Genomic DNA, 111,598 nt, shown 5'->3' with positions numbered 1-111,598 from the left:
GGTCGTAAAGCGTGACCGCGACCGGAATATCGTGCTGCAGTCGATGGACGCTCGTGACCGCATCGTCGCCAAGCCCCTCGAACAAACTCGTGACATAGATGAAATCCGGCTTCAATGTACACAGGAACGACTCGAATCCCAGTTCCGCCGCATGCCGCCGCCAATCGTTCGATTTTTCAACGTGCGAAACAGGGGCTGCGGCGTGCCAGACCCGAATGTTCTCGAGCGGCAGCACATGTGAAAACGCCTCGCGAATGGGCTCAATGGTCTCGGGAAACAGGTCGCTCAGCGCCAGAAAGATCTCGTGCTCTCCGCGATTGCGCACCAGGCCTTTTGCAATCGCCTGGGTGTAACGGCCGATGCCTCGATTGCGCGAACCGGTGCTCTGCGCACCTTGCATATCGATGACGATCCGCATTACGCCCCCTCCTTCTTGCTGTAGCTCTTCGCTGCAAATGCCAATGCAGCATGAATTTGTTGCGCGCGCGGACTCAGACTCTCCGGCGGCACGTCGGGTCGTGCGGAATAGGGACGCACCGTCCCGGAAACAACGGGAATCAGCCGTTGCTTGAGACCGGGAAAACGGTTGAGCACGGAAACGGCGAACCGCCTGAACGAAGGGTGCTCGTCGCCGAATCGTGCAGTCTGCTGAATGACGCGCTTGAGTCCGGCCTTGAAAACCGTCTTCCCTTGCCCCTTCAGCACGAGCGCGACGATCCGAAGCGGGCGGGTGATTTTCCACGACGTGCTGTGATACATCGCATGCAGTTGCGCATTCGCCTGATGCATCATGGCCTCGGCCTGTTCGAGGCGTGCCTGCAATTCGAGTACCTGACGCTCGACATGCTGGCGCTCTCCGTCCACCAGTTGGTTTCGCTCCTCGACCAGTTGGTTTCGCTCCTCGACAAGTTGGCTGCGCTCGTCGACAAGCTGGCGTCGCTCGTCAGCCAGCCGGTTTCGCTCTTCGACGCGCTGATAGCGCTCCTCTGCGAACTTCAACTGCTCGGTCACCGTCTGCAGCCGGTCGACCAGCTCGCTCCACCGCTCTGCGGAAAGCCGCAGCGCCTCCTCCGCACGCTCCACCCTCGCGTCGACATGAGAAAGATTCGAGGCCAGCCGTGTTTCGTAGCGATCCGCAAGGACATCGATCGTCAGGCCGTAATCGGCATCGAATGCCGCGTCGAACGCGCCTTGCGTCGAACTGGCCGCCTTCTGCGCAACGATCGCGTAGTCGGGACTCACGCTACCGAGGATGTTCAGCAGGTGAACCTTCGTTTCCGCATCGTGCAATACCTCGGGCTCCTGAAGACGCACGACCTTGACGCGATCGAACCCGGCGTGTTCGGCAACGAACGAAAGGAGCATCGGAGGCACCGGCTTCTGGTGCGACGGATCGATGTAGAAGTTGCACGTCGCCACAGCGATGTTTTCCGGATTGGGCGTCTCGAGAATGAGCAGGCCACCGGGCTTCAACACGCGCAGCGCTTCGCTCACGAGCGTCTTCAATTGCTCGAAGCTCACGTGTTCGACGACGTGAAACGCCGAGATCAGCGCATGGCTGTCCGAGTCAAGCGTCGCGAGATGCTCGATCGCGTCGCCCTTCGATACCGGCAGATTTCGCTCACGGCACGCTTCGAGCATTTCGTCGTCGAGATCCACACCCGACGCGACAAAACCGGCTTCGATCATCAGTTCCAGCCACTCGCCGCGGCCGCACCCGACATCGAACGTCATCGCGCCGGGGTGCAACGCCGCCAGTGGCTGAAAGAACGCCGCGTACTTCGCCAGCCGGCTTTTGATCAGATCTCGCGACCCGCGATGCCGGTCCTCGAACGCACGATAAAAACTGTCCACTACGGCAAACTCCTCACCGTCGTCGGCAGCCACGCCACACCGACGAAATCATCCATCTTTATGTTCACGACATTGAACACCAGCGCGTGATCGCGCCACTGGTAGTTATTTGCAAGATGCGCATCGCCCGTATGCAGTGCAACGGCAACCGAATAGCTGCCCACGCCGATATTCGCCGTGAATTCGAAATGCAATTCCACCATCTGGCCTTCGGCAAGATCGACCAGCACCTGCTTCAGGTGATAGGTGTTCGTTCCGAACACCGTCTGCCCGAGCCTGTCCTTGATCATGTACCCGACGACCAATTCGGGAATCGCCTTGACGCATTTGACCTTGACGCGCAACGCGACTGGCTGCGCGACGCCGATGATCTCGACGGGCTGGCCTGACCGATCGAGCAGCGTAACCTCGTCGATCAGTGCCTCGCCGGTTCCAGAAACGGTCTGCACCGCGCCACTGTCCAGCTTTTCCTGCCTGACCTCACTGTTCTCACGATCGGCCAGCATCGCGTTGTAGTAGTCCATGACCGCTTCGGGCGGCCCCTCCATCTCCAGCCGCCCCGCATTCAGCAGGATCGCGCGGTCGCAGATTGCCTGAATCGCGGCTTTGTCGTGTGCAACGATCAACAGCGTCGTGCCCTGCTTGCCGAACTCGCGGATGCGGTCGAAGCTCTTGTGCTGAAAATACGCATCGCCGACCGACAGCGCTTCGTCGACAATCAGCACGTCGGGCCTGCGAGCCGTCGCGACGCTGAACGCAAGACGCATCTGCATACCGCTGGAGTACACGCGCACCGGCTGATCGATGTATTCGCCGATTTCGGCAAACGCTTCGATCTCCGGCATCATCGCGGTCAGTTCGTCGACGCTGTAGCCCAGCAACTGACCGGCCATCATCACGTTCTGGCGCCCGGTGAAGTCCGGATGAAACCCCATCCCGAGCTCCAGCAGTGCGGCGACGCGCCCGGTCATCGACACGCTGCCAACAGTCGGCTGCGTGGTCCCGACGATCATTTTCAGCAGCGTGCTCTTGCCCGCGCCGTTGATGCCGATGATGCCGATCGCCTCGCCGGCGCGCACCGAAAAATTCACGTCGCGCAGCACCCAGTGCAGCTTGTGATGCTCCTTGCGACGCGGGTCCATCCACTCGACGAGACGTGACCAGCGTGTCGGGTACTGCTTGTAGGCCTTGCCCAGATTGGTAACGGTAATGGTGCCCATCAGAGTTCATCCACCATTTCGCCCGCATGCTTGCGGAACAGGCCCAGGCCAAAAAGACACAGGACGATACCCAACACGGCCGGCAGCCAGAGCGCCTGCCAGTCCGGCCATACGCGCTGCACCAGTACGACCTGGAACGACTGGATCACCGGCGCCATCGGATTGAATCGCATCGCGGACTTCACGCTATCCGGCAAAATGTTGACCGAATAGACGATCGGCGTCAGCCAGAACCAGAAATTCAGCACGATTCCGAAGAACTGCCCGACATCACGGAAAAATACATTCAGCACGCCCAGCGTGACGCCAAGGCCGATCGCGAACAGCGTCATCACCAGCAGCACCGGAAAAATCGCGAGATACGAAATGCCGGGGAAATTCCCGGTGATCACCAGGAATGCAGTGAACAGCGCGAAGACGATCACGAAACTGACCAGCGCGTTGGCGACCACGATCACCGGCAGACACAGCCGCGGAAAGCTCAGCTTTTTCAGCAGGTTGGCGTTGTCGATGAAAGCAGTCTGCCCTCGGCTGACGACTTCCACGAACATGGCCCATGGCAGAACGCCGGCGCACAGGTGAACGCTGTACGCGAAGGTGCTGTCCACGCCTGGCAACCGGGCATGCATGACCCGCGAAAAAATCACCGTATAGACGACGATCATCGCAAGCGGATTGAGGACGGTCCATGCTGCGCCCAGCAGGGAATTACGGTACTTGGACTGAAATTCCCGCTTGACGCTTCCCAGAATGAAGCCGCGATAGGCCCACAGGGCTCTCAGCATGCCCAGCATCAAGCCCGCCCGTATACATCTTGGAAACGAACGATGTCGTCCTCTCCCAGATACTCGCCGCTCTGCACCTCGATCATCACCAGGTCCAGCACACCCGGATTCTCGAGGCGGTGCTTGTGCCCCGCAGGAATATAGGTGGACTCGTTGGTCCGGACGAAAATCTCCTGATCGCCGTTGACGACCTTGGCCATCCCGCTCACGACGATCCAGTGCTCGCTGCGATGGTGGTGCATCTGAAGGCTCAGGCTCGCACCCGGCTTGACTTCGATCCGCTTGATCTTGAACCGCGGCCCCTCTTCCAGCACCGTGTAGGTACCCCACGGGCGGCTCACGGTGCGGTGCAGCTTGTACGCGTCGTGATTACGTTTCTTCAGCCGGGCGACCACCTGCTTCACATCCTGCGCGCGGTCAGGATGGGCGACCAGCAATGCGTCCGGCGTATCGATGATCATCAGGTCGGCCACGCCGACCGACGCCACGACGCGATCCTGCGTCTGCACGTACATGTTGCGGCTGTCGACGAAGATCGCATCGCCGACGGCCCGGTTGCTGTCCTGGTCAGGCTCGACCAGGTCGCGCACCGCGCCCCACGAGCCGATGTCGCTCCAACCGAAGCTGGCGGGCACCACCGCCACGTTCGACGAGCGCTCCATCACTGCATAGTCGATCGAGATGTCGGGCATCTTCTCGAACGATTCGGCGGGAATCTCGAGCATTTGCGTCGACGTCTTGTTGGCTTCCTGCAGCGCCGCCCAGCATGCTTCGGCGGCCGCGGCGACGTCCGGGGCATGGCGGGCCATCTCGTCCAGAATGACGCCGGCCTTGAAACAGAACATGCCCGAGTTCCACAGATAGTTGCCCGCTGCCAGGTACTCCGCCGCCTTCGCCGCATCCGGCTTCTCGACGAAGCGCAGCGCCGCTCGGCCGGCTCCGACAGGCTCGCCTGCCTCGATATAGCCGAAGCCGGTATCCGGGCTCGTCGGCACGATGCCGAACGTCACCAGCCGGCCCTGCTTCGCCAGTTCGGCTGCGCTCGCGACAGCGGCCACGAAACCCTTCTGGTCCTGCACCAGGTGATCGGCCGCGAGCACCAGCATCAGTGCGTCGCGCCCGTATTTTTCAGCGACATGATGCGCAGCCATTGCCACGGCGGGCGCCGTGTTGCGACCGGCCGGCTCGAGCATGAACACGCCGGGCCGCTGTTCGCCGAGCGCCGCGCTCACGAACTCGTCCTTGCTCATGAAGTAGTAGTCGCGGTTGGTGACCGTCAGCAATTCTCCGCCCTGGGCGTCGTCACCGCCGCCGACCGCCGCGGCAGCGCGACGGTAGGTTTTCAGCAGCAGACTCTCGCCATCGGCGAGCTTCATGAACGGTTTGGGATGCCCTTCGCGAGAGACGGGCCAAAGTCGCGTACCGGCACCACCGGACAGGATGACGGGGATTAACATCACATTCACTCCACATTTAGTATTCGCTGGCGAAGCCAACACCTTCGCCACTTGCATCCATACACCGGCCGGCATGGTTGCCAGCCGGTCATGCGAGACCCGGCCGGAACGGAATTATAGCCGGCACCACTCCCACCGAAAACGGCGGTTGACCCGGGACGGCCGCCAGACAAGGCCCGAACGCGCACGCAGCGCGACCGTCGTGCCCCTGCTCGGTCCTGATCGGCAGCCAAACCACCGGGTCACGTACCCGAGCGTTACCAATCGGTCACTTAAAACTCGCCGAAAGCACCAGAACGGTCGCTGCGTCAAGCCTGGCAACGCCCTCCGGGCCGAGAGCCGGCCTCCGCGACCGCCATCCGGGCTTCGCCCGCCAGACGGTCAGCCCGCTCCAGGACAGGATCATTCGGCTAGACACAGCGCCAGCGCATCGCGCCAGTCAGGCATCCGCAGTCCGAACGTCGCGCCCAGCTTGTCCATTGCCAGTCTCGAATTCGCAGGCCGTTTTGCCGGCGTCGGATAGTCGCTCGACGCAATAGGCACGATTTTCGGTGCATGCGATGCCATGGCGACCGCGAAGATGGCTTCGGCGAAACCGCACCACGACGTCGCGCCGGCCGAAGTCAAGTGATAGACGCCGGAGCGGCGCGCCCACCAGTCGGTCCCGGTCGATGCCATGCCCTGCGCGACGATGTGCGACGTGGCGGCGGCGATCGTCTTCGACCACGTCGGTGCACCGACCTGGTCCGCGACAATCCGCAGCTCGGGGCGCTCGGCACCCAGCTTCAGCATCGTCAGCAGGAAGTTCCTGCCGCGCCGGCCGTACACCCAGCTCGTTCGCAGAATCAGATGCGCACACCCGGTCGCCGCAATCGCCCGTTCGCCGTCACGCTTGGTCGCGCCATAAACGTTGGCGGGATTCGTCGCATCGGTTTCCGTATACGCCTCGGTGTTCGTACCGTCGAACACGTAGTCGGTCGAATAGTGAATGAGCGCGCCGCCGCTGCGCGCCATCTCCTCCGCGAATACACGCGGCAGGTCGGCATTCAGGCGGCGTGCAGCATCGACGTCGGTCTCTGCCTGATCCACCGCGGTATACGCGGCAGGGTTGACGATCAGGGACGGCTTCACGTCCCGCACGAACGTGCGCACGCGCTCGAGATCGGACAGATCGAGTGTCGACCTGTCACACGGCACCACACGCCCGAGCCCCTGCAGCGTCCGCAACAGCTCGAAGCCAACCTGCCCGTTCACACCCGTCACGAGGATCGTCGGTGAGGCGTTCATGTCGCCTTTACGCATAGACGTCGGATTCGCTCAAACGCTTGCCGGCCGCGTCCTTCGATGCCAGGACCGGCTCGCCGTCGATCGGCCACGCGATTCCAATCTCCGGGTCGTTCCAGATGATGCTGCGCTCGTGCTCGGGAAACCAGTAATCGGTGGTCTTGTAAAGGAATTGCGCGGCCGCCGACAACACGACGAAACCGTGCGCGAAACCGGGCGGCACCCAAAGCTGACGATGGTTGTTCGCCGACAGAACCATGCCGACCCACTTCCCGAAATTCGGCGAGCTGCGGCGAATGTCCACCGCCACATCGAATACCTCGCCTTCGATCACGCGCACGAGCTTGCCCTGCGCATGTTCGATCTGGTAATGCAGCCCGCGCAGCACGCCCTTCGTCGATCGCGAATGGTTGTCCTGGACGAATTCGACGTCGGCCCCGACGCCTTGCGCGAACTCGCGCCCGTTGAAGCTTTCGTAGAAATAACCGCGCGTGTCGCCGAAGACCTTCGGCTCGATGAGCTTGACTTCGGGCAGTGCCGTTGCCGTTACGTGGATTGCCATGCGACCTGGTGGGTGAGTAGGTTCCGGAGATACTGTCCGTAGGCGTTCTTCGCGAGCGGCTGTGCCAGCTTCAGCACCTGCTCCGCGTCGATCCAGTTGCGGCGGTACGCGATCTCCTCGGGACACGCGACCACGAGCCCTTGACGCTTCTGCAGCGTCGCGATGAACGTCGCCGCCTCGATCAGCGAATCGTGCGTGCCTGTATCGAGCCACGCATAGCCGCGCCCCATGATCTCGACATTCAATGCACCGTCCGCGAGATACCGTGAATTGACGTCGGTGATTTCCAGTTCGCCGCGCGCCGACGGCTTGATGTCTGCCGCGATGTCGCACACGCGGTTGTCATAGAAGTACAGCCCGGTAACCGCATACTGCGAACGCGGCTGCGCGGGCTTCTCCTCGATCGACAGCGCGCGGAAGTTCCGATCGAACTCCACCACGCCGTAACGCTCGGGGTCGTGCACGTGATAGGCGAACACGGTCGCGCCTGCATCGCGCTCGTTCGCGCGCTCGAGCTGCTTCGCGAGATCGTGCCCGTAGAAAATGTTGTCGCCGAGAATGAGCGCCGAAGGATCGTTGCCGACAAAGGTCCGGCCGATGACGAACGCCTGCGCAAGTCCGTCCGGCGACGGCTGCGTCGCATACGCGATATTCATCCCCCACTGGCTGCCATCACCGAGCATCGACTCGAAGCGCGGCGTGTCCTGCGGTGTCGAGATGATCAGCACGTCCCGAATGCCCGCGATCATCAGCGTCGACAGCGGGTAGTAGATCATCGGCTTGTCGTACACCGGCAGCAACTGCTTCGATACCGCGTGTGTAATCGGATACAGCCGTGTGCCTGAACCGCCGGCGAGAATGATGCCCTTGCGTGCCATCGCCACTCCTGTCAAACGCGCTCTGCGTAGTTGGTCTCGACCCACTTGCGGTATTCGCCCGAAGCCACCTCGTCAGACCACGCCTGGTTTTCGAGATACCAGGCGACGGTCTTCGCGAGGCCGGTCGCGAACGTCTCGGCCGGCTTCCAGCCCAGCTCACGCTCCAGCTTGCGCGCGTCGATCGCATAACGGCGATCGTGCCCCGGACGATCCTTCACGTACGTGATCTGGTCGCGATATGAGCCTTGCGCCATGGGCCGCGCGTTGTCGAGCAGATCACACAGCGTATGCACGACGTCGAGGTTCGTCATTTCGTTCCAGCCGCCGACGTTGTAGGTCTCGCCGGGCGTGCCGCGCGCGAGCACTTCGCGAATCGCGCTGCAGTGATCGCCGACGTACAACCAGTCGCGCACGTTCTGGCCATCGCCGTAGACGGGCAACGGCTTCCCGGCGAGTGCATTCGCGATCATCAGCGGAATGAGCTTTTCGGGGAACTGATACGGACCATAGTTGTTCGAGCAATTCGTCGTGAGCGTCGGCAGGCCGTACGTATGATGATAGGCACGCACCAGGTGATCGGAGCCCGCTTTCGTCGCCGAGTACGGGCTGTTGGGCGCATAGGGTGTCGTTTCGGAGAACTGCGGGTCGGTGGCGGACAGCGAACCGAACACTTCGTCGGTCGACACGTGCAGGAAACGGAAGGCTGCTCGTTCCGCATCGGGCAACGCGCTCCAGTAGTGACGCGCGGCCTCGAGCAGTGTAAACGTACCGACCACGTTGGTCTGAACGAACTCGGCCGGACCATGAATGGATCGATCGACATGGCTTTCCGCCGCGAAATGCAGAATCGCGCGCGGCCGATGCGCGGCAAGCAGCGCGTCGAGCGCCGCACGGTCGCAAATGTCGACGCGGGCAAATACGTGCTTCGAGCTTCCGTTCAGCGATTGAAGCGTACGAAGGTTGCCTGCGTAGGTCAGTTTATCGACATTGAGTACGGCCTCGTCGGATTGACGCAGCCAGTCGATTACGAAATTGGCACCGATAAAACCCGCGCCGCCCGTCACCAGGATCATGAGGCCCCCTCTAGTCATACATGGCGGGCCTCAAGCCCGAGCCGCCACGAATTCTGAACGCGGCAACGTCACCGTGCGCGCCCCTAAGGCGGGCATTCTAACTGCTGACCGTAACCGTCAAAGTCATGAAATGCTAATTTTGTTGCGAAGCGGTCGATTATAAGAAGCGACACGGCCCAAAGGCCACGTCGCTAACAACTTGATACAGTGTGCCAGACCCGCAAAATCTTAAGATTTTCCATTCAAATCAATACGTTAAAATCCCACAAACACGCCCGGGCCACATTCCGGCAACCATCCCTTTTTCCGTCTCGCGCCAAGATTTGTAACAACTTGCCTCTCATGACCCACACCCCCATCGCCATCGGCGACATCCAAGGCTGTCATTCCGCTTTCCAGTCTTTGCTCGAAAAGCTTTCAGCCCCCGCCGACACGCCGCTGTGGATCGCCGGCGACGTCGTCAACCGCGGCCCGGACTCCCTCGCCTCGCTGCGCGCACTCGTCGACCTCGGCCCGCGCGCGACCGTCGTGCTCGGCAATCACGACCTGCACCTGCTCGCGGTCTCCGCCGGCCTGCGCACCGAGCGCCCGGGAGACACCATCGGCGAGATCCTCGACGCGCCCGACGCCGACGCGCTGCTCGACTGGGTCCGCCATCGCCCGTTCGTGCATGCGGAGAACGGGATGCTGCTCGTGCACGCAGGCGTGCTGCCGCAGTGGGATGACACGCTCGTGCTCGAGCTCGCCGACGAGCTCCAGCGCGCGCTGCGCGCGCCCGACTGGCGCGACACGCTGCAGAAGCTGTACGGCAACGAGCCGAACCAATGGAGTCCGAACCTGAAAAAACGCGACCGGATGCGCGTCGCGTTCAACGCGTTCACGCGCGTGCGCTTCTGCACGCCCGACGGTGCGATGGAATTCAAGGCGAACGGCGGTCCCGACAGCGCGCCGCCCGGCTACCTGCCGTGGTTCGACGTACCGGGGCGCCGCACGGAGGACGTGACGGTCGTGTTCGGCCACTGGGCCGCACTCGGCCTGATGGTGCGCGAGAACGTCGTCGCGCTCGATTCGGGGTGTGTATGGGGTAACCAGCTGTCGGCCGTGCGGCTGACGGCCGATCCGGCGCAGCGCACGGTCACGCAGGTGCAGTGCGAAGCGTGCCGCGCGCCGGGCGGAGAGTGATTACGGACTGATTCGCGGGACCGGGAAGCGAGTCAACCCTCGCGCCCCGGCACCGGTGCGTCGGCCGCCTCATGCCCTGCCGCGCCGGCGCCAACCTCGGTCGCAGGATAGGCATGTTTGGCCAATTCCGCGAGCGACTCGGCCGTCGGTTTGCCGACGTTCGCCTGCAGCTTCACGAGCGCAGCCCCGATCGCATCGCGCGCCGCCGCGGACGTCGCCCGTCGGTCGCCGCCCGGCGCGATCGGTTCACACACGTAAAGGTGCGCGACGAGCGGGCCGCCGCGCAACACCATGTCGAGCGACGTGCCCAGCGCCAGCTCGCCTGTGTAGGCCGGCGCGACCGACTGCCGCCCGTGCGCGTCCTCGTACATCAGGCAGATCGGCTGCACCGCGCAGCCGGCCGATACCGCGGCCTGGAACAGGTTCGCGTGGAATGGCAGCAGTTCCTGCCCGTCGGTCGTCGTCCCTTCCGGAAACACGCACATCAGCCCGCCGTTGCGCAGGCGCTCGGCCATCTCGTGCATGACACGCATCGCCTCGGTACGCTTCTCGCGCTGCAGGAACACGGTGTCGAGCTTCTCGGCGAGCCAGCCGACCACCGGCCACTGCCGCACCTCGGCCTTCGACACGAACGGCGTCGGCCGCCACGCGTTGACCGTGTAGATGTCGAGCCACGACACGTGATTGCCGACCACGAGCGCGCTCGCGTCGAGCCGTGCGCTGTCGTTATGGACGACGAGGCGCATCCCGCAGATCCGCAGCAGCTTGAGCGACCAGCGGCGTATCAGCTCGGCGCGGCGCGCGGGCGTGACGTGCGAAAAACGCAGCGCGACGATCGCCATGCCGCGCAACAGGTGAAAGACGAGACGCAGCTTGCGAATGGCAATCATGGCGATAGTCCGGCGTGGTTCAGTGGCGCTCGAACGCGACCTGCCCGGCCACGAGCGTCGCGCGCACGGTGGCCGGCAGTTCGTAGCCGAGGAACGGCGAGTTGTGGCCCTGGCTCTTCAGCGCCCGCGGCTCGACGCGCCAATGGGCGCGCGGGTCGAACACGCACAGGTCGGCCGCGCCGCCTTCGGTGAGGCGGCCGGCCGGCAGCTTCAGCACGTCGGCCGGTGCGGACGTGATGCGGCGCAACGCCTGCGCGAGCGGCGTACGCGTCTCGTCGGCCCACTTCAGCGTCAGCGACAGCAGCAGCTCGAGCCCGGTCGCGCCCGGCGTCGCTTCGCCGAACGGCAACAGCTTCTCGTCGTCGTCGACCGGCGTATGGTCGGAGCAGATCGCATCGATCGTGCCGTCGGCGAGCGCCGCGCGAATCGCTTCGCGATCGCGCTCGCTGCGCAGCGGCGGATCGAGCCGGAACTGCGAATCGAAGTAGCCGATGTCGACGTCGATCAGGTGCAGGTGGTTCACGCCGACGTCGCAGGTCACGGGCAGCCCCTCGGCCTTCGCCTCGCGCACGAGCGCGAGGCCGGCCGCCGACGACAGCCGCGCGAGGTGCACGCGTGCGCCCGTCACGCGCATCAGTTCGAAGATCGTGTGCAGCGCGATCGTCTCGGCCGCGACCGGCACGCCGGACAGCCCGAGCCGCGACGCCAGCGCACCGCTCGCGGCGACACCGCCGCGACCGATGAAGGCGTCTTGCGGGCGCAGCCATGTGGTGTAGCCGTAGGTGCTCGCGTACTGCAGCGCACGCAGCAGCACCTGCGTGTCGCGCACCGGCACGTTGGCGTGCGTGAACCCGACACAGCCGGACTCGGTCAGCGCGACCATCTCGGTGATCACCTCACCCTTGAGGCCGACCGTCAGCGCGCCGAGCGGATGCACGTTCGCCTGGTGCAGGTTGCGCGCGCGGAACTTGAGCATCTCGACGAGGCCCGGCTCGTCGAGCACGGGGTCGGTATCCGGCGGGCACACGAGGGTCGTGACACCACCCGCGACGGCCGCGGCCATCTCGGACGCGAGCGTCGCCTTGTGCTCGTAGCCGGGCTCGCGCAGCCGCGCACACAGGTCGACGAGGCCGGGCGCGACGATCATGCCCGCCGCGTCGATCGTGTTGTCCGCGTTAAAACCGGCCGGCGCCGCCGTGCCGAGCGCGGCGATCTTGCCGTCCGCGACGAATACGTCGGCCTGCTGCTCGGTGCCGGCGACCGGGTCGATCAGCGTGCCGCCTTTGATATGAATCTTCATGCGCTGTCTGTGAATGCGTTGATTGCGTGAATAAGGAGGCGCGAAAGCGGGCTCAGTCGCTGTTGCCGGCGACGATGCCCATCACCGCCATACGCACGGCGATGCCGAACGTGACCTGGTTGAGGATCACCGACTGCGGGCCATCGGCGACCTGCGAATCGATCTCGACGCCGCGGTTCATCGGGCCGGGGTGCATCACGATCGCGTCGGGCGCGGCGAGCGCGAGGCGCTCGGGCGTCAGGCCCCACGTCTTGAAGTATTCCTGCGCGGACGGCAGCAGCGCGCCGCTCATCCGCTCGTTCTGCAGGCGCAGCATGATGATCACGTCGACGCCCTTCAGCCCTTCGTCGAGGTTGTGGAACACCTTCACGCCCATCTGTTCGAGCCCGCCCGGCAGCAGCGTGCGCGGGCCGATCGCGCGCACTTCCGGCACGCCGAGCGTGGTGAGCGCGTGGATGTCGGAGCGCGCGACGCGCGAATGCAGGATGTCGCCGACGATCGCCACGCGCAGCTTCTTGAAGTCGCGCTTGTAGTGACGGATCGTGTACATGTCGAGCAGGCCCTGCGTCGGGTGCGCATGGCGGCCGTCGCCGGCGTTGATCACGTGCACGTGCGGTGCGCAGTGCTCGGCGATCAGGTACGGCGCGCCGCTCGACGCGTGACGCACGACGAACAGGTCGGCATGCATCGCCGACAGGTTGTTGATCGTGTCGAGCAGCGATTCGCCCTTGCTCGTCGACGACGCATTGATGTTCAGGTTCAGCACGTCGGCCGACAGGCGCGTCGCGGCGATCTCGAAGGTCGTGCGCGTGCGCGTCGAGTTCTCGAAGAACAGGTTGAACACGGACTTGCCGCGCAGCAGCGGCACCTTCTTCACTTCACGGTCCGTCACGCTGACGAACTGCTCGGCCGTATCGAGGATGTGGTTGACGATCGAGCGCGGCAGGCCCTCGATCGACAGCAGGTGCTTCAGCTCGCCGTTTTTCGTGAGCTGCGGGTTGCCCTTCAGGAAGCCGTAGCGGAACCGGTCGGGGCTCGCGGCCGCAGCGGGATTGCCGGTGCGGCCAGTGATGTCGGTGGTCATGGTGTGCGTGATTCCAACTATGCAAACGGGCCGCGGTGCAAACCAGCGGCCCGGGATACGGTTCGCGTGTCGTTCAGGCGCCGTGCGCCTCGACGCGCAGCGTGAACTGCGCATCGTCGCGTGCGAGCACGAGTGTCGCGCCGGCCGGCACGTCGAGCGCGCCGCCCGCGAAGCGCGCGGCGACCGGCAGCTCGCGGCCGCCGCGATCGGCGAGCACCGCGAGCTCGACCGCGGCCGGACGGCCGTAGTCGAACAGCTCGTTGAGTGCCGCGCGCACGGTGCGCCCGGTAAACAGCACGTCGTCGACGAGCACGATGCGCGCGCCGTCGATTTCGAACGGCAGCGACGTCGGGCTGGCCTGGCTGTGCAGCCCCTTCTTCGCGTAATCGTCGCGGTGCAGCGCGACGTTCACGACGCCGAACGCCGGCGCACCGAGATCGCGCGCGAGGCGCTCGGCAAGCCATGCGCCGCCGCTGTGAATGCCGGCGAGCCGCGGGCCGCCCGGTTCGGCGAAAGCCGTGCCGTACGCGGCGCGGATCTGGTCGAGCAGGACGCGGTAAAGCGCCTCGGCGTCAATGGTGCTCATGGTCGGACAATTGATCGAGATACTGTTGAAGGATGACGCGCGCGGCCTCGGCATCGAGCATCTCGGTCCGTGCGCGGCCGCGCACGTTGCGCTCGCGCAGCCCGGCCTCGGCCTCGACCGACGAATAGCGCTCGTCGACCCACGTGACGGGCAGCCCGAAGCGGCCGTTCAGCTGGTTGCCGAAGCGCTTCGCCTGCTGCGTCATGTCGTGCGGCGTGCCGTCCGGATGCATCGGCAGGCCGACGACGAGCGCGTCCGGCCGCCATTCGGCCAGCAGGTCGCCGACCGCCTTGAAGCGGTGTTCGCGGTTCAGGTTCTGGATCACGACGAGCGCACGGGCCGAGCGCGTCAGCGCATTGCCGACCGCGACGCCGATACGTTTTTCGCCGTAGTCGAACGCGAGGAGCGTCGCATCGCGCGCGCTCGCGCCACTCATGCGTGCCCTGCTTCGCCGGACAGCATCGACGAGCTGACGCCGAGCAGGCCGAGTGCGGCTTCGAAGCGCTCTTCGGCCGGCGTGTCGAACACGATGCGCGGATCGGCGGCCACGGTCAGCCAGCCGTTGCGGGAAATTTCTTCCTCGAGCTGCCCTGCCCCCCAGCCCGCATGGCCGAGCGTCAGCAGGAAGCGTTTCGGGCCGGTGCCCGTCGCGACCGCCTCGAGCACGTCCTTCGACGTGGTCATCTCCAGCCCGCCCTCGACGGACATCGACGAGTTGTAGCTCGCGCCCTCCACCGGCTCGTGCAGCACGAAACCGCGCTCGGTCTGGACCGGGCCGCCGAAGTAGACCGGGATGTGCAGCAGCGGCTCGATGTCGAGCTTCAGGTCGATGCGGTTGAACAGCGATTCGAGGTCGATGTCGGTAGGACGATTGATGACGAGGCCGAGCGCACCGCGCTCGCTGTGATCGCAAAGATAGACCACCGTTCCCGAGAACGTCGGATCGGCCATGTTCGGCATGGCGATCAGGAACTGGTTGGTGAGATTGATGCGATCGGAAGGCTTTGACATGGTTTGAATTTTAGCAAAGACGCCGCGGCCTGACCGGGCCGCGATCAACAAGCAACGCCGCACCGCGCTGGCAACGGCGCGCACGGATCACACGGCACTCTAACACGCGCGCGGGCGCTGTCGGCAGCGTGTTGCGGGCCCGCACGGCAAGGGCCGCCGGCGCGTGTTCGTCCCCTTCTTCGTCAGGCCCGGCCGAGCGCCGCACCGAGCGCGCCGGACGCCGCCGTGAGGTCCGGCGGCGCAACGCCGGCTGCAATCTTCAGCAGCGCCGCGCGCAGCATGTCGGACGCGCGGCCGTGCGCATCGAGGCCGCCGTCGGCGAGCGGCACGCCGTGCGCCGCACGCCGCCACGCGAGGCCGAGCGTGTCGGCCAGGAGCGCCGCGTGGCCGAGCCCGAGCGCGCACGCGGCCGTGCCGACCCGGTAAGCGGCGCCGGACGCATGCCATGCGGCACCCGCGTCGGCTTTCGCCGGATCGGCCGCGAGGTCGACCATCGACGCATCGGCCGTCTGCAGGAAATCCTCATAGGCATGCGCATTGACCGTCACGACGCCGAGTGCGCGAGTCGGCGCGGCGGCAACCGCGTCGCGTTCGGCCCGGGCGGCGTCGGCCTCCCACAGCGCTTCCGACGCGGGCGTACCGGCGACGTGCCAGTCGACCGTCAATCCGTAGTCGTGCAGCACGTCGACGAGCGCGACATCCTCGGCCGCGGCGCCGAACAGCGCGAAATCGCGCCACAGCAGCGCCACCGTCTCGCGCACGAGTTCGGGCGGCGCACTGCGCCGACCCTGCGCGTGCTCGCCGAGCAGCAGGTTCGTGCGCGCGAGAAAGCGCTTCAGCTCGGGCGCGCCGCTGGCGCGCAATGCGCGCACGCATGCGGCCGCAAGCCGCCAGAAATCGTATGGATCGTCGCTGGCGAGCGCGGCCAGCATCGCGTCGAGTTCGTCGAGTGCCGCGTCGGGCGCGCCGCGTTCCGCGCGCAGCACACCAAGCAACGCCTGTTCGTAGCGGGCACGAATCCGGGTCGCGAACGCGTCGGGCAGCGCGCGCAGTGTGGCCGGCGGCACCGCGCGGCCGACGAGCGCGAGCGCGTCGAGCGGCGCCTGCGCGCGCAGGTCGGCGGCGCTTTGCGCACGCAAGGCACGGAAATGTTCGAAGAGAACCGGCGAGCAGGCGAGCTCGCGCAGGTTGTGGCGTGCGACGGCCGCGCGGAAATCGCGCAGTGCGGCACGCCAGCCGGCCGAGGTCGGCTCGGCGGCGACGAGCGGCACGGCGGCCGACAGTTGCCCCGCGAAACGCGCGGCCGGCAGCCAGCCGGCTTCCGCCAGCACGGCCGCCGCTGCGGACAGCGGTGCAGCTGCGTCGTCGCGATGCTCGAAAGCGTCGGCGGCCGCCGCAAGCCATGCGTCGGCCGCGCGCACGGCCCCGCCGCGCGGGTTGGGCAGTGCGTCAGGGTGGGGAACGTTCGCCGGTTCTGGCCTCATGGACACGCGCGCCTGTCATCGTCAAGTCGCTCGCGCGAGCCTCGACGCATGAGCGCCGGGTCGATGCGAGGCCTGAGCGGTGTGTCCGTGGGCCAAGGGTCCGGTCAGATCTGGACCATCTCGAAGTCTTCCTTGCGGGCGCCGCATTCAGGACACGTCCAGTTGATCGGGACGTCTTCCCAGCGCGTGCCCGGGGCAATGCCCTCTTCCGGCAGCCCGGCTTCTTCGTCGTAAATCCAGCCACAAATCAGGCACATCCAGCTCTTGTATTCCATCTTAAGCCGCGTCGGGAAAGTCGGTAAATTCGGGAGCCATGATGGTACCGTGTCGGGGCCGGACTGCCTAGCAATCGCGCTGGAGTAACGCGACTACGTTGCGCTGCCCTAAAAAATCCGTCGTGCGGGCCGGATTCCGCCGCATAATGGCTGAAAAGTGCGGCCTGCCGGGCAACACAGGGCCGAAAACGCCCATTTCGCCTCGCCGTCCGCATGCCCGTCGCTTTCCCGTTTTTCTCTTGCCCCATTTTTACATGTCCAGCAACGCCCCTCCGATCGTCCTCACCTTTGGCCTGTCCGACCCCACCGGCGGCTCTGGCATTCAAGCCGATCTGTTGACCCTGGCGAGCATGGGCTGTCACGGCGTGTCCGTCCTGACGGGCTACACCGTGCGCGACTCGGCCGCCTGCGACGAAGTGACCGGCCTCGATCCCGATGTGGTCGCCGCCCAGGCGCGCATGCTGCTCGAAGACATGCCGGTAGCGGCGTTCAAGATCGGCGCGGCGACGCGCGCGGAGGTCGTGAGCGCGATCGCCGAGGTCGTCGCCGACTACGACGGCGTGCCGCTCGTGCTCGCGCCCGACTTCACGCTCGACGACGAGCACGTGCTCGCAGCCGACGACCTGCGCGAATCGATCGCCGACCTGCTGGCGCCTCAAACCACGCTGCTGGTCGCCGACTACGCGACGCTGATCGCGCTCGCGCAGCCGGACGGCGACGCCGAGGCGCCGAATCTCGACGCGGCCGTCTCGCACCTGCTGTCGCAGGGCTGCGAGTACATCCTGTCGTCCGAGACGGGCTCGCACCGGCTCGTCAACACGCTGTACGGCGAGGAAGGCCAGCTACGCGAGGACATGTGGGATCGCTCGCCGCACCGGCTGATGGGCATCACCGACACGCTGGGCGCGGCCATCGCGGCGTTGCTTGCGAACGGCCAGGAGCCGCCCGAAGCGGTTCGCGAAGCGCAGGAATACCTGTACCAGGCCGTGCGTGACGCGTTCCGGCCCGGCATGGGCGCGTACCTGCCCGACCGGTTCTTCTGGGCGCGCAGCAACGAGGACTCGGACACGCCGCCGGCCGTGAAGGCCGATCCGGTGCCGAGGACGTCGCACCGGCATTGAGGCGGACCGGCGGGGCACCCCGCCGTCGCACCTGCTGTGCCGGCTTGGGCGCAACCTCTCCAGCCACCCCGCTGACACGCCAAAATCCGCGCGCACATAAAAAAGACCCGCGTCGCTGTGCGCTCCAGACACCATCGACCGACGCCCATGTCCATGCGCCCGGCATCGATGCCTCTTCCTTCGGCAGTTCAGCAACGGCTGCGTCCGACGACGGAAAGCAGCAAAAGCGCGCCAAGAATTGCCCGACACTGAGCCAACGGCCGGATCTTCGTGCGTCGGCGCCCCTGCTCCGACACCGGAAGATCCGCCGGCCGCGCCTGCGCGCTCGCATCAACGCCCCTCCAATCCGCGACGCCCTTCGTCATCAGGTGCAGCGCAGCATCCAACGTGTCACCTGCCTCCTTCCCTCTCTGCCCGGCGCTGCCGACTACGCGACGCCCGCCGCTCGGCCGCAGTTTTTGAAACATTTGATTACGATAGAAAAGACATACCGTATGCACCGCCACATCGACCAACGGGTCGATCCGCCCGTCGGCACTGACAATACCGCGAAGAACCAGCGTGCTTCCGATCCCGTCGGCACGGCGTTTAGCCGCCCACGATCGATCATGGAAAGTAATTTGTCGTAATTTTTTGCCATTTCATTTTGATTTATATTTCATCGACGTTCGCCAAACACGATATCGTTTTTTTCAAGATTTGAAATCCGGCGGCGTGGGGGCGAATTTATCTCTCACAGGCGATGAAATTAATTATTCAAATCCCCTGCTTCAACGAGGCCGCCACGTTGCCGATTGCGCTGGCGGCACTGCCGCGCCGAGTGCCGGGTTTTGATAGGGTCGAATGGTTGATCGTCGACGACGGTAGCACCGACTCGACAGTCGATGTAGCGCGCGCCGCCGGTGTCGACCACATTGTCCGACATCCACGCAACCAGGGCCTGGCGCGCGCGTTCACGACCGGACTCGAAGCCTGCCTGAAACGCGGCGCCGATGTCATCGTCAATACCGACGCCGACAACCAATACAATGCAGCCGATATTCCAGCGCTCATTCGGCCTATTTATGCGGGTGAAGCCGATATCGTCGTCGGGTCACGGCCGATCGACGAAATCGATCATTTCTCGCCGATCAAGAAATCGCTGCAGAAAATCGGTAGCTGGGTAGTTCGTGCAGTCAGCCGCACCGAGATTCCCGATACGACGAGTGGTTTCCGCGCCTACAGCCGCCATGCCGCCCAACGCCTGACAGTATTCAGCGATTACACCTACACCCTGGAGACGATCATCCAGGCAGGCCAGCGCAACATGTCGATCGTCTCGGTGCCGATCCGCGTCAACGGGTTCCTGCGGCCGTCGCGCCTGGTCAAAAGCATCCGCTCGTACGTGATGCAATCGGCCCAGACGATCTTCAGGATCTTCGTCATCTATCGGCCCGCCGCGTTTTTCGGCACGCTCGGCGCGATCCTGTTCGGCACGGGTGTACTGACCGGACTGCGCTTCGTCTACTTCTGGGCGACCGGCAACGGCACCGGGCACGTCCAGTCCCTCATCCTTGCATCGATCCTCGTCGGCGCCGGATTCCAGACGCTGTTGATCGCCATCGTTGCAGACCTCCTGTCCACCAACCGCAAGCTGCTCGAGGACGTACGGTTCGCGGTCAAGCAGATGCAAACGGACCGGGATCCTGCTGTCCCGGCCAAACAGACACAAGCGGACCGCAGCCAGGTCGCCACAGTCGAGAAGGAAACCACGCGCGCCTTCGGGGTCGTTCGATGAAGATGTCGGGCGGCATGGCCGAACAGGGCATCGTCGTTGGCAACAACTACGACAAGTACGGCTCGACGAATCCGATCGTGCGGCGCCTCATGCGAGGATTCGACGACGCGTTGACCGATTTCGTGACGCAGGCAGCACCGTCGTCGATCCATGAAATCGGCTGTGGCGAGGGCTACTGGGTCCTGCGGTGGCGACAACAGGGCCTTCAGGCCACGGGAAGCGATTTTTCTGCTCGCGTGATCGAGCTGGCACAGGAGAACGCCGTGACGCAGTGCGTCGACCCGGCGCATTTCTCCCGTCAGGACGTCTATCGGGTCGGTGCTCAGGACATACAAGCGGATCTCGTCGTCTGTTGCGAAGTCCTGGAACATCTCGAGCAGCCGGAAGTCGCGCTGCGCAACATCGCGACGCTCGGCGCTCGCCACGTGATTTTCAGCGTTCCACGCGAACCGGTCTGGAGCGCGATGAATCTCGCGCGAGGCAAATATATCTCCGCACTCGGGAACACGCCCGGCCACATACAGCGCTGGTCGAAACGGGCATTCATCGAATTCGTTTCCACGCGCTTCGACATCTTGTGCGTGCGCACCCCGTTGCCGTGGACGATGTTGCTTTGCCGCCCTCACAGCGCCGCACGGTAGTGAAGTTAGGTAAGCAGCAACGGCGCCGGATACACCTCGCCGGTAGCGCGCTGGGCGCACTCGGCACGATCTTCGTCGGAACGAAGCTTGTCGAGTACAGCCGCCAGCTTTCGCTCGACACTTTCTCGGCCGTTACCTGGGGGGCCGTAGCGACACTCAGTGCCGGTTACGGGGCTTGCGGCCTGCTGCTTGCACTCGCCTGGCGGCAGTTGCTCACCCACCAAGGGGTCACGCCGTCGCGCCTCTGGGCGATCAGGACGTACGGCGTCTCGCAGCTTGCCAAATATACGCCGGGCAACATTTTCCATCTCGCTGGCCGACAAGCGATCTGCGTCGCTGCAGGCCTGCCTGCATGGCCCGTTGCCAAATCGATCGGATGGGAACTCGCGGTCATCGCGTCGACCGCCCTTCCGTTTGCACTGATGGCGGCACCGCTCAAATGGACGGCGATCGGTACGGCAACCGCCATCGCTGCGTTCGCGGGCGTGCTTGCCATTGCCGTGTCGGGCATCCGTGCCCGCTGGTCCCTTTGCGTTGCCCGGGCGGTATCGCTGTATGCAGTGTTTCTGCTCGTGTCCGGGCTGATCTTCAGCGCCCTGCTGGCGATCACGATGCAGCACGCGAAGATCGACACGCACGGTGCCGCATTCTGGTTGCCCGTATGCGGTGCCTACGTCATTGCCTGGCTCGCCGGGCTTGTCACGCCCGGCGCACCCGCGGGCGTGGGCGTTCGCGAAGCCGTCCTGTACTGGCTGATGCATGGTGTCGTCGGACAAGCGGACCTCATCACCGCTATCGTCCTCGGCCGCTTGGTGACGGTAGCCGGCGACTTGATGTTCTTTGTCGGCGCCGCCCTGGCGCCCAGGCCCCCGCACTGACCCGGATATGCGTACCACTCCAACAAGCCAGCGTCCGTTTGGATCAACCGTGCGCGAGTCGCTGCCGTTCGCAGTCGCACTATCGATTGTCGCCGTCATCTACGGGGCCGTGCCATTCATCGCCCTTCCGACACTCGGTCAGGCATTGTGGATTTCGTCGTTCGCCCAATCCTTCGTGAACAGCGGCTGGCCATCGATCTTCGCCCACAATTTCGGCCTCCCCGCCCCCGCGCCGATTGCGTTCGGCCTATCAGGCGCGCTGGTGGAAAGCGCCGTGCTTGCGGCCACGCCGCTGAACCCCGCCGACGCCTACAGCACGACCACGTTGCTGTTCTTGGCGCTCGCGATGTGGGGCTCGAAACGCTATGCATCGGCTCTGGGCGCCCCCGCGCGATATGCGCTGGCGTTGGCCGTGGTGTGGGCGACCATGCCGGTCATTTGGGCGCACTCCGGCTATTCGATGCTGTCGATCGGGATCGCGCTGTTGCCGCTTTATCTGTGGACGACGCACCGGCTTTGCGAAGCGATCGACGCACAACGCACACGGACGATCGCGATATCGGCGCTCGCCCTTGTGGCAGTCGCATGCCTGGCTGTCTTTACCGACGGTTATACGTTCGTCATGTTCGCCTTCGGCGCACTCGTCCAGTATGCGGGCGGCCTCAAGCGCTCGAGTGGCCGCAGGGTACGCCTGCTTGGCGTCGGCATGCCGATTTATGCTGCGGGCTTCGGACTCGCGTTCGTGCTTTACCGTCAATTCGTCGGCACGCAGAGCTTCACCGCAGATCCGCTGTCCGTATTCCGCGGCTTCGGCGTCGACATCACCATGCTCGTACGGCCAACCCAAGGACTGCTGGGGATATGGGATGTACTCCGCGTCAGCACCCCGAGAAGCGATTCGGCCTACTTCGGCGACGCCTCCGTGTGGGTCACGACGTTCATCGCCCCCATCGCCATGGCAGGCTTGGCCGGATTCGCGCTGTCGAACAACAAGACCCATGGCGTTCCGCTGCTGGTGCTTGGCATGCTTGCAACGTACCTCGCGCTCGGGCCGTCATTGAAAGTCCATTCCGTGCGGCCCGATGCCGACCGGGCTGCAGGCAACTTCCAGGCCACGATGCCGCCCGAGTATGCAGTCGCGCCCACCGGAACGGCCTATCTGTCCACGCACGTACCGGGCTTCAGGAACATGCGCGCGTCGTATCGATGGTCCGCCCTGACCGTTCTGGCATTCTGGGCATTGTTCGTCTTGCTGATCGCGGAGTTGTCGCGTCGCGACAGAAACAAGGCCGCGTGGTGGCTGTTGGGCCTGGTGATGGCGTCCAACCTCCCGAATCCGGAATCAGGGCTCGCGTATTCCGAAGTCCGCCATTACGAACATCAGGTGCTGCTGCATGCGCCGCTGCACTTCCGCGATCAGTTCGCGCAGCTCGACCAGTCGATCGTCGCCGACTTCCGGCAGGATGCCCCGAAGGATGGCATCACCGCGTTTTTCCCCCAGGGCAACGACTTTCTCGCCGCCTATCTGGCCGCTGCATCCAATACACGCACCTACAACATCGGCGGCGACAAGAACGTTGCGCTGGCACAGGCGCACTGGCCCGCATCCATCTCGACACTGTTCGCGTCCGACACGACGACGCTCGCCGGCAACATCGAACGCACCCTCGCGGATCGCAGCGCCCGCGCCGTGGTCATCAGCTACGTCGACCTGCTATGGAATGCACATCAATGGCCACCGTCATCGGCAGAGCTGGCCCAAGCTCGCGCACGCTACGCCCCGGCAGTGAATACGCTCTCCGCCAATCCCCGTTTCGTCGTGAAGGAGCGACCCTACTACGCGTTGGTCATCGCGCGCGAATAGCACAGGGGACGGGCTCACATCGAGTATCAGCCGCCCGCTTTCAGCCTGCATCAAATCCACACGCCCATAAAAAAAGACCCGCATCGCTGCGGGTCTTTTTCTTTGGCTGGAGCACGCATCGCTGCGCGCTCCGGACACCATCGACCGAAGTCGATTACATGTCCATGCCCATGCCGCCCATGCCGCCCGGCATGCCGCCCGGCATCGGTGCATCTTCCTTCGGCAGTTCAGCAACAGCTGCGTCCGTCGTCAGCAGCAGGCCTGCAACCGACGCTGCGTTCTGCAGTGCGGTACGCGTGACCTTGGTCGGGTCGACAACACCGGCTTCGACCATGTCGACGTACTCGCCCGTCGCTGCGTTGTAGCCGTAGTTGCCCTGGCCTGCAGCAACTGCCGCCACCACGACGCTGGCTTCTTCGCCGCCGTTCGTGACGATCTGGCGCAGCGGCTCTTCCATTGCGCGCAGCACGATCTTGATGCCGGCGTTTTGATCGGCGTTAGCGCCGGTCAGGCCTGCGATCGCGGTGCGAGCGCGGATCAGCGCAACGCCGCCACCTGCCACGATGCCTTCTTCCACAGCTGCGCGCGTTGCGTGCAGTGCGTCTTCGACACGTGCCTTCTTTTCCTTCATTTCGACTTCGGTCGCGGCACCAACCTTGATCACTGCAACACCGCCAGCCAGCTTGGCCACGCGCTCTTGCAGCTTTTCACGGTCGTAGTCCGACGTCGCTTCTTCGATTTGCGCGCGCACTTGCTTCACGCGTGCTTCGATGTTCACGGCTTCGCCTGCGCCGTCGATGATCGTCGTGTTTTCCTTGCCCACTTCGATGCGCTTCGCCTGGCCCAGCTCTGCCAGCGTTGCCTTCTCGAGCGTCAGGCCGGTTTCTTCCGCGATCACCTGGCCGCCGGTCAGGATCGCGATGTCTTCCAGCATCGCCTTGCGACGATCGCCGAAGCCCGGCGCCTTGACTGCAACGGTCTTCAGGATGCCGCGGATGTTGTTGACGACCAGCGTTGCGAGCGCTTCGCCTTCGATGTCTTCAGCGATGATCAGCAGCGGACGGCCAGCCTTCGCGACTTGCTCGAGTACCGGCAGCAGATCACGGATGTTCGACACCTTCTTGTCGTGCAGCAGCACGAACGGGTTGTCGAGGACAGCGACTTGCTTTTCCGGGTTGTTGATGAAGTACGGCGACAGGTAGCCGCGGTCGAATTGCATGCCTTCGACGACGTCGAGTTCGTCAGCCAGCGACTTGCCGTCTTCGACGGTGATGACGCCTTCCTTGCCGACCTTGTCCATCGCTTCAGCGATGCGATCGCCGATCGACGTGTCGCTGTTCGCCGAGATCGAGCCAACCTGTGCGATTTCCTTGTTGGTCGTGCACGGCTTGCTGATCTTCTTCAGCTCTTCGACAGCCGCTGCGACTGCCTTGTCGATGCCGCGCTTCAGGTCCATCGGGTTCATGCCCGATGCGACGTACTTCATGCCTTCGCGAACGATCGATTGCGCGAGGACGGTTGCCGTCGTCGTGCCGTCGCCTGCGTTGTCGCTGGTCTTGGAAGCGACTTCCTTGACCATTTGCGCGCCCATGTTCTGGAGCTTGTCCTTCAGCTCGATTTCCTTCGCGACCGACACACCGTCCTTGGTGACCGTCGGGCCGCCGAAGCTGCGCTCGAGCACCACGTTGCGGCCCTTCGGACCCAGCGTGACCTTGACTGCGTTGGCGAGAATGTTCACGCCTTCGACCATCTTCGAACGGGCGGAATCGCCGAATACGACGTCTTTAGCTGCCATCTTCTAACTCCTTGAATTCTTGGGAATATGTACCGTCGGTGGACGCTTACTTCGCGTTGACCACGGCCATGATGTCTTCTTCGCGCATGACCAGCAGTTCGCTGCCGTCGACCTTCACGGTCTGGCCTGCGTACTTGCCGAACAGGACGCGATCGCCGACCTTCACGTCGAGCGCGATCGGGGCGCCCTTGTCGTCGCGCTTGCCCGGGCCGACGGCCAGGACTTCGCCCTGGTCCGGCTTTTCAGCAGCGGCGTCGGGGATCACGATGCCCGAGGCGGTCTTGGTTTCCTGATCCAGGCGCTTGACGATCACGCGATCGTGCAAAGGACGAAGGTTCATATTCACTCCTCTCTTGACTGAGATTGAAGAACGCTTAGGGAATCTGCCCGGCTTATCGCCCGGCAGAGAATTGTTAGCACTCTCGTGCAGCGAGTGCTAATTATATGGACGGGTTTTGACAAATTCAAGAAGGGGAACCGGACGAATTTTCGGGGCGGGGACGGGGCGGAAAAAGCACGTGGATCCGACAAAAAACCCTTTGAAAACAAACCCCGACAAGCGCCACCCAGCCTTGCCGGCGGGGCCGCGCGGCCCCGGAATCCCATCCAGCCCCGTTTGGACACCGGGAAAGCACGGAGTTCCTGCGATCGGCGGCATCACTCAATAAATTCCGTGGCGGCATCGATTCCGTCCGCCCGCACACGCCATCCGGCGCCCGCCAGTTGCCGCCTGTGCCCCGCCCCGAGGATCCATCGATCCGCATCGAAGCATTCATTTTCATTACGGCGATATTTACGGTTTATCTCGGCACTAAACACGTGTCGGCCCCATCCGTAAGGACGCGGATTACATTCAGTAATTTAGATGCGAATCATTCTCGTTTACATTGACATTCCCATTCGACACTCCTACGATGCGCCGCGTTGCGTTCATCTTCATGCCCTGGCCGATCGGTGCCGAGCGTCCGGACAGCGACCGACAAGCAGGATTCCACACTAATTAGAACCAGGGATTTGATATGAAGTTTGCATCGTTCCAGGGAGACAGCGCCCGTGCCCGGATGCGCCCCGCCGCCTGCGCGGCCATCCTCGCGTGTGCATCGCTCGCGAGCGGCGCGGCGTTCGCCGATGTGCCGGTCGACGCACAACCGGAAGCCCCCGAGGCCGACCTGGCGATCCAGGCGAAGCCGACCAACATGTGGACCGGCATCTGGACGCGCCAGAGCCTGCTCGGCGACATGGGCGGCATCCGCCCGTGGCTCGGCAAGTACGGCGCGACGCTGCAGATCACCGAAACCAGCGAGTACCTCGCGAACCTGCGCGGCGGCCTGAACCGCGGCGGCGCCTACGACGGGCTGACGACCGCCACCCTGACGGTCGACACGCAGAAGGCAATCGGCCTGCCGGGCGGCACGTTCAACGTCAGCGCGCTGCAGATCCACGGCACCAACCTGAGTGCGCGGAACCTCGGCACGCTCAACACCGCGAGCGGCATCGAGGCGCAGGGCACGACGCGCCTGTGGGAGCTGTGGTACCAGCAGTCGTTCCTCGACAAGCGCGTCGACGTGAAGATCGGCCAGCAGAGCCTGGACCAGGAATTCATGGTCAGCACGTATGCGAACACGTTCGTCAACACGATGTTCGGCTGGCCCGCGCTGCCGTCCTACGACCTGCCGAACGGCGGCCCCGCGTATCCGCTCGCGGGCCTCGGCGTGCGCGTACGCGCGCAGATCACGCCGAAACTCACCGCGCTCGCGGGCGTGTTCGACGGCGACCCGCTCGGCAACAACCCGAGCAACCTGAGCGGCACCAACTTCAACCTGCACAACGGTGCGCTCTATATCGGCGAACTGCAGTACGCGCTGAACCAGCCGTCCGACGGCGAAATGGACACCGGCCGCTCGAACGGACTGCCGGGCACCTACAAGATCGGCGTCTGGTATCACAACGGCCGCTTCGCGGATCAGAACGCGGGCACCGACGGGCTGTCGCTCGCGGATCCCGCGTCGAACGGCGACGCGCAGCAGCGTCACGGCAACTACAGCTTCTACGCGGTGGCCGACCAGATGATCTGGCGCCCCGACCCGACCGGCCCGCGCAGCCTCGGCGTGTTTGCACGCGTGATGGGCGCGCCGGGCGACCGCAACCTGGTGAGCTTCTCCGCCAACGCGGGGATCGTGCTGAAGGCGCCGTTCGCAGGCCGCGACAACGACAGCGTCGGCCTCGGCGTCACGTACATCCAGGTCGGCAACCACGTGACCGACCTCGACCAGAGCGCGCGGACGTTCGCGACCGGCCCGTACGGCGTGCGCACCCGCGAGACGACGCTCGAGGCGACCTACCAGTACCAGGTCAACCCGTGGTGGATCGTCCAGGCCGACGCGCAGTACACGTTCAATGCCGGCGCCGGCCAGAACCCGAGCGACGCGACCCAGCCGCTGCGCAACACGTTCGTGCTCGGCGCGCGGACGACGATCACGTTCTGAGCGACGCGCCCACGCCGACCATTTTCGCGCGCCGCCCGGACGGCGCGCTCCCCAGGAGCCCCACATGAATCCATCCGCCCCGCTTCGCCGTCTCGCGACGGGCGCACTGGCCGCCGCCGCGCTGACGGCCGCCGCCGGCGCACTCGCCGAGCCGCAAGGTTTCCTCGAGACCGTGCATCGCCACACCACGCTCGTCAACACGGTGCCGGACAACGGCGACCAGAACCCGTACGCGATCGCGGTCGCGCCGGTGTCGGCCGGCACGATCCAGGCGGGCGACGTGCTCGTCGACAACTTCAACAACGCGGCGAACCTGCAGGGCACCGGCAGCACGATCGTCGACTACCGCCCGTCGACGAAGCAGCTGAGCCTGTTCGCGTCGATCCCGCGCGACCTGAAGGCGTGCCCGGGCGGCGTCGGCCTGTCGACGGCGATGACGATGCTGAAATCCGGCTGGGTGATCGTCGGCAGCACGCCGAGCAACGACGGCACGACCAACACCAAAGGCGCCGGCTGCCTGATCGTGCTCGATCCGCAAGGCAAGATCGCGTCGACGTGGTCGACCCCGAACATCAACGACCCGTGGGGCAACATGGCCGTGGTCGACCGCGGCGACAGCGCGACGCTGTTCGTCAGCATGGCCGGCTTCGGCGTCGGCGGCGCGGACGGCAATCCGCCCGTCTACAAGCAGGCGACGGTACTGCGTCTCGACCTCGACGTGCCGGCCGGCAAGCCGCCCGTCATCAAGCAGGAAACGGTCGTCGCGAGCGGCCTCGGCGCGCAGGCCGACAAGGGCGTGTTCCTGGTCGGCCCGACCGGCCTCGCGCTGTCGGGCGACCAGAAGAAGCTGTACGTGTCGGACGCGATCGGCAACCGCATCGTCGAAATCGACGACCCGCTCACGCGCGACACCAGCGCCGGCGTCGGCCGCCAGGTCACCGCCGACGGCTTCCTGCGCCGCCCGCTCGCGCTCGCCACCGCACCGAATGGCCACCTGCTCGCGACCAACGCGCAGAACGGCCAGGTCGTCGAGATCGACCCGGTCGCCGGCAAGCAGATCTACGCGCGCTGGATCAATACCGACAAGGCGCAATCGCCCCCCGGCAACGGCAACCTGTTCGGCATCGCGATGACGCCCGAAGGCGACGGCTTCTACTACGTCGCGGACGACGTCAACACGCTGCTGCTCGCGAAGTAAGGGAGCCCATCATGGCAGACGATTCCAACCAGCCACCGCGCCCCGCGCGGCGTGGTTTCCTGAAGGCGGGCGGCGCCGCGGTGGCCGCCGGCCTCGCGGCGGCGTCGATCCCGGCCGCGCAGGCCGCGGATGCACCCGCCGCCGCTTCCGCGCCCGCTGCCGCGCATGACGGCGTCGAGCCGTTCTACGGCAAGCACCAGAGCGGCATCACGACGCCGCAGCAGCGCCACGCGTATTTCGCGGCGCTCGACCTGACGACGGCCCAGCGCGCGGATGTCATCGCGCTGCTGAAAACCTGGACCGATGCCGCCGCGCGGATGGCGCGCGGTGATACCGCACAGCCGCTCGCCGCGACGGGCGCCGACGAGGTCGCGCCGGCGGACGGGGGCGACGCGCTCGGCCTCGGCCCCGCGCGCCTGACGATTACGTTCGGCTTCGGCCCCGGCATGTTCGCGCTCGCCGGCAAGGACCGCTACGGCCTCGCGAAGCATCGCCCCGCCGCGCTGGTCGACCTGCCGCGCTTCAACGGCGACCAGTTGCTGCCGGAAAAGACCGGCGGCGACCTGTTCATCCAGGCGTGCGCGGACGACGCGCAGGTCGCGTTCCACGCGGTGCGCCAGCTCGTGCGCCTCGGCGCGAAAGCGACGCAGATGCGCTGGGGCCAGGCCGGCTTCACGTCGGGCAAGCCCGGCGAGACGCCGCGCAACCTGATGGGCTTCAAGGACGGCACGATGAATCCGCCGATGTCCGACCCGGCCGCGATGGACGAATTCGTGTGGGCCGGCAGCGAAGGCCCGGCATGGATGAACGGCGGCACCTACACGGTCGTGCGCCGGATCCGCATCACGCTCGAGCACTGGGACAACACGGAGCTCGGCTTCCAGGAGCAGGTGGTCGGCCGTCACAAGTACAGCGGCGCGCCGCTCGGCCAGAAGCACGAGTTCGAGGCGCTCGATCTCGACGCGGCCGACAAGGACGGCAACCCGGTGATCCCCGACAACGCGCACGCGCGTCTCGCATCGCCGCAGTTGAACAACGGCGCGCAGATCCTGCGCCGCGCGTACTCGTACAACGACAGCACGAACTTCTACATCGAGCGCTGGCCGCCGTGGCGCCAGCAGACCGAGTACGACGCGGGGCTGATGTTCGTCGCGCACCAGCGCGACCCGCGCAAGGGCTTCATTCCGATCAACGAGAAGCTCGCGAAGCTGGACATCATGAACCAGTTCACGACGCACGTCGGCAGCGCGATCTTCGCGTGTCCGCCGGGCGCGCAACCGGGTTCGTACATCGGCGCCGCGCTGTTCGACGCATGACGACACGCAACGCACGCCACGGCACACCTTCCCGGCCCGGCCGGGTGCAACCTGCTGAAAACCACATGAACACTTCACCCGTTAGCCGCCCGCTGCGGCACCTGATTTCGGCGGCGGCCGCCGCGCTGATGCTGACCGGCGCGCTGCACGCCGCGCGCGCGCATGCCGCGACGCTCACGCTGTACAACGCGCAGCACGAGCAGGTCGTCAACCAGCTCGTCAAGGACTTCGAAGCGCAGAGCGGCATCACCGTGAAGGTGCGCTCGGGCGAAGGCCCGGCGCTCGCCGCGCAGCTCGTCGCGGAAGGCGACCGCACGCCGGCCGACGTGTACTTCACCGAGAACTCGCCGGAGCTCGTGCTGCTCGACCGCAAGGGCCTGTTCGCGAAGACCGACGCTGCCACGCTGCAGTCGGTGCCCGCGCGCTTCAACCCGGCCGACGGCAACTGGGTCGGCGTGCTCGCGCGCGAGAACGTGCTCGTCTACAACACCGCGAAAATCCAGCCGCAGCAGTTGCCCGCCTCGCTGCTCGATCTCGCGAAGCCGGAATGGAAGGGCAAGGTCGGCGTCGCGCCGAGCGACGCAGACTTCCTGCCGCTCGTGAGCGCGGTGCTCGCGCTGCACGGCGAAGCCGCGACGCTGCAATGGCTGAAGGGCCTGAAGGCCAACGCGCAGATCTTCGACGACGACGAAGGCGTGACGGCAGCCGTCAACCGCGGCGGCGTGCTGACCGGCATCATCAACAACTACTACTGGGACCGCCTGCACGCCGAGCTCGGCGAAAAGTCGACCCGCAGCGCGATTTACCACTTCGGCAAAGGCGACGTCGGCGGGGCCGTCAACGTGTCGGGCGCCGCGGTGCTGAAGGCGTCGAAGCGCCAGCCGGAAGCGCAGAAGTTCGTCGCGTATCTCGTCAGCGAGCGCGCGCAGAAACTGATGGCCGGCGGCCATATCAGCTTCGAGTATCCGCTGCATCCGGGCGTCGCGCCCGATCCGATCCTGAAGCCGTTCAACGAACTGAGCCCGCCGGCACTGTCGTTCGAACAGCTCGGCGACGACAGCCAGGCCGGCAAGCTGCTGCGCCAGGCAGGCCTGCTCTGACCATGAGCGACGCCGTGTCGCGCACGGCGAGCACCGCACGCGACGGCGAGCCCACCGCGACACGGCGCCGCCCGTCGCGCGCGCTCGTCGCCGCGGCCGCGTGCGGGCCGCTCGCGATCCTGCTGCCGCTCGGCTTCACGCTGTACCGCGCGGCCACCTTCGGCGTCGACGATGCGATCGAGCTGCTGTGGCGCCCGCTCGTCGGCGAACTGCTGGTCAACACGTTGTCGATCACGCTCGCCGCGACCCTCGCGTGCACGCTGCTCGGCACGGCGCTCGCGTGGTTCATCGAGCGCACCGACCTGCCCGCCCGGCCGCTGTGGACCGCGCTCGCGGCCGCGCCGCTCGCGGTGCCGCCGTTCATCACGAGTTACGCGTGGGTGTCGCTGAGCCTCGACCTGCAGGATTTCCTCGGCGCGCTGATCGTGCTGACCTCCGCATACTTCCCGCTCGTCTACCTGCCGGTGGCCGCCGCGCTGCGCGAGCTCGACCCCGCACTGGAGGAAAGCGCACGCACGCTCGGCTGCTCGCCGTCGCATACCTTCTTCCGCGTCGTGCTGCCGCAGCTGCGCCCCGCGCTGTGCGGCGGGATGCTGCTCGTCGCGCTCGGCGTGCTGTCCGAGTTCGGCGCATTCCAGTTGCTGCGCTTTCGCACGTTCACGACCGAGATCTATGCGGAATACCGCACCGCGTTCGACGGCGGCGGCGCATCGCTGCTCGGCTGCGTGCTGATCGCGCTGTGCCTGCTGTGCCTCGCGATCGAGGCACGCGCTCGCGGCCATGCGCGCTACGGTCATACGCACCGCGCCGCGCGCCGCGTCGCGATGCGTTATCCGCTCGGCCGTCTGCGCGGCCCCGTCACCGTCGCGTTCGCCGCGCTCGCGGCGGCGACGCTCGGCGTGCCGCTCGCGATGATCGGCTACTGGCTCACGCAACAGGGCGCGGCCGCCGTCACGCCGGCCGACGTGTCGCCCGAACTGCTGTGGCAGGCCACGCTCGCGTCGTCCGGCTACGGCCTGATGGCGGCAGCCGTCACGACGCTGCTCGCGCTGCCGCTCGCGTTCCTGCTGGTTCGCTATCCGGGCCGCGTCGCGACGCTCCTCGAGCGCACCGCGATGACCGTGCAGGGCGTGCCGGGCATCGTCGTCGCGCTGGCGATCGTGTCGATCACGGTGCGGCTGCTGCAGCCGCTCTACCAGAGCGCACCGGCGCTCGTCGCCGCGTACGCGATCCTGTTCCTGCCGCTGGCGGTCGTCAGCGTGCGCGCCGCGCTGTCGCACGTGCAGGTCCGGCTCGAGGAAACCGCCCGCTCGCTTGGGCTCGGCTGGCGCGCGACGCTCAGGCGCGTGGTGCTGCCGCTCGCGGCGCCCGGCCTCGGCGCGGCCGCGACGATGGTGTTCATCTCGGTCGTGACGGAACTCAACGCGACGCTGCTGCTATCGCCGATCGGCACCCGCACGCTCGCGACGCAGGTATGGAGCGATACGGCGACGCTTGCGTTCGCCGCCGCGGCGCCCTACGCAGCGCTGCTCGTCGCGCTGTCGCTCGGCGCGTCGGGACTGCTGTTCCTGCTGCTCGGCCGCGCGTCGGTGCGCGACTGAGCGCCGCCCTTTTTCCCCGGAGCCGCCCATGAGCGAACTACGCATCCACGGCCTGTCGAAGTCGTTCGGAGCGCATACCGTCCTGCACGACATCGACCTCACGGTGCGGCGCGGCTCGCGCCTCGCGCTGCTCGGCCCGTCCGGCAGCGGCAAGACCACCCTGCTGCGCGTGCTGTGCGGCTTCGAGCGCGCCGAGCGCGGCACCGTCGAAATCGATGGCCGCCGCGTGGCCGCGCCCGACGTGCACCTGCCGCCCGAGCAGCGCCGGATCGGCTACGTGCCGCAGGAAGGCGCGCTGTTCCCGCATCTGTCGGTGGCCGACAACATCGCCTTCGGGCTGCCGCGCGCGGCGCGGCGGCGCCATCATCGCGTCGACGCACTGCTCGAGATGGTCGGGCTACCCGCGTCGTATGCGAGCCGTGCGCCGCAGCAACTGTCCGGCGGACAACAGCAGCGCGTCGCGCTCGATCGTGCGCTTGCGCCCGAGCCGTCGCTCGTGATCCTCGACGAACCGTTCTCCGCGCTCGACACGTCGCTGCGCCACGAAACGCGTAGCGCGGTCGCCGATGCGCTCGCCGCGGCTGGCGCGACCTCGGTGCTCGTCACGCACGACCAGCCCGAGGCGATGACACTCGGCGACGAAGTGGCGGTGATGTGGCACGGGCGGCTCGTGCAGACGGCCGCGCCGCAGACGCTGTACCGGCAGCCGGTCACGCGCGACGTCGCGTCGTTCGTCGGGCAGGCGGTGCTGCTCGCCGGCCGCGTGCGCAACCTGCGCATCGCCTGCGCGCTCGGCGACCTGCCGCTCGTCGCGCCGCTGCCCGACGGGCCGGCCGATGCAATGCTGCGTCCCGAGCAGATCGGCATCGTGCCGGTCACGCACGGCGACGCGGCGCGCGGCCATACGGCGCGTGTCGAAGCCGCGCAGTTCGCGGGCCAGGACGCCGACGTGCTCGTGCGCCTCGATGCCGATGGCGACGTACGCGTGCGCGCACGCGTGCCGGGACACCGGTGTCCGGCCGTCGGCGAACTTGTCGCGCTGGTGGTGGATGGCGCGGTGATGGCGTACGCGCGCTGAGCGGCGCGGGCCGTCGCGATGCGCGCTTACTCGCGCTTACTCGTGTTCAGTCGCGTTCAGTCGCGTTCGCCCGCGTTCAGGCATCGGCGCAGCCCGCCTCCGACAACGGCCGGAAGATCCGGCCCTCCGTCTCGACCGTCGCGCCCAGCAGCCGCGCGAGCCCCTTCGCGCCTTCGCGCATCACGACGTCGTGGTTCCAGCGGAACAGCGGGCGACCGAGCGGCTCCAGCCGGTTCATCCAGCGCACGTGCGTGCGGATGTGCCAGTCGTAGCGCACGATCGTCCGTGCGCCGTCGGCGACGAACGACCAGCATCCGTCGCCTTCGATCGCGCCGCTCGCGCGGCCTTCGAGCACATGCGGCGGCTCGACGCGTCGCACGCGCATGTCGAAGGTCAACCGGTACGGCAGCGCCCCCTTCCACGTGTACCGGTGCAGCGCGCCGACGCCACGCGCGTCGCCCGGTTCGATCTCGACGGTGCTCACGGCACCCTTCCACCAGGCGGGCCAGCGGTCGACCTGGTAGATCGCGTCCCACACCGCCGCGAGCGGCGCGTCCACGCGCCAGGTCGTCGAGAACCGGTATTCCGCCATGCAGCCTCCGGCATGCCCGTCACGGGCATGAGTCAGCACACCGCTCAGGGTGCGAAGAAGCGTTCGGGAAACGCGACATCGATTTCGATGTCGTCGAGCGTCACGGTTTCGAGCGGCACGTCGTCATCGTCCGCGAAGCTGACGACCTTCAGCGGAAAGCCGTCCTCGGTATCGAGCCACAGCCGGTAGCGATGCACGCCGTCGACCGCGTGCGCGGGCGCGCCCGTGACCGACACGCGCAGCGCGGTCCGGCCGCCGACGGCCTCCTCGCCTTCGGTCACCGTCGCGCCGCCTTCCTGCAGCGCATGAACGTTGCGCAGCAGCTCGCCGACGTCCGACCGGTCGACCCGGTGGCCGCTGCGGTCGCGCACGAGCGGATTGGACGGCGACAGCGTCAGCGCGGGCGGCGCATGCACGCCGAACGGACGCAACCGCACCTTGCCGTCGCCGGGATCGTACGCGAGCACCGCGCCGTGGTGCGGCGACACGAAATCCATCCGGACGAAGCCCGGTTTCAGGTACGCGTAATGGATTTCGGTGCGCTCGCCGCTGCGTGCGGACGAGCGGATCGTCGCGCGATACGAGCGGACGTGGTCGAAATGCGCCTGCGCAACGGTCACGGGATCGGCGGTCATGCTCGCTCCTATCAGGCTCGCGGCCAGCAACGCGGCGATCACGGCGCCGCCTCGACATCGAGCACGCCTTCCATCCCGCGCTCGCGATGGCTCCTGAAAAACAGCAGCCGATGCGTGCAATAGTAGGCGAACCGGCCCGGCTGCGCCGGCGTGAACCGAAACGTCTTCGGCGTCGTGCCGAGCTCGGTGCGCACCGCGATGCCGGCCTGCGGCGCATCGATTTCGAAACTGTGCGGCACCGGGCCGGGCTCGGCCGACACGGTCAGCTCGACCGGCACGTGCGCCCGCACGATCACGTGGTTCGGTCGGAAGAAATAGCTGCCGCCGACGATCGCCACCCGTTGCACGCCGTCGGCGTCGACGGGCACGCGCAGCGGCGCATCGCCGTCCGCGTGAGCAAGCGCGGTGCCCGCGGCGAGCGCCGCCAGCACCAGCATCGGCACGAGCCGCTTCGTCATCGTCGTCTTCATCACCTGCTCCCTGCCGGCGGCGGCGCGCGCGTCACCCCTTCCACGCGTCGGTCGGGCCGCCGAGTTCGCCGCATGCGTCGATCGCGAGTTCGCGCAGGCGCCGTTCGTCGCCCTGGCCGGACAATGCGTAACCCATCCCGCGATCCGACCAGAAATACGTATAGCGGTCGCCGGCCGACATCGCCTGCGGCGCGAGGCGCCGTGTGTCGTAGGCCGTCATGTACAGCGTCACGCGCGCGCCGTCCGCGCGCTGGTACATGAGTTGCGCGGCCGGCCCCGCTTCGCCGGGAAGCAGCCGGCCGCCGAGCAACTGGTAACCGTATTCGTCGAGCGACGGCGCATGCACGGGCCGCCCGAGACGCGCGGACAGCCACGCGACGAGATGGTCAGGATCGCCCGCACCGACCTCGACCGGATGGTCGCGGTCGGCCACGTACGTCGCATAGGCGACATCCGCGCGCGCGGCGAACGCCGGTTCACCGCCGAACGCCACCCAGCCCGCATGCAGCGCGACACCGATCAGCAGCCCGGCCGCGAGCCCCGCGAATGCATAGGCGATCCCGCGCCGGCGCGGCGCACGGCGTTGCACGAACAGCGCGGGCGCGGCGGCCGGCAGCGGGAACAGCGCCTGCAGCGCGTCGCGCTGCGCCCGATAGTGCGCGAATCGTTCGGCCTCCTCCGGATCGGCCAGCACGCGCTCGAGCACCTCGCGACGCTCGTGCCCGGACAGCTCGCCGTCCAGCAACGCGGACAGCAGTTGCGCCGACGCATCGTCGTCCCGCTCGTTCGAAGGCTTGTGCGGTTCGTCCATCATGTCTTCCCGATCACCCGTAATGCAGCCGTGCCGTGCGCCGGCGGCTCGTCGGACAACAGCGCGCGCATCTGCCCGCGCGCCCGTGCAAGCCGCGACATCACCGTCCCCACCGGGACGCCGAGCACCGCCGCGGCATCGCGATAGCTCAATTCCTCGAGCGCGACCAGCAGCAGCACCTCGCGCTGTTCGACCGGCAGCCGGTACAGCGCGCGCTGCACGTCGCGCAGCACCAGCCCGCCGATTTCGCCGGCCGGCGCGGCCATCGTCTGCCACGGCGCCGTCGCATCGTCGACCGCGATCTCGTGCCGCGCGCGCAACTGGTCGATGAAGCGGTGCCGCAGCAGCGTCAGCAGCCATGCGCGCAGGTTGCCGCCGTCGCGCGGCGGGCGGTTCAGCGCACGCTCGAGCGTGTCCTGCACGAGATCGTCTGCCCAGGCCCGGTCACCCGTCAGTGCACGCGCATAACGCGTGAGATGCGGCAACCACACCAGCAGATCCGATTCGTAGCTCATCAGGATGCCTCGCGCACCACCCCACCGCCCGTCGTCACGGACGCGCGACGTGCCACATGCCGCCGATCCCGTCGCCGCCCGCGTCGCCGGGCTTGTGATCCAGCTTCCAGCGATACAGCGGGCGCCCGCGGTATGCCCATTGCTTGCTGCCGTCGTCGCGCGCGACGAGGCTCAGCGCACCCACTGGCTTGTCGTACGCGTCGGCGCGCGCAGGCGGCCAGTTCGCCGCGCACCCGCTTTCGCACGCGCTCTTGCCGGGCGCATCGCGATCGAACACGTACAGCGTCATGTGATCTTCGTCGACCAGCTTTCCGTCGCCGGCGCGCGGAGGTTCCGCGGCGGCCGGACGCACGATTGACGCCGTCAGCGCGGCGGCGACGAGTATCCGTTTCATGCCCTTTCTCCTTGACACGGCATCGCGACACGGCGGCACCGGCCGGGATGATCGGCTTCGTCACGACCATTATCCCGCCGGCCGGCGCTGCCGGGATTCGGTATGTAAACGGATGGAGGCGACCGGTTATTCCACGCCGGCCGGCGAGCGTCGTCTTCGGCAGCGGAAGCCATTCGTGCGACGAAAGAAAAAAGGGACGCCAAAAGACAACGCGGCATGACATCGCTGTCATGCCGCGTTGTGCGGCCCGTTGCGCACGGCGGCCGATCCGGCTCCGCCGTGCGTGCGCGGCCCGTTACTTCGGCAGTGCGCCCGTCAGCGACTGGAGCAGCGATGACACCGGCGCGAGCGGGTTGCCCGGCGCGCTGTTGCCCGAGTGCGGCGTGACCGACAGGCCCGGCGCGGAGCCGAGCGTCGTGCCCACCGTCGTGCCGACCGCGTTGACGACCGTCGCCGTCGCGTTGGCGCCCGTCGTCAGCAGCGAGCCGACTGCGCCCGCCGTGCCGCCGGCCGCGTTCGCGCCCGAGCCGAGCAGGCTGCCGCCCGCCGCGGCCGTCGAACCGGCCGCGCCCGACAGCGCGCCGGCTGCCTGCCCGAGGGCCACCGGACCGTTCGCCAGTGCGCCCGTCACCGAACCGAGCGCACCGGTCAGTGCGCCGGCCGGGTTGCTGCCGCCCGTCAGGCCGCTCACGAGGTTCGTGATCGGTGCGATCGGGTTGCTGCCCGCCGCGCCCGACAGCGTGCCGACGACCTGGTTCACGACGCCTTGCACCGGCGCCAGCGGGTTCGAGCCGCCGAGGTTGCCGAGCGTACCGACCACCTGGTTCACGACGCCTTGTACCGGCGCCAGCGGGCTCGAGCCGCCGAGGTTGCCGAGTGCACCCACGACGGAACCGACCGCGTTGCCCAGTGCGTTCGTGGCCGTGCCGACCGCGTTGCTGTTGCCGAGCGTGCCGACGACCTGGTTCACGACGCCCTGCACCGGCGCCAGCGGGTTCGAGCCGCCGAGGTTGCCGAGTGCGCCCGTCACCGAGCCCAGTGCGCCGGTCAGCGCGCCGGCTGCGTTGCCGCCCGTCGGCAGCGCGTTCTGCAGGCCGCTGACGAGGTTCGTGATCGGCGTGATCGGGCTACCGCCACCGGCGCCGGACAGCGTGCCGACGACCTGGTTCACGACGCCTTGCACCGGCGCCAGCGGGCTTCCCGCGCCGCCGAGCGTGCCGGCGAGCTGCGTGACGACGCCCTGCACCGGCGCCAGCGGACTTCCCGCGCCGCCGACGTTGCCGAGCGTGCCCGTGATCGTGTTGACCGCGTTGCTCAGTGCGCCGGCCGGGTTGCCGCTGCCGAGCGTACCCGTGACCTGGTCGACGACGCTCTGGATCGGCGCCAGCGGGTTCGAGCCGCCGCCGATGCCGCCCAATGCGCCCGTCACCGTGCCGAGGGCGCCGGTCAGTGCGCCGGCCGGGTTGCCGCTACCGAGCGTGCCCGTGACCTGGTTCACGACGCCTTGTACCGGTGCCAGCGGGTTCGAGCCGCCGCCGATGCCGCCCAATGCGCCCGTCACCGTGCCGAGGGCGCCGGTCAGTGCGCCGGCCGGGTTGCCGCTGCCGAGCGCGCCCGTGACCTGGTTCACGACACCTTGAACCGGCGCCAGCGGGTTCGAGCCGCCGCCGATGCCGCCCAATGCACCCGTGACCGTGCCGAGCGCGCCGGTCAGTGCGCCGGCCGGATTGCCGCTGCCGAGGGCACCCGTGACCTGGTTCACGACACCTTGAACCGGCGCCAGCGGGTTCGAGCCGCCGCCGATACCGCCCAATGCACCCGTGACCGTACCGAGAGCGCCGGTCAATGCACCTGCCGGGTTGCCGCTACCGAGCGCACCCGTCACTTGATTCACGACGCCTTGTACCGGCGCCAGCGGGTTCGAGCCGCCGCCGATACCGCCGAGCGCACCCGTTGCCGTACCGAGTGCGTTGCTCAGTGCCCCGGTCGCCGTGTTCAGCGCACCGGTCAATGCACCTGCCGGGTTGCCGCCACTGAGCGCACCCGTCACTTGATTCACGACGCCCTGAACCGGCGCCAGCGGATTCGTGCCACCACCGATGGAGCCCAGAGCACCCAGTGCCCCCGTCACGTTGCCGAGCGCACCGGTCAACGTGCCTGCCGGATTGCCGGCACCCAGTTCACCGGCCACCGTACCGAGTGCACCCGTCAACGCCCCGGCCGGGTTGCCGTTATTGAGCGCCGTCGTCACTTGATTGACGACACCTTGAACCGCCCCCAGCGGGTACGAACCGCCGCCGACATTATCCAGCGCGCCGGTCACTGTGCCGAGTGCGCCGGTCAGTGCGCCTACCGGGTTACCGCTACCGAGCGCGCCCGTCACTTGATTGACGACACCTTGAACCGGCGCCAGCGGGTTCGAACCACCGCCGATACCGCCCAGTGCGCCCGTCACCGTGCCAATGGCACCGGTCAGTGCGCCGGCCGGGTTGCCGCCACCGAGCGCCCCCGTTACCTGATTGACGACGCCTTGAACCGGCGCCAGCGGGTTCGAACCACCGCCGATACCGCCCAGTGCGCCCGTCACCGTGCCAATGGCACCGGTCAACGCACCTGCCGGGTTGCCGCCACCGAGCGCACCCGTCACTTGATTGACGACACCTTGTACCGGCGCCAGCGGATTCGAGCCGCCGCCGACACCGCCCAGTGCGCCGGTCACCGTGCCAAGTGCACCGGTCAACGCGCCTGCCGGGTTGCCGCTACCCAGCGCACCCGTCACTTGATTGACGACACCTTGTACCGGCGCCAGCGGATTCGAGCCTCCGCCGATACCGCCCAGTGCACCCGTCACCGTGCCAAGTGCGCCGGTCAACGCGCCTGCCGGGTTGCCGCCACCGAGCGCACCCGTCACTTGATTGACGACACCTTGTACCGGCGCCAGCGGATTCGAGCCTCCGCCGATACCGCCCAGTGCGCCGGTCACCGTGCCAATTGCACCGGTCAACGCACCTGCCGGGTTGCCGCCGCTCAGCGCACCCGTCACCTGATTCAGCACACCCTGGACCGGCGCGAGCGGCTGCACCGTGCCGCCGCCACCGCCGAGTGCGCCCGTCACCGCCCCCACGGCGCCCGACAGCACCTGGCCGGGATCGCCCAGCGACGTCTGGATCGCGCCAGCCCCGCCTGCCGCCACGGTGACCGAGCCCAGCGGCGACGTCCCCGTCGCGACCAATCCGACCGACACGCTGTTCGTCGGCGGGTTGACGATCACTTGCGGAATCGGCAGCGCATCAAGGGCCCCCGCCATCGCCGAACCCGAAGCCAGTACCCCGAACACCGTCGCGACCGACAGCGCCACACCCGTCAATTTCAAATTGTGTCCCATCTTTATTGTCCCCATCTCGGTTGGCACAACGTTGATAAAGCATGGGGACGGATTGCACGAAGCGTGCCAATTCGAAAAACGGGATTGATTCGTCTGCCTATTGACTGGCAATAACGCTTTTTTAATCGATTTCAGGCGAAATTCACGGCCTTTACGCCGCAATCATCTGACGAAAATGGCCGACTGAACGCGGATGTAACGTAACGTTTGCGAGCCCCGTGGTAACGTGTTCCGGTACATTCCGCGTAACACCGGAACATCCGCTGCAACGACGTGCCACACCGCCACGAGCAGCTTCCCATTACGCATTTCACCAATATGAAAATGCATTGTTAAATCGCCGATTTGCTGATTTTCTTTATTTCGCGATTATCTTTCTTGCCGATTACGCAGATCATTTCCGACTGCGTGATTTCCGATAATTCGGATAGCAGATTGAAACATTGTGAAGGCCGGCGCGCGCGACGCAGCGCGCGCCGCCGGATCAGCCGAAGCGCGCGGGCCGGTACGGATGGGGATCGATATAGGTCGGCGCGCCCGTGATCATTTCGGCGAGCAGGCGGCCGCTTGCGGGGCCGAGCGTGAGCCCGTGATGGCAATGACCGAACGCGAACCACAGGTGGCGATGGCGCGGCGCGGGCCCGATCACCGGGCGCATGTCGGGCGTGCAAGGCCGCATCCCGAGCCACGGCTCGGGATCGAGCCGCTCGCCGATGCCGAACGCGTCGCGCGCCAGCGGCTCGGCGCGCGCGAGCTGCACGCCGGTCGGCGGTGCGCCGCGCAGCGCGATCTCGACACCGGTGGTGAGCCGCAGGCGGCCGCCTTCCATCGGCGCGACGACGAAACCTGCCTCGGTATCGCACACGGGCACGTTCAACGGCGCGCGCGTGGGCCGGTAATGCATGTGATAGCCGCGCTTCGCGCGCAGCGGAATCCGGTAGCCGAGCGGCTCGAAGACGTGATCGGACCACGGCCCGAGCGCCACCACGGCCGAGCGCGCCGAGATCGGCCCGTGCTCGGTACCGACCTGCCAGCCGCCATCGACCTGCACGAGCGTCCGGGCATCGCCGAGCGCGAATGTGCCGCCGTCGCGCTCGAACAGCCGCGCGTAGGCCTTGGTCAGCCCGCCCGGGCTCGACACGGTCTTCGGGTCCTGCCAGTGGAACGCGCCGCAGAACGCGTCGCCGATACCGGGCTCGCGCGCCCGCAACGCACCCGCGTCGAGCACGGTCATCCGCAGCCCGTGCGCGTCGGCCACGCGCTGCTGCGCGCGCGTTTCCGCATCGAACAGCGCGGGCGAACGGAACGCCTCGATCCACCCGCCGTCGTGCACGAGCGGCTGCGCATCGGTGCGCGCGAGCAGCGCGTCGTGCTCGACCACGCTCGCCGCGACGAGCGGCAACAGGTCGCGCGCGGCGGCCGCGAGCCGCTGCGGCGACGATTCGCGCCAGAAGCGCGCGAGCCAGCCCGCATACGCGGGCAGCGCGCGGTAGTCCCAGTAGAGATCGACCGAGCGGTTGCGCGCATAGCGCAGCAGCGTGCCGAGCCGGCGTGGAAACGCGTATGGCACGACCGACGAGCGCTCGATCAGCCCCGCATTGCCGTGGCTCGTTTCCTCGCCGGGCGCGCGCCGGTCGACGAGCGCGACGCGCAGCCCGCGATCCTGCAGATGCAGCGCCGACGACACGCCGACGATGCCGGCCCCCAGAACGATGACGTCGAAATCCATGGTTCCCCGTACTGCGTCGAGATTCGATGCGACACGCACCGGCGCGGCGGCCGGCGCACGGCGGTCATGACGATTACTTCGAGACGATGTCGCGCTTGAAGTACTTCTGCGACAGCGCGCTGAGCGTGCCGTCCTTCTTCAGCGCGTCGAGCGCGCCGACGATCTTCGCCTGCAGCGCCTTGTCGTTCTTGCGCATCCCGAAGCCCGTGCCTTCACCGAGCGTCGCCGGATCCTTCAGCGGCTCGCCGACGATCTGGTAGTCACGGCCGGCCGGCTTGTCGAGGAAACCGTCCTGCGCGGTCTGCGCTTCCTGCACAGCCGCGTCGAGACGACCCGCGACGAGATCCGCATAGATCTGGTCCTGATCCTGGTACGACACGACGGCCACGCCCGCGTTGGCCCAGTGCGCCTTCAGGAAATCCTCCTGCGACGAGCCCTGCAGCACGCCGACGTGCTTGCCGCGCAGGCTCGCGACGTCGGGCCGCAGCGGCGAGCCGTGCTTGGCGATCATCACGATCGGCACCACGTAGATCGCCGGCGTGAAGTCGATGCTCTGCCGGCGCTTCGACGTGATGTTCATCGCCGAGTTGATCGCGTCGAACTTGCGTGCCTGCAGCGCCGGGATCAGGCCGTCGAACGCATTCTCGACCCACACGCATTTCATGTTCAGCTTCGCGCACACCGCGTTGCCGATGTCGACGTCGAAACCCTGCAGCTGGCCGGCCGGCGTCTTGCTCTCGAACGGCGGATAGGCGGCTTCGATCCCGAAGCGCAACGTGGTCTGTTCCGCATGGGCCGTGACGGCCGCGCAGGCAAGCGCCGCGGCGGCGCAAAGGGAGAGCTTCCAGTTCATGACGGTCCTTCCGTTCCGGATTGAGGCGATGAAGATCGGTGCACGACGCCCCGGGCCGGGCGCCGGGTCGGCATTCGAAGCAGGCGGCCGCCATGCGGCGATGCGTCGAGACCTGCACGCGAAATATAGACTAAAAGTCTACTATAGACTATAGGGGATACGAGAATCGTGCCCTGATACGCGACGTCGAAAATTCGCCACCTATCCTTAATCCCCTTGATTTACCTGCGATTTTTCCTAACCACGCGACGGCACGACATCTCGAAAAGAAAAATTCTCCCGATTTTTCTTGTCTATATTAGACTTTTCGTCCATCACGAACACTGCCGGACACCGTCGATCGAGACTGTCCTGTCCGGCCCCGACCGGAGATGTCCCCATGACGCAAACCGCCCCGACCCTGCCGCTGACCGTCGACGAAGCCGCGGTGCGCGCGGCCCTGCCGTCGCTCGACGTGCTCGGCACGCTGCGCAGCATGTTCGCGTCGCTCGCCGCGGCGCGCGCGGTGCAGCCGCCGCAAACGCTGACGCTGTTTCCCGACCAGGCCGGCGACTTCATCACGTATCTCGGCGCGCTCGCCGACGCGCACGTATTCGGCGCGAAGCTGTCGCCGTATGTCGTGACGGGCGGCAAGCCCGACGGGGGACCAATCGTCACCGCGTGGACCGCGCTGATGTCGATGCGCACGGGCCAGCCGCTGATGTGGTGCGACGCCGGCCTGCTGACCGTCGAGCGCACGGCCGGCACGACCGCGCTCGCGGTCGACTGCCTCGCGCCGCGCGCCGCGCGCCATCTCGCGATCGTCGGCGCGGGCGCGGTCGGCCTCGCGCACCTGCGGCACACGGCGGGCTTGCGCGACTGGGAGACGATCCGCGTGTACTCGCCGTCGCTCGCCGGCGACGCGGCGCAGCACGCGGCGCTCGCGCAACTCGATCCGCGTGCGCGCGCCGCGGCGAGCGTCGAAGCCTGCGTGCGCGACGCGGACGTCGTGATGCTGTGCACGTCGTCCGGCACGCCCGTGCTCGGCGACGGGATGCTCACGCGCCCCGCGCTCGTCACGTCGATCAGCACGAACGTCGCGCGCGCCCACGAGATCCCGCCCGCCTGGCTGCCCGACATGGACGTGTACTGCGACTACCGGCATACGACGCCCGCGAGCGCCGGCGAGATGCAGATCGCGGCGGCCGAACACGGCTGGGACGCCGCGCGGATCGCCGGCGACCTGCCCGCGCTCGTCGCCGGCACCTGCCCGGCACCGTCGTATGCCCGTCACGCGTTCTTCCGCTCGATCGGCCTCGGGCTCGAGGACATCGCGATCGCGCACGCGCTGTACACGCACCTGGCACGCGCATGAGCGGCACGCGCGCGCGGGGCCGATACAATGGCGCAACCGCCGCGGCGGCCGCGCGCGGGCGCACGGGCATGCCGGCCAACGGTACGCCGGCACGCCGGCCCGATGCGCTGCCCGGCCCCCGCCCACCCGAGATGGCGAACCCGATGCGCAAGAAGAAATCCCCCGTCAAAGACCTGCTGCTCACCCGCTATGCGCCGATCGCCGACGGTATCGCCGCACTGTTCTTCCCGTACGCGGAAGTCGTGATCCACGACCTGCACGACCAGACCGTGCTGTATCTCGCGAACAACCTGTCGAAGCGCGAGGTCGGCGACGATTCCGCGCTCGAGGAAATCGATCATTCCGCGCGCGAGCGCGTGATCGGCCCGTACGAGAAGCTGAACTGGGACGGACGGCGGATGCGCTGCGTGAGCAACGTGCTGTTCGACGACGAAGGCCGCCCGGCCGGGATGATGTGCATCAACTTCAACATCGCGGTGTTCGACGAGGTGCGCGCGACGCTCGACCTGTTCATCAAGGGCGCGGGCGTCGTCGCGCAGCCGGACGAGCTGTTCCGCGACGACTGGCAGGAGCGCATCAACACGTTCCTGCACGGCTGGCTGCGCGAGCGGCAGGTCGGGCTGAACGGGCTCACGCGCGAGCACCGGCGCGAGCTCGTCGAAGCGCTTTACGCGGAAGGCGCGTTCCGCGGCAAGAGCGCGGCGAACTATGTCGCGAACGTGCTCGGAATGGGCCGCGCGACGGTCTACAAGCACCTCAAGCACCTGAAGGAAACGCAGGGCGACGCGTAAGCGAACCACCCTTCGGGCAGATTCGCCGCCGCATACGGCGACGGCCGGGCATCGGCATTCGCTATCGGGACGCCGCTTCCGTGTCTATGCTTCGTGATACGCCGGGCGCCCGTTTCATATGACCGCATGGCCGCCCGGCCAGGACGAAACGTCGAAGTACAAAATGATATAGTCCCGGTTACATTTTTTTGCTGCCCGGAATTGCCCATGACGACCGCTCCCGCCCCGACTGCCCGCCCGACCCTGACCGTCGAAATCTGGTCCGACCTGATCTGCCCGTGGTGCTGGATCGGCAAGCGCCGCTTCGACGAGGCGCTCGCCGCGTTCGCGCACGCCGACCGCGTCGACGTCGCGCTGCGCGCGTACCGGCTGATGCCCGGCCAGCCCGTCGAGCCGGTCGAGGCGATGCTCGCCGGCAAGTACCGGATGTCGCCCGCGCAGGTCGACCAGATGCTGCGCCAGGTGACCGATGCGGCCGCGAGCGTCGGGCTGCGCTACGACCTGCCCGGCACGCTCGTCGGCGATACGCTCGACGGCCACCGGCTCGTGAAGCTCGCGGAAGCGACGGGCCGCGCGCACGCGCTGACCGAGCGGCTGTACCGCGCGTATTTCTGCGAGCACGGCTCGCTGTTCGATCACGCCGAGCTGACCGAATTCGCGGTCGAAGCGGGGCTCGAGCGCTCGGCCGTCGAAGCCGTGCTGCGCAGCGACCTGTACCGCGCCGAAGTCGAGGCCGATGCCGCCCGCGCCGCGCAGATCGGCGGCCGCGGCGTGCCGCTGTTCGTGTTCGGCGGCCGCTATGCGGTGTCGGGCGCGCAACCGGCCGACGCGTTCGCGCAGGCGCTCGACCAGGCATGGCGCGACGGCATCGTCGAACTCGACGGCGGCGACGCAGCCGCGTGCGGCCCCGATGGCTGCGAACTGCCGGCGCGCTCGTAACGCCCGTCGCCTCCATCGCGCGCGTCCCGCCCGGACGCGCGACTACGCATCGCTGCTGCCACAAACCGGCAGGAAGCCCGCGCCGAGGGGGTCTACAATGCAGCCTTTCAAATAACTATCAGAAGGCGGCAAGCCCATGACCCACGGGATTCACGGCGAGAAGCGCTGGTACGCGCTGATCGTCCTCTGCCTCGGCGTGCTGATGATCGTGCTCGACAGCACGATCGTGAACGTTGCACTGCCGTCGATCAGCACCGACCTCCATTTCACCGAGACGGCCCTCGTGTGGGTCGTCAACGCGTACCTGCTGACGTTCGGCGGCTGCCTGCTGCTCGGCGGACGGCTCGGCGACCTGTACGGCCAGCGGCGCATGTTCCTCGCCGGCCTCGTCGTCTTCACGCTCGCATCGCTCGCGTGCGGCCTCGCGCAATCGCAGGCGATGCTGATCGCCGCGCGCGCGGTGCAGGGCATCGGCGGCGCGGTCGTATCGGCCGTCGCGCTGTCGCTGATCATGAATCTCTTCACCGAGCCCGGCGAACGCGCCCGGGCGATGGGCGTGTACGGCTTCGTCTGCGCGGGCGGCGGCAGCATCGGCGTGCTGCTCGGCGGACTGCTGACGAGCTCGCTGTCGTGGCACTGGATCTTCCTCGTCAACCTGCCGATCGGCATCGCGGTCTATGCGATGTGCGCCGCGCTGCTGCCGCGCCTGCGCGCGCCGGCCGGCAACGCACGGCTCGACGTCGCGGGCGCGATCACCGTCACTGCTTCGTTGATGCTGGCCGTCTACGGGATCGTCGGCGGCAACGAGGCCGGCTGGCTGTCGACGCAGACCGTCGCGCTGATCGGCGCGGCCGCCGCGCTGCTCGCGCTGTTCATCGCGATCGAGGCGCGCGCCGCGCATCCGCTGATGCCGCTCTCGCTGTTTGCGTCGCGCAACGTCGCGCTCGCGAACGTGATCGCCGTGCTGTGGGCGGCCGCGATGTTCGCGTGGTTCTTCCTGTCCGCGCTGTACATGCAGCGCGTGCTCGGCTACGGGCCGCTGCAGGTCGGCCTCGCGTTCCTGCCGGCGAACCTGATCATGGCCGCGTTCTCGCTCGGGCTGTCCGCGCGGATCGTGATGCGCTTCGGCATCCGCGGCCCGATCGCGGCCGGCCTGCTGATCGCGGCGTGCGGCCTCGCACTGTTCTCGCGCGCACCGGTGGACGGCGGCTTCGTCTGGCACGTGCTGCCCGGCATGACGCTGCTCGGCATCGGCGCGGGCGTCGCGTTCAATCCGGTGCTGCTCGCCGCGATGAGCGACGTCGATCCGGCCGATTCCGGGCTCGCGTCGGGGATCGTCAACACCGCGTTCATGATGGGCGGCGCGCTCGGCCTCGCCGTGCTCGCCAGCCTCGCGGCCGCCCGCACCAACGCGCTCGCGGCGGCGAATGCCCCGCTCGACGCGCTGAACGGCGGCTACCATGCGGCCTTCGCGTTCGGCGCGGCATTCGCTGCCGTCGCCGCGCTGATCGGCCTCGCGCTGCGCATCCGGCAGCAGGGTGCGGTCGAAGGCGTCGGCTCCGCAATGCACTGACCGCTAGCCGGCGGCGGGTGGCATCGACCGCCGCCCTCGAACCAGGGCGCGTACTGTCGCGCCCTTTTTTATGCGTGCCGGGCCTGGCACCCGCTCTCGCTTCACCGGGCGTTTCGGGCGGATCAGTCGCGAGGAGAACAGCCATCACGCCCCTCGCTCCGCTCAAACGCCTGTTTTACTTCGGGCCAGATGCCCGCCCCACGGGCTTCCCCCGCCGATTTTTAACGCAGTCGACCATCGACGCGCCACTTTTGCGACAATGGCGGACTTTGATGCGCGCGCCGCGGCCACGCGCCGCCGCCGAACATCGCACAACCGTCGCCGCATAACCGCCTCCTTCCGATGTCGCTTCCCCATATCGATCTGCTGTACTCGTTGTCCGGCCTGTTCGTCGGTATCCTCGTCGGCCTGACGGGCGTTGGCGGTGGTTCGTTGATGACGCCGATCCTCGTGCTGCTGTTCGGCGTCCACCCGGCAACGGCGGTCGGCACCGACCTGCTGTACGCGGCCGCGACCAAGGCTACCGGCACGCTCGTCCACGGCCTGAAAGGCTCGATCGACTGGCGCATCACGGGCCGGCTCGCGGCGGGCAGCGTCCCGGCCGCGGCCGTCACGCTGTGGTGGCTGCACACGCACGGGATGAACGCGCCGGGCACCGCGCGGATGATCCAGCTCGTGCTCGGCATCGCGCTGCTGCTCACGTCGCTCGCGCTGATCTTCCGGCCGCAGCTCACCGCGTTCGCCGCACGCAACCCGCTCGCGCCGAGCCCCGCGCGCACGCTGTGGTCGACCGTGCTGACAGGCGCCGTGCTCGGCGTGCTCGTGTCGATGACGTCGGTCGGCGCCGGCGCGATCGGCGTGACCGTGCTCCTGCTGCTGTATCCGATGCTCGCGACCACCCGCATCGTCGGCTCCGACATCGCGCACGCGGTGCCGCTCACGCTCGTCGCGGGCATGGGCCACTGGCTGCTCGGCTCGGTCGACTGGTCGATGCTGCTGTCGCTGCTGCTCGGCTCGCTGCCCGGCATCGTGATCGGCAGCCTGCTGTCGGCGCGCGCGCCTGAACGGCTGCTGCGCAACCTGCTCGCCTCGACGCTCGTCGCGGTCGGCGTGCGGCTCGTGCTGGCGTAAGCGGCGCGGCTGCAACGGCACACGTCGACATCCTTTCTCTCGCCGGAATCTTCCGAAGAAAGGCCCCGTCACGTCACTCTGCCGTCACTTTATGGGGATGTTCCGGTAAATCCTCAAAAGAGGGTCAATCATCCCCCTTTTGAGGATTCGGCAACACCGTCATGGGCGGTTTACGGGGCGACTCGTCCAGCTCCCGACAAGAAGATGCCCCGGAAGTCCATGACTCACGGGGCATCTTGGAGAACGCCAGCACTGCCTTCAACACACGCCACGTGAAGTGCTGGAGCACGTAGCAAGGCAGTGCCTCGATCTCACGTCAGGCGGCGCGAGCCGCCCGCGGCGCTTACTGCCCTTGCTGCTGCAACTTCTGCTGCTTGAGCTGCTGCGTGCGCATCTGCAGCTTCAGCACGCGCTGCAGCGCAGTGCGGTTGGCGAGGATGCCGTCGTAGAAGTTGGCGAGATCGCCCTTCAGCGCGGTCCGCGACGCGTCGTTCAGGTAGATCATGTGGCCCGACGGGTAGTTCTTGATCGTCAGGTTCTGCGCCTTGAGCGTCGGGTCGAGCGGCATCTGCGCGAGCGTCAGCTCCGTCTGGTGGAACGGCGTGACGGCGTCGAAATAGCCGTTGGCCGACAGCACCTTCAGGTCCGGGTTCACGCTCATCGTCGACGCGAGGTCGCCCGCCGTGTACAGCGTATTGCCGCCGCCCTTGTTCGCGCCGGTCGGATCCGTGTGGCTGAAGTCCCAATTGTTGAAGACCTGGTCGTTCAGGTCCACGAACGACGACGTCGACGTGTACTTGAGGTCCGTGTTGATGTAGCTGTTCCACAGCACCGTGTACGCGCCGCCCACGTTCGTGATCGACGGATCGTTGCTGCCCGAGTTCGGCAGGATGTACGGCGCGATGCCCTTGCCCGTGAAGTTCGCGCGACCGTCGTACTGGCCGATCTGCGTGCCCGGCACGAGCGTCAGGAAGAACGTGTACGGCGGGTTGTCGTTCGACGACGGCACGTTGCCGAGCGCGGCCGGGTTGCCGAACGTCTGGATCAGCGACGTCGGATCCGTGCCGATGTACGCGCCCATCTGCTGCGCGGTCTGCAGGTTCAGGTTCAGGCGCACGTTCACGAAGCCGCCGTCCTGCGGGTTCGGCTTCTGCGCGAGCGGCGCGAGCGTGTTGTCGGCGTAGTTGCGGGCCTGGACCATGTACGCGTCGAGGTCGGTCGGCGTCGGGTTGAGCGTCGTCTTCTTCCAGTAGAACGCATCGGCCGCGAGCGTCGGGAACGTGCCCGGCGCGGACAGCGCGTTCGCGTAGTCGAGGATCGACGACTGCAGCGTGATCCCGTTCAGGTCGATGCCGTCCTCATGCAGCACCCACGACACGACCGCGCTGCGCGCGGTGCCGTACGACTCGCCGTACAAGAACTTCGGCGAATTCCAGCGCGAGTACTTGGTCAGGTAGCGCTGGATGAAGCGGTCGATCGAGCGGGCGTCCTGGTCGGTGCCCCAGAAGTCCTTGTTCTTCGCCGGGGCGATCGCCGCCGAGTAACCGGTGCCGACCGGGTTGATGAACACGAGGTCGGTACGGTCGAGCAGGCTGTCCGGGTTGTCGAGCAGCTTGTACGGCGCGGGCGGCGTGAAGTTCGGGAACGACGACTGCAGGCGCTTCGGCCCGTACGAGCCGAGCAGCAGGTAGACCGACGACGAGCCGGGGCCGCCGTTGTAGAAGAACGTGACCGGGCGCGGCTTCGACGGGTCCGGATTGTCCTGCGTGTACGAGACGTAGAACATCTTCGCGTTCGGCGCCGACGTGACCGGATCGATCGTCGTCAGGTGGCCCGTGGTGGCCGTGTACTTGATGGTCTTGCCGCCGATCGTGACCGTACGGTGCACGACGGCCGCCCCTTCCGTGGAATCCGTGACCGCGTCGTTCGGCCCGGTGCCGTACACGTCGTTGTCGACGTACGGCTGGTCGGCCGCGACGGCCGTTGCGGTGGTGTTGGCCGACGTGCTGGCGCCGGCCGACGTCGCGGCGGCGGCCGCCGCCGAAGCGGCCGGGCTCGACCCGTCGTCGCCGCCGCACCCCGTGACGAGCAGCGCAGCGGCCGCGGCCGCTGCGAGCGGCACGCTCAGTGTCGTTCCGAATAGCGCGAAACCGTCTTTCAAGGACTTCCGTGTCGTCATTATTGCCTCTCGAACAGAACGATAAATACCGCCGGTCGCAAAGGATCATTTGCGCCGGCGCTCCGCACCGGGAATGCATTCGTTATGCGACGCACTCCGAGTTTTTTACCGGCTCGGCGAATACCGACCGGCACGATTTACCCCACCCATATTTTTTTGCGACCGCACAATGAAATCAATTCCATCGCGAACGACAATTCGATAATCCGCAGCAATACATATTCATTCAGCGCATTTGCACGCGCACAAAATCGACGGCAAAAGCACGCCCTTGCCAGGCCAGCCCCACCAAGGGCGCCTCGCTTCGAACAGACGAACAATCCCCCTCGGCGAGATGCCGATTAATCGCAAAACGACGATCAATCGCGACTCGAGCCGATTTAATAAAATCGAAAGGATCGATTAACTAAACGGAAAGGAATATCCTCGTATCTGGAATTTATTAAATTAAGTGAAAATACCGGCGCATATTAGGGTTCCGATTTATCGCCGTAAAGTAATAATTTGTTACGGCGCTCGCCATTCCGATAAAAGGCAGTTCGGGACCGATTCCAGAGCACCCAAAAGAAAAAGCCGGACGACTGTCCGGCTTCGTGAGGGCGGCGCGACGCGTGCCGTCAGAGCGGCACGTCGATCGCGCCGGCGCCGACGGGAATCGCATTCGCGCCCGGCGCGGCCGAGATCGGCGGCAGGTTCGCGCTCGTCAGCGCGGGCGCGGCGCCCGGCGTGCCGCCGCGCGGCACCGTGCGGATCACCTGCGACGGCGGCAACGGCGCGCCGCTCTTCAGGTGCTTCCACATCAGGTTCAGCGCCTGCAGGTTGTAGTAATGAACCGGCACGAAGCGCGTGTCGAAGCCCGGCACCGGCAGGAACGCGTCGAAGTGCTGGCCGTTCGTCACCTCGTAGAACACGAGCTGGCTGCGCCCGCCTTCGCTGATGCCGTTCTGCGCGACGTACGCGCGCGACGCGTGGTTCACGGGCACGAGCGCGTCGCTGCGGCCCTGCACGATGATCGCCGGCTTGCCCTGCAGGTTCGCGTTCACGCGCACCGCGTCGACGTTCGCGGGCATCCCGAGCATCCCGTTCGTCCAGAGCTGGCGCAGGCACAGCGCGCCCGCGAAGCTCCCGTCGGGCGTCGCGAGCCGGTGGTCGACGCCCGCGCCCGTGTTGAACACGAGGCTGATGCCGGCCGTCGGCGGCACGCCGTTGCCGACGCCGAACACGGCCGGCATCGGCGACGTGGCGGGCGCGGCGACGGCGCCCGTCGCCGGGTTCGTCGTCGCGAAGCTGAAATTGCACAGGTTGTCGGTGACGCGCGAGCGCGTGTACGCGTTCGCATACGTGACCGCGATCGCCGGAATCGCCTGCGAATCCCACATCGGCGCCTGCAGCAGGTCGGAATCGGCGAGGTAGCCGGCCGCGTGGAGCTGCGCGAGCGCGTCGGCGGCCTGGCTTTGCGTATCGGCGCCCGACACGAGCCCGGCCGCGGCGAGCGTCGCGCAGCGCTGGGTGCGGATCGACTGCGTGGTCGCCGCCGGCAGCGCGCTCAGGGACGGCGCGTCGGCAAGCGACGCCGACGCGGCCGCGCACGGCTCCAGCAGGTTCGCGAGCGTCGCGTAGTCGGCCAGCGGCCGGCCGAACGACGGCACGGGCTGGCCGCCCGAGCGCACGACCGCGTTCGGCGCCATCCGCACGTTGACCTGCGGCTCGCCGACCACGACCGCGGTGATCCAGCCGCGGTTGTCCTGTTCGGCCGCCGCGAGCGACGCGCCGCCGCCGTTGCTGACCGACGCGGCGATCGTCGTGATGTCACCCGCGCGATAGCGCACGCCGTGATGCGAGCCGTCGACCAGCGGTCCGAACTGCTCGTTGAGCGCCCAGTACGCGAACTCGACCGACTGCAGCGTCACGCGCCCCCAGTCCTGCTCGGGATTCTGCTGCGAATGCGCGTGCTTGAACGCATAGCGGTTCGGGAAGCGGGAATTGAACGTGGCGAGATCGCCGCTGGTGACGTTCGCGGTGAACAGGCTCGCGGTGCCGGCCAGCACTGCGTTGGCGAGCGTGCCGTCGATCAGCGTGACGGTGTCCGACATCAGCTCGTGCGCGCCGTTGCCGCCGCCCTTGTCGTTGTAGGCGACCGCGCAGCCGCGCTTGAGCGCCCATTCGCCGGCCGCGGAAATCGCGCCGTACACGCCGCGCGAGCCCGACGACGTCGCGGTGACGATGCACGGCTGCGCGGGATTGAAGCTGGCGGGCACCTGCACGAGCAGCGTGACGTTCTTGCTGCCGCTGCCGTCGTCGGCGTACGCGAGATATTCGGTGCCGGGAATCTTGCCTTCGCCGAGCGTGTCGTTGCCGTCGAGGTCGACGTTCGGCCCCCAGAAGCGGCCGTAGCCGCCGTTGGCGCTCATGTCGACCAGCGCGCGGTAGTTCGACCAGATCGCGAGACGGCGCAGCTCGGCACCCGTCGGCCGGGCGGCATTCGCAAAGCCGGGGGCGCTCGCCGAGCCGAGGCCCGTCTTGCCGAGGCCGGCCGTCAGCAGGTCGTCGCTCGCGCCGTCATAGGCCGTCGTGCGCACGCTGCCGGACACGAAACCGGGCAACCGGTTGCGCTCGGCCGACTCGTCGCCGTTACAGGCGCCGAGCATCGCGACCGCGGCCAGCGCCGCGCCGAAAACCATCCGCCTGCCCCACCCGAGTCTCGTCATCGCCGCCCTCTCGATATCGTTATCGGTCCGCCGCCGCTTCGTGCGGCTTGCGGCCTCTCAAGCGCAAACGGGCCCCGGCATGCCGGGGCCCGCCTGAAAACGGGCGCACGCGGCGCTCACGCGCCGTCGCCCGGCGTTACTGCTGCTGAACCGTCAGCTTGTTCGACACCGACGTCACGCCGCTCACGCCCTTCGCCGCCTCTTCCGCCTTGTCGATCTGGGCCTGGTCGGGCACCGTGCCCTCCAGCGTGATCGCGCCGCCCTTCGAGCGCACGACGATGTTCGCCACGTCGATGCCGCCCGCCTTCGTAATGGCCTTGCGCACCGCATAGCCAAGCTTGCGGTTCGCCTTCTTCGCGGTCTTCGCTGCGGCCTTCGGCGCGCTGGTCGCGGCCGCGGGCGCTTCCGTTGCCGCGGCATCGCTCGACTGCGCATACACGCTGCCCGACAGACAGGCCGCCACGGCGGCAACGCCCAACGCTCTCAACACGATCGACTTCATGCTATCTCCTTATCACTCCGGAACGGCCGTGCACAGTACGGCCGATTACCCCCAAAAACAGCCGGCCCGCGCGCGAACGGGCGGGACAGCCGGTGTTTTCCACGGCGATACGAGAGAGGCGAGACGGGCTGGCGGCCGGCGCACGCGAAAGCGGGCCGGCCGGGCCGGACAGCCGCCGGCCGAACGCGCCCGGTCTCATTGCGTGCCGGGTCGCGCGCAAATCGGGCGCGGCTGCGTCGCACAATGTAATCCAGCGCCCGCGGAAGCGCAAAGCTTTTGACGCGGGGCCGCCCGCCACTGTCGCCGCGGGGCCGCGCCAGGCCGCCCCACTCGCGCACGCCCGGTGAAACCGGGTACCATCGCCGCGAGCATCGGCGTCGTCCATGACAACCGTCCGATCGTCACCGATACGTCACGCCAGCGTCATCCGCCGCCCCCATGAAGCCAGCCCGCCCTCGCCCGCCTCGCCGCATCCTCGCCCGCTTCGTCGCGGTATCGTGGCGCGACCTCGCGCTGTCGATCGGCCCGACCGTGCTGCTCGCCGGCGCGGCCGTCTGGCTCGCGGTCAAGCTGATCCAGCCGGCCCCGCCGTCCACACTCGTGATCTCGTCCGGGCCGCCCGGCAGCACGTACTGGAACGCCGCGCAGAAATACAAGACGATCCTCGCGAAGAACGGCGTCACGCTCGACGTCCAGTCGTCCGAAGGGTCCGCCCAGAACCTCGCGCGGCTGTCGAACCCGAACGCGCCGGTCGACGTCGGTTTCGTGCAGAGCGGCATCGGCCCGAAGGAGCGCGACGAACATCTCGTGTCGCTCGGCAGCATCGGCTACGTGCCGCTCGCGATCATGTATCGCGGCCCGGTCGTCGCGCGCCTGTCCGACTTCAAGGGCAAGCGGCTCGCGCTCGGCGCGGAGGGCAGCGGCGCGCGCGAGCTGAGCCTCGCGCTGCTGAAGATGAACGGCATCGTGCCGGGCGGCTCGACCGAGCTGCTGCCGACCGCCGGCGAGGACGCGGCCACCGCGCTGCTCGACGGCAAGATCGACGCGGCGTTCCTGTCCGGCGACTCGACGCAGATCCCGGTGATGGCGAAACTGTTCCGCGCGCCGGGCGTGCACGTGTATTCGTTCACGCAGGCCGAGGCGTACGCGCGGCGCTTCCCGTACCTGACCGCGATCACGCTGCCGATGGGGGTCTACGATCTCGGCCGGAACCTGCCGCCCGCCGACATCCACACGGTCGCACCGACCATCGAACTCGTCGCGCGCGACTCGCTGCATCCCGCGTTGTCCGACCTGCTGATCGAGGCCGCGCGCGAGGTGCACGGCCACGCGACGATCCTGCAGCACGCGGGCGAATTCCCGTCGCCCGTCACGCGCGGGTTCCAGCTCTCCGACGACGCCGCGCGCTACTACAAATCAGGCAAGACCTTCCTGTACCGGCGGCTGCCGTTCTGGGTCGCGAGCCTCGTCGACCGGCTGCTCGTCGTGGTCGTGCCGCTGATCGTCGTGCTGATCCCCGGGCTGCGGCTCGTGCCGTCGCTGTACGGCTGGCGCGTGCGCTCGCGCATCTACCGCTGGTACGGCGCGCTGATCGCGCTCGAGCGCAGCGCGCTCGGCGAGCACACGGCCGAGGAGCGCGTGCAGTTGCTCGACGAACTCGACGACATCGAGGAAGCCGTGAACCGGATGAAGATGCCGCTGGCGTATGCCGGGCAGTTCTACGTGCTGCGCGAGCACATCGGCTTCGTGCGCGAACGGCTCACCGCGCACGACCAGGACACGCCGGCCAGCCCGCCGGGCGCCGGCGGCCCGCCGCAGGCACGGGCCGAAGCCGCGCCGCCGGCCGGCACGCCCCCTCGGGCGACTCCCGGTTCCGCGTGAGCGGACGATCCGCGATCATTGCCGCATGCGCGCGCCGCCGCGTAACATGGAGGCCGCCGCCAGGCGCCGCTCGCCCCACCCTCTGGAGATCGCCATGACAACCGGCCTCGACACCGCCCAACCCGCCTGGTTCTACGACTTCGTGTCGCCGTTCTCCTACCTGCTCCTCGAACAGCTCGACAAATGGCCGGACGTGCCGTTCGAGCCCGTCGCGGTGTCGCTGCCGGACCTGCAGCGCCACTGGGGGCAACGCTCGAGCGCGGACGTGCCCGCCAAGCGCGTGTTCACGTACCGTCACGCCCTGTTTCGCGCGGAGCAGCTCGGCATCCGCTTCAAGATGCCGCCCGCCCATCCGTTCGATTCCGACAAGGTGTTGCGCCTCGCGATCGCGCTGCGCGCCGACATCGCGACCGTGCTGGAAATGTTCCGCTTCATCTGGCACGACGGCAACGACCCGTCGACGCCGGAAGGCTTCGCGGCACTGTGCGAGCGCGTCGGCGTCGGCCACGGCGACGAGCTGATCGAATTCGAGGAGACGAGCGCGCAGTTGCGCCGCAACACCGACGACGCGATCGCGCTCGGCGTGTTCGGCGTGCCGACGTTCTGGATGAACCAGCAGCTGTTCTGGGGCGAGGACGCGCTGCCGATGGTGCTGTACTGCGCGCGCACGCCGAACTGGCTGGAATCGCGCGAGGTCAAGCGGATCAGCGTGCTGCCGAAGGGCCGTGTGTGATGGCCGGTATCACGCACGCCAATGCGCGGCTGCGGTAAGGTTACGCTTCCCCGCAATCCCCGCCTACGATGGAAGAAGACGACCGTACCGCCTCGCTCGATATCTGGCTCGTGCGCGTGTTGCGCACGCTGCTGCTCGAGCGCAGCGTCACGCAGGCCGCGCTGCGGCTGAACCAGACCCAGCCGGCGATCAGCACCGCGCTGCGCAAGCTGCGCGAGACGCTGAACGACCCGATCCTCGTGCGCGGCAAATCCGGCATGGTCCCGACCGAATACGGCGCGTCGCTGCTCGAGGCCGCGCAGCGCGCGCTGCGCGAGGTCGATTTCATCGCGACGCCGCACGGCGATTTCGATCCGTCGTCGGCACGGCGCACGTTCCGCGTCGCCGCCCCCGATTACCTGAACGATTTCTTCATGCCGACGCTGATCGAGCGCTTTCGCGACGCGGCGCCGCATGCCCATCTGGAAATCGATTCGCTGAATCCCGCGCTCGATCACGCGGGCGCGCTCGAATCGGGCGCGCTCGATCTCGTGATCGGCAACTGGCCGAAGCCCGACCCGCAGTTCGCGCGCCAGGACCTGTTCTCCGACACGATCGTGTGCCTGATGCGCGATGCGCACCCGCTCGCACGCGTGCCGCTCACGCGTGAAGCGTACGCATCGGCCGCGCACGTCGCGCCGACGCCCTACACCGGCGACAAGCGCAACGCGATCGAGATCGGCCTGGCACGCGCGCGCCTCACGCGGCGCATCGTGACGACGCTGCCCTACTTCGGCATCGTGCCGCAGGTGCTGCTGCAGTCGGACCTGATCTTCACGACGACGCGCCGCTTCGCGACGCACTATGCGCAGTTGCTGCCGCTCGTGGTCGTCACGCCGCCCGTGCCGTTCCCGCGCATCAAGAGCTACCTGCTCACGCATCCGCAGCCCGACCGCCCGACCGACATCGCGTGGCTGTGCGCGCTGATGCAGAGCGTGTCCGACGAGCTGACGGTTCCCCGCAGCCGCAAGCGCTGAGCCGCGGCACAAAGCACGGCACGGCCGCTCGAGTTCAGGCCGTGCAGAAGGTTTCCTGCAGATGGGTCCAGCGCACGACACCCGCCGCGTCGCGCTCGAACACGGCGGTTGAACGGCGCGCGGGCAGCTCGCCCGACGCCGCGTGCTGCGCTTCGAGATAGGTCACGGTCGCATGCGACGCGTCGGCCGCGAGCACGCGGGTGTCCGACAGCGTGATGCGCAGCCCCGGCTTCGCGCCGGCGAGCTTTTCGAACAACGCGCGCGTACCGTCGTGATCGACCTCGCGGCCGTCGGTCAGGATCATCGTGAATTCGGCGGAAAACGCGGCGAGCAGCGCATCGAGCGCCTCGGGCGCGGTATCGACGCCGGACAGCCAGCGCTCGATGGCGACGAGGCTCGCATCGAGCGCGTCGAGATAAACCTGATGATCGGACATGGCACGTGCGCGGTAAGGCGCGGCCCGATGCCGCGCGTCGTCGTGCAGTGTATGCAAAATCGCGCGGCCCCGCGCTGGCCGCGCGGCGCTACCGCGCGCAGGACACGTCGTCGCGCGCACGCCCCGAAGCGGCGGCCTTCGCGTCGGCCACCGGCATGCCCGAGCGCGCCTGCAGCAGCTCCGCGCACACGGCCACCGCGATCGCGCCCGGCGCCTTGTCGACGATGCCCGCGACACCGATCGGGCACACCATCTCCACGAGCCGCGCCGGATCGACGCCGCGCGCGGCAAGCCGGCGCTCGAACTTCACGCGCTTGGTGCGCGAGCCGATCATCCCGAAGTACGCGTAGTCGCGCCGCCGCATGATCTGCGCGGCGAGCGAGAAGTCGAGCGCGTGGTTGTGCGTCATCACGAGGAAGTACGCGCCGGGCGGCGCGGCGTCGACGACCGCCTCCGGCGTGTCGGTCGGCTCCGGCTGCACGTTCGGCGGACATTCGTCCGGGAACAGCTCGTCGCGCGTGTCGACCCACTGCACGACGCACGGCAGCGCGCCGAGCAGCGTGACGAGCGCGTGACCCACGTGCCCGGCGCCGAACAGCACGATGTGCATCGGCGCGGGCGTGCCGGTCGCGCGGTTGCGCTGGCCGGTGCCCGGCGCGAACGCCGGGGTCGACGCGGTGCGGAGCGAGCGGGCGGGGCCGTTCATGTCAGCCTCCGCTGGGCCGCCCCAAGGAGGCTGACCGCCCCCTCGGGGGGAGCCGTGCATGGAACCGGAGTAAGCGCTGAAGCGCCAACTCCCGTCGACAGCGAACGAAGTGAGCTCGGGGGCCGTTTCATCTCAGCCTGCCTGACCGGCGCGTGCCGCACGCACCGCGCTGACCGCACGCAGGATCGACTCGCCGGTCGCCGGCGCATCGAGCGGCGGGTTCACCTTGTAGTCGCCGACCGCGGCCACCGCATCGCGCACCGCGAAGAACACCGAGAACGGCAGCAGCAGCGGCGGCTCGCCGACGGCCTTCGAGCGGTGGATGCTGTCCTCGACGTTGCGGTTCTTGAACAACCGCACGTTGAATTCCGGCGGCGTGTCGTTCACCGTCGGGATCTTGTACGTCGACGGCGCATGCGTCATCAGCTTGCCGCCCTTGTTCCACCACAGCTCCTCGGTCGTGAGCCAGCCCATCCCCTGGATGAACGCGCCTTCGACCTGGCCGATGTCGAGCGCCGGGTTCAGCGACGCCCCCACGTCGTGCAGCGCATCGACGCGCAGCGTGCGCATCTCGCCCGTCAGCGTGTCGATCACGACTTCCGACACGGCCGCGCCGTACGAGTAGTAGTAGAACGGCCGGCCCTGCAGCTTCGACTGATCCCAATACAGCTTCGGCGTCGCGTAGAAACCATCGGACCACAGCTGCACGCGCGCGAGGTACGCCTTCGCGATCACTTCGCCGAACGGCACGCCGTTGCCGCCCACCCACACGAAGTCGTTGGCGAACTTCACGTCGGCCGCATCGACCTTGCCGTCGCCGAACTGCTTCGCCGCGAACACCGCGAGCCGCTCGCGCAACTGGCGAGCCGCATCCTGCGCGGCCTTGCCGTTCAGGTCCGAGCCCGTCGACGCAGCGGTCGCGGACGTGTTCGCGACCTTGCTGGTGTCGGTCGCCGTCACGCGGATCCGGCCGAAGCGGATGCCGAGCTCGTGCGCGACGACCTGCGCGACCTTCGTGTTGAGCCCCTGGCCCATCTCCGTGCCGCCGTGGTTCACGAGCACCGAGCCGTCGGTATAGATGTGCACCAGCGCGCCGGCCTGGTTGAAGTGCGTGACGTTGAACGCGATGCCGAACTTCACCGGCGTGATCGCGATGCCCTTCTTCAGCACCGCGTTGCGTGCGTTGAATTCGCGCACGCCCGCACGCCGCGCGCGGTAGTCGCTCGTCGCCTCGAGTTCGCCGAGCAGCTCCTGCAGCACGTTGTCCTCGACCGTCTGCCCATAGGGCGTGACGTTGCGTTCGGTCTTGCCGTACAGGTTCGCATAGCGGACGTCGAGCGGATCGCGGTCGAGCGCGCGCGCGACGTCGTCGAGGATGTACTCGATCGCGAACGCGCCCTGCGGGCCGCCGAACCCGCGGAACGCGGTGTTCGACTGCGTGTTGGTCTTGCCGCAGTAGCCGGCGATGTTCACGTCGCCCAGCCAGTACGCGTTGTCGAAGTGGCACACCGCGCGCGTCATCACCGGGCCCGACAGGTCGGCCGAGAAGCCGCAGCGCGACGTCATGTCGAGCGCGACGCCGTCGATGCGGCCGTCGTCGTCGTAGCCGACGTCGAAGCGGTAATGGAAGTCGTGCCGCTTGCCGGTGATCATCATGTCGTCGTCGCGGTCCGGACGCAGCTTCACCGGGCACAGCAGCTTCCACGCCGCGAGCGCCGCGCAGCACGCGAACAGGCCCGACTGTGATTCCTTGCCGCCAAACCCGCCGCCCATCCGGCGGCATTCGACCAGCACGTTGTGCGACGCGACGCCGAGCACGTGCGCGACGAGGTGCTGCATCTCGCTCGGGTGCTGCGTCGAGCAGTACACGTGCATCCCGTCGTCGTCCTTCGGCACGGCGTACGCGATCTGCCCTTCGAGGTAGAACTGCTCCTGGCCGCCGAGCAGCATTTCGCCCGACTCGCGGTGCGGCGCGACGGCGAGCCGCGCGGCCGCGTCGCCGCGTGCGAGCTTCAGCGGCGGGATCACGTAGGTTTCGGCCGCGCGCGCTTCCTGCGCGGTGAGGATCGCCGGCAGCTCCTCGTAGTCGACCTGGGCGCGGCGCGCGGCGAGCCGCGCGGTTTCATGCGACGTCGCGACGACGATGAACATCGGCTGGCCGACGAACTGCACGATGCCCTTCGCGAGCACCGGATCGTCGTGGATGATCGGGCCGCAATCGTTGACGCCCGGGATGTCGTCGGCCGTGAACACGGCGACCACGCCCGGCGTCGCGCGCACCGCGTCGAAGTTCATCGACACGATCTTCGCGTGCGGCTTCGCCGACAGGCCGAGCGCCGCGTGCAGCGTGCCCGCGACGACCGGGATGTCGTCGGTGTAGGTGGCACGCCCGCTGACGTGCAGGTGCGCGGATTCGTGCGCGCGCGATACGTGGACCTGCGCGGCGTCGGCTTGCGGGTCGAGGGTGCTCAGGAACGGTTCTGCTTGCTGGTTCATGTTCGGTGTTCTCCGTCTTCAGACGCGCGCCGCGTCGGTGCCGAGTTCGGCGGCCACTTCACGCACATTCAGGGCTTGCGGCGGCAGCGGGTCGTGCGGGCGCGTCTCCAGCCAGAATCGATACATCAGGTTCTTCGCGGTATCGAGACGGTACGTGCTCGTCGCGCGCATGTCGGACAGCGGCTGGTAGTCGCGCTCGAGCGCCTGCATCGCCGCCTGCGCGGTGGCTTCGTGCCACTGCGCGCCGTCGAGCACGGCTTCCGTCTGGGTCGCGCGCTTCGGCGTCGCGGCCATCCCGCCGAACGCGATGCGCGGCTCGCGGATCGTGTCGCCGTCCGCGATGAACGCGAACGCCGCGCACACGGCCGAGATGTCGGAGTCGAACCGCTTCGACAGCTTGTACGTGCGGAACTGCAGCTTCTCGCGCGCGCCGGTGCGGGTCGGCACCTTCAGGCCGACGACGAATTCGTGCGGCGCCATGTCCTTCTGCTGGTAACCCGTGTACAGCGCCTCGAGCGGCAGCTCGCGCACCGTGTCGCCGCCGCGCAGCACCACGCGCGCGCCGAGCGCGATCAGGCCCGGCATCGAATCGCCGATCGGCGAGCCGTTCGCGACGTTGCCGCCGATCGTGCCCGCGTTGCGGATCGGCAGCGACGCGAAGCGCTTCCACATCTCGGTCAGTTCCGGATACGGGCCGGCCAGCGCCGCATACCCTTTCTCGACCGTCACGCCAGCACCGATTTCGATCCAGTCGTCGCCGTGCACGATGTTCTGCAGTTCGGCGATCTGGCCGACGTAGATCAGGTCGTCGAGCCGGCGCATCTGCTTGGTGACCCACAGGCCGATGTCGGTGCTGCCCGCCAGGATGCGCGCGTCGGGCCGCTCGACCTTCAGCGCGGCCAGCGCGTCGAGCGTGCGCGGCGCCGCGAAGCGCGCGCCGTTGATCGTCGTGTAGTCGAACGTATCGTCGCGCTTGAGCGACGCGAGCGTGCGGGCCAGCGCGGCCGTGTCGACCGGCGCCGACGGCGCCGGCGCGTCGAACATCTGCACGGCCGCATCGACGATCGGGCGATAGCCGGTGCAGCGGCACAGGTTGCCCGTCAGCGCATCGGCGATCTCGGTGCGCGACGGCACGTCCTTCGCCTTCGCGCACGTGCCGGCACGGCCGCAGCCTTCGTGGCCGTGCTTCTCGTACAGCGCCCACATCGACATCACGAAGCCGGGCGTGCAGAACCCGCATTGCGAACCATGGCAGTCGACCATCGCCTGCTGCACCGGATGCAGCGCACCGTCCGGCTGACGCAGGTCCTCGACCGTCAGCAGCGCCTTGCCGTCCAGCGTCGGCAGGAACTGGATGCATGCGTTGACGGCCTTGAACTCGACCGCGCCGGCGTCGGTCAGCTCGCCGACGACGACCGTGCACGCGCCGCAGTCGCCTTCCGCGCAGCCTTCCTTGGTGCCGGTGCAATGCGCGTCCTCGCGCAGGTATTGCAGCACGGTGCGGGTAACGTCCGCGCCGCTGACTTCGCGGATCGCGTGACGATGGTAGAAGCGGATCGGCTCACTCATGTCTCGATGGTTCTTCAAATGGGGGGCAAGGCGGCCCGCGCTGTGCGCTCGACCGACGTTTTTCTGACAGTTTGCACGCTATCACCATCAAATTTCGCAACCCATAGCCCATCACGCATGGGGCCCATATAACTGCCGCGATATGAGCGCCGGGCCGGCTCGACGGCCTTTACACACGGCGCTCCCAGCCCCTTCCCTGTTTCCCCGCGACCGCCCGGGATCCTCGAAAACAGGTCGCGATTAACTAAATGGTACCTGCGTGAAAACCGGTTCCATGGGAAAATCCCGATTCCCTTTTTCGCCGTCCTCTGCCCGTTTCGTTCATTCGTTCCGACCCCATGTCAACCGATTCCGCCACACCGCCGCGCAGCGGGTTCGCGGTCACGCTGCAAATCGTGTCCGTCGTCTGCTTCACGTTCATCTGCTACCTGACTATCGGGCTGCCGCTCGCGGTGCTGCCGGGCTTCGTCCATGACGACCTCGGCTTTTCCGCGATCGTCGCGGGCGGCGCGATCAGCGTCCAGTATTTCGCGACGCTCGCGTCGCGTCCGCTGGCCGGGCGCCTGGCCGATACGCTCGGCCCGAAGCAGACGGTGTTGCGCGGGCTGGTCGGTTGCGGCGTGTCGGGCGTGCTGCTGCTCGTCGCGCTGCTGCTCGCACACTGGCCGGTCGCGAGCCTCGTGCTGCTGGTCGCGAGCCGGCTCGTACTCGGCATCGGCGAGAGCCTGTGCGGCACCGGCGCGATCCTGTGGGGCATCGGCCGGGTCGGCGTCACGCACAACGCGAAGGTGATCTCGTGGAACGGCATCGCGACCTACGGCGCGCTCGCGCTCGGCGCGCCGGTCGGCGTCGCGATCGCGAATACGCTGAATCCGGCGCTGATCGGCGTGCTCGTGATCGCGTTGGCCGCGATCGGCTTCTACCTCGCGCGCCTGATCGCTTCGGTGCCGCTCGTGCACGGCGAACGGATGTCGTATGCGAGCGTGTTTACGCGGGTACTGCCGCACGGCCTCGGCCTCGCGCTCGGCTCGGCCGGCTTCGGCTCGATCGCGACCTTCGTCACGCTGTACTACGCGGCGCGCCACTGGCCGAACGCCGCCCTGTCGCTGACCGTGTTCGGCACGCTGTTCATCGGCGCGCGCCTGCTGTTCGCGAACACGATCAAGACCTACGGCGGCTTCCGCGTCGCGATCGTGTCGTTCGCATTCGAATGTTCGGGCCTGCTGCTGCTGTGGCTCGCGCCGGTGCCGCACATCGCCCTCGTCGGCGCCGCACTGACCGGCTTCGGCTTCGCGCTGATCTTCCCGGCGCTCGGCGTCGAGGCCGTCGCGCTCGTGCCGCCTGCGAGCCGCGGCGCGGCGCTGTCCGCGTACTCGGTGTTCCTCGACTTGTCGCTCGGCATCACGGGCCCGCTCGCCGGCTATGTCGCGGGCGCGTTCGGCTATCCGCAGGTGTTCCTGTTCGCGGCGGTGGCGGCTGCCGCGGGCGTCGCGCTGTCGATGGTGCTGTACCAGCGGCAGGCGCGGGTCGAGGGAAGCGGCGCGGCGGCATGATCGCGCTGTTCGTGACAAGGGGGCCGGTCGCGGATATCACGCCGCCGGGCGCCCAATAGAAAACGCCCGCATCGCGCGGGCGTTTTTGTATTCGGCCGGGGCCGGTGCGGCGGGCAAGCCGGTCATGCCGTCCGCAAAAACAACCGCCGCGTCAGGTCGAACGCGACCAGGTTGCCGGCCACCACCAGCAGCAGCCCGACCACCGCGAGCGGCGACCACTGGTAGCCCTCGAACACCGTCGACACGGCCAGCGCGACGATCGGGAACAGCACCGTGCAGTACGCGGCGCGCTCCGGCCCGATCCGGCCGACGAGGGTCAGATACGCGGTAAAGCCGATCACCGAGCCGGGCACGGCCAGGTAGACGAGCGCGCCGAGATAACGCGGGCTCGTGTCGAGCGTGAACGGCATCCCCGCCACCACGCTGCCGACGGTCAGGATCGCCGCGCCGATCAGCATCGCCCAGCCGTTGGTCGCGAGCGGGTGCAGACCCATCGACTGCATCCGGCTCGACAGCAGGTTGCCGATCGAGAAGCACATCGTGCCCGCGAACGCGATCGCGAGCCCCGTCCACGTCGCGTGGTCGTCGAGATGGCCGGCCATCTGCTGCCAGAACAGGCACGCGATGCCGGCCAGCCCGAGCAGCGCACCGGCAATCGCCGACGGCCGCAGCGGACGGCCCATGAACAGGCGGCCGTTGATCGAGTTCAGCAGTGGCGCGGTCGAGAAGATCACCGCGACGAGGCCGCTCGGCACGACCTGCTCCGCATAGTAGAAGCACAGGAAGTTCAGGCAGAACAGCGCGAAGCCCTGCGCGAGGAGAAAGCGCCACGCTTCGCGCGGCGGGCGCACCGGCCGGCGCATCACGCGCAGCAACGCGAACAGCACGGCGGCCGCGAGCCAGAAGCGCCATGCGATCGACACGGGCGGCGGCACGGAGCCGAGCTGCCATTTGATCGCGATCCAGGTGGTGCCCCAGATCAACACGGTGACGAAATAAAGCGACAGGTTCATGGCGGCAAACGATCCCAAAAGCAGGTGAAACGGATCCCGACTATGCCGCCGCCCGGCGCGCGCCGATTGTCCGGAATTGCGGTCTTTTTCGGGCCGCCGCACGCGGCGCCGCGCGCCCGCTTATACTCGGCCCATCATGAGCCTCTCCCTTTCCGCGCCCCCCGTCGACCACCCCGCCGCCCTGGCTGGCGGCGATCTGCCGTTCGGCCTGCAGTCGGTCTGCCGCACGCTCGCGGACGCGAACGCGACGCTCGAGCGCTTCGCGTGGCTCGGCGACCATCTGGCGATCGCCGAATGGACGCGGATCACCGACGAAAGCGAGACGGTCTACGAGCAGCCGGGCCACCACACGCTGTCGTGCTACCTCGACGGCGGTTACCGGACCGAACGCCAGCGCGTGCCGCGCTACGGCGCGCCGAGCCTGCTGTGCGCGCTGCCGGGCGACCATGAATCGCGCTGGTGGGTGCGCGGCGAGATGCACTTCATCCACCTGTATTTCCTGCCCGAACACTTCACGCAGCGTGCGATCCGCGAACTCGACCGCGAGCCGCGCGAGCTGAAGCTCGCCGACCGCACTTACTTCGAGGATGCGCGCGTCGCCGCGCTGCTGCGCTCGCTCGCGCTGGACGGCTGGGACGATGCCGACGAACGGCTGCGCGTGAACGAGACCGCGCACGAGGTGCTGAGCCTGCTGCTGCGCGGACAGAGCACGACCCGCACCGACACGTCGTTCCGCGGCGGGCTCGCACCGGCCGTGCGCCGCCGCGTGCGCGACTACATCGACACGTACCTGACGCAACCGCTGACGCTCGGCGAACTCGCCGACGTCGCCGCGCTGTCCGAGTACCACTTCTCGCGGATGTTCCGGCTGTCGTTCGGCCGCGCGCCGCACGCGTGGGTGGCCGAACAGCGCCTCGCGCGGGCGCGCGAGCTGCTGCGCACGACGGCGCTGCCGCTCGCGCAGATCGCGGCCGACTGCGGCTATGCGAACGCCGGCCACTTCAGCCATCGCTTTCGCGACGCACATGGCACGACGCCGAATACGTACCGGCGCGCGATGCAGGGCCGCTGAGCGCGGCCCCTTTTTCCCCGTTTCCCTGCTTACGCGCCGCGCCGCGACAGTTCCTGTTCGAGCGCCGCGACGCCGGCCGGCAGGTCGACCGGCACCTTCAGGTCGACCATCGTGCGGCCGAACGCATGCAGCGTGCGGAACAGGTTGTGTTCGCGGCACTGCTCGCCCATCTGCCCGATCCGTACGATCGGCAAGCCGAACGAGCCCGAAATCTCGACCTGGTACTGCTTCGAGATATGGCCGCAGACCATTCCCGGCGTGAGCCCTTCCGGCGTCTCGATCCCGACCACTGAATTGAGCCGGCAGTCCTTCGGTGCGTAGAGTTTGAGCCCCATCGACTCGACGCCCGCCTGCAGCGCGAGCGAGCAGCGCAGGTGGCGCGCGAAGCGGCTTTCGAGCGTTTCCGCGCAGACGAGCCGCAGCGCTTCGTGCAGCGCGAGCACGCCGGACACGGGCGCCGTGTAGTGATAGCCCGCGTTGTGCCAGAAGTTTTCTGCAAGCGCCATGTCGAGGCACCAGTGCGCATTCGGTTCGGGGCGCTGCTTCATGCGGTCCCATGCGGCGTCGGAGAACGCGATCAGCGACACGCCCGGGATCGACGACAGCCCCTTCTGGCCGCCGGTGATCACCGCGTCGATGCCCCACGCGTCCATCTCGAGCGGCATCGTCGACAGCGTGCACACCGCGTCGACCACGACCAGCGCGCCGGCCGCCTTCGCGAGCGCCGCAATGTCGCGCAGGTCGCGATTCCACACGGTGTTCGACGTCTCGCCCTGCACGATCGTGACGATCTCGGGCCGCTCGCGCGCGATTGCGTCCGCGATCTCGTCGAGGCTGGCGACCGCGCGGTCGGCCACTTCGAGCGTCGCGACGTCGGCGCCGACGCGCGTGGCCATCTCGGCCATCCGCGCGCTGAAGAAACCGTTGCGGATCGACAGCACGCGCGTGCCGCGCCACGCGAGGTTCGAGATCGCCATTTCCATCGCGGCCGAACCGGGGCCCGCGACGCCGAGCACCCACTTCGTGCGGGTCTGGAACACGTAGCGCGCCATCTCCTTCACCTGCTCGATGATCTTCGCCATCGTCGCGCCGAGGTGGTTGATCACGACCGTGTTCGCCTTCGCGACGGCGGCCGGGATCGGGACCGGGCCGGCCCCCATCATCAGCAGCGGTTCTTCGGGCAGGATCGCGTCGAGCGGCACGACGACGGGACAGGGAATCGGCGAGTAATCGATGGACATGGCTGGTAAAAGGTGAGGAAAGGAAGTGCACGAGCGCCCGCCGCGCTGCATGGCGAACTGATCGATCATTCCGCGTTCCGCCGCCTCGCGCAAGAGGCACGCGCGGCCGGACAGCGCGACGGTGGCCCGGTCGCCGGACCGGGCCAGCCGGCCGTGCGCGGGTCGCACGCCGGCCATCCGGATTGAAAATGGATTGCCGGCCAGGGTGTGAAACGGTTCCACTCGTGCGTCAAGCGCACGATTTTCTCCGTCAATAACATCGCGCTCCGTCGACATCGCCGCTTCAGCGCGACTTCCGTATCGATTGAAATAGACCAGAACCGTGATGAAAATCATCACCCAGAATCCGATACCCAAAACTCTCGCATGACAAAAAACATCCATTATCGTGGCATGAATTGGGGCACGCTTCCTGGCAATACCTGAAAAAATTCACACAAATAGCTAACAACCCATTGAATTAAATGAACATTATTCTCACCCAACATGCTTATCCAATATCGCGCCACCTTTGAACGGCAGGCATGCCAGACAGCACTGCGTTTAACGCGTTACTCCCGATTTCGATTTTCCGCAACCCGCCGCTTTTCTCAGGTTGACGGATATCGCGCTGTATTGAACAATCGTCTGCGGAATCGAAGAAAACGAATTTTCGATACGACGAAAAACTGAGGGCCGCGCGATGCGCTTTCGAGGTCGCGCGGCGTAAAGCCACAACCATAATCAATCAACCGGGCCAGAAATACGCAAGCCATGAACCAGATTCAGACCATGCGTGTATTCGTCTGCGTCGCCGAGCAACAGAGCTTCCGGCGCGCGGCGCACCATCTCGGCGTGTCCAATGCACTCGTCACGCGTTCGATCGCGATGCTCGAGGGCCACCTGAACACCCGGCTGATCCACCGCACCACGCGGAACCTGTCGCTCACCGAGGCCGGCGTGCGCTACCTCGAAGGGTGCCGGGCGCTGCTCGAGGAATTCGACCACCTCGAATCGTCCGTCGCGCATGCCGTGCGCGAACCGGCCGGCACGCTGCGCGTCGTCGCGTCGGGCCTGCTGTCGCCGCTTGCGCTGACGCCGCTCGTCAGCAGCTTCCGGCGCCGCTACCCCGAGTTGCGCGTGCAGCTGACCGTCGCCGAGGGGCCGCTCGACGTACTCGATTCCGGGTACGACGTCGGCATCGTCACGGGCAACCGGTTCGACGGCAACCCGACGCTGGTCGGCCACGCCCTTTCACCGAATCCGTTCGTTGCGGTAGCTGCGCCGGCCTATCTCGAGCGACGCGGCGAGCCGCGCCTGCCCGACGACCTGCCGGGCCACGACTGGGTCACGCTCGCACCGCACCAGCATGCGCCCGCGTGGCAACTGGTCGGCCACGACGGCGTCGCGCATTCCGTCACGGTGCGCCCGACCTGCACGGTCAACCAGCTCGCGCTCGTCCACGCGGCCGCCGTGGCCGGTGCGGGCATCGCGGTGCTGCCCGAGCCGTGCGTCGCCAGCGCGCTCGCCAGCGGCGCGCTCGTGCGGCTCATGGCCGGCTACCGGATCGACGATCCCGACACGCAGTTGTCGCTCGTCTATCCGAACCGCCAGTACGTGCCGGCCCGCACGCGCAGCTTCGTCGAGCACGCGCTCGATCACTTCAGCGCGCAGCCCGCCCGCGAACGCACCGATTACGGCTTCCTGCGGCCGTCGCGCGGGCCCGACCGCTCCGACATCGTCACGGGGCTGCAGTAAACTGCGCGCGTCAGCCTTCGGAGGTGCAGCGTGCGCGTGATCCTGTTCAGCAGCCGGCAGTACGACGACGATTCGTTTGCTGCCGCCAACCGGCGGTTCGGCTATCGGCTGCACTTCCAGCCGTCACACCTCGACGCGGAAACCGCGATCCTCGCGCATGGCTATGACGTCGTCTGCCCGTTCGTCAACGACACCGTCGACGCGGCCGTCCTCGAACGGCTGGCGGACGGCGGCACGCGCCTGATCGCGCTGCGCTCGGCGGGCTTCAACCACGTCGACCTGGCCGCCGCCGAGCGGCTCGGCATCACGGTCGTGCGCGTGCCCGCCTATTCACCGCACGCGGTTGCCGAGCACGCGGTCGCGCTGATCCTCGCCCTCAACCGCCGCCTGCCGCGCGCCGTCGCGCGCACCCGCGAGGGCGACTTCTCGCTGAACGGCCTGCTTGGCTTCGACCTGCACGGCAAGACCGTCGGCGTGATCGGCACCGGCATCATCGGCAGCGTGTTCGCGAAGATCATGATGGGCTTCGGAATGCATGTGCTCGCGCACTCGGTGCCGCCGTACAACGACGAGCTGATCGCGTTCGGCGCACGCTATGTCGCGCTCGACGAATTGCTGCACCACGCCGACATCGTCAGCCTGCACTGCCCGCTGCTGCCGTCGACGCACCATCTGATCAACGAACGGACGCTCGCGCGGATGAAGCACGGCGCGATGCTGATCAACACCGGGCGCGGCGGCCTCGTCGATGCGCAGGCGCTGGTCGACGCGCTCAAGAGCGGCCAGCTCGGCCATCTCGGGCTCGACGTGTACGAAGAGGAAAGCGGGCTCTTCTTCGAGGATCACTCCGACCTGCCGCTGCAGGACGACGTGCTCGCGCGGCTGCTGACGTTCCCGAACGTGATCGTCACGTCGCACCAGGCATTCTTCACGCGCGAGGCGCTCGCCGAGATCGCGCACACCACGTTGTTGAACATCGAGGCGTGGCATGCCGGCACGCCGCAGAACGTCGTGACCGCGAATCGCTGAGAAATCGACGAAACCGGCTCATTTCATGGCTGCAAGCGATACCGCAATCGTTTGCTTTTGATCGCCGCTGAAAACACGACCTTTTGCATCAACAATTTCGCGCTTTGTTGCAAATGATGTAACGCGGCGCGTGTGCCGTCTGCTATCGTTGCGCCGACGTTATCCCGCCCCCTCCCGTCCATGCGTTTCGACGATTCCGACATCGCCGCCGTCTACCGCGCCATTTTCGAACGGCGCGACATGCGCCACTTCACGCCGGCGCCCGTCGATTCCGCCGTGCTCGCGCGCCTGCTGCGCGCGGCGCATCACGCACCGAGCGTCGGCTTCATGCAGCCGTGGCGCTTCATCCGCATCACCGATCCGGCGCTGCGCACCGCGATCCATGCGCTGGTCGAGGCCGAGCGCCGTGCGACCGCCGACGCGCTCGGCGAGCGCCAGGACGAATTCATGCGGCTGAAGGTCGAAGGCGTGCGCGAATGCGGCGAGCTGCTGGTCGTCGCGCTCGCCGACGGCCGCGAGCGCCACGTGTTCGGGCGTCGCACGCTGCCGGAGATGGATCTCGCGTCCGCGGCCTGCGCGATCCAGAACATGTGGCTCGCGGCCCGCGCCGAAGGGCTCGGGATGGGCTGGGTATCGCTGTTCGACGTCAATGCGCTGCGCGCGCTGCTGCGGATGCCCGACGGCGCGAAGCCGATCGCGGTGCTGTGTGTCGGGCACGTCGACGCGTTCTATGCGAAGCCGATGCTCGAGCAGGAACGTTGGGCCGCGCGGATGCCGATCGAGGCGTGCCTGTTCGAAAACGGCTGGGACGATCCGGCCGCGATCGAGGCCGCAGGATCGCCTTCGTCGCCCGCCGACGTGGCGGACGCGGCCACGGAAACCAGGGCCGGCTCGGCAAGCGCTTCGACCACGAGCGTCGGCGGGTCCCCCGAACGCATCGCCTGACGAGCCCCCCCCCCCGCCGTCATCGTTCCGGCCCCCGCAATTTCACCGCCGCAAAGCCCGCCGAATCCCACACTGTGAGCGCCACGCGGGCAATCCCGTCGCACGCCGGCAACAACCGTTTTGGCCCCGAGCATAGGGGTTTTCACTGAAGTAGAATCGCGGCTGTCGTTCGCCTTACCGCCCGCCCGTCCCGCGCATCCTGCGCCCGCCCGAGCGGCGGCTTTTCCCGAGCCCACCGCGATGCCCTTACCTCTTTTCGCCCTCGCCGTCGCCGCATTTGGAATCGGTACCACCGAGTTCGTGATCATGGGGCTGCTGCCCAATGTCGCGCGCGATCTTGGCGTGTCGATCCCGGCTGCCGGCATGCTCGTGTCGGGCTATGCGCTCGGCGTGACGATCGGTGCGCCGATCCTCGCGATCGTCACCGCGAAGATGCCGCGCAAGCGCGCGCTGATGGGCCTGATAGGGCTGTTCATCGCGGGCAACCTGTTCTGCGCGATCGCCCCGGGCTATGCGGTGCTGATGGCCGCGCGCGTCGTCACCGCGTTCTGCCACGGCGCGTTCTTCGGAATCGGCTCGGTGGTCGCGAGCAACCTCGTCGCGCCGAACCGTCGCGCGCAGGCGATTGCACTGATGTTCACCGGCTTGACCCTCGCGAACGTGCTCGGCGTGCCGCTCGGTACCGCACTCGGCCAGGCATACGGCTGGCGCGCGACGTTCTGGGCCGTCACCGGCATCGGCATCGCCGCGGCCGCCGCGCTCGCCGTCTGCCTGCCGAAGCATCTCGCGATGCCCGACACCAGCATCACGCGCGAATTCAGCGTGCTGAAACATCCGCAGGTGCTGATGGTGCTCGGCATCAGCGTGCTCGCCTCGGCCAGCCTGTTCAGCGTGTTCACGTACATCACGCCGATCCTCGAGGACGTGACGGGCTTCTCGCCGCGCCAGGTCACCTACGTGCTGCTGTTGTTCGGCCTCGGGCTGACGGTCGGCGGCACGCTCGGCGGCAAGCTCGCCGACTGGCGCCGGATGCCGTCGCTGATCGCGACGCTCGCGCTGATCGGCGTGGTCCTCGCGCTGTTCGCGGGCACGATGCACCTGCCGTTCGCCGCGCTCGCGACGATCTTCGTGTGGGGCATCCTCGCGTTCGCGATCGTGCCGCCGCTGCAGATCCTGATCGTCGACCGCGCCAGCGACGCGCCGAACCTCGCGTCGACGCTGAACCAGGGTGCGTTCAACCTCGGCAACGCGACGGGCGCTTGGCTCGGCGGGATGGCGATCGGCTCCGGCGTGTCGCTCGTGAACCTGCCGTGGGTCGGCGTCGCGATGGCCGTCGCGGCGCTCGCGCTCACGCTGTGGTCGGCGTCGCTCGAACGTCGACCGGTGGCCGTGCCGACCGAGTACGTGTGACGCAACCCTGTTGAAATCGTTGCGAGCACAACTCCACTCAAAGCTGATGGCCTTCATGGACCTTTCAAGGTCCGCGGTGTAGCATCCCCGCCGATGAAAGCCATTCTTAATCGCGATTTCCTCGCACTCATTCTGAGCGTCGCGGTCGTCGGTCTCGGCACCGGCGCCACGCTGCCGCTCACCGCACTCGCACTGACCGAAGCCGGACACGGCACCAACGTCGTCGGCATGCTGACGGCCGCGCAGGCCCTCGGCGGCCTCGCGATCGTCCCGTTCGTCACCGCGCTCGCGCGGCACATCGGCTCGCGCCGCGCGATCGTCGTGTCCGTCGTGCTGCTCGCGGCAGCCACCGCGCTGATGCAGTTCACGTCGAACCTGATCCTGTGGGGCGCGCTGCGCGTGCTGTGCGGCGCCGCGCTGATGCTGCTGTTCACGATCGGCGAGGCGTGGGTCAACCAGCTCGCCGACGATTCGACGCGCGGCCGCGTCGTCGCTATCTACGCGACCAATTTCACGCTGTTCCAGATGGCGGGCCCCGTGCTCGTGAGCCAGATCGCCGGGGCGACGAGCATCCGCTTCGCGCTGTGCGGCGCGCTGTTCCTGCTCGCGCTGCCGACGCTCGCGACGATCCGGCGCGCGCCGCTCGCCGGCGACGACGCGCATCACGAAGCACACGGCCGCTGGCTCGACATCCTGCCGCGCATGCCCGCGCTGATCATCGGCACCGGCTTCTTCGCGCTGTTCGATACGCTCGCGCTGTCGCTGCTGCCCCTCTACGCGATGGATCACGGCGTCGCGAGCGCCACCGCCGTGCTGCTCGCGTCGATCATGCTGTTCGGCGATACCGCGATGCAGTTCCCGATCGGCTGGCTCGCGGACAAGCTCGGCCGCGAACGCGTGCACCTCGGCGCAGGCTGGATCGTGCTCGCCGGCCTGCCGCTGCTGCCGTTCGTGATCGCCAATCCGTGGCTGTGCTGGCCGTTGCTGTTCGTGCTCGGCGCGGCGGCCGGCAGCATCTACACGCTGTCGCTCGTCGCGTGCGGCGAACGCTTCCGCGGTGCGGCGCTCGTCACCGCGAGCTCGCTCGTGTCGGCGTCGTGGAGCGCCGCGAGCTTCGGCGGCCCGCTGGTCGCCGGCGCGTTGATGGAACAACTGGGCAGCCACGCGCTGGTCGGCGTGCTGGTCGTCTGTGTCGCGGCGTTCGTCGCGGCCGCGATGTGGGAGCGCCGCGTCGCGCCGCAACGCGCGGTCTGACACCGGGGCGCGAGCATACCGCCGCGCGCCGCCCAAGCGACGACGGCACGAACACGCGCCGCCCGTCCACCGATACACCGGTCACACTGCGAAAACGACGACGGCCCGCGCAATGCGGGCCGTCATGCTCACGTGTGCGCCACGTTGCGCGTTACGCCTTCAACGCCGGCAGGATCTTGCCGACGCACGCGCCAAAGCCGACCCGATAACCGTCACCCTGGCACCATCCGGCGAGCGTGAGCTCGTCGCCGTCCTCGATGAACGCGCGGCTGCCGCCACCGTTCAGCGCGATCGGCTCCTTGCCGTTCCACGTCAGTTCGAGCAGGCTGCCGAACGAATCCTTCGTCGGCCCGCTGATCGTGCCCGAACCCATCAGGTCGCCCACGCGCGTGTTGCAGCCAGCAACCGTGTGATGCGCGAGTTGCTGCGCCATCGTCCAGTACATGTGCTTGAAGTTCGTGCGGCTGATCGACGTGGCTTCGGCCGCCCCTTCCGCGCGCAGCGTCACTTCGAGCGCGATGTCGAACGCATGCTTGCCCGCATGCTGCAGATACGCGAGCGGCTGCGGCGACTGCTCCGGCTGCGCGACGCGGAACGGTTCGAGCGCGTCGAGCGTGACGATCCACGGCGAGATGGTCGTCGCGAAGCCCTTCGAATTGAACGGCCCGAGCGGCACGTATTCCCACTGCTGGATGTCGCGCGCGCTCCAGTCGTTCAGCAGCACCATGCCGAAAATATGCGCTTCCGCGTCCTCGCACGCGATCGGCTCGCCGAGCGCATTGCCCTTCCCGACGATGAAACCCGTCTCCAGTTCGATGTCGAGCTTGCGGCAGGCACCGAACACCGGGCGCTCCTGGTCGGGCAGCTTCAGTTGCCCGCTCGGGCGCCGCACCGGCGTGCCGCTCACGACCACCGACGACGCGCGGCCGTTGTAGCCGATCGGCATCTCCGACCAGTTCGGCAGCAGCGCATTCTTCGGATCACGGAACATCGAGCCGACGTTGGTCGCGTGCTCCTTCGACGAATAGAAATCGGTATAGCCGGGAATCTCGACCGGCAGATGCAGCGTCGCGTCGCGCTGCGCGACGAGCACCTGTGCGCGCAGCGCCGTATCGTCACGCAGCCGCGCGTTGTCGCGCGAGAACAGATCGGACAGCTGCACGCGCACGCTGCGCCATGCGTCGCGGCCGAGCGCGATGAATGCATTGAGCGTCGGCGCGGCGAACACGTCGGCGCCGGCCGGCAGCGTCACGAGGCCCGCACGCGCGAGCGCAGCGAGATCGACGATCTGGTCGCCGAGCGCCACGCCCGCACGGCGCGACGCTTGCTTCGCATCGCTGAAGATCCCGAACGGCAGGTTCTGGATCGGGAAATCGCAGGCGGGATCGTTCGCCGTCTCGACCCAGCTCTTGCGGGCCGGGTCGAGCGTCGCGCGCCAGTCTTGGGTATCGCTCATCGTTGCTCCGGATTGAAATGTTTCTTGATGCCTTGCCAGCATTCGAAGTAGTCGGCCTGCAGCTGCGCGGTGTCGAGCGCGTAGCGCGTCGGCCGGATCAGCGTGCGGGTTTCGAACATGAACGCCATCGTCGCGTCGACCTTGTGCGGCTTCGTCGTGTCGCTCGCGGACGCCTTCTCGAACGTGTCCGCGTCGGGCCCGTGGCCCGACATGCAGTTGTGCAGGCTCGCGCCGCCCGGCACGAAGCCTTCGGCCTTCGCGTCGTACGCGCCGTGCACGAGCCCCATGAATTCGCTCGCGACGTTGCGGTGGAACCAGGGCGGGCGGAACGTATCCTCGGCCGCGAGCCAGCGCGGCGGGAAGATCACGAAGTCGATCGTGTCGACGCCCGGCGTGTCGCTCTGCGACTGCAGCACCAGGAAGATCGACGGATCGGGATGGTCGTAGCTGATCGAGCCGATCGTATTGAATAGGCGCAGGTCGTATTTGTACGGCGCGTAGTTGCCGTGCCACGCGACGACGTCGAGCGGCGAATGGCCGATGTCCGCGCGCCACAGCCGGCCGTTCAGCTTCGCGATCAGTTCGAACGCCCCTTCGCGGTCCTCGTATGCGGCTTGCGGCGTCAGGAAGTCGCGCGGGTTCGCGAGACCGTTCGAGCCGATCGGGCCGAGATCCGGCAGGCGCAGTTGCGCGCCGAAGTTCTCGCAGATATAGCCGCGCGCGTCGCCGTCCGGCAGCGTGACGGCAAAACGCACGCCGCGCGGGATCACCGCGATCTCGAACGGCTCGACGTCGACCCGGCCGAATTCGGTCGCGATGAACAGCCGCCCCTGCTGCGGCACGATCAGCAATTCGCCGTCCGCGCTGTAGAAGAAGCGGTCCTGCATCGAGCGGTTCGCCGCGTACAGGTGGATCGCGCAGCCGTTCATCGCGGCGGCCGAACCATTGCCGGCCATCGTCACGAGCCCGTCGACGAAATCGGTCGGCTCGACCGGCATCGGCAGCGGATCCCAGCGCAGCTGGTTCGGCGGTGTCGGCGGCACGTCGGCCGAATCAGCGAATTCCGACACGAGCCGCTGCGGGCCCGCATACGGCTCGAACGGCCGGTGCACGGCCGCCGGGCGGATACGGTACAGCCACGAGCGGCGGTTGTGGCCGCGCGGCGCGGTGAACGCCGTGCCCGACAGCTGCTCCGCGTACAGCCCGTACGGCGCGCGCTGCGGCGAGTTACGGCCGTGCGGCAGCGCACCGGGCAATGCCTCGGTCGCGAATTCGTTCGCGAAACCGCTCTGGTAGCCGGCGGTTGCCGGCCTCGACAGGTCAAGCGTCATCGTTTCCTTTCTCCCTCAATTCATCGCGGCGTTCGGCGCCTGCGCGCCGCTTCGCCGCGTTACGCCGGCAAGCCCGAGGACGAACAGCGCCGAGCACAGCACCGGCACCGCGGCCGCGTGGAACAGCGCACCGTTCGACCAGTTGAGCGCAATCAGTTGTCCGCCGACGAGCGGCCCGAGCACCGAGCCGATCCGGCCGATGCCGAGACTCCAGCCGATGCCCGTCGAGCGCAGCGACGTCGGGTAATACTGGCCCGCGAGCGCGTTCACGGCCGGTTGCCCGCCGACCACGCAGAACCCGCCCGCGAACACCACCACCAGCAGCCACGGCAGCGCATGCGCGACCGAGCCGATCAGCCCCACCGACACGGCCGCGCACGCGAAGCAGGCGAACAGCACGCGCACGAAGCCGTAGCGTTCGATGAACCAGCCGAGCGACAGCGTGCCGATCACGCCGCCCGTCTGCAGCACCGTGCCGACGATCACCGCCGTGCCCGGCGAATAGCCCGCGTCGCGCATCACGGTCGGCAGCCAGTTCGACAGGAAGTACAGATCGATCAGGTTCATGAAGCTGATCGCCCACAGCAGCAGCGTGACCGGCAGGCGGCCGTGGCTGAACAGCTCGGCGACCGGTGCGCCGGTTGCGGCGCGCTCGCGCACGACGATCCGCGTGTTCGCATCGATGCCGGCCTGCGGCGCGAAATGCGCGAGCCACGCGCGTGCCTGCGCGACGCGCCCTTTCAGCACCAGGAACTGCAGCGACTCGGGCAGCCGCGCGACCATCGCGATCGTCAGCACGAGCGGCACCGCGCCGCCGACGAAGAACACCGACCGCCAGCCGAGCGCCGGAATCAGCGCGGCGCTGATGAAGCCGCCGAGCGCCGCGCCGAGCGTGAAGCCGCACGACACGATCATCATCCGCTTCACGCGATGCGCGGCCGGGCTGAACTCGCCGACCAGCGCCATCGCGTTCGGCATGATGCAGCCGAGGCCGAGGCCCGTGACGAAGCGCAGCGCCATCAGCACCGGGATCGAACCCGCGAACGGCGTCGCGAGCATCGTCACCGCGAAGAACAGCGTCGAGCCGATCAGCACCGGGCGCCGCCCGATCCGGTCGGCCAGCACCGACAGCCCGAGCGCGCCGAGCAGCATCCCGAACAGGCTCGCGCTGAACACGGGCCCCAGCGCCTGCTTCGGCACGCCCCATTCGGCGATCACGCTCGGTGCGACGTAGCCCATCGCCTGCGCATCGAACCCGTCGATCACGAGGCACAGCCCGCACAACACGAGCAGCATCCAGTGGAAGCCCGGGCGATGGGTCTCGTCGATCACGCGCTCGACTTCGAGCACGCGCGCGTCGGCCGGCGCCGCGCTCATTGCGTCACCTCAGCGGCCGGATGCACGGGCGGCGTCACGCCCTGGCGCGCGAGCGCCATCGCTTCGCGCAGCACGTCGGCGTCGCCGATCTGGTTCGCGAGCAGCAGGATCAGCTTCGCGTTGACGAGCTGGCTGTCGGCGTCGGACAGGTCGCGATGCATGTCGATCAGCGCTTCGTAGAACGCGTCCGGATCAGCCAGGCGCGGGCGGGTGTCGAGTGGGGGCATGACGGAGTCTCCGGTGTCTTTATCGTTTTCAACGTGCGCAGGTCGCGCGCGCCAGTGCGTCGGCCAGCGCCTGACGGTCGAGCGTGCGCGTGCGCGCACACACGTGCTGGTCGGGACGCAGCAGGTAGAACGTGCCGGGCTTCGCGTCGTAGCGTTGCGCGGCGAAGCCGTCGACATCCTCCACGACGACGACACCCGCGACCGCTTGCGCGTGCCCGGCCGGCACGACGAGCACGGGCCGCACCGGCAGCGCGAGGCCGTCGAGCGCCTGCGCGAGCGCGGCCGCATCGCCCGGCAACCCGAACAGCATGCCGGTGAAGCCGCTGCCCAGATGCTGCAGCAGCCAGCTCGACGCGCCCTGCGCACGCACCGGCGCGTCGGCCGCCGCCGCGCCCGGACGCATCGCGCCCGCGAAGGCGTCGCCGTCGCGGTCGGGTGTGTTCAGCGGCGAATCGGCGAGCACCGCCGGCACCGACAGGCGGCCGCTGTTCACGAGCTTGCGCGCGAATTCGCAGTCGCGCGCAAGCTTCAGCGTCGCATCGCGGAACACGCGCGACACCGGGCTTTTCGGCGTGATGAAGTCGGTCGAGCGCGTCGAGTTGCGGATGTTCTCGTCGGCCGCGAACTCGCGCTCGCTCGCATACGTGTCGAGCAGGCTGTCGGCCGAGCGGCCGTCGAGCACGAGCTTCAGCTTCCACGCGAGGTTGTCGGCATCCTGCACGCCGCTGTTCGCGCCGCGCGCGCCGAACGGCGACACGCCGTGCGCGGAATCGCCCGCGAACAGCACGCGGCCGTGCCGGAACGTGTCCATCCGCTGGCAGCGGAACGTATAGACGCTCACCCATTCGAGCTCGAACTCGACGTCCGGCCCGAGCAGCGCACGCACGCGCGGGATCACGCGCTCCGGCTGCTTCTCGGCGACGGGGTCGGCATCCCAGCCGAGCTGGAAGTCGATGCGCCATACGTTGTCGGGCTGGCGATGCAGCAGCACCGACTGATTCGGGTGAAACGGCGGGTCGAACCAGAACCAGCGCTCGGTCGGAAACTCCGCCTTCATCTTCACGTCGGCGATCAGGAAACGGTCCTTGAACGTGCGGCCGTGGCTTTCGAGGCCCATCATCGTGCGCATCGGGCTGCGCGAGCCGTCGGCCGCGATCACGTACTGCGCGCGCAGCGTCGTGACGCCCTCCGGCGTTTCGATCGTCAGCACCGCGTGTTCGGCCGACTGGTCGATGCCCGTGACCTTGTGCTTCCAGCGGATGTCGATATTCGGCAGCTCGAACGCGCGGTCGGCCAGGTAGCCTTCGACGTAGTACTGCTGCAGGTTGATGAACGCGGGGCGCGCATGCCCTTCCTCGGGCAGCAGGTCGAACGCGTACAGCTGCTCGTCCTGCAGGAACACCTTGCCGACGTGCCAGCTCACGCCCTTGTCGACGAAGCGCTCGCCGCAGCCGAGCCGGTCGAAGATCTCGAGCGTGCGCTTCGCGAAGCAGATTGCGCGCGAGCCGGTCGACAGCGTGTCGTCGTCGTCGAGCAGCACGACGCTCACGCCCTGCTGCGCGAGGTCGATCGCGGCCGCGAGGCCCACCGGGCCCGCGCCGACGACGATCACCGGGTGAACGGTCGTGTCCTGCGCACGCGGGCGGTAGTCGAACTTCAGCGTCTGGTAATCGATGCTCATGGTCGCCATCCGCTCCTCACCCCTGCCGGGCGCGGGCCGGCACGCCCGTCATCCCGCCCGTCGCCTGCCGGCGCGCCGCGCCGCTCTCCCGCGTGCCATTCCTGTCAACCGCCACGTCTCGCTCCTTGCTTCCTGTTGATTCGTGAACGGCGCCGTCTCGCGGCGCCCGCATGCCGCATTTCTTGATCGGCGACAAATCCTGGATTTACGAATAGTAAAACCAATTACGAATAGTGAAATCAACGTAAACCCTAGCCGAAACGTCGACGACGGGATAACCATATGAACGAAACGCCGAGCCGAGCTTGGCCGGCGCTGCTAATATCAAGCTACGAGGCGGCCCGTTCGGCCGCCGTTTTTCCTTCTTACGCCGATGATTCCGCCCACCATTCCCGAGCTGGTCGCCCGTGCCGGGCAACTGCCGTATCTGCGGGATCACCTCGCGCTCGCCGATGGCGGCACCGCAAGCGCGAACCTGCCCGAGCGCACGCTCGGCAGCGCCTACGAACCGATCTACGACGTGACGATGCCGGGCGCACCGCAATCGACGTCGTTCGCCGACGCGATCGAGCGCTACGGCGACGAGCTCGGCTTCCAGGCCGTCACGGTCGTCACGGGCGCGCCGCACGATCCGGTCGACTCGGCCGTCGACGACCAGACGCTCGTCGCGATCGACCGCCTGTCGCGCGCGCTGCATGCCATCAATTTCTTTGGCGCGCAGCGCCATGGGCTGCTGTTCCTGCGCGTGCACGAACGGCTGCTGAAGAGCGTGAAGTACGACCACGGCAAGCATTTCTCGTCGGTGCTGCAGCGCTTCGGGCTGCCGGCCGAGCGGATCGTGATCGAGCTGCCGGCGGTCGCGGTCGCGCACAAGACCTTCCTCGGCTACCTGACGCGCAGCTATCAGCATCACGGCTTCAAGGTCGCCGACAAGCTGCCGGACCCGGGCCGCATCCTCGCGGTCGAATCGGAGATGGCGCGCCCGGACTACATCAAGATGGATGCGGGCATCGCATTGCGCGACGGAATGGTCAAGGCGCTCGTCGCCTATGCGCAGCGCGTGCGGATTCCGCTGATCTTCGACGGCGTCGTCGACGAAACGCAGTGCGAGCTGCTGCGCCAGTACGACGTCCGGTTCATGCAGGGGCCCGTGTTTGCGAAGGTCGTGACGGCCTGAGCCTCGGTGGATGAGGGGGTTCGCACACGCGGGGCGTCGCGTGCCGACAGTGGAATGCAGGTGATGTAACGGGGGGATCGGGCCGCCTGGCTCGCCCCGTCGTCCGAGGTCCGGCCGGCGGTTGCCGGCCTCGTGGAAAGACGAGCTTCGTGGGAGCGCGCGCCTCGTTTCCGGCACGGTCGATGCCGGCGGTGACCTACCGCTTACGCCCTTCCACCGTCATCGTACTTGGGCAGATCGTCGTCGATCTCGATGCCCGGGAAGCGATCCCCATACCAGACATGCCAGGCCGGACGTAGCCGCGACGGCTCGTCGAGCGTCGCGTAATTGATCTCGACCGTCCTGGGTGCATCACTGAGCCGGTATTCGAGCTGCGCGCCGCAACGGCCGCAGAAGCGCCGCTCGCCCCACGCGCTCGACGCATACACCGTCGGCTCACCTTGCAGGTATTCGAACGCGTCGATCGGCACCGATGCCGACGCGACGACCGCCGCGCCGGTCGTACGCTGACAGAGCCGGCAGTGGCAAAAACCGGCGTCGGCCGGAACATGGGTGATCCGGTACCGGATCGCGCCACATGCGCATCCGCCTTCCATCGATTCTGCGTGAGACATGGCAAGCCTCTTCGTCGGTGAGCTGGCGAACGATCATGCGCGCGGTTCGTTCGTGGCACAACCGGCGGCGGTGTCGTGCCCGGGCGCTGCCGACCGTACCGGCGACGGCACCCCACCGCGCGCGCCCGTCGCTCAGGCCGTCTGCCCGAGCCGCTGCGCGAGCGCCTTCAACTTCGGCCCGACCTGCGTACGGAACACGTCCTCGTCCATCGACGATGCAGGGCCGCTGCAGCTCAGGATCAGCCAGCGCCCCTCGCGCGGTTCGCGAAACGGGACGGCCGCCGCGTTGACGTCCATGTGCCACGCCCTGAACGAATAGCAGCAGCCCCCCGCCGAGAACTCGGCCACCGCCTGCTGCGCGGCGGCGACGAGCGCATCGGCGTCGGCCGCGCCACCGGCCGCACGATGCAGCTCCGCATAAAGCGCGCGGCGCACGTCTTCCGGCTGCACGGCCAGGTACGCGCGCCCCATCGAGCTCGTCAGCATCGACAGCCGCGAGCCGGGCGCGAGCCCGAGCGTCAGCGCGGTCTCGCTGCGGATCGTCTCCAGGTAGATCATGTCGAGCCCGTCGCGGCAGCCGAGCGACACGGCCGCACCGATGTCGCGCGCGAGCGCCTGCATGTGCGGCCGCGCGAGGTCGATCGTGCCCGAGCCCGACAGCAGTGCGTAGCCGAGCGACAGCACGCCGGCGTCGAGCGCATACTTTCCGAGCGTCTCGTCGTAACGCAGGTAGCCGAGCACGGTCAGCGTGTAGGCGAGCCTGTTCACCGTCGCCTTCGGCAGCCCCGTGCGCTCCGCGAAGTCGCGGTTGCCGAGCATCGTCTCCCCGGGCCGGAATGCGCGCAGCAGGTCGAGACCGCGCGCGAGCGCGACGACGAACTTGCGTTCGTCGATCGTGGTTTCGTCGATGGTTGAAAGTGTCATCTGGTGCTACACTGGGTTCGATTTGCAAAACATTGTTCCGCACAGCGGAACTTCCGTCAAGCAAACTCTCAGGTAACAAACCCGGCTGAATCAGGGACCGACCGTAAAGCATGGGGTCCGGGGAAGCGCTGATGTGCCAACTCGGGTCGACCGCGAAGCATGGGACCCGAGTAAGCGCTGATGTGCCAACTCGGGTCGACCGCGAAGCATGGGACCCGAGTAAGCGCTGATGTGCCAACTCGGGTCGACCGCGAAGCATGGGACCCGAGTAAGCGCTGAAGCGCTAACTCGGGTCGACAGGAGATGAGACGATGAGTGCTGCAACTTTTCATTGGGACGATCCGCTGCTGCTCGACCAGCAACTGACCGAAGAAGAGCGGATGGTGCGTGATGCCGCGCAGGCGTACGCGCAGGACAAGCTCGCACCGCGCGTCACCGAAGCGTTCCGCCACGAACGCACCGACGCCGAAATCTTCCGCGAGATGGGCGAAGTCGGCCTGCTCGGCCCGACGATTCCCGAGGAATACGGCGGCCCCGGCCTCAACTACGTGAGCTACGGCCTGATCGCCCGCGAAGTCGAGCGCGTCGACTCGGGCTACCGGTCGATGATGTCCGTGCAGTCGTCGCTCGTGATGGTCCCGATCTACGAATTCGGCTCCGACGCGCAGAAGCAGAAGTACCTGCCGAAACTCGCCACCGGCGAATGGATCGGCTGCTTCGGGCTGACCGAGCCGAACCACGGCTCCGATCCGGGCAGCATGGTCACCCGCGCGAAAAAGGTGCCCGGCGGCTACTCGCTGTCCGGCGCGAAGATGTGGATCACGAACTCGCCGATCGCCGACGTGTTCGTCGTGTGGGCGAAGCTCGAAGAGAACGGCAAGGACGCGATCCGCGGCTTCATCGTCGAGAAAGGCTGGAAGGGCCTGTCGGCGCCCGCGATCCACGGCAAGGTCGGGCTGCGCGCGTCGATCACCGGCGAGATCGTCCTCGACGAGGTGTTCGTGCCGGAAGAGAACCTGATGCCGAACGTGAGCGGCCTGCGCGGCCCGTTCACGTGCCTGAACTCGGCGCGCTACGGGATCGCATGGGGCGCGCTCGGCGCGGCCGAGTCCTGCTGGCACACCGCGCGCCAGTACGTGCTCGACCGCCAGCAGTTCGGCCGGCCGCTCGCGGCGAACCAGCTGATCCAGAAGAAGCTCGCCGACATGCAGACCGAAATCACCCTCGGCCTGCAAGGCGTGCTGCGCCTCGGCCGGATGAAGGACGAAGGCACGGCGGCCGTCGAGATCACGTCGATCATGAAGCGCAACTCGTGCGGCAAGGCGCTCGACATCGCACGACTCGCGCGCGACATGCTCGGCGGCAACGGTATCTCCGACGAATTCGGCGTCGCGCGCCACCTCGTGAACCTCGAAGTGGTCAACACGTACGAAGGCACGCACGACATCCACGCACTGATCCTCGGCCGCGCGCAGACGGGCATCCAGGCATTCTTCTGATCGTCCGGATGCAGCAAGCGCGGCAAGCACGCCGCTCCGTGCTCGCGCAAAAGACACGGCCCGCCCGGCAGTCATGCCGGGCGGGCCGTTTTTCATCGGATCCGCGCACCGGGCCGCCGGCCCGGTATCACGTTCCTCTGCAGCCGATGCTTACTTGTTCGGCTGCGGCGTGAGGCGCAGATACGGACGCACCGCGTTGAAGCCCTTCGGGAAGCGTTTCTTCAGCTCTTCCGGATCCTGCAGCGACGGGACGATCACGACGTCGTCGCCATCCTTCCAGTTGCCGGGCGTCGCGACCTTGTAGTTGTCGGTCAGCTGCAGCGAGTCGATCACGCGCAGCACTTCGTCGAAGTTGCGCCCCGTGCTGGCCGGATACGTGATGGTGAGCCGCACCTTCTTGTTCGGGTCGATCACGAACAGCGAACGCACCGTCAGCGTTTCGTTCGCGTTCGGGTGGATCATGTCGTACAGCTGCGAAACCTTGCGGTCCGCATCGGCGATGATCGGGAAGCCGACGACCGTCGACTGCGTGTCGTTGATGTCGTTGATCCAGCCCTTGTGCGACTCGACACCGTCGACCGACAGCGCGATCACTTTTACATTGCGTTTCTCGAATTCGCCCTTCAGCTTCGAGGTCAGCCCGAGTTCGGTCGTGCACACCGGCGTGTAGTCGGCCGGATGGGAGAACAGGACGCCCCAGCTGTTGCCGAGCCATTCGTGAAACTTGATCGGGCCCAGGCTCGATTCCTGCTCGAAATCCGGTGCGATGTCGCCAAGACGCAGACTCATGATGTTCCCTCCTCGAACGATGCTGGTTGAAACCGCGCCCGGATCGGCGCGGGAAAGTCTGTCAGCTTACGGGAAGCAATGGGGCATGCGAACGATTATTCCGTTTGATATTCATACTTTTTTGTCATTTTTGCCTGGTGTCGGGGCGGGACAACCGGCCGAAAGGGAAACTTTTCAACCCTTTTGTCGCTCTGTTCATGATTGCGAGTCGTTTACCATGCAGTCTTGCACCGCCACCGTGTGTCTTCCCGGCTCGCCAGCAGGCAGGCGTTTCGCTAGGATATGAACCTGCAGCATGACAGCACGAAGGGAGTTGCAATGTCGGAAATCAACAAGGAGAAACTGATGTCGGATATCAAAACCGTTCTCTCGGACGCCGAAGACCTGCTCAAGCAAGCTGCGAGCAGCACGGGCGACCGTGCGGCCGAGCTGCGCGAGAAAGCCATGTCGCGCCTCAAGCAGGCCAAGGAAAAGGCGGCCGACGTCCAGGTCGTGGTGGTCGAGAAAGGCAAGAAGGCCGCACGCGCGACCGACGACTACGTGCACGAGCATCCGTGGACGTCGATCGGCGTTGCCGCCGGCGTGGGCGTGCTGATCGGCCTGCTGATCAACCGCAAGTAACGCGCTCTGCGCCGTTTCGTCCCGCTGGCCGCGTCGCGCGGCCAACGGGCGTCGAAGCCAGCCGGCGGTTTCCGCCGGCCGGCTTTGTCCTAGCTGCACACTGCACGCGCACGCACCTCACCCATGACGACAGACACCACCTCGCAGCCGTCCGGCCAAGGACCGCTGCGCCGCCTCGTCGGCTCCGCGATCGGCCTTCTGCAAACGCGCCTCGAACTGGTGGGCATCGAGCTTGCCGAGGAGAAGGAGCGCCTGATGGGCGTGCTGTTCCTCGGGCTCGCCGCGATGATGCTCGCCACGATGGCGCTCATCAGCCTGACCGTGCTCATCGCGATCGCGTTCTGGGATACCTACCGCTGGCAGTCGCTCGCGGCGATCACCGCGCTGTATGCCGCGGGCGGGATCGCCTGCGCACTGAAGGCCCGCTCGGGCCTGCGCGACGCGCCGACCGTATTCGAGGCAACGCTCGCCGAACTCGAGAAAGACCGCGAACTGTTCCGCGGCAAGCCGTGAACGCAGTCGCGCTCACCCCTCCCACCTACTTCGCCGACGCGCCATGAGCCAGAACGTCACGGGCAATTCACCCCGCTCCCATTCGTCGCGATCGACCTGGAGCGCGTCGCAACATCGCGCGCTCCGCAAGGAACTGCTGATCCTGCGATCCGAAGTCGAGCGGCTCGAACTCGCGGAAGCCGCCGGCGACATGCGCCGCGCGGTGACGCGCTTCAGCTGGCTCAAGGTGTTCATCCCCGGCCTGTCCAGCAGCAAGTTCAGCCAGTCCGCCAAGAACCTGAACGCGAACCTCGGACAGCTCGTCAACCAGTATCCGATGCTGAGTTCGCTCGCATCGCTCGTGCTCGCCAAACCCGTTCGCTCGCTGCTGCGCGCGAGCGCGGGCCCCGCGCTGAAGTGGGGCACCCTCGGTTTCGCGGCATGGGAGGTCTACCGGATCTGGAAGCAGTCCCGCGACGAGCGTGGACTCGACACGCACGACGACTGACCGTCGTCGGCATCCCGCGCGCACGGCCAAGCGCCGTGGCGCGCCTTCCCGCCGCATTCAACGCACGCCCCAGCACGCCGCGACCGGTCCGTCGGCGCCGTCACTTCGCACATTGCCTTTCGTCCCGTCCGAACGCAGCGTGAATGCACCGCACGCGTCGTCGTGCATCGGGCCCGTGTCGAGCGGGAGGGCCTCCAGGTCATAACCCACCGGCGAATCGTCGCGATCCGGCCGCCTGAGCGCCAGTCGATAGACCGCGCGCCCGTCCGGCGGCGCTTGTGTGAGCGCCATCGGCAATGCCGAAGGCGGCACACCATCCAGTGTTTCAAGATATTGGGCCGCACGGTACAACGCGGCGACCGCCGACGCGCGATGAACGCGCACGACATGCTCGCGATACGACGGGATGCCCCATCCGGCCAGCACCGCAACGATCGCGAGCACGATCATCAGTTCGATCAGCGTGAATCCCGCCGAGCGGTACACGGACGCGCGACCGTTCATCGAAGCACCGTCGCGACGCGACGCCAGTGCAGGGCGACGATGTGCCCATCAAGGATCGCGACCTGGTGCTGCAGCCAGACTGCGCTCGATGCATGTGCACCGACGCCACGCGCGGTGACGACGTATGCGCGGCCGCCGGCCGGCCCCGCCCCGCGCCACGCTTCGATCAGGCATCGCGGCGGTTGAACGGCCATCGGCCATCCGGCGAACGGCGCGAACGCTTCAGCGGCCACCAGCGCCGGCATGCGCCGCCACGCGTCGGGCTCCGCGTGCGACTCGCCTTCACTCACGTACGGCGCCGCGCCCCGGCGCAATCGCGCGGTGCACGCTGCCAGCGCGGCGTCGGCCGCGTGGAATGCGACCAGCCGATCGGATAATGCGCGCGTGCGGCGCGACTCCGTCAGTGCGGCTTCGAACCACGTGCCGGTCAGCGCCGCCACCGCTGCGCCAACCGCGATCACCGCAGGCAATGCGAGGCCCGCGTCGCGACGCCAATCGCGGCTGGCTGACCGCAAGCGCATGTGCGGCGCTTGCCGGCTCGCTGTTTGGACTTTCGCACCTGCAGCCTGCCGCGGACCGTCACGGCGTGTTTCGATTCGCTCATGCATGTTGCGTGTCGCAACGCACCGCGACCTCTTGCGCGCATACTGCCTCGCTCCGTTCATCGCGGCACCTCGCGTTCATCCGTGGCATCACGCGACGTATCGTCGAATGTGCGCGCGGCATTGCGCAACGCGACGATGCGATCGAGCGTCAGACGCACGCGGCCGTCTTGCGCAACGACAATGCGGCCGTCGCAGTCGACGTGCCGCACCGGCTCGCCCGTCGGTTCGCCGCGCGCCCGCACGCAGACATGCACGGCCACGACATCGTGCCAGTCGTCGCCGCGCAATGCATCGGCCTCGACGAACTGAGTGGCGCCGCGGCGAAGATAGCGCACCCGCAACTGATCGATTCCCGACACGACCGGCTGCGGCGTGCCCGGACGGCCGCTTCCTTCGCAATACAGTTCAGGTTCGCCCGTCGACGGACTGGTGTGCACATCGATGCGGTTCTCCACCGGCGCACGTTCGCCGGACACGCCGACACCCTGCCCGAGGCAATCCGACACCTGGCCGCTAACGGTGAGCCACGTCGACACGGCATCGCCGACATACCGGATCAGCAAAGCGTCCGACGCACCGCGCACCGGCTCGCACCGTACCTGCGCGCCCTCTCCCCTCACGCGCGCCATCGAACAGCCGAACACGGGTGGCAACGACGAGACGCCTTCCAAATCGAGCGGCCTAAATCCGGCCATCTGGATCTGCTGGCCGATCAGCATCAGTGCGGTGCCGGCCGCATCGCGCATCCGGAACCCGTCGTCCGCGCGCCGCTGTGCGACGCGCTGCGCGTGGTACAGCGCACCGGCCGCCGCGAGCACGAGCAGACCGACGGTCATCGCAATCAACACTTCAAGCAACGTGTGCGCACGCATGCGGCGATCAGCGTTCATCGGCTTCAGCCTCCCGATACGGAATCCGGACGCACGACGGCGGCTGCGCCGAGCTTCCCGCCGCTTCGCATCGCGGCCCGGCGGCCGCATTGCCGCCGCGCCAGCCGACAACCGTGTAGCGAACGCCATCCGGCCCGTCACCGCGCGTCATCGTGCCGCCAGGCAGCGACGCCGTGGCCCGCGCCGCGAGGTCATCACCGACCTCCGCAGCGACGTTCAAGCGCTCGATACGCGCATCGGCCAGCCACAGCGCGCGCTCACGCCAGATCGTCGCGCGCTGCGCATGCGCCATCGCAAGCTGACTGCCCGCTACAGCCAGCATGACGGTCGCGAGCAGCGCGATGGCCAGCATCGCTTCGATCAGCGACGTGCCGCGCATGGCGTTGCGCATGACGCTCACGCCGCGTCGCAACGGCCGGCGACAACCCGCGCCCGGCCGCCTGCCGCGATCCGCACGCAACGCGACGCATGCGCGTCGTCCGTCCCCGGCACGTCGCGTCGCGGACGCAATTCGAAGCGCCGGATGCCACCGATTGCCTGTCCGACCGGCGGTGCGAACGCGAGATCGTGCGCGGCACCCGCGACGGCCACTTCAGCATCGCGCGGATAGCGCCGCAGCACGCGCGACTGCCCGTCGACCTGCCCGCTGACGATCCAGTCGCACGACCATTCAGCCGGATCACACCGTTCACCCGCACGCAGACAGGTGCCGGCGCTACCCGCCCGGCACAGCGTGACGCGCACGCCGAGACGCGTCGCCTCGGTACGTGCAAACGACAGCGCACCGAGCAGCGCGCGCGAGCGTGCATCCACGCGTTCGCGCATGCGCCACTGGTCGAACGCGGGCGCAGCATAAAGCGCGAGCCCGGCCGCCAGCGAGATGGCGACCATCAGTTCGACGAGCGTGAATCCGCCCGCGCGTCGCAATACATTTTTCAGGGGTTGAGCGTGCAGTCCCATCGCAGTCGTCCGTCGCCAAGGTGATGCGACGACTGTAGCGACACGTGCGGACATGCACCATTTGCCGAATGGCTGACTGGCGGCATGCGATCGCGACCGACACAATCGGCGCGAACTGACCCAACGGAGAAGACGATGAACGAACGCAGCGCGTCAGCGCTTACGCGGAGTCTTGGCGGGAGAGGCGCGACGGAACTCTTCGATCACGTCGGCAAATTCGGAAACGTCCTCGAACCGGCGATACACCGATGCGAAGCGGACATAAGCGATCGTATCGAGCCCGCGCAACTCGTTCATCACGAGTTCGCCGAGTTTCTCGCTACGCACTTCGCGCTCGCCTGTCGCGAGCAGTTGATATTCGATGCGGGCGACCGCCGCGTCGATCGCGTCGGCAGCGACCGGCCGCTTGCGCAGCGCGAGTTGCATGCTGGCGACGAGCTTGCGACGGTCGAATTCCGTGCGGCTGCCGTCCTTCTTCACGACGAACGGCAGGGACAGCTCGACCCGCTCGTACGTCGTGAAGCGCTTGTCGCAAGCCGAGCAGCGACGGCGCCGCCGGATCGCGGCGCCATCTTCGGACACGCGGGAATCCACGACCTGCGTGTCGTCATGCCGGCAGAACGGGCAGCGCATCGTCGATCAGCGATAGACCGGGAAACGCTTGGTCAGCTCGGCGACCTGCGCGCGCACGCGCTCGATCGTCGCTGCATCTTCCGGATTGTCCAGCACGTCCGCGATCAGGTTGCCCACCTGCTCCGCTTCCGCCGGACCGAAGCCGCGCGTCGTCATCGCCGGCGAACCCAGGCGCACGCCGCTCGTCACGAACGGCTTTTCCGGGTCGTTCGGGATCGCGTTCTTGTTCACCGTGATGTGCGCCGCGCCCAGTGCCGCTTCCGCTGCCTTGCCCGTGATGTTCTTTGCGCGCAGGTCAACCAGCATCACGTGGCTTTCCGTGCGGCCCGACACGATCCGCAGGCCGCGCTTCACCAGCGTTTCAGCCAGCACGCGGGCGTTCTCGACCACCTTCTCCTGGTACGCCTTGAACTCCGGCGACAGCGCTTCCTTGAACGCCACCGCCTTGCCCGCGATCACGTGCATCAGCGGGCCGCCCTGGATCCCCGGGAAGATCGCCGAGTTGATCGGCTTCTCGTACTCGGCCTTCATCAGGATCACGCCGCCGCGCGGGCCGCGCAGGCTCTTGTGCGTCGTCGTCGTCACGAAGTCCGCGTGCGGCACCGGATTCGGGTACACGCCTGCCGCGATCAGGCCTGCGTAGTGGGCCATGTCGACCATCAGGTACGCGCCGACCGACTTCGCGATCTTCGCCAGGCGTTCGAAATCGATCTTCAGCGAGAACGCCGACGCGCCCGCGACGATCAGCTTCGGCTTGTGTTCCTGCGCCAGCTTCTCGGCCGCTTCGTAGTCGATGTCTTCGTTTTCGTTCAGGCCGTAGCTCACCACGTTGAACCACTTGCCCGACATGTTCACGGGCGAGCCGTGCGTCAGGTGGCCGCCGTGCGCGAGGCTCATGCCCATGATCGTGTCGCCCGGCTTGAGCATCGCGAAGAACACGCCCTGGTTCGCCTGCGAGCCCGAGTTCGGCTGCACGTTCGCGGCTTCCGCGCCGAACAGCTGCTTCACGCGGTCAATCGCCAGCTGCTCGACCACATCGACGTATTCGCAGCCGCCGTAGTAGCGCTTGCCCGGATACCCTTCGGCGTACTTGTTCGTGAGTTGCGAACCCTGTGCGGCCATCACCGCCGGGCTCGTGTAGTTTTCCGACGCGATCAGCTCGATGTGATCTTCCTGGCGGCGGTTTTCCTGCTCGATCGCGGCAAAGATTTCGGGATCGACGTTCGCAATGGTGCTTTGGGCTCTGTCAAACATACGGTTTCCGTTAAGTGTGTACAGGTTGACCGGAGCGGCCGAGTACGGTGCGCTGCTGGCGGGACCAGCTCGACGTGGCGGAAGAATCCGTATGACGCGAGGCAGGACAGCCACCGGCGATGCACGCGACGGCGCACAACGGCTGCCCAGGCGAACGGCAAAAACGGCGCCCCGCGCTTCACGGTGGGATGCTCCACCTTGAACCCGAAGGGTTCTATCGCCAGTCACGCAGGGGTGATGAGCGCGTTAGTGTATTGGATGCGTCATGAATAGGCAACCGCACGGCGGTGCGCCGGAAGCAATTGGGGCCAGACTCTACGCGCCCGTGCGGGAACGCTGTGCCGCCTTGCCGCGGTGCGGCAATCTCAGTAGGCTTGCGGGATACCACTCGCTATTTTGTCATCCACCAGGAGCAGCAATGATCGTGTTCGTCACAGGCGCGTCCGCCGGCTTCGGCGCCGCCATCGCCCGTGCCTTCGTCAAGGGAGGCCACCGCGTCGTCGCGACCGCGCGCCGCAAGGATCGTCTCGATGCGCTCGCCGCCGAACTCGGCGATTCCCTTCTGCCGCTCGAGCTCGACGTACGCGATCGCGCGGCCGTCGAGGCCGTGCCGGCCGCCCTTCCCGCCGAATTCGCGGCGCTCGACGTGCTCGTCAACAACGCCGGCCTCGCCCTCGGCGTCGAGCCGGCCCAAAAGGCCAGTCTCGACGAATGGCACACGATGATCGACACGAACTGCACGGGCCTCGTCACGGTCACGCACGCGCTGCTGCCCGGCATGATCGACCGCGGCCGCGGCCACATCTTCAATATCGGCTCGGTCGCGGGCTCGTACCCTTATGCGGGCGGGAACGTCTACGGCGCGACCAAGGCTTTCGTCAGACAATTCAGCCTGAACCTGCGCGCCGACCTGCTCGGCACGCCGCTGCGCGTCACCGACATCGAGCCTGGCCTGTGCGGCGGCACCGAATTCTCGAACATCCGCTATCGCGGCGACGACGCCAAGGCGGCGAACGTCTACAACAATGTCCAGCCGCTGATGCCCGAGGACATCGCCGACACGGTCTACTGGATCGCGACGCGCCCGGCGCATGTCAACGTCAACACGATCGAGCTGATGCCGATCGCGCAAGCCCCCGGCGGCCCGACCGTCCACCGCGGCTGAAGCCACGCGGGCCGGCCCCTTCCGGGCCGGCCCGCAGTGTGCTACGACATACTACATTCCGTTACGAATCGGTTACGAATCAGGCTCTTGCCTTCCGGTAGAATGCGCGCCATGACCCAGCCTACCCGCTCCCCGGAAGCGCCCTCCGGCTTCATCTGGCCGGTGCGCGTGTACTACGAGGATACCGACGCAGGCGGCATCGTCTTCTATGCCAACTACCTGAAGTTCTTCGAACGCGCCCGCACCGAGTGGCTGCGCGCATGCGGCATCGACCAGCGCCAGCTCGCCGACGACACCGACGCGATCTTCGTCGTCCGCAGCACGTCGCTCGACTACCGCGCCCCGGCGCGACTCGACGACACGCTGGCGATCACGAGCCGGCCCGGACGCATCGGCCGCGCGTCGGTGGATTTCGCGCAGGAAGCCTGGTGCGGAGACACGCTGCTCGTGTCCGGGCACATCCGTCTCGGCTGCGTCGACCGTACCGGCATCCGGCCCGCGGCCATCCCGCCGGCCGTGCTCGACGCGCTGCAGCGCGGGCCCGTCATCAACGACGGGCAGACTGCACTGTCAACGAAGCTCGCATGAGCACCGTTTAGACAAAGCCTATGAACTTGCCTTTCTGATTCGATACTAAGCAAGGTTCGGCGCCAGGCATGGCCGGCGCGCCGCGCCACACGCATACCGGGCGCCCCGAAGGGACGTTACTCAAACCTCTATGAACACTTCTCAAGACCTGTCGATCATTTCCCTCGTCCTCAACGCGAGCGTGCTGGCCCAGGCCGTGATGGGGCTGCTGCTGCTGCTGTCGCTGATGTCGTGGACCTTCATCTTCCGCAAGTGGTTTGCGATCCGCCGTGCGCGCGCGCAGACCGAACGCTTCGAGAAGGATTTCTGGTCGGGCGGCGACCTGCAGGCGCTGTACCAGAGCGCAGCCAACAACCGCCACACGATCGGCGCGCTCGAGCGGATCTTCGAATCGGGCATGCGCGAATTCCTGAAGGCGAAGGAAAAGCGCATCAGCGATCCGGGCCTGGTGCTCGACGGTGCGCGCCGCGCGATGCGCGCGTCGTTCCAGCGTGAAATGGACGTGCTCGAAGCGAACCTCGCGTTCCTCGCATCGGTCGGCTCGGTCAGCCCGTACATCGGTCTGTTCGGCACGGTCTGGGGGATCATGAACTCGTTCCGCGGCCTCGCGAACGTGCAGCAGGCCACGCTCGCCAACGTCGCACCGGGCATCGCCGAGGCGCTCGTCGCCACCGCGATCGGCCTGTTCGCCGCGATTCCGGCGGTGGTCGCGTACAACCGCTACGCGCACGACATCGACCGCCTCGCGATCCGCTTCGAGACCTTCATCGAAGAGTTCTCGAACATCCTGCAGCGTCAGGCCCAGTAAGGAGCGCGCCATGGCAGGAAGCCCCATCCGATCCAGCATGCGCGGCGGCCGCTCGCGCCGCGCAATGGCCGACATCAACGTCGTGCCGTACATCGACGTGATGCTGGTGCTGCTCGTGATCTTCATGGTCACCGCACCGCTCGTCGCCCCGTCGATCATCAACCTGCCGACCGTCGGCAACGCCGCGCCGCAGGAGCAGACACCGCCCGTCGTCGTCAACATCAAGGCCGATCGCACGATGAGCGTCAAGTACAAGGGCGACTCGGGCGCGACCCAGGAAGACACGATGACGAAGGCCGAGCTCGACAGCTTCATCGTGGCCCGGCAGGCTGACCATCCCGACCAGCCAGTCGTGATCGCGGCCGACAAGACGGTGCAGTACGATGCCGTCATGACCGTGATGTCCGATCTGAAGGCGCGCGGCGTCAAGCGCGTCGGCCTCCTCGTCAAATCGCAATGAACCGGCAGCAATCCACGCGCAGCTCCGCCTACCCGCCTCAGCCTCCCCGCGAGCGCGGCACCTGGCGCGCATTCGCGCTCGCCGCGCTGATGCACGTGCTGCTCGCGCTGTTCCTGTATCACGGCGTGCAGTGGCAGAACAGCACGCCGGCCGGCGCCGAAGCCGAGCTGTGGACCGAGGTGCCCGATGTCCCCGCGCCGCGGCCCGTTGTCACACCCGCACCGCCCGTGAAGGTCGCGCCGCCCCCTCCCCCGGTGCGCGACGAGCAGGCCGACATCGCGCTGCAACAGAAGAAGCGACAGCAGGAAGCGGCCGCGCGTGAAGCACTGCTCGAGCAACAGCGCCGCGCGCAGCAACTGAAGGCCCAGCAGGAAGAGCAAGCCCGGCGCGCGCAGCTCGCGGCGCAGCAGGCAGCCGCACTCGCCGCACAGAAGGCCGCGGAACGCGACAAGCAGAAGCAGGCCGACAAGCTCAAGCAACAGCAGCTCGCCGAGCAGCAGAAGCTCGAACAGCAGAAACTTCAGCAGCAAAAGCAGGCGCAGCTCGAAGCGCAGCAGGCGGCGAAGGCGAAGGCCGACGCGGCCGCGAAGGCAAAGGCGGAAGCCCAGGCCAAGGCGAAGGCCGAAGCCACGGCGCGCGCGAAGGCCAATGCGGCAGCGAACGCGAAGCTCGACCGCGAGCGCAGCGCACGCCTGGCACAGATGCAGGGCCTGTCCGGCGCCGGTGAAGGCGGCGGCGAAGGCCTCGCGAAAAGCGGCACGGGCACGGGCTCAGGCGGCAATGCCGCGACGCCCGGCTATGCCGACAAGGTGCGCCGCCGCGTCAAACCGAACATCGTTTGGGGCGGCGAGCGAGCAGGCCTGACCACCGTCGTCAAGATTCGGTGCACGCCGTCCGGTGACGTATTGAGCGCATCGGTTTCCCGCTCCAGCGGGAATTCGGGGTGGGATCAAGCCGTGGTGAGTGCAATCCACGCATCGGTCCCGTTGCCGCCCGATTCTAACGGTCGTACCCCGTCGGACATTACGATTACCTTCAAGGCGGCGGAGTGAAAAGAATTGCGCTTACACTCCGGGCGTCGCTGTCGGACGGGAACGAATCGGGTATTTTTACTGTCTCTGCCGTTGCGCAGCGGTCCAAGCCATACGGGAAGCAAGAAGCATGAGTTTGATGACAAAGCTAGGTTTCAGGGCACTCGTGGCCTCGTGTCTGATTACGGCGGGCAGCGCCGCTAACGCCCAGGTCAACGTGCTGATCACCGGTGTCGGGTCGACCCAGTTCCCCATCGCCACGGCGAATTTCGCGAATGAGGCGAACCTGCCGCAGCAGGTCACGTCGATCGTCCGCGCCGACCTCGCCCGCAGCGGCAAATTCACCAACATCGACGCCGGCAGCACGCCCGTGCCGGAGAGCGCATCGGTCGACCTCGGCGCATGGAAGGCCAAGGGCGCGAATGCGTTCGTCGCCGGCAGCGTGAACCGCGAGGCGAACGGCCAGTACAAGGTCAACTTCATCCTGTACGACACCGTGAAGCAGCAAAGCCTCGGCGGCCTGTCCCTGACGGCCACCGACACCACGCTGCGCACGGCCGGCCACAAGATCGCCGACTACATCTACCAGAAGCTGCTCGGCGTGCGCGGCGTGTTCGCCACGCGCCTGTCGTACGTGATCAAGACCGGCAACCGCTACCAGTTGCAGATCTCGGATTCGGACGGCCAGAACGCGCGCATCGCGCTGTCGAGCACCGAACCGATCATCTCGCCGTCCTGGTCGCCGAGCGGCACGAAGGTCGCGTATGTCTCGTTCGAGCGCAAGAAGCCGATCGTCTACATCCACGACCTGCCGACCGGCCGTCGCTACATCGTCTCCGACCAGAAGGGCAACAACAGCGCACCGGCCTGGTCGCCGGACAGCAACACGCTGGCCGTCGCGCTGTCGCTGACGGGCAATACGCAAATCTATACGGTCAACTCGACGGGCGGCGGCCTGCGCCGCCTCACGCAGAGCAGCTCGATCGACACCGAGCCGTTCTACTCGCCGGACGGCCGCTGGATCTACTTCACGAGCGATCGCGGCGGCGCGCCGCAGATCTACCGGATGCCGGCACAGGGTGAAAGCGCCGGTGCCGCGCAGCGCGTGACTTTCACCGGCAGCTACAACACGAGTCCGCGTATCAGCCCGGACGGCAAGCTGCTCGCTTACATCTCCCGCACGGGTGGGGGCTTCAAGCTGTACGTTCAGGATCTGCAGTCCGGCGCGGCGAACGCCATCACGAATACGAATCGCGACGAATCGCCGAGCTTCGCGGCAAACGGCCAGTACCTTCTGTACGCTACCCAGTCGGGTGGTCGCAATGTTCTGGCAGCAGTGCCCTCGGACGGCAGCGCGCCGCCGCAAATCCTGTCCGTCCAGGGCGGCTCCGTACGTGAGCCGTCGTGGGGGCCCTTCATGCAATGACCACAAGGAGAGTAAACATGATGTCGAATAAAGCTCGTCTGGCCCTGGCCGTGATGATGATCAGCGCGCTCGCAGCGTGCAAGTCGGGCGTGAAGCTCGACGACAAGGCGAATGCCGGCGGTGCGGTCAGCACGCAACCGAGCGCCGACAACGTCGCGCAAGTGAACGTCGATCCGCTGAACGACCCGAACAGCCCGCTCGCGAAGCGCAGCATCTACTTCGACTTCGACAGCTATTCGGTGAAGGACGAGTACCAGCCGCTGATGCAGCAGCACGCTCAGTACCTGAAGAGCCACCCGCAGCGCCACGTGCTGATCCAGGGCAACACCGACGAACGCGGCACGAGCGAGTACAACCTCGCGCTGGGCCAGAAGCGTGCGGAAGCGGTCCGTCGTGCGATGGCACTGCTCGGCGTGAACGATTCGCAAATGGAAGCCGTGAGCCTGGGCAAGGAAAAGCCGCAGGCAGCGGGTCACGACGAAGCATCGTGGGCGCAGAACCGTCGCGCCGACCTCGTCTACCAACAGTAAGTAACGGAAGAATCGCCGTATGACGCACCGTGTATCCCTGCTGCGCGTTGCCGCAGCATTCTGCGTCGCCGGCGCGGCGTGGTCGGCCGCGCCGGCGCACGCCGGCGTGTTCGACGACAACGAAGCGCGCCGCGCCGTGCTCGATCTGCGCAGCAAAACCGACAACCTGGCGAGTCAGTTGTCCGCCGCCCAGCGTACGATCCTCGATCAATCCGGCCGTCTCGACCAGCTGAACCAGCAGGTCGCGACGCTGCGCGGCGAGAACGAGGACCTGACGAACCGGCTGACGACGCTCGAGCGGCAGCAGAAGGAGTACTACCAGGATCTCGACACGCGGCTCAAGAAGTTCGAGCCGCAGCAGGCGACGATCGATGGTGTCGAAGGCACCGTGCAGCCGGGTGAAACGGATGCGCTCAGCGCGGCGCAGCAGCAGTTCCGCAACGGCAACTTCAAGGCGGCCGCGGCTTCGTTCCGCGCGTTCATCGCGAAGTATCCGCAGAGCCCCTACCAGCCGACCGCGCAGTACTGGTATGGCAATGCGCAATACGCGCTGCGCGACTACCGCGGTTCGACTGCAACGTGGCAAGGGATCGTCAGCAAGTTCCCGCAGCATCCGCGCGCAGCCGACGCCCTGGTGGCAATCGGCACGAACCAGCTCGAACAAGGCCAGAAGGCGGCCGCGAAGAAGACGTTCGAGCAGGTCGTGTCGCAGTACGCCGGGTCGAACGCAGCGCAGACCGCGCAGGGCAAGCTCGAGACGATCAAATAATTATCGCGGCGGGTTGTTGACAGCCTGACAACCCGTCGCTATAATCTTTTGCTCTTTGGGTCGTTGCCCAAGTTGTTGAAGCAACGAACCAACAGGTTTCAAGAACGTGGGGTGGTAACTCAGTTGGTTAGAGTATCTGACTTTTAATCAGAGAGTCGAGGGTTCGAGTCCCTCCCACCCTACCAACTATCTTTGATAGTGCAAATTAAAGCCTCCCAAGCGGAGGCTTTTTTGCGTCTGTCGCATCCGTATCGAAGCGCGGCATCCCGGTGATGTCTGCGACACACTCGGCCGCACTCTCCCGACTCCGCCACCGGGCAGCGCACGCACCCTGCCCCGCCCGTGCGTCAGCGCACGCTCACGTCGCGCAGCACGCCACCATATCCCGTGTACAGATTGCCGTCGGGCAGCAACTGCCGCTGCGCAAGCTGCCGATGCACGACCGGCAGGTGATGGAACGGCATCCGCGCGAACAGGTGATGTTCGATATGAAAATGAATCGCGTGCGGGCCGAACAGGAACGTCTGCCACGAAGGCCGGACGATCGTGCGCGCGTTGCGGCTCTGGTCGGCACCGGCCGGCAGCCCCGCATGCTCGAAGATCGCGCGCACCTGTCCGGCGAGCGGCAGCAGCGTGACGGACGGCACGATCCACAACGTGACGTACAGCAGCGGATGTCCGGCCCATGCGAGCGCGCCGAACAGCACACCGTTGCCGGCCAGCATCGACGCGACTTCCCACGCGGCGTACGCGCGCGACTTCCCGACCTTCGGCAACGCATGCGCGAACTCGCCGCGGGCGAGCTTCACGACGCTCGTCACGTAGCCGATCCCGCATGCGTACGCGAGCAGGCGGCCGATCAGCCGCCCGCGCGTCACCGGATAGTCGTGCACGCCGAACAGCAGCGCGACGGGATCGTCCGCCTCCATCGGTGCGCGATGGTGCTTCAGATGGCCGGCACGATACGTCCGCAGCGACAGCCACAGCGGGGCGGCCGCGAACAGTTGGCCCAGCGCATCGTTGACGCGCCGGTTGCGCGCCAGCAAACCGTGCGCGCCTTCGTGCATCATCACCGCGAGCGCAAGCTGGCTGCGCGCGATCACGATCGCGGCCAACGCGTACACGAGCGGATGCGCAAATGCGATCGCAACCGCGAACGCGACGGCAATCATCAGCCAGTCGCCTGCCAACGCGGCACCCACACGCAACGCGCTCACGCGAAACAGCGCGGGATCGGGCACGAACCGCGCAAGCTCGGCATTCGGCCCGGCATGATGAACAGGGGCATCCGTCACGCGAGCCTCCCGCGCAACGAACGCCGCTCGACCCAGAGCGCACTGACCATCGCGAGCGCCACGCCGCCCAGCACGTCGACGACCGTATGCTGCTTGAGCGTCAGCGTCGACGCGCAGATCAGCAGGCCGACCGCCACGGTCATGAGCCGTCGCCGATCCACCAGCATCCGGCAGGCAAGGCACGTTACAGCGACATGCAGGCTCGGAAAGCCATTGGCCGCGAGATCGAGCTGCCACATGCGCGCGAGACGGTGACGCACGAACGTGTTGCCGATCTCCGCGACGTCGGGCCGCGGCACGGCTTCCGGAAACAGCAGGAAGCACACGACACCGAGCACGAACGCGATCAGCACGGCCTCCTTGAACGCGGCGAACGCAAGCGGCCGCGCATACGCGGCAAGCGCAATCACGAACGGAAAGAAGCCGACATAGACGAACCACGACCATGCGATGAACGGAATCCGCGCATCGATCGACGTGGCAAACACGTAGCGCGGCGTGACGCTGCGCTCCAGCAGAAAGAAGATCGCGAGGCCGGCTGCCATGCCGAACGTCGCGGCCAGCATCTGCCGGATGTCGGGCCGGCGATCGTCACGAAACGACAGCGAATTCATCGTGGCGCCGGCGCCTCGCATCGCGTCTCCGTATCGGCCGCCTGCACATGCGGACGCAACGCGAGGAGGCGCGACGTCCATGCGTCGACGCGCGCACGCGCCTGCTCGCGGCCGGCGATCGTTCCTGCCTGCGTACCGGGATTGCGCATCAATTCGGCTGCGGCCTGCCCGACTTCCTGCCGGAACGCGCCCGCATCGCCGCGCCAAGTGACGACGCGATGCAGGAGTTGCAGTTGCGCGGCGCGAGCGGCGTTGCTCGCCTGCTCGGGCTGGTCGGACTGCACGAGCAGGATCGGGCGGTGATACACGCGTGCGATCGACAGCGCGGCCATGCCGGGCGCCGACACGATCAGCGGTGCATGGGCGGCGCGCGTCACCCAGTCGGCGTCGACCCCGGTCCAGCCGTCGTGTCCGGCATAGCCCTCGCCCACGCGATGGGTGGCGAGCCCCGCGTCGCGCATGCCGGCGGACAACGCATCGGCGAGCGCGATATCGCGAAAGTGCGGGTTCAGATAAATGGCGGCTGCAGCCGGTTCCGAAGCGGGTTGCCCGGCGACGATCGGCACTGGCGTCGGCAGACGGTAATGCGCGCACGATCGCCGGACGGCATCGGCGGCATCGTACGCAAAGTCGTGTTCGATGCAGCACCGCGCCGAATCGATCTGCCAGTCGACGATCCGTGCAAATGCACGCGCCAGTGCGCGCGGCAGCCGTGCATCGAAATTCTCGGTCAACGCGCGGCGCAGGCTGCCGCCATACACGTGGACGATCCGGCGCCGCCAGCCTGGCATCGCCCCCATGAACAGCAGCGCCGGATGAAACGAATCGTTGATCACGAGATCGGCATCGCGGACGATCGCACGCAACCGCGCGATGTCTCGCAGCATGCGCGTCGGCCTGAACACGTAGTGCGCGACATTGCGATCGGTCGCGTCGCGCAGCATGTTCTGGCGTTCGTCGAACTGCACCGCGTAGTGACGGGACAGCACGGCCGCGTCGATGTCGAACGCAGCCAGGAACGCCTGCCCCGCATCGGACGTCGTCAGCACGTCGACCTGGGCGCCGGCCGCACGCAGCGCATGCACGAGCAGTTGCGCGCGCATCAGGTGGCCGCGTGCGTCGGCCGTCGCGAGATAGACGATTCGCGGCATCATGCGCGCGGACGAAGCGACTGGAGCCAGCCGGCCGCGACCATCGCCAGCGCGCCCGTCACGCCGAAACCGGCTTCGATCGCGCGGATCTCGTCCAGCAACACGGCGAGATGGGCTGCCTCGGACGGCGCAACGAGACGGCGCAGCGTGTCCGAGCAGAGCCGGACATGCCGCGTCTCGTCGGCGAGCACGCGCGAGAGCAGCGGGTACAACGGATGGGCATCGCCGATCGTCGCGCAGTGACGCGCGAGCACGCGCATCGCCATCTGTTCCGCGCACAGCCCCGTCGCATAGGCCGGCACGAGCACGCCTTGCGAGAAATGCGGCGCATGGCGCTGCGCAAGCCGGCGCCATCGCATGATCTTGCGCCGGCTCAACCAGTCGGGCTCATGCGGTGCAGCCGACGGCGCGACGCCGCGCTCGCGCAGCGCATCGGCGAACGCCGCGGCGTGACGACGCTCATCCGCGAGGTGCTGCTCGATCCGCGGCGCAAGCCAGTCCGGCGGCTGCCCGGTCCAGTCCTCGTGCAACGCGCACTCGGTCGCTTCCTCGCCGATCAGGTACATGCGCAGCACCCAGCGTTCGCCATGCACACTGCGATGCAACTGCCGGATCGCCGCCCGCTTGAGGCGATCGACGAGGTACGCGCGCACCCGCGCCGCCCCGCGCGGCACGGGCGCCTCGAGACAATCGAAGCGTGCATCGTGCGCTGCCTGCGGCGACGCCGGCAGTTCGCCTGCCGCGCTCATGCCGGCTCGCCTCGTGCAGACGCGGATTTCGTCGCAGCCGCCGCAGCGCCAGCCGGATCGCGACGCCATCCGAGGATCAGGCCGATGAAGCTTTCCTGCATGAACGCGTGCGCGGATGCGGCTGCACCCGCAAATGCTTCCTCGCGGCCGTTGACGCGCAGATAGCCATTACCGTCACGCGCGCCGAACTCGATCCGGTCGTTCTTCCTGAAGCCGCGCGTGCGCATGTCCTTCACCAGCGCGCTGCCGTCCAGGCCGAACAGGAACAGCTCGCGCCGCGCGACCCACACGGGAATGTGATTGCTCAGTGCATCGAAGCGAATCGTCCACGTACCGGATGCGAGTGCGCGATCGACGTCGGCATCGTGCGGCGCGTTCGACGTAAAGCTCGCACGCGCGACCGACTTCGTCAGGCCGTCGACGCCGAGCCCAATCGTGATGTCGTCCGCGAACGGCTGCTTCGGATCGGTCGCACTCACCTTCACGAAATGCCGCGCGAGCCGCGATGCCAGCGACGGATGCGCGAACAGCGCCAGCGTTTCGTCCGGCGTGAGCACGTCGCGCTCGCCCTCACCCTCCTTCACCCGCACGCGATACGGATCGATCCGAACCTCGGTGAACGTGCCGTGCACGGGCGCATGGACGTACACGTCGCGGTCCCATTTCGCGCCGTCGCGACGCAGCAGCACGTGCACGCTCAACGGCACGCGCCGGCCGTCGCCGTCGACGCCCGTGCCCTGCAGCAGCACGTCGCCGAGCACGTCCTTCGTGCGGCGCGTCGCATCGCTCGAGAAGACGATCGCGTGCGCATCGGTATCGATGCTCGCGTGAACGTCCGGCGCATCGAGCGCGACGCGATTGCAGTCCGCGGCGGCCGCGTTCGCGAACGGGCAGCCGCTTTGCGATGCGAAGTGGTAGATCCCGCGCCCCGCATGGTCGACCGGCGCGGCATGGGCGCCGACGCTGGCGGCAAACAGGGCGAGGCAGGCAACACGGGTGGCGAGCGTGGACATGGTCGTTGTCAGGATGGATGCTGGGTGTCGGCGTGTCGTGGCCGCGCGTGATGCGCGGCGCCGGTTCAATGACGGTGATAGGACAGCGCGTCGAGATCGCGCCGGGCCGATGCGCGCCCGGCGAGACCGAAACCGCGTGCGAGTGCGCCGAGCGTATCGACGGCGGACGCCGCGATCGTGACGCCGACGGCCGCGAGATAGCGGACGATGCCAAGCTGCGGCAACTGCTGGTGATTCAGCGCACGCAGGCTGTAGCCGAGCCGCATCGCCATCACGCAGAACGGGCCGAGCGGGCCGCTGCGGCCGAGCCACTGCCAGCCGCGCGGCAGGTATGCATTCACGAGATACGGCGTCAGCCCGACGCTGTCCTCGCCGCGCATCCAGCGCAGCTTCAGCGATTCGCGTTGCGTGTCCGGCAGCCGATGTTCGGTGTGCGCGGCCGGTGCGAACTCGACGGCCACGCCGGCTGCCTGCATCCGCAGCCCCATCACCTGGCAATGCGCGCGATAGACGCCGTCGAGCGGCTCGTAGCGGAATTGCGCGAACACGTCGCGCCGGAACGCGACGTTGTTCGCGTAGAAATTGCGCGTCGCACCGTCACGCAGCGGGCTCGGGAAATACATGAAATCGATCGACGTCAGCGCGACGCCGAGCACGTTCGGCGCATAGCTGGTGCGCCCCGCCACCGCGGCGGGCGCATCGCCGGCTTCGCGTGCGAACGGTGCAAGCAGGTGCTCGAGCCAGTCGTCGGCCGGCCTGCAATCGGCATCGCCGAACACGACGATGTCGCAACGGGTCGCGTCGACGCGGTCGAACCCGTCGTTCTTCGCATCGTAGTAGCCGGTGCTCGCGCCGATCTCGACGAAGTCGATCGGGCGGCCGGCCAGCGCGGCGATCTCCGCGCACGCATCGGCGGGCAGGCCGTCGTGCGTGATGATCCATTGCGCGAGTGCCGCGGGCGGCACGGTCTGCTTCGACAGCGCCGAGACGAGGCGCTTCAGGCTGTCGACGGCCTGCACGAGCCCCGCGCCGCCGCGCAGGTTGTTCGTCTCCAGCACGAGCGCGGCCCGCGCCGCCACGGCACGGGCCGCCGCGCGGGTGTGCCGCGTGGTTTCTGTGAAGTCTGGCATCCGGAATATCTCCATCGTCATGCTCACCGGCATGGATGAAACGCATGGGCGGGGAGCCCGCCGCGCATCGGCGAATGCGGGTCGCCCACGACCGTCGTCGCAAAACGGGCGGCCTGGAAGGCGCCCGCTTCGCGTGCCGTCACTCCTGGACGGACGGCGCCGATTCCGCGTCGGTATAGCGCGGCTTCGCGTTCTGCAGGTCGCGCGTGTTCTTCTGCACGGCGACCGAGCCGAACAGCGCGAGCACAAACGACATCGCGTAGAAGCCCTTCTCGCTCAACTGCAGCGTTGCGTTGAAGAGGCCGACGACCAGCAGCGCGATCGACAGCAGCAGCGCGATCCAGCTGAGGCCGTAGTAGATGCCGGTGACGGGAATCCCTTCCGCGCGGTCGCGGACGCTCTTCTGCAGCGAGATTGCCGCATAGAGACCGAACACCAGCACGGTGAAGTAGTAGCCCTTCTCGTTGAGCTGCATGCCGGCGTTCCAGAGACCGATCAGGAATGCCGCGAAACCGGCGAGCAGCGCGGCCCACGACGCGGCCACGAACGCGAACGACGGCTGCTGGATGGTGGTCTGGTTCATTGCTTTGCCCTCTCTTTCTTTTTGTTCGAAATCGTTTTCGTTGAACTGCGTTTCGCGCATGGTAGCAGCTTTGGCGCGTGCCACGACAGCGGCGCTTGCAGTCTTACATGCCGCGCTGCGCCCGCCGCCAGCGTCCCGGCGTCGTGCCGAGCACAGCGCGAAACGCCTTGCCGAAGGCGGCCTCGGACTGGTAGCCGACCGCCTGCCCAATTTCCGCCTGCCCGCGCTGCGTATCCTGCAGCAGCGCGCACGCGTGCATCATCCGGATCTGCGCGACGAACGCGCCGACGCTCATCCCGGCCCGCTCGCGAAAATGGCGTGCGTACGTCGCGCGCGACATCGCGGAGGCGTCGCCGAGCGACTCGACCGTCCACGGTTTTTCCGGCGCCTGCAGCACGGCCTGGACCGACGGGCCGAGCCGCGCGTCGGCCGCCAGTGCCAGCCAGCCGGACGACACGCGCGCACCCCGCCCGTATGCGCGCAACGCGTACGCGAGCAGCGCCTGGCCGAGCGCGTTCACGATCGCGCCGGCGCCCGGCTGCCCGTTCGACGCCTCGGTGCGCAGCACGCTCGTCAGCAGTTGCAGCGGCGCGAACCCCGACGCCTCGCGCAACCCGACATGCAGCACGTGCGGCAGCGTGCGCATCAGCAATTCGCCCGCGCCGCGCGCATAGACGAACCGCCCGCACAGCAGATCCACGCTCGCGTCGCCCGGTTCGGCCGGATCGAGATTCGACTTGACCGGCAGCACCGCGCCGCCGCCGGCGCCCTGTTCGCGCAGCGCCGCAGCCGGCCGCGATCGGCCGGCCCCCGCGTCGAGCAGGTCGTGCGCGCCACCCGCGGGCAGCAGCACGAAATCGCCGTCGGCGAGCTGCAGCGTGCGCCCGTCCGCGGTACGCAGCCGGCAGGTTCCGGCCAGCACCAGGTGAAACGCCGCCTCGCCGGACGGCAGCGGGTCGTGCGGCATCGCGAACGGCCCGTCGAGCAGGCAGCGCACGTCGAGCTCGACATGGCTGCGGCCCAGTGACAGGAGTTGACTCAACGCATCCATGAGACGATCGCGCTAAAAATTGACACTCTAGCGTATCGAAACCCTCAGCGCGAGCGATCAGAATAGCCCTGCATCGCCCGAGATCGCGGCATCCGCCGCCCTCCTCACCTCTACTCGAAAGGACGCATCATGCTGAACTGGAACGAATACCGGAAGGAACTCTCGACGCGCATCGGCGAGATCGCCAAGCTGTCGCCCGATACGCTGGCCGGCTACAAGGCGCTGTCGGGCGCCGGCGCCAAGACGGGCCATCTCGACGCGAAGACGCGCGAACTGATCGCGCTCGCGGTTGCCGTCACGACGCGCTGCGACGGCTGTATCGCCGTGCACACCGCGGAAGCGGCCAAGCATGGCGCGACCAAGGAGGAAGTGGCGGAAGCGCTCGGCGTCGCGATTGCGCTGAACGCGGGTGCGGCGCTCGTCTATTCGGCGCGTGTGATGGACGCGCTCGGCGAGTGAACCTGACGGCCACGGTGCTACCGTCAGGGGTGGCGCCCGGCCGCATTGGCCGCATGGGCTGCATGGCCGCCCGGTTGCGCATCGCGCATCCGGAGGGGCGCCCGATGTATGAAGATTGGCCAGCTTACCTGCCCGAATGACTGGCCGCGTGCGCCCAGGCACGGATGCGCCGCGAAGTCGGCTACCATGCTGCGAACGATCCATCGTGAAGGAGCGCTCCATGTGCCGCTGGCTCGCCTATACGGGTAATCCGCTTCATCTCGAGACCGTCCTGTTCCGCGCGAAGCATTCGCTGATCGACCAGAGCCTGCATTCGGAGCTGGGGGCGACGACCACCAACGGCGACGGCTTCGGCATCGGCTGGTACGGGCGCCCCGACGAACTCCCGTTCCGCTACCGCTCCGTGCATCCCGCGTGGAACGACCGCAACCTGCGCGAAGCCGCACGCGCGATCCGCTCGCGGATGTTCATCGCGCACATCCGCGCGGCCACCGACACGCCCGTGCAGGAAACCAACTGCCATCCGTTCCGCCACGGCCGTTGGCTGTTCGCGCACAACGGGCTGATCCGCGATTTCCACAAGCTGCGCCGCGACCTGACGATGAAGGTTGATCCCGCGCTGTTCCCGACGCTCGAAGGCTCGACCGACTCCGAACTGATGTTCCGCCTCGCGCTGACCTACGGCCTCGAGCAGACGCCGCTGCCGGCGCTCGAGCGGATGGTCGGCGTGGTCGAGGAAAGCGCCGCGCGGCATCGCGTGGCCGACCCGCTCAACATGACGATCTGCGCGACCGACGGCGAACGGATCATCGCGGTGCGCTATTCAAGCGAACGGCAGTCGCGCTCGCTGTTCCACAGCACGTCGTTCAAGCACCTGCACGAGCTGTATCCGCACAACCCGCGCATCGCCGAAGCCGGCGACGACGCGTTCATGGTCGTGTCCGAGCCGCTCGTGGACTTGCGGGGTGCGTGGGAAGAAGTGCCGGAGAGCACGGCGATCGTCGCGCAGGGCGCCGATGTGCAGCAGCGGCCGTTCGGGCCGCGGCACAAGTAGCGCATTGATACCGTTGACCGCATCGAGACGGCGGTATCAGACACACGCGCACGAAGCAATTCGTTAAAAAAGGAAGGGATTACAAACTTTCCGTCGCGTTACAATCCGCCCCAGGAGTAAACCGAACCCAAGAATGCAACTTCACGGTCGCCCGCACCTCACATCGGAAATGCCCCAGGATTTCAAGAATTTGTCACCCGCCACGCCGACGAACGGTTGCTCCACCAGTCCGGACGGAAAACAGGATCGCGCCTTCGTGGTGTGGCTGACCGGTATCTCCGGCGCAGGCAAATCGACGCTGGCGACTTTGCTACAGGAACACCTCGATGGCCGCGGACTTCGCACCTATCTGCTGGATGCCGACCGCCTGCGCGAGGGGCTGAACCGGGATCTCGGATTCAGCGATGCCGATCGCCATGAAAATATCCGGCGAACCGCCGAGGTGGCGAGGCTGCTTGTGGATGCCGGATTCGTCGTCATCGCTGCGCTGATCTCACCATTCCAGGAGGCGCGCGCCAAAGCGCGGGCGCGCTTTGCGGCCGGTACGTTCATCGAGGTCTTTGTCGATACTGCACTCGAAGTCGCAGAGGCTCGCGACCCGAAGGGACTCTATGCGTTGGCAAGGCAAGGCGCGATTCGCCAATTTACCGGCATCGATTCCGTCTATGAGCCACCGCAGTCCCCTGACGTTCATGTCAGGACGGCCGAGGCAAGTCCCTCGGAGTGTGTGGACGCGATCATCCGGAAACTGCCGCTGGGCGGCTGACGCCGTCGCGATCGAACGTCATCCCACGCGCGTCGGTGTGCTATTCGTGCGAATGGCAACCACGCTCGCACAAGATGCCAACATACCCACCGCCGGCCGTTCAGTCCGCGGCACAAGTAGCACGACGGGCTGTCACTCGCGCCGTCAGGCGCGGCGAGAAAACCGCATCCGGATCGAATCGAGCTCGGCGGGCAGCCGACGCGACCGTGCACGCGGCCGCGGCAGCGCGGTGAACCCGAGCCGTTCATACAGCGCCCGGGCCCGCACATTGCGGGTCAGCACGTCGAGCACGACGTCGCGGCTGCCGTTGGCGGGCAATGCGCCGGTGTCCAGCGCATCGCGAAACAGTGCGCTGAAGATCCCCGTGCCGCGCTGCCGTTCGTCAGTCGCGCAATGCGCGACGAGGATCTGCGAACGCTTCGGCGCCGGAATTTCCGTTTCGAGGATCAGCCCGCGCAACAACTGGCCGATCGTGCGGCGCACGCCGAAGAAGCGCGAGAGTGCCCATACGACATGCACGTCATCGAACATCGTCTGCTGTCCGTCGTGGATCGCCATCACGGCGAGCACGGTGCCGTCGTCGGCGGCTGCGACACGATGCCGGCGCCACGAGAAACGCCCGTAACGCGACCGAAACGCCTGCTGCAAAAACGCAACGCAGCGTGCATCGCTTTCGCCGAGAAAGAACCCGAATTCGGCCACGCCGGACGCAAACACGAGCGGCCCGCACGCAGCCGCATCATCCGCATCCGCCGCGCGAAACCGCACGCGCTCACCGGCGCGCGGCACCGCGTGCGCAAACGCGCCGGCCAGCGTCACGCGCTGCGCCCCGCGAGACGCGACAACACGGCGACCGTCCGGCTGATCTGCTCCGGCTCATGCGTCGAGCAGATGAAGAAACGCAGCCGCGCGGCCTTTTCCTCAACGGCCGGATAAAAGATCGGCTGCACGTTGATCCCTTCGTCGAACATCGCATTGGCCCATTGCGCGGCCTTCAGCGAGCTCCCCGTGATCACCGGCACGACCGCGAACCCGGCGCTCGTGCCCGTGTTCAACCCGGCAACGCGCGCCTCGGTCAGGAACTGCCGCCCGCGCGCCTGCAATTGCGCGACGCGCTCCGGCTCGGCCTGCAGACGCTCGAGCGCGGCCAGCGACGCTTCGGCGAGCGTCGGCGCGAGCCCGACGCTGTACAGGAAACCCGGCGCCAGGTGCCGCAACATGTCGACCAGCGGCTGGCAGCCGGCGATGAAACCGCCGCAGCCGGCCAGCGTCTTGCTCATCGTGCCCATCCACATGTCGACCTGGTCGGGCGCGACGCCGCAATGCTCGCGGATGCCCTTGCCGGTCGCGCCGAGCACGCCGAGCGAATGCGCCTCGTCGACCAGCAGGAATGCGCCGTGGCGCGTCTTCACGTCGACGAAGCGCTGCAGGTCGGGAAAATCGCCGTCCATGCTGTACAGCCCTTCGATCGCGATCAGCACGTGCCGGTATTCGCGGCGCACGCGCGACAGCAGTTCGTCGAGCGCCTGCCAGTCGTTGTGCGCGAAGCTCAGCCGCTTCGCGCCGCTCAGCTGCGCGCCCTGCACGATGCTGTTGTGCGCGAGCGAATCGTGGACGACCAGATCGCCGGGGCCGAACAGCGCGCCGATCACGGTCACGTTCGTCGCATGGCCGCTCACGAACGCGACGCAGTCGTCGGTCTCGTAGAACGCGGCCAGCGCGCGCTCGAGATCGCGCTGCACCGGACGCTCGCCCGCGACCATCCGGCTGGCGGAGGCCGACGTGCCATAACGGTCGATCGCGGCTTTCGCGCGCGACGACACGGCCGGATCGCCGGCCAGGCCGAGGTAGTTGTAGTTCGCGAAGTTCAGGTACTCGCGGCCGCCGATCTGCGTCGTCGCACCGGCCACGCCTTCATGCACGCGGAAAAACGGCGAGTCGACGCGCAGCTTCTCGCCCATCTCGCGCATGATTCGGACCTGCTGATACTGCGGCATCGATTCGAAGCGGCTGCGCGCCGATGCGGTCTGCGCGGCCAGCGTGCCGGGCACGCCCGGTGCCGCAGCCGCATCGGTCGCGCGCTCCAGTTGCCGTTTCAGCGCTTTCGCCGCCAGTTGCTGGCGAAGATGCTCTCCCAGTGCCATTGCTTCCTTCGCTGTATCTCGAAAAGGCGCTATGTTACGCCGCGCATCATGAAAAAGCGTGGTGTCACGCGTCGGGAAACTCGGCCCACTGCCACGCATCGGGTTCGGCCAGCAGCGCGTCCACCAGCCGGAAATTCATCTCGTGGCTCGGCCGCAGTGCGCTCACGCGCGCCAGCAGCGGCGCGCCGGCCAGCGCGAGATCGCCGACCAGGTCGAGCACGCGATGCCGGACGAACTCTTCCGGCAGCCGCATCCCGCCCAGCACGCGATTGCCGACGATGGACGCCGTGCACGACGGCCGCGCACCGCGCAGGATCGGCACCCCGCGCAGATAGCCGGCGACGATCGCGGGCACGGCCCACTTCACGCGGCCATACGAGCGCGACGGTGCGATTTCGGTCGCGAATGCGGCCGGCGTCAGCGCCCCGTCCCAGTGCATGTCGCCGAAGCCGCGCAGGTCGTTGCGCACGCTTAGTTCGTAACGCGGCGCTGGTTCGATCCGCATTTCGCGCCGCTGGTCGCCGTCGCCGTCCGTGACGACGACGGGCCGCAGCACGCGGATGAAGCGCTTCGGCGCATCGAGCGCGACCCGGCCGCACGCGCGGATGGCGTCCACCCACGGCGCGGCGCTGCCATCGAGAATCGGCACTTCTTCCGCATCGATCTCGACGATCGCGTGATCGATCTCGCATGCAAGCAGCGACGCGAGCAGATGCTCGATCGTGCGAACGCCGACGCCGTCGGCATTGCGCAGCATCGTGCACAGCGGCTGCGCGCGGCGCAGCGCGGGATCGACCGGCAGCGTCGCGAGCGTGCGCCCCTGCGCGACGCGACGGAA

At 67.3% G+C, this 111,598-nt stretch carries 107 protein-coding genes, 1 tRNA gene and 1 riboswitch (2 of these 109 cut by a window edge); of the genes, 45 read left to right on the top strand and 63 right to left on the bottom strand.

Features of this window, described 5'->3' with window-relative positions:
* The 9 genes from CFB39_RS04385 to rfbB form a co-directional block, all read right to left on the bottom strand.
* Positions 1-418, bottom strand: the beginning of a protein-coding gene (locus CFB39_RS04385) for a glycosyltransferase (protein ID WP_089472270.1). It extends 3,293 nt beyond the left edge of the window; 418 of the gene's 3,711 nt are visible here — the first part of the coding sequence; its start codon is at positions 416-418; its stop codon lies off the left edge, out of view.
* Entirely contained in the window at positions 418-1,887 is a 1,470-nt protein-coding gene (locus tag CFB39_RS04380) for a bifunctional 2-polyprenyl-6-hydroxyphenol methylase/3-demethylubiquinol 3-O-methyltransferase UbiG (RefSeq protein WP_256991355.1), read from the bottom strand. The genes CFB39_RS04385 and CFB39_RS04380 overlap by 1 nt, the downstream gene beginning before the upstream one ends.
* On the bottom strand, positions 1,854-3,074 hold the full coding sequence (locus CFB39_RS04375; RefSeq protein WP_089472268.1) for an ABC transporter ATP-binding protein: 1,221 nt from the start codon (positions 3,072-3,074) through the stop codon (positions 1,854-1,856). Before CFB39_RS04375 ends, CFB39_RS04380 begins: the two co-directional genes overlap by 34 nt.
* Positions 3,074-3,868: an ABC transporter permease gene (locus CFB39_RS04370; protein WP_089424667.1), complete on the bottom strand. Its 795-nt coding sequence runs from the start codon at positions 3,866-3,868 to the stop codon at positions 3,074-3,076. The genes CFB39_RS04375 and CFB39_RS04370 overlap by 1 nt, the downstream gene beginning before the upstream one ends.
* On the bottom strand, positions 3,868-5,316 hold the full coding sequence (locus CFB39_RS04365; protein ID WP_089424666.1) for a mannose-1-phosphate guanylyltransferase/mannose-6-phosphate isomerase: 1,449 nt from the start codon (positions 5,314-5,316) through the stop codon (positions 3,868-3,870). The genes CFB39_RS04370 and CFB39_RS04365 overlap by 1 nt, the downstream gene beginning before the upstream one ends.
* Positions 5,317-5,718: 402 nt before the next feature.
* On the bottom strand, positions 5,719-6,603 hold the full coding sequence (rfbD, locus tag CFB39_RS04360) for a dTDP-4-dehydrorhamnose reductase (RefSeq protein WP_256991354.1): 885 nt from the start codon (positions 6,601-6,603) through the stop codon (positions 5,719-5,721).
* A gap of 7 nt (positions 6,604-6,610) precedes the next feature.
* Positions 6,611-7,162: a dTDP-4-dehydrorhamnose 3,5-epimerase gene (gene rfbC, locus CFB39_RS04355; RefSeq protein WP_089472266.1), complete on the bottom strand. Its 552-nt coding sequence runs from the start codon at positions 7,160-7,162 to the stop codon at positions 6,611-6,613.
* On the bottom strand, positions 7,147-8,040 hold the full coding sequence (gene rfbA / locus CFB39_RS04350) for a glucose-1-phosphate thymidylyltransferase RfbA (protein WP_089424663.1): 894 nt from the start codon (positions 8,038-8,040) through the stop codon (positions 7,147-7,149). Before rfbA ends, rfbC begins: the two co-directional genes overlap by 16 nt.
* Positions 8,041-8,051: 11 nt before the next feature.
* Entirely contained in the window at positions 8,052-9,113 is a 1,062-nt protein-coding gene (gene rfbB / locus CFB39_RS04345) for a dTDP-glucose 4,6-dehydratase (protein ID WP_089424662.1), read from the bottom strand.
* Between the two features lie 342 nt (positions 9,114-9,455).
* Here rfbB and CFB39_RS04340 point away from each other — a divergent pair, with 342 nt between their 5' ends.
* Entirely contained in the window at positions 9,456-10,295 is an 840-nt protein-coding gene (locus CFB39_RS04340) for a symmetrical bis(5'-nucleosyl)-tetraphosphatase (protein ID WP_089472265.1), read from the top strand.
* Positions 10,296-10,327: 32 nt separating this feature from the next.
* Here the strand turns inward: CFB39_RS04340 and CFB39_RS04335 are convergent, their stop codons facing one another.
* The 8 genes from CFB39_RS04335 to CFB39_RS04300 form a co-directional block, all read right to left on the bottom strand.
* Positions 10,328-11,185, bottom strand: a complete 858-nt coding sequence (locus tag CFB39_RS04335; RefSeq protein ID WP_089472264.1) for a 1-acyl-sn-glycerol-3-phosphate acyltransferase — start codon at positions 11,183-11,185, stop codon at positions 10,328-10,330.
* 19 nt (positions 11,186-11,204) lie between these two features.
* Entirely contained in the window at positions 11,205-12,485 is a 1,281-nt protein-coding gene (locus CFB39_RS04330) for a dihydroorotase (RefSeq protein ID WP_089472263.1), read from the bottom strand.
* A 52-nt stretch (positions 12,486-12,537) separates the two neighbouring features.
* On the bottom strand, positions 12,538-13,569 hold the full coding sequence (locus CFB39_RS04325) for an aspartate carbamoyltransferase catalytic subunit (protein WP_089472262.1): 1,032 nt from the start codon (positions 13,567-13,569) through the stop codon (positions 12,538-12,540).
* A gap of 73 nt (positions 13,570-13,642) precedes the next feature.
* Positions 13,643-14,155, bottom strand: coding sequence for a bifunctional pyr operon transcriptional regulator/uracil phosphoribosyltransferase PyrR (pyrR, locus tag CFB39_RS04320; protein ID WP_039361132.1), 513 nt, complete (start codon positions 14,153-14,155; stop codon positions 13,643-13,645).
* Entirely contained in the window at positions 14,142-14,591 is a 450-nt protein-coding gene (ruvX, locus tag CFB39_RS04315) for a Holliday junction resolvase RuvX (protein ID WP_089472261.1), read from the bottom strand. Before ruvX ends, pyrR begins: the two co-directional genes overlap by 14 nt.
* A complete protein-coding gene (locus CFB39_RS04310; RefSeq protein WP_011351143.1) occupies positions 14,588-15,166 on the bottom strand; it encodes a YqgE/AlgH family protein in 579 nt (192 codons plus the stop codon). The genes ruvX and CFB39_RS04310 overlap by 4 nt, the downstream gene beginning before the upstream one ends.
* 182 nt (positions 15,167-15,348) lie before the next feature.
* Positions 15,349-16,650, bottom strand: a complete 1,302-nt coding sequence (locus tag CFB39_RS04305; RefSeq protein ID WP_089472260.1) for a hypothetical protein — start codon at positions 16,648-16,650, stop codon at positions 15,349-15,351.
* Positions 16,651-16,754: 104 nt separating this feature from the next.
* Positions 16,755-16,925 carry a rubredoxin gene (locus CFB39_RS04300; protein ID WP_004186709.1) on the bottom strand — a complete coding sequence of 57 codons (171 nt, stop codon included), beginning with the start codon at positions 16,923-16,925 and terminating at the stop codon, positions 16,755-16,757.
* Between the two features lie 254 nt (positions 16,926-17,179).
* Between CFB39_RS04300 and CFB39_RS04295 the strand changes: the two genes are divergently transcribed.
* The 6 genes from CFB39_RS04295 (at position 17,180) to CFB39_RS04275 (ending at position 23,206) form a co-directional block, all read left to right on the top strand.
* Positions 17,180-18,046, top strand: coding sequence for a hydroxymethylpyrimidine/phosphomethylpyrimidine kinase (locus CFB39_RS04295; RefSeq protein WP_089424656.1), 867 nt, complete (start codon positions 17,180-17,182; stop codon positions 18,044-18,046).
* 44 nt (positions 18,047-18,090) lie between these two features.
* Positions 18,091-18,675 carry a hypothetical protein gene (locus CFB39_RS39195; protein ID WP_144030230.1) on the top strand — a complete coding sequence of 195 codons (585 nt, stop codon included), beginning with the start codon at positions 18,091-18,093 and terminating at the stop codon, positions 18,673-18,675.
* A 113-nt stretch (positions 18,676-18,788) separates the two neighbouring features.
* Entirely contained in the window at positions 18,789-19,823 is a 1,035-nt protein-coding gene (locus tag CFB39_RS04290) for a glycosyltransferase family 2 protein (protein WP_089424654.1), read from the top strand.
* Positions 19,820-20,464 (top strand): bifunctional 2-polyprenyl-6-hydroxyphenol methylase/3-demethylubiquinol 3-O-methyltransferase UbiG, encoded by a 645-nt coding sequence (locus CFB39_RS04285; protein WP_089424653.1) that lies wholly within the window; start codon positions 19,820-19,822, stop codon positions 20,462-20,464. Before CFB39_RS04290 ends, CFB39_RS04285 begins: the two co-directional genes overlap by 4 nt.
* Positions 20,422-21,342, top strand: a complete 921-nt coding sequence (locus CFB39_RS04280) for a hypothetical protein (protein ID WP_144030229.1) — start codon at positions 20,422-20,424, stop codon at positions 21,340-21,342. The genes CFB39_RS04285 and CFB39_RS04280 overlap by 43 nt, the downstream gene beginning before the upstream one ends.
* A 49-nt stretch (positions 21,343-21,391) precedes the next feature.
* A complete protein-coding gene (locus CFB39_RS04275; RefSeq protein WP_089472258.1) occupies positions 21,392-23,206 on the top strand; it encodes a hypothetical protein in 1,815 nt (604 codons plus the stop codon).
* Positions 23,207-23,360: 154 nt separating this feature from the next.
* Here CFB39_RS04275 and groL read toward each other — a convergent pair whose 3' ends face one another.
* The gene (gene groL, locus CFB39_RS04270; protein WP_039361154.1) at positions 23,361-25,001 is read right to left on the bottom strand and encodes a chaperonin GroEL; all 1,641 of its coding nucleotides are present in this window, start codon (positions 24,999-25,001) and stop codon (positions 23,361-23,363) included.
* Between the two features lie 46 nt (positions 25,002-25,047).
* Positions 25,048-25,341: a co-chaperone GroES gene (gene groES, locus CFB39_RS04265; RefSeq protein WP_039361157.1), complete on the bottom strand. Its 294-nt coding sequence runs from the start codon at positions 25,339-25,341 to the stop codon at positions 25,048-25,050.
* A 679-nt stretch (positions 25,342-26,020) separates the two neighbouring features.
* Here groES and CFB39_RS04260 point away from each other — a divergent pair.
* The 6 genes from CFB39_RS04260 (at position 26,021) to CFB39_RS04235 (ending at position 33,780) form a co-directional block, all read left to right on the top strand.
* On the top strand, positions 26,021-27,487 hold the full coding sequence (locus CFB39_RS04260) for a carbohydrate porin (protein ID WP_089472257.1): 1,467 nt from the start codon (positions 26,021-26,023) through the stop codon (positions 27,485-27,487).
* Positions 27,488-27,551: 64 nt separating this feature from the next.
* The gene (locus tag CFB39_RS04255) at positions 27,552-28,685 is read left to right on the top strand and encodes a hypothetical protein (protein ID WP_089430694.1); all 1,134 of its coding nucleotides are present in this window, start codon (positions 27,552-27,554) and stop codon (positions 28,683-28,685) included.
* A gap of 11 nt (positions 28,686-28,696) precedes the next feature.
* Positions 28,697-30,001 carry an iron uptake transporter deferrochelatase/peroxidase subunit gene (efeB, locus tag CFB39_RS04250; RefSeq protein ID WP_089472256.1) on the top strand — a complete coding sequence of 435 codons (1,305 nt, stop codon included), beginning with the start codon at positions 28,697-28,699 and terminating at the stop codon, positions 29,999-30,001.
* Positions 30,002-30,066: 65 nt separating this feature from the next.
* Positions 30,067-31,101, top strand: coding sequence for an iron ABC transporter substrate-binding protein (locus CFB39_RS04245; RefSeq protein ID WP_089472255.1), 1,035 nt, complete (start codon positions 30,067-30,069; stop codon positions 31,099-31,101).
* A gap of 2 nt (positions 31,102-31,103) precedes the next feature.
* Positions 31,104-32,702, top strand: coding sequence for an iron ABC transporter permease (locus tag CFB39_RS04240; protein WP_089472254.1), 1,599 nt, complete (start codon positions 31,104-31,106; stop codon positions 32,700-32,702).
* Between the two features lie 28 nt (positions 32,703-32,730).
* Positions 32,731-33,780: an ABC transporter ATP-binding protein gene (locus CFB39_RS04235; protein WP_089472253.1), complete on the top strand. Its 1,050-nt coding sequence runs from the start codon at positions 32,731-32,733 to the stop codon at positions 33,778-33,780.
* A 76-nt stretch (positions 33,781-33,856) separates the two neighbouring features.
* Here the strand turns inward: CFB39_RS04235 and CFB39_RS04230 are convergent, their stop codons facing one another.
* From CFB39_RS04230 to CFB39_RS04185, 9 genes are all read right to left on the bottom strand, one after another.
* Positions 33,857-34,372, bottom strand: coding sequence for an SRPBCC family protein (locus CFB39_RS04230; RefSeq protein WP_089424644.1), 516 nt, complete (start codon positions 34,370-34,372; stop codon positions 33,857-33,859).
* Between the two features lie 44 nt (positions 34,373-34,416).
* Entirely contained in the window at positions 34,417-35,049 is a 633-nt protein-coding gene (locus CFB39_RS04225) for a DUF1571 domain-containing protein (protein WP_089472252.1), read from the bottom strand.
* Entirely contained in the window at positions 35,046-35,477 is a 432-nt protein-coding gene (locus tag CFB39_RS04220) for a quinol oxidase (protein ID WP_179257643.1), read from the bottom strand. The genes CFB39_RS04225 and CFB39_RS04220 overlap by 4 nt, the downstream gene beginning before the upstream one ends.
* 31 nt (positions 35,478-35,508) lie before the next feature.
* The gene (locus CFB39_RS04215) at positions 35,509-36,291 is read right to left on the bottom strand and encodes an anti-sigma factor (RefSeq protein WP_089472251.1); all 783 of its coding nucleotides are present in this window, start codon (positions 36,289-36,291) and stop codon (positions 35,509-35,511) included.
* Positions 36,288-36,803, bottom strand: coding sequence for a sigma-70 family RNA polymerase sigma factor (locus CFB39_RS04210; protein ID WP_089472250.1), 516 nt, complete (start codon positions 36,801-36,803; stop codon positions 36,288-36,290). Before CFB39_RS04210 ends, CFB39_RS04215 begins: the two co-directional genes overlap by 4 nt.
* Positions 36,804-36,837: 34 nt before the next feature.
* A complete protein-coding gene (locus tag CFB39_RS04205; RefSeq protein WP_089472249.1) occupies positions 36,838-37,197 on the bottom strand; it encodes a hypothetical protein in 360 nt (119 codons plus the stop codon).
* A 295-nt stretch (positions 37,198-37,492) separates the two neighbouring features.
* Positions 37,493-40,582 (bottom strand): hypothetical protein, encoded by a 3,090-nt coding sequence (locus CFB39_RS04200; protein ID WP_089472248.1) that lies wholly within the window; start codon positions 40,580-40,582, stop codon positions 37,493-37,495.
* A 484-nt stretch (positions 40,583-41,066) separates the two neighbouring features.
* Positions 41,067-42,311 carry an FAD-binding oxidoreductase gene (locus tag CFB39_RS04190; protein WP_089472247.1) on the bottom strand — a complete coding sequence of 415 codons (1,245 nt, stop codon included), beginning with the start codon at positions 42,309-42,311 and terminating at the stop codon, positions 41,067-41,069.
* A gap of 73 nt (positions 42,312-42,384) precedes the next feature.
* Entirely contained in the window at positions 42,385-43,164 is a 780-nt protein-coding gene (locus tag CFB39_RS04185) for an ABC transporter substrate-binding protein (protein WP_089424638.1), read from the bottom strand.
* Between the two features lie 379 nt (positions 43,165-43,543).
* Here CFB39_RS04185 and CFB39_RS04180 point away from each other — a divergent pair, with 379 nt between their 5' ends.
* The 5 genes from CFB39_RS04180 to CFB39_RS04160 all read left to right on the top strand — a co-directional run bounded on the left by CFB39_RS04180 (position 43,544) and on the right by CFB39_RS04160 (position 48,952).
* Positions 43,544-44,518 (top strand): ornithine cyclodeaminase family protein, encoded by a 975-nt coding sequence (locus CFB39_RS04180; protein WP_089472246.1) that lies wholly within the window; start codon positions 43,544-43,546, stop codon positions 44,516-44,518.
* On the top strand, positions 44,515-45,309 hold the full coding sequence (locus tag CFB39_RS04175) for a transcriptional regulator (RefSeq protein ID WP_089472245.1): 795 nt from the start codon (positions 44,515-44,517) through the stop codon (positions 45,307-45,309). Before CFB39_RS04180 ends, CFB39_RS04175 begins: the two co-directional genes overlap by 4 nt.
* 207 nt (positions 45,310-45,516) lie before the next feature.
* On the top strand, positions 45,517-46,248 hold the full coding sequence (locus CFB39_RS04170) for a DsbA family oxidoreductase (protein ID WP_089472244.1): 732 nt from the start codon (positions 45,517-45,519) through the stop codon (positions 46,246-46,248).
* A gap of 136 nt (positions 46,249-46,384) precedes the next feature.
* Positions 46,385-47,821: a DHA2 family efflux MFS transporter permease subunit gene (locus CFB39_RS04165; RefSeq protein ID WP_089430684.1), complete on the top strand. Its 1,437-nt coding sequence runs from the start codon at positions 46,385-46,387 to the stop codon at positions 47,819-47,821.
* A 342-nt stretch (positions 47,822-48,163) separates the two neighbouring features.
* Complete coding sequence (locus tag CFB39_RS04160) at positions 48,164-48,952, top strand: sulfite exporter TauE/SafE family protein (protein ID WP_089430683.1); 789 nt, start codon at positions 48,164-48,166, stop codon at positions 48,950-48,952.
* A 343-nt stretch (positions 48,953-49,295) separates the two neighbouring features.
* Here the strand turns inward: CFB39_RS04160 and CFB39_RS04155 are convergent, their stop codons facing one another.
* From CFB39_RS04155 to CFB39_RS04140, 3 genes are all read right to left on the bottom strand, one after another.
* Positions 49,296-51,131: a S10 family peptidase gene (locus CFB39_RS04155; RefSeq protein ID WP_089472243.1), complete on the bottom strand. Its 1,836-nt coding sequence runs from the start codon at positions 51,129-51,131 to the stop codon at positions 49,296-49,298.
* Between the two features lie 617 nt (positions 51,132-51,748).
* The gene (locus CFB39_RS04145) at positions 51,749-53,839 is read right to left on the bottom strand and encodes a D-(-)-3-hydroxybutyrate oligomer hydrolase (RefSeq protein ID WP_089472242.1); all 2,091 of its coding nucleotides are present in this window, start codon (positions 53,837-53,839) and stop codon (positions 51,749-51,751) included.
* Positions 53,840-53,975: 136 nt separating this feature from the next.
* Positions 53,976-54,341, bottom strand: coding sequence for a BON domain-containing protein (locus CFB39_RS04140; RefSeq protein ID WP_089424630.1), 366 nt, complete (start codon positions 54,339-54,341; stop codon positions 53,976-53,978).
* 438 nt (positions 54,342-54,779) lie between these two features.
* Here CFB39_RS04140 and CFB39_RS04135 point away from each other — a divergent pair, with 438 nt between their 5' ends.
* From CFB39_RS04135 to CFB39_RS04125, 3 genes are all read left to right on the top strand, one after another.
* Complete coding sequence (locus tag CFB39_RS04135) at positions 54,780-56,222, top strand: TAXI family TRAP transporter solute-binding subunit (protein WP_089424629.1); 1,443 nt, start codon at positions 54,780-54,782, stop codon at positions 56,220-56,222.
* 94 nt (positions 56,223-56,316) lie between these two features.
* A complete protein-coding gene (locus tag CFB39_RS04130) occupies positions 56,317-56,955 on the top strand; it encodes a 2-hydroxychromene-2-carboxylate isomerase (protein ID WP_089439342.1) in 639 nt (212 codons plus the stop codon).
* A gap of 68 nt (positions 56,956-57,023) precedes the next feature.
* The gene (locus tag CFB39_RS04125) at positions 57,024-57,971 is read left to right on the top strand and encodes a LysR family transcriptional regulator (RefSeq protein ID WP_011351110.1); all 948 of its coding nucleotides are present in this window, start codon (positions 57,024-57,026) and stop codon (positions 57,969-57,971) included.
* Positions 57,972-58,005: 34 nt separating this feature from the next.
* Here CFB39_RS04125 and CFB39_RS04120 read toward each other — a convergent pair whose 3' ends face one another.
* From CFB39_RS04120 to xdhA, 4 genes are all read right to left on the bottom strand, one after another.
* Complete coding sequence (locus CFB39_RS04120; RefSeq protein WP_089472241.1) at positions 58,006-58,407, bottom strand: nuclear transport factor 2 family protein; 402 nt, start codon at positions 58,405-58,407, stop codon at positions 58,006-58,008.
* 88 nt (positions 58,408-58,495) lie between these two features.
* Positions 58,496-59,113, bottom strand: a complete 618-nt coding sequence (gene xdhC, locus CFB39_RS04115) for a xanthine dehydrogenase accessory protein XdhC (protein ID WP_089472240.1) — start codon at positions 59,111-59,113, stop codon at positions 58,496-58,498.
* A gap of 132 nt (positions 59,114-59,245) precedes the next feature.
* Complete coding sequence (gene xdhB, locus CFB39_RS04110; protein ID WP_089472239.1) at positions 59,246-61,609, bottom strand: xanthine dehydrogenase molybdopterin binding subunit; 2,364 nt, start codon at positions 61,607-61,609, stop codon at positions 59,246-59,248.
* 18 nt (positions 61,610-61,627) lie between these two features.
* Positions 61,628-63,178 carry a xanthine dehydrogenase small subunit gene (gene xdhA, locus CFB39_RS04105; protein ID WP_089472238.1) on the bottom strand — a complete coding sequence of 517 codons (1,551 nt, stop codon included), beginning with the start codon at positions 63,176-63,178 and terminating at the stop codon, positions 61,628-61,630.
* Between the two features lie 338 nt (positions 63,179-63,516).
* Between xdhA and CFB39_RS04100 the strand changes: the two genes are divergently transcribed.
* Complete coding sequence (locus tag CFB39_RS04100) at positions 63,517-64,731, top strand: MFS transporter (RefSeq protein ID WP_089472237.1); 1,215 nt, start codon at positions 63,517-63,519, stop codon at positions 64,729-64,731.
* A gap of 122 nt (positions 64,732-64,853) precedes the next feature.
* On the opposite strand, the gene CFB39_RS04095 is transcribed toward CFB39_RS04100, so the two are convergent.
* The gene (locus CFB39_RS04095) at positions 64,854-65,744 is read right to left on the bottom strand and encodes a DMT family transporter (protein ID WP_089472236.1); all 891 of its coding nucleotides are present in this window, start codon (positions 65,742-65,744) and stop codon (positions 64,854-64,856) included.
* Positions 65,745-65,880: 136 nt separating this feature from the next.
* On the opposite strand from CFB39_RS04095, the gene CFB39_RS04090 reads away from it, so the two are divergent.
* Positions 65,881-66,816: a helix-turn-helix domain-containing protein gene (locus CFB39_RS04090; RefSeq protein ID WP_069247267.1), complete on the top strand. Its 936-nt coding sequence runs from the start codon at positions 65,881-65,883 to the stop codon at positions 66,814-66,816.
* A 29-nt stretch (positions 66,817-66,845) separates the two neighbouring features.
* Here the strand turns inward: CFB39_RS04090 and CFB39_RS04085 are convergent, their stop codons facing one another.
* Positions 66,846-68,057, bottom strand: a complete 1,212-nt coding sequence (locus CFB39_RS04085; RefSeq protein ID WP_089424620.1) for an alanine--glyoxylate aminotransferase family protein — start codon at positions 68,055-68,057, stop codon at positions 66,846-66,848.
* 753 nt (positions 68,058-68,810) lie between these two features.
* On the opposite strand from CFB39_RS04085, the gene CFB39_RS04080 reads away from it, so the two are divergent.
* The 5 genes from CFB39_RS04080 (at position 68,811) to CFB39_RS04060 (ending at position 74,432) form a co-directional block, all read left to right on the top strand.
* Positions 68,811-69,794, top strand: coding sequence for a LysR family transcriptional regulator (locus tag CFB39_RS04080; RefSeq protein WP_089472235.1), 984 nt, complete (start codon positions 68,811-68,813; stop codon positions 69,792-69,794).
* Positions 69,795-69,824: 30 nt separating this feature from the next.
* The gene (locus CFB39_RS04075; protein WP_089430677.1) at positions 69,825-70,823 is read left to right on the top strand and encodes a 2-hydroxyacid dehydrogenase; all 999 of its coding nucleotides are present in this window, start codon (positions 69,825-69,827) and stop codon (positions 70,821-70,823) included.
* A gap of 180 nt (positions 70,824-71,003) precedes the next feature.
* Positions 71,004-71,768 carry a 5,6-dimethylbenzimidazole synthase gene (bluB, locus tag CFB39_RS04070; protein ID WP_089472234.1) on the top strand — a complete coding sequence of 255 codons (765 nt, stop codon included), beginning with the start codon at positions 71,004-71,006 and terminating at the stop codon, positions 71,766-71,768.
* A gap of 240 nt (positions 71,769-72,008) precedes the next feature.
* Positions 72,009-73,178, top strand: a complete 1,170-nt coding sequence (locus CFB39_RS04065; RefSeq protein ID WP_089439331.1) for an MFS transporter — start codon at positions 72,009-72,011, stop codon at positions 73,176-73,178.
* Between the two features lie 93 nt (positions 73,179-73,271).
* On the top strand, positions 73,272-74,432 hold the full coding sequence (locus tag CFB39_RS04060) for an MFS transporter (RefSeq protein WP_089472233.1): 1,161 nt from the start codon (positions 73,272-73,274) through the stop codon (positions 74,430-74,432).
* A 151-nt stretch (positions 74,433-74,583) separates the two neighbouring features.
* On the opposite strand, the gene fahA is transcribed toward CFB39_RS04060, so the two are convergent.
* From fahA to CFB39_RS04035, 5 genes are read right to left on the bottom strand one after another with little or no spacing between them, the layout of a single operon-like run.
* Positions 74,584-75,888 (bottom strand): fumarylacetoacetase, encoded by a 1,305-nt coding sequence (fahA, locus tag CFB39_RS04055; protein ID WP_089472232.1) that lies wholly within the window; start codon positions 75,886-75,888, stop codon positions 74,584-74,586.
* The gene (hmgA, locus tag CFB39_RS04050) at positions 75,885-77,219 is read right to left on the bottom strand and encodes a homogentisate 1,2-dioxygenase (protein WP_089472231.1); all 1,335 of its coding nucleotides are present in this window, start codon (positions 77,217-77,219) and stop codon (positions 75,885-75,887) included. Before hmgA ends, fahA begins: the two co-directional genes overlap by 4 nt.
* Positions 77,220-77,234: 15 nt before the next feature.
* Positions 77,235-78,596: an MFS transporter gene (locus CFB39_RS04045; RefSeq protein ID WP_089472230.1), complete on the bottom strand. Its 1,362-nt coding sequence runs from the start codon at positions 78,594-78,596 to the stop codon at positions 77,235-77,237.
* A complete protein-coding gene (locus tag CFB39_RS04040; protein WP_069247256.1) occupies positions 78,593-78,823 on the bottom strand; it encodes a DUF2783 domain-containing protein in 231 nt (76 codons plus the stop codon). Before CFB39_RS04040 ends, CFB39_RS04045 begins: the two co-directional genes overlap by 4 nt.
* A gap of 28 nt (positions 78,824-78,851) precedes the next feature.
* Positions 78,852-80,513 (bottom strand): FAD-dependent oxidoreductase, encoded by a 1,662-nt coding sequence (locus tag CFB39_RS04035; RefSeq protein WP_089472229.1) that lies wholly within the window; start codon positions 80,511-80,513, stop codon positions 78,852-78,854.
* Positions 80,514-80,877: 364 nt separating this feature from the next.
* Here CFB39_RS04035 and CFB39_RS04025 point away from each other — a divergent pair, with 364 nt between their 5' ends.
* A complete protein-coding gene (locus tag CFB39_RS04025) occupies positions 80,878-81,681 on the top strand; it encodes an EAL domain-containing protein (protein WP_089424610.1) in 804 nt (267 codons plus the stop codon).
* Between the two features lie 203 nt (positions 81,682-81,884).
* Here the strand turns inward: CFB39_RS04025 and CFB39_RS04020 are convergent, their stop codons facing one another.
* Both CFB39_RS04020 and CFB39_RS04015 read right to left on the bottom strand, forming a co-directional pair.
* On the bottom strand, positions 81,885-82,295 hold the full coding sequence (locus tag CFB39_RS04020) for a GFA family protein (protein ID WP_089430670.1): 411 nt from the start codon (positions 82,293-82,295) through the stop codon (positions 81,885-81,887).
* 132 nt (positions 82,296-82,427) lie between these two features.
* On the bottom strand, positions 82,428-83,219 hold the full coding sequence (locus CFB39_RS04015) for an IclR family transcriptional regulator (protein ID WP_047850652.1): 792 nt from the start codon (positions 83,217-83,219) through the stop codon (positions 82,428-82,430).
* A gap of 311 nt (positions 83,220-83,530) precedes the next feature.
* On the opposite strand from CFB39_RS04015, the gene CFB39_RS04010 reads away from it, so the two are divergent.
* On the top strand, positions 83,531-84,718 hold the full coding sequence (locus CFB39_RS04010; RefSeq protein WP_089472228.1) for an acyl-CoA dehydrogenase: 1,188 nt from the start codon (positions 83,531-83,533) through the stop codon (positions 84,716-84,718).
* 150 nt (positions 84,719-84,868) lie between these two features.
* Here the strand turns inward: CFB39_RS04010 and CFB39_RS04005 are convergent, their stop codons facing one another.
* Entirely contained in the window at positions 84,869-85,507 is a 639-nt protein-coding gene (locus CFB39_RS04005; RefSeq protein WP_069247250.1) for a peroxiredoxin, read from the bottom strand.
* Positions 85,508-85,825: 318 nt separating this feature from the next.
* On the opposite strand from CFB39_RS04005, the gene CFB39_RS04000 reads away from it, so the two are divergent.
* The 3 genes from CFB39_RS04000 to CFB39_RS03990 all read left to right on the top strand — a co-directional run bounded on the left by CFB39_RS04000 (position 85,826) and on the right by CFB39_RS03990 (position 87,128).
* Entirely contained in the window at positions 85,826-86,128 is a 303-nt protein-coding gene (locus CFB39_RS04000; protein ID WP_006494044.1) for a YqjD family protein, read from the top strand.
* A gap of 123 nt (positions 86,129-86,251) precedes the next feature.
* Positions 86,252-86,641, top strand: a complete 390-nt coding sequence (locus CFB39_RS03995) for a phage holin family protein (protein ID WP_011351086.1) — start codon at positions 86,252-86,254, stop codon at positions 86,639-86,641.
* 43 nt (positions 86,642-86,684) lie between these two features.
* Positions 86,685-87,128: a DUF3318 domain-containing protein gene (locus CFB39_RS03990; protein WP_089472227.1), complete on the top strand. Its 444-nt coding sequence runs from the start codon at positions 86,685-86,687 to the stop codon at positions 87,126-87,128.
* A gap of 57 nt (positions 87,129-87,185) precedes the next feature.
* Here CFB39_RS03990 and CFB39_RS03985 read toward each other — a convergent pair whose 3' ends face one another.
* From CFB39_RS03985 to glyA, 7 genes are all read right to left on the bottom strand, one after another.
* Positions 87,186-87,632 (bottom strand): type IV pilin protein, encoded by a 447-nt coding sequence (locus CFB39_RS03985; RefSeq protein ID WP_089472226.1) that lies wholly within the window; start codon positions 87,630-87,632, stop codon positions 87,186-87,188.
* Complete coding sequence (locus tag CFB39_RS03980; protein ID WP_179257642.1) at positions 87,629-88,153, bottom strand: hypothetical protein; 525 nt, start codon at positions 88,151-88,153, stop codon at positions 87,629-87,631. The genes CFB39_RS03985 and CFB39_RS03980 overlap by 4 nt, the downstream gene beginning before the upstream one ends.
* 140 nt (positions 88,154-88,293) lie before the next feature.
* Positions 88,294-89,127 (bottom strand): PilW family protein, encoded by an 834-nt coding sequence (locus tag CFB39_RS03975; RefSeq protein ID WP_089472225.1) that lies wholly within the window; start codon positions 89,125-89,127, stop codon positions 88,294-88,296.
* Positions 89,117-89,518: a hypothetical protein gene (locus CFB39_RS03970; protein ID WP_089473216.1), complete on the bottom strand. Its 402-nt coding sequence runs from the start codon at positions 89,516-89,518 to the stop codon at positions 89,117-89,119. The genes CFB39_RS03975 and CFB39_RS03970 overlap by 11 nt, the downstream gene beginning before the upstream one ends.
* Positions 89,519-89,523: 5 nt before the next feature.
* Complete coding sequence (locus tag CFB39_RS03965) at positions 89,524-90,087, bottom strand: GspH/FimT family pseudopilin (RefSeq protein WP_089472224.1); 564 nt, start codon at positions 90,085-90,087, stop codon at positions 89,524-89,526.
* A 153-nt stretch (positions 90,088-90,240) separates the two neighbouring features.
* Positions 90,241-90,720 carry a transcriptional regulator NrdR gene (gene nrdR / locus CFB39_RS03960; RefSeq protein WP_089424602.1) on the bottom strand — a complete coding sequence of 160 codons (480 nt, stop codon included), beginning with the start codon at positions 90,718-90,720 and terminating at the stop codon, positions 90,241-90,243.
* Positions 90,721-90,726: 6 nt separating this feature from the next.
* Positions 90,727-91,974, bottom strand: coding sequence for a serine hydroxymethyltransferase (gene glyA, locus CFB39_RS03955; RefSeq protein ID WP_021157166.1), 1,248 nt, complete (start codon positions 91,972-91,974; stop codon positions 90,727-90,729).
* A 137-nt stretch (positions 91,975-92,111) separates the two neighbouring features.
* A riboswitch (ZMP/ZTP riboswitch) is annotated at positions 92,112-92,212 on the bottom strand.
* Between the two features lie 180 nt (positions 92,213-92,392).
* On the opposite strand from glyA, the gene CFB39_RS03945 reads away from it, so the two are divergent.
* The 9 genes from CFB39_RS03945 (at position 92,393) to CFB39_RS03905 (ending at position 98,936) form a co-directional block, all read left to right on the top strand.
* Positions 92,393-93,139 (top strand): SDR family NAD(P)-dependent oxidoreductase, encoded by a 747-nt coding sequence (locus CFB39_RS03945; protein WP_089472223.1) that lies wholly within the window; start codon positions 92,393-92,395, stop codon positions 93,137-93,139.
* Between the two features lie 102 nt (positions 93,140-93,241).
* Positions 93,242-93,727 carry a tol-pal system-associated acyl-CoA thioesterase gene (ybgC, locus tag CFB39_RS03940; protein WP_089472222.1) on the top strand — a complete coding sequence of 162 codons (486 nt, stop codon included), beginning with the start codon at positions 93,242-93,244 and terminating at the stop codon, positions 93,725-93,727.
* 130 nt (positions 93,728-93,857) lie between these two features.
* Positions 93,858-94,535, top strand: a complete 678-nt coding sequence (gene tolQ, locus CFB39_RS03935) for a protein TolQ (protein ID WP_021157170.1) — start codon at positions 93,858-93,860, stop codon at positions 94,533-94,535.
* Positions 94,536-94,545: 10 nt separating this feature from the next.
* Complete coding sequence (tolR, locus tag CFB39_RS03930; protein ID WP_011351075.1) at positions 94,546-94,995, top strand: protein TolR; 450 nt, start codon at positions 94,546-94,548, stop codon at positions 94,993-94,995.
* Positions 94,992-96,047: a cell envelope integrity protein TolA gene (gene tolA / locus CFB39_RS03925; RefSeq protein WP_089424599.1), complete on the top strand. Its 1,056-nt coding sequence runs from the start codon at positions 94,992-94,994 to the stop codon at positions 96,045-96,047. Before tolR ends, tolA begins: the two co-directional genes overlap by 4 nt.
* A 109-nt stretch (positions 96,048-96,156) precedes the next feature.
* Entirely contained in the window at positions 96,157-97,452 is a 1,296-nt protein-coding gene (gene tolB / locus CFB39_RS03920) for a Tol-Pal system beta propeller repeat protein TolB (RefSeq protein WP_043189432.1), read from the top strand.
* A 17-nt stretch (positions 97,453-97,469) separates the two neighbouring features.
* The gene (gene pal / locus CFB39_RS03915) at positions 97,470-97,982 is read left to right on the top strand and encodes a peptidoglycan-associated lipoprotein Pal (RefSeq protein ID WP_089424598.1); all 513 of its coding nucleotides are present in this window, start codon (positions 97,470-97,472) and stop codon (positions 97,980-97,982) included.
* 19 nt (positions 97,983-98,001) lie between these two features.
* Positions 98,002-98,751, top strand: a complete 750-nt coding sequence (gene ybgF / locus CFB39_RS03910; RefSeq protein WP_011351071.1) for a tol-pal system protein YbgF — start codon at positions 98,002-98,004, stop codon at positions 98,749-98,751.
* Positions 98,752-98,859: 108 nt separating this feature from the next.
* A tRNA-Lys gene (locus tag CFB39_RS03905) sits at positions 98,860-98,936 on the top strand.
* A gap of 162 nt (positions 98,937-99,098) precedes the next feature.
* On the opposite strand, the gene CFB39_RS03900 is transcribed toward CFB39_RS03905, so the two are convergent.
* From CFB39_RS03900 to CFB39_RS03865, 8 genes are all read right to left on the bottom strand, one after another.
* Positions 99,099-100,046, bottom strand: a complete 948-nt coding sequence (locus tag CFB39_RS03900; RefSeq protein WP_089472221.1) for a fatty acid desaturase family protein — start codon at positions 100,044-100,046, stop codon at positions 99,099-99,101.
* The gene (locus CFB39_RS03895; RefSeq protein WP_256991353.1) at positions 100,043-100,681 is read right to left on the bottom strand and encodes a phosphatase PAP2 family protein; all 639 of its coding nucleotides are present in this window, start codon (positions 100,679-100,681) and stop codon (positions 100,043-100,045) included. Before CFB39_RS03895 ends, CFB39_RS03900 begins: the two co-directional genes overlap by 4 nt.
* A complete protein-coding gene (locus CFB39_RS03890; RefSeq protein WP_089472220.1) occupies positions 100,657-101,814 on the bottom strand; it encodes a hypothetical protein in 1,158 nt (385 codons plus the stop codon). The genes CFB39_RS03895 and CFB39_RS03890 overlap by 25 nt, the downstream gene beginning before the upstream one ends.
* Entirely contained in the window at positions 101,811-102,560 is a 750-nt protein-coding gene (locus tag CFB39_RS03885) for a hypothetical protein (RefSeq protein WP_089472219.1), read from the bottom strand. The genes CFB39_RS03890 and CFB39_RS03885 overlap by 4 nt, the downstream gene beginning before the upstream one ends.
* A complete protein-coding gene (locus tag CFB39_RS03880; protein WP_089472218.1) occupies positions 102,557-103,573 on the bottom strand; it encodes a hypothetical protein in 1,017 nt (338 codons plus the stop codon). The genes CFB39_RS03885 and CFB39_RS03880 overlap by 4 nt, the downstream gene beginning before the upstream one ends.
* A 65-nt stretch (positions 103,574-103,638) precedes the next feature.
* On the bottom strand, positions 103,639-104,703 hold the full coding sequence (locus CFB39_RS03875; protein WP_089472217.1) for a glycosyltransferase family 2 protein: 1,065 nt from the start codon (positions 104,701-104,703) through the stop codon (positions 103,639-103,641).
* A gap of 139 nt (positions 104,704-104,842) precedes the next feature.
* The gene (gene yiaA, locus CFB39_RS03870) at positions 104,843-105,286 is read right to left on the bottom strand and encodes an inner membrane protein YiaA (RefSeq protein ID WP_039361552.1); all 444 of its coding nucleotides are present in this window, start codon (positions 105,284-105,286) and stop codon (positions 104,843-104,845) included.
* A 103-nt stretch (positions 105,287-105,389) separates the two neighbouring features.
* Complete coding sequence (locus tag CFB39_RS03865; protein WP_089472216.1) at positions 105,390-106,337, bottom strand: AraC family transcriptional regulator; 948 nt, start codon at positions 106,335-106,337, stop codon at positions 105,390-105,392.
* Positions 106,338-106,466: 129 nt separating this feature from the next.
* Here CFB39_RS03865 and CFB39_RS03860 point away from each other — a divergent pair, with 129 nt between their 5' ends.
* The 3 genes from CFB39_RS03860 to cysC all read left to right on the top strand — a co-directional run bounded on the left by CFB39_RS03860 (position 106,467) and on the right by cysC (position 108,616).
* Positions 106,467-106,796 (top strand): carboxymuconolactone decarboxylase family protein, encoded by a 330-nt coding sequence (locus CFB39_RS03860; RefSeq protein WP_011351062.1) that lies wholly within the window; start codon positions 106,467-106,469, stop codon positions 106,794-106,796.
* Between the two features lie 220 nt (positions 106,797-107,016).
* Complete coding sequence (locus CFB39_RS03855; protein ID WP_089424591.1) at positions 107,017-107,850, top strand: class II glutamine amidotransferase; 834 nt, start codon at positions 107,017-107,019, stop codon at positions 107,848-107,850.
* Between the two features lie 169 nt (positions 107,851-108,019).
* Complete coding sequence (cysC, locus tag CFB39_RS03850; protein ID WP_089430660.1) at positions 108,020-108,616, top strand: adenylyl-sulfate kinase; 597 nt, start codon at positions 108,020-108,022, stop codon at positions 108,614-108,616.
* Between the two features lie 144 nt (positions 108,617-108,760).
* Here the strand turns inward: cysC and CFB39_RS03845 are convergent, their stop codons facing one another.
* The 3 genes from CFB39_RS03845 to CFB39_RS03835 all read right to left on the bottom strand — a co-directional run.
* Complete coding sequence (locus tag CFB39_RS03845; RefSeq protein ID WP_089472215.1) at positions 108,761-109,435, bottom strand: GNAT family N-acetyltransferase; 675 nt, start codon at positions 109,433-109,435, stop codon at positions 108,761-108,763.
* On the bottom strand, positions 109,432-110,760 hold the full coding sequence (locus CFB39_RS03840) for an aminotransferase class I/II-fold pyridoxal phosphate-dependent enzyme (RefSeq protein ID WP_089472214.1): 1,329 nt from the start codon (positions 110,758-110,760) through the stop codon (positions 109,432-109,434). The genes CFB39_RS03845 and CFB39_RS03840 overlap by 4 nt, the downstream gene beginning before the upstream one ends.
* Before the next feature lie 64 nt (positions 110,761-110,824).
* Positions 110,825-111,598: the 3' portion of a UDP-3-O-acyl N-acetylglycosamine deacetylase gene (locus CFB39_RS03835; RefSeq protein ID WP_089472213.1), read on the bottom strand. 144 nt of this gene lie beyond the right edge of the window; the window shows 774 of its 918 coding nt (coding positions 145-918); its start codon lies beyond the right edge, outside the window; it ends in the stop codon at positions 110,825-110,827.

It is taken from the genome of Burkholderia sp. AU6039 (genome assembly GCF_002223365.1).
GTDB lineage: Bacteria > Pseudomonadota > Gammaproteobacteria > Burkholderiales > Burkholderiaceae > Burkholderia.
Note: the sequence above shows the minus strand (reverse complement) of the source record. Positions and strands in the feature narration are given on the sequence as shown.

What these genes read in the sequence shown, in the direction of transcription:
- CFB39_RS04375 (WP_089472268.1), bottom strand. Translation starts at nt 3,074, where the DNA reads ATGGGCACCATTACCGTTACCAATCTGGGCAAGGCCTACAAGCAGTAC.
- CFB39_RS04370 (WP_089424667.1), bottom strand. Translation starts at nt 3,868, where the DNA reads ATGCTGGGCATGCTGAGAGCCCTGTGGGCCTATCGCGGCTTCATTCTG.
- CFB39_RS04365 (WP_089424666.1), bottom strand. Translation starts at nt 5,316, where the DNA reads ATGTTAATCCCCGTCATCCTGTCCGGTGGTGCCGGTACGCGACTTTGG.
- rfbD (WP_256991354.1), bottom strand. Translation starts at nt 6,603, where the DNA reads ATGAACGCCTCACCGACGATCCTCGTGACGGGTGTGAACGGGCAGGTT.
- rfbC (WP_089472266.1), bottom strand. Translation starts at nt 7,162, where the DNA reads ATGGCAATCCACGTAACGGCAACGGCACTGCCCGAAGTCAAGCTCATC.
- rfbA (WP_089424663.1), bottom strand. Translation starts at nt 8,040, where the DNA reads ATGGCACGCAAGGGCATCATTCTCGCCGGCGGTTCAGGCACACGGCTG.
- rfbB (WP_089424662.1), bottom strand. Translation starts at nt 9,113, where the DNA reads ATGATCCTGGTGACGGGCGGCGCGGGTTTTATCGGTGCCAATTTCGTA.
- CFB39_RS04340 (WP_089472265.1), top strand. Translation starts at nt 9,456, where the DNA reads ATGACCCACACCCCCATCGCCATCGGCGACATCCAAGGCTGTCATTCC.
- CFB39_RS04335 (WP_089472264.1), bottom strand. Translation starts at nt 11,185, where the DNA reads ATGATTGCCATTCGCAAGCTGCGTCTCGTCTTTCACCTGTTGCGCGGC.
- CFB39_RS04330 (WP_089472263.1), bottom strand. Translation starts at nt 12,485, where the DNA reads ATGAAGATTCATATCAAAGGCGGCACGCTGATCGACCCGGTCGCCGGC.
- CFB39_RS04325 (WP_089472262.1), bottom strand. Translation starts at nt 13,569, where the DNA reads ATGACCACCGACATCACTGGCCGCACCGGCAATCCCGCTGCGGCCGCG.
- pyrR (WP_039361132.1), bottom strand. Translation starts at nt 14,155, where the DNA reads ATGAGCACCATTGACGCCGAGGCGCTTTACCGCGTCCTGCTCGACCAG.
- ruvX (WP_089472261.1), bottom strand. Translation starts at nt 14,591, where the DNA reads ATGAGTGGCGCGAGCGCGCGCGATGCGACGCTCCTCGCGTTCGACTAC.
- CFB39_RS04310 (WP_011351143.1), bottom strand. Translation starts at nt 15,166, where the DNA reads ATGTCAAAGCCTTCCGATCGCATCAATCTCACCAACCAGTTCCTGATC.
- CFB39_RS04305 (WP_089472260.1), bottom strand. Translation starts at nt 16,650, where the DNA reads ATGAGGCCAGAACCGGCGAACGTTCCCCACCCTGACGCACTGCCCAAC.
- CFB39_RS04300 (WP_004186709.1), bottom strand. Translation starts at nt 16,925, where the DNA reads ATGGAATACAAGAGCTGGATGTGCCTGATTTGTGGCTGGATTTACGAC.
- CFB39_RS04295 (WP_089424656.1), top strand. Translation starts at nt 17,180, where the DNA reads ATGTCCAGCAACGCCCCTCCGATCGTCCTCACCTTTGGCCTGTCCGAC.
- CFB39_RS04290 (WP_089424654.1), top strand. Translation starts at nt 18,789, where the DNA reads ATGAAATTAATTATTCAAATCCCCTGCTTCAACGAGGCCGCCACGTTG.
- CFB39_RS04285 (WP_089424653.1), top strand. Translation starts at nt 19,820, where the DNA reads ATGAAGATGTCGGGCGGCATGGCCGAACAGGGCATCGTCGTTGGCAAC.
- groL (WP_039361154.1), bottom strand. Translation starts at nt 25,001, where the DNA reads ATGGCAGCTAAAGACGTCGTATTCGGCGATTCCGCCCGTTCGAAGATG.
- groES (WP_039361157.1), bottom strand. Translation starts at nt 25,341, where the DNA reads ATGAACCTTCGTCCTTTGCACGATCGCGTGATCGTCAAGCGCCTGGAT.
- CFB39_RS04260 (WP_089472257.1), top strand. Translation starts at nt 26,021, where the DNA reads ATGAAGTTTGCATCGTTCCAGGGAGACAGCGCCCGTGCCCGGATGCGC.
- CFB39_RS04255 (WP_089430694.1), top strand. Translation starts at nt 27,552, where the DNA reads ATGAATCCATCCGCCCCGCTTCGCCGTCTCGCGACGGGCGCACTGGCC.
- efeB (WP_089472256.1), top strand. Translation starts at nt 28,697, where the DNA reads ATGGCAGACGATTCCAACCAGCCACCGCGCCCCGCGCGGCGTGGTTTC.
- CFB39_RS04245 (WP_089472255.1), top strand. Translation starts at nt 30,067, where the DNA reads ATGAACACTTCACCCGTTAGCCGCCCGCTGCGGCACCTGATTTCGGCG.
- CFB39_RS04240 (WP_089472254.1), top strand. Translation starts at nt 31,104, where the DNA reads ATGAGCGACGCCGTGTCGCGCACGGCGAGCACCGCACGCGACGGCGAG.
- CFB39_RS04235 (WP_089472253.1), top strand. Translation starts at nt 32,731, where the DNA reads ATGAGCGAACTACGCATCCACGGCCTGTCGAAGTCGTTCGGAGCGCAT.
- CFB39_RS04230 (WP_089424644.1), bottom strand. Translation starts at nt 34,372, where the DNA reads ATGGCGGAATACCGGTTCTCGACGACCTGGCGCGTGGACGCGCCGCTC.
- CFB39_RS04220 (WP_179257643.1), bottom strand. Translation starts at nt 35,477, where the DNA reads ATGAAGACGACGATGACGAAGCGGCTCGTGCCGATGCTGGTGCTGGCG.
- CFB39_RS04215 (WP_089472251.1), bottom strand. Translation starts at nt 36,291, where the DNA reads ATGATGGACGAACCGCACAAGCCTTCGAACGAGCGGGACGACGATGCG.
- CFB39_RS04210 (WP_089472250.1), bottom strand. Translation starts at nt 36,803, where the DNA reads ATGAGCTACGAATCGGATCTGCTGGTGTGGTTGCCGCATCTCACGCGT.
- CFB39_RS04205 (WP_089472249.1), bottom strand. Translation starts at nt 37,197, where the DNA reads ATGAAACGGATACTCGTCGCCGCCGCGCTGACGGCGTCAATCGTGCGT.
- CFB39_RS04200 (WP_089472248.1), bottom strand. Translation starts at nt 40,582, where the DNA reads ATGGGACACAATTTGAAATTGACGGGTGTGGCGCTGTCGGTCGCGACG.
- CFB39_RS04190 (WP_089472247.1), bottom strand. Translation starts at nt 42,311, where the DNA reads ATGGATTTCGACGTCATCGTTCTGGGGGCCGGCATCGTCGGCGTGTCG.
- CFB39_RS04185 (WP_089424638.1), bottom strand. Translation starts at nt 43,164, where the DNA reads ATGAACTGGAAGCTCTCCCTTTGCGCCGCCGCGGCGCTTGCCTGCGCG.
- CFB39_RS04180 (WP_089472246.1), top strand. Translation starts at nt 43,544, where the DNA reads ATGACGCAAACCGCCCCGACCCTGCCGCTGACCGTCGACGAAGCCGCG.
- CFB39_RS04175 (WP_089472245.1), top strand. Translation starts at nt 44,515, where the DNA reads ATGAGCGGCACGCGCGCGCGGGGCCGATACAATGGCGCAACCGCCGCG.
- CFB39_RS04170 (WP_089472244.1), top strand. Translation starts at nt 45,517, where the DNA reads ATGACGACCGCTCCCGCCCCGACTGCCCGCCCGACCCTGACCGTCGAA.
- CFB39_RS04165 (WP_089430684.1), top strand. Translation starts at nt 46,385, where the DNA reads ATGACCCACGGGATTCACGGCGAGAAGCGCTGGTACGCGCTGATCGTC.
- CFB39_RS04160 (WP_089430683.1), top strand. Translation starts at nt 48,164, where the DNA reads ATGTCGCTTCCCCATATCGATCTGCTGTACTCGTTGTCCGGCCTGTTC.
- CFB39_RS04155 (WP_089472243.1), bottom strand. Translation starts at nt 51,131, where the DNA reads ATGACGACACGGAAGTCCTTGAAAGACGGTTTCGCGCTATTCGGAACG.
- CFB39_RS04145 (WP_089472242.1), bottom strand. Translation starts at nt 53,839, where the DNA reads ATGACGAGACTCGGGTGGGGCAGGCGGATGGTTTTCGGCGCGGCGCTG.
- CFB39_RS04140 (WP_089424630.1), bottom strand. Translation starts at nt 54,341, where the DNA reads ATGAAGTCGATCGTGTTGAGAGCGTTGGGCGTTGCCGCCGTGGCGGCC.
- CFB39_RS04135 (WP_089424629.1), top strand. Translation starts at nt 54,780, where the DNA reads ATGAAGCCAGCCCGCCCTCGCCCGCCTCGCCGCATCCTCGCCCGCTTC.
- CFB39_RS04130 (WP_089439342.1), top strand. Translation starts at nt 56,317, where the DNA reads ATGACAACCGGCCTCGACACCGCCCAACCCGCCTGGTTCTACGACTTC.
- CFB39_RS04125 (WP_011351110.1), top strand. Translation starts at nt 57,024, where the DNA reads ATGGAAGAAGACGACCGTACCGCCTCGCTCGATATCTGGCTCGTGCGC.
- CFB39_RS04120 (WP_089472241.1), bottom strand. Translation starts at nt 58,407, where the DNA reads ATGTCCGATCATCAGGTTTATCTCGACGCGCTCGATGCGAGCCTCGTC.
- xdhC (WP_089472240.1), bottom strand. Translation starts at nt 59,113, where the DNA reads ATGAACGGCCCCGCCCGCTCGCTCCGCACCGCGTCGACCCCGGCGTTC.
- xdhB (WP_089472239.1), bottom strand. Translation starts at nt 61,609, where the DNA reads ATGAACCAGCAAGCAGAACCGTTCCTGAGCACCCTCGACCCGCAAGCC.
- xdhA (WP_089472238.1), bottom strand. Translation starts at nt 63,178, where the DNA reads ATGAGTGAGCCGATCCGCTTCTACCATCGTCACGCGATCCGCGAAGTC.
- CFB39_RS04100 (WP_089472237.1), top strand. Translation starts at nt 63,517, where the DNA reads ATGTCAACCGATTCCGCCACACCGCCGCGCAGCGGGTTCGCGGTCACG.
- CFB39_RS04095 (WP_089472236.1), bottom strand. Translation starts at nt 65,744, where the DNA reads ATGAACCTGTCGCTTTATTTCGTCACCGTGTTGATCTGGGGCACCACC.
- CFB39_RS04090 (WP_069247267.1), top strand. Translation starts at nt 65,881, where the DNA reads ATGAGCCTCTCCCTTTCCGCGCCCCCCGTCGACCACCCCGCCGCCCTG.
- CFB39_RS04085 (WP_089424620.1), bottom strand. Translation starts at nt 68,057, where the DNA reads ATGTCCATCGATTACTCGCCGATTCCCTGTCCCGTCGTCGTGCCGCTC.
- CFB39_RS04080 (WP_089472235.1), top strand. Translation starts at nt 68,811, where the DNA reads ATGAACCAGATTCAGACCATGCGTGTATTCGTCTGCGTCGCCGAGCAA.
- bluB (WP_089472234.1), top strand. Translation starts at nt 71,004, where the DNA reads ATGCGTTTCGACGATTCCGACATCGCCGCCGTCTACCGCGCCATTTTC.
- CFB39_RS04065 (WP_089439331.1), top strand. Translation starts at nt 72,009, where the DNA reads ATGCCCTTACCTCTTTTCGCCCTCGCCGTCGCCGCATTTGGAATCGGT.
- CFB39_RS04060 (WP_089472233.1), top strand. Translation starts at nt 73,272, where the DNA reads ATGAAAGCCATTCTTAATCGCGATTTCCTCGCACTCATTCTGAGCGTC.
- fahA (WP_089472232.1), bottom strand. Translation starts at nt 75,888, where the DNA reads ATGAGCGATACCCAAGACTGGCGCGCGACGCTCGACCCGGCCCGCAAG.
- hmgA (WP_089472231.1), bottom strand. Translation starts at nt 77,219, where the DNA reads ATGACGCTTGACCTGTCGAGGCCGGCAACCGCCGGCTACCAGAGCGGT.
- CFB39_RS04045 (WP_089472230.1), bottom strand. Translation starts at nt 78,596, where the DNA reads ATGAGCGCGGCGCCGGCCGACGCGCGCGTGCTCGAAGTCGAGCGCGTG.
- CFB39_RS04040 (WP_069247256.1), bottom strand. Translation starts at nt 78,823, where the DNA reads ATGCCCCCACTCGACACCCGCCCGCGCCTGGCTGATCCGGACGCGTTC.
- CFB39_RS04035 (WP_089472229.1), bottom strand. Translation starts at nt 80,513, where the DNA reads ATGGCGACCATGAGCATCGATTACCAGACGCTGAAGTTCGACTACCGC.
- CFB39_RS04025 (WP_089424610.1), top strand. Translation starts at nt 80,878, where the DNA reads ATGATTCCGCCCACCATTCCCGAGCTGGTCGCCCGTGCCGGGCAACTG.
- CFB39_RS04020 (WP_089430670.1), bottom strand. Translation starts at nt 82,295, where the DNA reads ATGTCTCACGCAGAATCGATGGAAGGCGGATGCGCATGTGGCGCGATC.
- CFB39_RS04015 (WP_047850652.1), bottom strand. Translation starts at nt 83,219, where the DNA reads ATGACACTTTCAACCATCGACGAAACCACGATCGACGAACGCAAGTTC.
- CFB39_RS04010 (WP_089472228.1), top strand. Translation starts at nt 83,531, where the DNA reads ATGAGTGCTGCAACTTTTCATTGGGACGATCCGCTGCTGCTCGACCAG.
- CFB39_RS04005 (WP_069247250.1), bottom strand. Translation starts at nt 85,507, where the DNA reads ATGAGTCTGCGTCTTGGCGACATCGCACCGGATTTCGAGCAGGAATCG.
- CFB39_RS04000 (WP_006494044.1), top strand. Translation starts at nt 85,826, where the DNA reads ATGTCGGAAATCAACAAGGAGAAACTGATGTCGGATATCAAAACCGTT.
- CFB39_RS03995 (WP_011351086.1), top strand. Translation starts at nt 86,252, where the DNA reads ATGACGACAGACACCACCTCGCAGCCGTCCGGCCAAGGACCGCTGCGC.
- CFB39_RS03990 (WP_089472227.1), top strand. Translation starts at nt 86,685, where the DNA reads ATGAGCCAGAACGTCACGGGCAATTCACCCCGCTCCCATTCGTCGCGA.
- CFB39_RS03985 (WP_089472226.1), bottom strand. Translation starts at nt 87,632, where the DNA reads ATGAACGGTCGCGCGTCCGTGTACCGCTCGGCGGGATTCACGCTGATC.
- CFB39_RS03980 (WP_179257642.1), bottom strand. Translation starts at nt 88,153, where the DNA reads ATGCGCTTGCGGTCAGCCAGCCGCGATTGGCGTCGCGACGCGGGCCTC.
- CFB39_RS03975 (WP_089472225.1), bottom strand. Translation starts at nt 89,127, where the DNA reads ATGAACGCTGATCGCCGCATGCGTGCGCACACGTTGCTTGAAGTGTTG.
- CFB39_RS03970 (WP_089473216.1), bottom strand. Translation starts at nt 89,518, where the DNA reads ATGCGCAACGCCATGCGCGGCACGTCGCTGATCGAAGCGATGCTGGCC.
- CFB39_RS03965 (WP_089472224.1), bottom strand. Translation starts at nt 90,087, where the DNA reads ATGGGACTGCACGCTCAACCCCTGAAAAATGTATTGCGACGCGCGGGC.
- nrdR (WP_089424602.1), bottom strand. Translation starts at nt 90,720, where the DNA reads ATGCGCTGCCCGTTCTGCCGGCATGACGACACGCAGGTCGTGGATTCC.
- glyA (WP_021157166.1), bottom strand. Translation starts at nt 91,974, where the DNA reads ATGTTTGACAGAGCCCAAAGCACCATTGCGAACGTCGATCCCGAAATC.
- CFB39_RS03945 (WP_089472223.1), top strand. Translation starts at nt 92,393, where the DNA reads ATGATCGTGTTCGTCACAGGCGCGTCCGCCGGCTTCGGCGCCGCCATC.
- ybgC (WP_089472222.1), top strand. Translation starts at nt 93,242, where the DNA reads ATGCGCGCCATGACCCAGCCTACCCGCTCCCCGGAAGCGCCCTCCGGC.
- tolQ (WP_021157170.1), top strand. Translation starts at nt 93,858, where the DNA reads ATGAACACTTCTCAAGACCTGTCGATCATTTCCCTCGTCCTCAACGCG.
- tolR (WP_011351075.1), top strand. Translation starts at nt 94,546, where the DNA reads ATGGCAGGAAGCCCCATCCGATCCAGCATGCGCGGCGGCCGCTCGCGC.
- tolA (WP_089424599.1), top strand. Translation starts at nt 94,992, where the DNA reads ATGAACCGGCAGCAATCCACGCGCAGCTCCGCCTACCCGCCTCAGCCT.
- tolB (WP_043189432.1), top strand. Translation starts at nt 96,157, where the DNA reads ATGAGTTTGATGACAAAGCTAGGTTTCAGGGCACTCGTGGCCTCGTGT.
- pal (WP_089424598.1), top strand. Translation starts at nt 97,470, where the DNA reads ATGATGTCGAATAAAGCTCGTCTGGCCCTGGCCGTGATGATGATCAGC.
- ybgF (WP_011351071.1), top strand. Translation starts at nt 98,002, where the DNA reads ATGACGCACCGTGTATCCCTGCTGCGCGTTGCCGCAGCATTCTGCGTC.
- CFB39_RS03895 (WP_256991353.1), bottom strand. Translation starts at nt 100,681, where the DNA reads ATGCGAGGCGCCGGCGCCACGATGAATTCGCTGTCGTTTCGTGACGAT.
- CFB39_RS03890 (WP_089472220.1), bottom strand. Translation starts at nt 101,814, where the DNA reads ATGATGCCGCGAATCGTCTATCTCGCGACGGCCGACGCACGCGGCCAC.
- CFB39_RS03885 (WP_089472219.1), bottom strand. Translation starts at nt 102,560, where the DNA reads ATGAGCGCGGCAGGCGAACTGCCGGCGTCGCCGCAGGCAGCGCACGAT.
- CFB39_RS03880 (WP_089472218.1), bottom strand. Translation starts at nt 103,573, where the DNA reads ATGTCCACGCTCGCCACCCGTGTTGCCTGCCTCGCCCTGTTTGCCGCC.
- CFB39_RS03875 (WP_089472217.1), bottom strand. Translation starts at nt 104,703, where the DNA reads ATGCCAGACTTCACAGAAACCACGCGGCACACCCGCGCGGCGGCCCGT.
- yiaA (WP_039361552.1), bottom strand. Translation starts at nt 105,286, where the DNA reads ATGAACCAGACCACCATCCAGCAGCCGTCGTTCGCGTTCGTGGCCGCG.
- CFB39_RS03865 (WP_089472216.1), bottom strand. Translation starts at nt 106,337, where the DNA reads ATGGATGCGTTGAGTCAACTCCTGTCACTGGGCCGCAGCCATGTCGAG.
- CFB39_RS03860 (WP_011351062.1), top strand. Translation starts at nt 106,467, where the DNA reads ATGCTGAACTGGAACGAATACCGGAAGGAACTCTCGACGCGCATCGGC.
- CFB39_RS03855 (WP_089424591.1), top strand. Translation starts at nt 107,017, where the DNA reads ATGTGCCGCTGGCTCGCCTATACGGGTAATCCGCTTCATCTCGAGACC.
- cysC (WP_089430660.1), top strand. Translation starts at nt 108,020, where the DNA reads ATGCCCCAGGATTTCAAGAATTTGTCACCCGCCACGCCGACGAACGGT.
- CFB39_RS03840 (WP_089472214.1), bottom strand. Translation starts at nt 110,760, where the DNA reads ATGGCACTGGGAGAGCATCTTCGCCAGCAACTGGCGGCGAAAGCGCTG.